The following is a 93,984-nucleotide window of genomic DNA, read 5'->3' as shown; positions in this document are numbered from 1 at the left end:
GCGAATGCGGTGTGTCAGTCAACATTGATGCCGACTGACACACCGCATTCGCGAGCAAGCCCGCTCCCACAGGGTTTTGCATGTAGCAGAGGATTAGATATTCAGCAGTTGCAGGCGCTGACGCACCGCTTCTTCGATCCCTGCCTCATCCAGTCCGCATTCGGCCAGCATTTGCGCAGGCTTGGCGTGCTCCACATAGGTGTCCGGCAAGCCCAGGTGCAGCACCGACTTGAGGATGTTTTCGCGGGCGAGGAACTCGCTGACCGCACCACCGGCACCGCCCATGATGGCGTTCTCTTCGACGCTCACCAACAACTCGTGGCTGCCAGCGATTTCGCGAACCAGTGCTTCGTCGAGCGGTTTGACGAAACGCATGTCGACCACGGTCGCATCCAGCTTCTCGGCGACTTTCAGTGCCTCGGCCAGTTGCACGCCGAACACCAGCAGGGCGACTTTGTTGCCCTGACGGCGGACGACACCCTTGCCGATTTCAATCGGTTCGAGGTCTTTCGCGATCGGCGCATTCGGGCCGGTGCCGCGCGGATAACGCACCGCCGCCGGGCCGTTGTACAGGTGGCCGGTGCTGAGCATTTTGCGCAGTTCGTTTTCGTCGCTCGGGGTCATCACCAGCATGCCGGGGATGCAACGCAGGAACGACAGGTCGAAGCTACCCGCGTGCGTCGGGCCGTCTTCGCCCACCAGACCAGCACGGTCGATGGCGAACAGTACGTCGAGGTTTTGCACCGCCACATCATGCACAAGCTGGTCGTAAGCGCGTTGCAGGAAGGTCGAATAGATCGCCACCACCGGTTTTGCGCCTTCGCAGGCCATGCCGGCGGCGAGGGTCACGGCGTGTTGCTCGGCAATCGCCACGTCGAAATAGCGCTCCGGGAAGCGCTCACTGAAGGCCACCAGGTCGGAGCCTTCCTTCATCGCCGGGGTAATCCCGACCAAGCGCGGATCGACCGCGGCCATGTCGCAGAGCCATTCACCGAACACACCGGAGTACTTCGGCCCGCCGGCTTTCTTCGGCGCGGCGGCCGGAGCATCCACAGGTTCGAGTTTGGTGATGGCGTGGTAACCGATCGGGTCGACTTCCGCCGGAGCGAAGCCTTTGCCTTTTTTGGTGACCACGTGCAGGAATTGCGGGCCTTTCAGGTCGCGCATGTTGCGCAGGGTGGCGATCAGGGTCGGCAGGTCGTGGCCATCGATCGGGCCGATGTAATTCCAGCCCAGCTCTTCGAACAGCGTGCCGGGAACCAGCATGCCTTTGGCGTATTCTTCGGTACGACGGGCGATTTCCCAGGCGCCGGGCAGGCGCGACAGGACCTTTTTGCTGCCTTCGCGCATGCTTGCGTAAGTGCGGCTGGAAAGGATTTTCGCCAGATAGTTCGACAACCCGCCGACGTTGCGCGAAATCGACATGTCGTTGTCGTTGAGGATCACCAGCATGTTGGCATCCACTTCCGGCGCGTGGTTCAGCGCCTCGAAGGCCATGCCGGCGGTCAGTGCGCCGTCGCCGATCACCGCGATCGCCTTGCGATCACTGTGTTGCAGGCGGGCGGCAATCGCCATGCCCAGCGCTGCGCTGATCGAGGTGCTGGAGTGGCCGACGCCAAAGGTGTCGTACTCGCTCTCGGAACGACGCGGGAAGGCGGCAACGCCGTCCTTCTGGCGCAGGGTGCTCATGCGCTCGCGACGGCCGGTGAGGATTTTGTGCGGGTAGGCCTGATGACCCACGTCCCACACCAACCGGTCGTCCGGGGTGTCGAAGACGTAATGCAACGCGATGGTCAGCTCGATGACGCCCAGGCCGGCACCGAAATGCCCGCCGGTCTGACCGACCGTGTAGAGCAATTCCAGGCGCAACTCATCAGCCAGGGTTTCCAGCTCGGCTTCGCCTAACCGGCGCAGGCCGTCCGGCGTGTTGGCACGGTCGAGCAGGGGCGTGGTCGGGCGCTTGCGGGGAATCTCATGAAACGTCGTGGGCATCAGGCGAATCGTTATAGGTATAAAAGATGCGGCAGTTTACCTGATGCATCGCCCCCTGCCCACGCGTTGGTTTTTTTTGGCGGATACGCCGTCAGCTGCGGCGATCGACGATGTACCGGGCCAGATCGCGCAATGGCTCGGCCGCCGCGTCAAACGGTCGCAGTGCGTGCAGGGCCTGGTCACGCAGTTCCAGGGCATAGGCCTTGGCCGCATCGAGACCGAGCAGTGCCGGGTAGGTCGGCTTGTCCCGAGCGATATCGGCGCCCTGGCGCTTGCCGAGGGTTTCGGTGTCACTTTCAACGTCGAGAATGTCGTCCTGGACCTGAAATGCCAGGCCAATGGCCTGTGCATAACTCTGCAGGGACTTCAGTTCGTCCTTCGCCGCATGACCGCTGGCCAGGGCACCGAGCTTGACGCTGACTTCGATCAACGCGCCGGTCTTGTGCCGGTGCATGTATTCAAGGGCTTTTTGATCGAGCTTCAGACCCACCGAGCCGAGATCGATAGCTTGCCCGCCGACCATGCCCGCCGGGCCCGCCGCCAATGCCAAGGCGCTGACCATCTGCAGACGGGTTTCGGCATCGCAACTGCTCAGGCGAGGGTCGAGCAGGGCGCTGAAAGCCAGGCTCTGCAAACCGTCACCGGCGAGGATTGCGCAGGCTTCATCGAATTTTTTATGCGTCGTCGGCTGGCCGCGACGCAGATCGTCGTCGTCCATGGCTGGCAAATCATCGTGCACCAGCGAATAGGCGTGGATCAGCTCCACCGCGCAGGCCGCGCCATTGGCTTGCTCGGCCTTGCCGCCCAACGCCTCACATGCGGCGTAGGCCAGCAACGGGCGTACACGTTTGCCGCCGTTCATCACGCTGTAGCGCATGGCTTCGTAGAGGCGTGCGAGCTCGGGGCTCGGCGGGTTGAACAGGGTTTCCAGTGCCGCGTTGACGCGAGCCTGGCTGGTCGCCGAATACGCCGCAATCATTCTGGCTGATCCGCGTCGAAGGGTTCCTCGGCCAGCTCACCATCACGCTCGAGCAGCACTTGAACCTTCTGCTCGGCCTGAGCCAGCGCCGCCTGGCAATCGCGGGTCAGCCCGATGCCCTGCTCGAAAGCGGTCAGCGAGTCTTCCAGCGACAATTCGCCGTTCTCCAGACGCTCTACCAGCGTTTGCAGGTCGGCGAGGGATTGTTCGAAATCCAGTGCAGCTTTTTTGCGGGCCATGGCGGCTATTTCCGGTTGACGTTAAACCGGCGCGACACTAGCAGACATAGGGGGTATGGGCAAATAAGAGGGGTCTATGACGCTACGGTTTCCGGGTGAAAACACACCCTGTGGCGAGGGAGCTCGCTCCCGCTGGGGCGCGGAGCGGCCCCTAAACCAGACACCGCGTTTCTTCAGGCATACCGCATCCAGCAATTTGCGACTGCTTCACAGCCGAACGGGTGATGCGGCGTTCCGACAAGTCCCCCTCGTCACGGGACTGTATCGATCATGATTAATCTGTTGAGTCATCGGGATAGTTGAACTGGGATGAGCCGATTAAAAATAATATTCGGCTCATAAAGTGAGCCGAATATGACGTCTATTCGGCTCACCGGCCAGCCATTGACAGGTGTCGCTCACGTCCGGCTGCGACCGAATCGCGCAACATCGCGGTCTGGACTCGACCCCATTTGCAATGGGCTGCCGGTCAAAGCATATTCAGGATTTATTTTCAGACATTAAAAAGCCGGCTTGTGGCCGGCTTCTCGGGGACTGGCTTGGTTTATTTTTGGTAAACCGCGCCAGCCTTCAAAACGTACACCCGGATCTTGCGTCCGGCTGTGGGACTTGGCGAGAAAGTGATCTGCCTTGTCGGTGCGATCTGAGCCTGAAGAAGGGTCGATGCGCAAATGTGGGGCGCAGCATACTGATTTTTTTGAGGAATTCCCAGCTTGGCGTGTGGGGTAGGGCGATTGCGGAGAGGTGTAGCAGCTGCCGAAGGCTGCGTTCGGCTGCGAAGCAGTCGTAAACCCGGTAACCATACTGTCCGCCATAGTGAATGGTTTGCGACTGCTGCGCAGTCGAACGGGGGCAAGCCCCCCCCGCCACAGTGGATCACAGGGTTGCGTGCTTATAGGAAGGGCACGGAAGGCCGGCGTTTATTGAGCGTCGACCACCAGAATACCCACCCCAATACCCTGATGTTTTGCTTGTCGATCTGCTCGGCACTGAAGATCTCGTCGGGATACTCGGCTTTGTTATAGCTGCGCAATCGCAACGCATTCCCCGGCATCCGGTGCAGGTATTTGATCCGCAGCATCCCGTCATGCTCGATCGCATAAATTTCCCCATCAATAACCTGAGTCAGCCCACGGTCGATCGCAAGCGTCGAGCCATCTTCAATCTTTTCGCCCATGCTGTTGCCGATCATGTGGGTACAGATAGCATTGGCGTGGTTGATTTCCAGGGAGTCGAGGTGGCTGCGAGGCAGGCGGATGGATTGGCTGGGGTCTTTGACGACGTGAGTTTTGTTGGAGCCCGGGGCGGTGGCTGTTTCTATATAGAAGGGCAATTCGACGTCGATGGGCTCGATCACCGTGTAGATGCCGCGGATGGCCTGGGCATCGAAGGTGTTGCCGGACTCGTCGAGCACGCGCAGGCGTGAGGACTCTTTCGGGCCTTCGCCGGTTTTCAGCCAGTCGCTGTTTACGGACAGTAGTCTGGCGACCTCTTCCATGCGGTAGGCGGGCACACCTCGGGTGTACCAGTTGTGGATATTTTGCGCTTCCGTGTCGAAGAAAGCGGCAAATCCTGTGGTTGTGATTTTCGCCGCTTCAAGGAGCGCTTTAAATCGTGGGCCGCTAGTGTTCTTTTTCATAAACACGAGTCTACTGGCGCAGGATGGGGGTTTGAATAAACGATCCGTTCAAATTTCGAGGGAAATTTAAGACTGGATGTAAGGCGCTTTTAGTGGAAATTAAACAAGCAAAAACCGAAGCCAAGAAGCGTTCCACGTACCGTTAAAGGTCAGTGTCTGAGCGGAGCGCCCACAAAAAACCCCGGATCAACCGGGGTTCTTCTTCAAACGTCGCAGCTAGCAGCTTACCGCGGCTTCTCAGCCTTTATAGGCAGCAACCGACTTGGTGATCGCGTCGCGGGCGGCATCTGCGCCGGCCCAGCCTTCGATCTTCACCCATTTGCCTTTTTCGAGATCTTTGTAGTTCGCGAAGAAGTGCTCGATCTGCTGAATCAGCAGCGCAGGCAGATCGGTGTATTCCTTCACGTCGACGTACAGCTGGGACAGCTTGTCGTGTGGAACCGCGATCACTTTGGCATCGCCGCCGCCGTCGTCGGTCATGTTCAGGATGCCGACTGGACGCGCGCGGATTACCGAACCTGGGGCAACTGGGTAAGGAGTCACGACCAGCACGTCGAGGGGATCACCGTCGTCAGCCAGGGTATTGGGGATGTAACCGTAGTTGGCCGGGTAGAACATCGGGGTGGCCATGAAACGGTCAACGAACAGGCAATCGCTGTCTTTGTCGATTTCGTATTTGATCGGCGCGTGGTTGGCCGGGATCTCGATCGCGACGTAGATGTCGTTCGGCAGGTCTTTGCCAGCCGGAATCTTGCTGTAGCTCATTGGGCGGTGCCCCCGTTAGTTGACCAGAAAAACTTGGCCGGATTGACCAAAAAGTGGCGGCGATTATAGGCATATTCTGCCACCGTTGCCATGCGCCAGAGGTCGTGTAGACCTTAGTCGTGTGCCTGATAGACAGGGTTCTCGGCCAGAAGTTGCTGCAATCGGGCCAATGGGTCCTGCCGATAAAACAGCTTCAGCTGTTCATAAACCTGTGGATATGCCTCATGCAGCAAGTCCGGTGCGCTGAAGAAGTATTCGCTGGTGACGGCGAAGAACTCGGCGGGGTTTTCCGCCGCGTACGGGTCGATGGCGGTTTCAGCGTCCGGGTTACGGTCCAGTTGCCGGTCGAGGTCGTCATAGGCTTCTTGCATGATTCTGGCCCAGTCGCTGACGCGCATGTCGGCATGCAGCGGGGGGAGGCCATTGGCGTCGCCGTTGAGCATGTCGAGTTTGTGCGCGAGTTCGTGGATCACCAGGTTGTAGCCTTCCCAGCCACCGCTGGCCATCACGCCGGGCCAGGCGAGGATGATCGGGCCTTGCTGCCAGGCTTCGCCGCTGTGTTCGCCGTCCCATTCGTGTTCAACGCCGCTGGCATCGCGATGGCGCTGGGGGCTGAGGAAATCGTCGGGGTAGAGGATGATTTCGTGAAAGCCCTGATACCAGTTCAGATTGCCCAGATGCAGCAGCGGTAATTGGGCCTGGGCGGCGAGCAGCAGGCGTTGCTCCTGGTGAAGCTCTACGCCGGGCAGGGCGGTCAGGTGTTTATCTTGCAGAAAAAATACGCAGGCTTCGCGCAGCCAGCGGTCTTCGGCCGCGCTGATGCCATCGAGAAAGCTCAGGTGATGGCGCACCCGTTGCCACATGTCGTCGGCAATCGGATGCCTGGCCAGGGTGCGCCGGCGTCGCCAGGCGCTAAGGAACCACATCGTGAGTCAGCGGGGTTCGGCTTTGGACGCGGCATGCCCGAGGCGGCTGCGGATCACGCTGATGATCATCGGTAGCAGCGACAGCAGGATGATGCCCACTACCAGCAGTGACAGGTTTTTCTTGATGAACGGTACGTTGCCAAAGAAGTAACCGAGGGTGACCAGGCCGCCCACCCAGAGGATGGTTCCGAGAACACTGAAGGCAAAGAAACGCGGGTAAGGCATTTTGCCGACACCGGCGACGAACGGGGCAAAGGTGCGGATGATTGGCATGAAACGCGCCAGGGTCACGGTTTTGCCGCCGTGCTTGTCGTAGAAGTCGTGGGTTTGTTGCAGATAGTCGCGGCGGAATATTTTCGAGTTCGGGTTGCTGAACAGCTTTTCGCCGGCGGTGCGGCCGATTATGTAGTTGGTGCTGTCGCCGAGAATCGCCGCCAGCATCAGCAGGCCGCCCAGCAGCACCGGGTCCATGCCGCCACCGGCCGCTACGGCGCCGGCGATGAACAGCAGGGAATCGCCCGGCAGGAATGGCATCACCACCAGACCGGTTTCGCAGAAGATCACCAGAAACAGAATGGCGTAGATCCATGCCCCGTAGTTAGTTACCAGCAGGTCGAGGTAAACATCGAGATGCAGGATAAGGTCGATCGGGTTGAAATCCATGGAAAGCACCTGTGGTGATGGCCCGACTCTGCAGGCCTGTGCGGATGGCTTCGCGTAAGACTACAGCTAAGTGTGATTTTTCTTACGAGCCGGAAGAATGGGCATTATACGGGGTGACAAGTGAAAAACGCGTCGAGTTTGTAGCGGGGGATGTCGATGGGGCGACCATGGGGGCTGTTGGCTTTGCACAATCCTTGTGGCGAGGGAGCTTGCTCCCGTTGGGTTGCGAAGCGACCCCTAAACCAGGTAGTCACGGTTTTTCAGATACACCGCATGCTCAGGTTTTACGACGGCTGCGCCGCCGAACGGGGGCAAGCCCCCTCGCCACAAAGGCCCCAGTGCGTTACAGCCCCTCACTGATCGGCAATACGTAGTTCTTGAACTCGGTGTCTTCCTTGAACCCGATGGATTCGTAGGTTTTCTGCGCGACTTCGTTGTTGCTGCTGGTGGAAACGCGCATGCGCACCGCATTGGTTTCCTTGGCCATTTTTTTCGCGGTGCGGATCAGGTTGTCGGCCACCAACTGGCGGCGGGCGTCTTCGGCGACGTAGATGTCGTTGAGGATCCACACGCGTTTAAGCGAAAGAGACGAAAAGCTCGGGTACAACTGACAAAAACCCATCAGTTTGTTGTTGTCGTCATCGGCCAGGGCCAGGTAGATCACCGATTCCTTGCGCCGCAGACGTTTTTCGAGGAACGCCCGGGATGAGTCCGGATACGGCAGGGAACCGTAAAACTCACGATATTTGACGAACAACGGGGTCAGCAGGTCGAGGTGTTCGAGGGTCGCTTGAATAATCCGCATGGTAGGTCTCGTCTTCAAGTGGCTGTCTTACGTGGTGACGGCGACGGGAAACCCTGGCGGCCGTGCATCGATCCTGCCTGAAACCTGAACAGAAACGCAATGCGGAAACGGTTCAGGTATCCGACGGGCTCAGTAGGAAATTACCTTTCATATCTGCACCAATGTCCGACTCCAGCGTCTGAACCTGGGCTTCGTCCTTCAGACTGACCCCCGATAACTGCCGCCGACAGGCTTCGCGCATCAAATACAGCAAGCGGTGTGCCGCCATGCCGTAACTCAAGCCTTCGAGCCGAACATTCGAGATGCAGTTGCGATAGGCGTCTGTCAGTCCGACTTTGGGATTATAGGTGAAATACAACCCCAGGCTGTCTGGTGAGCTCAAGCCGGGGCGTTCGCCGATCAATATGACCACCATTTTTGCGCCCAGTAGCTCGCCGATCTCGTCGGCTACAGCTACACGGCCCTGTTCCACCAGAATCACCGGCGACAGGGACCAACCCTCAGCGGCTGTCTGTTCTTCCATGCGCGCCAGAAACGGTAAGGTGTGGCGATGAACGGCCAATGCCGAGAGGCCATCGGCCACCACGACGGCCAGATCCACCCCGCCAGGATGGCTCCGCGCGTAGTCGCGCAGGGTCTGCGCCGACTCATCACTCAACTTGCGCCCCAGATCGGGGCGCTGCAGATAGCTGTTCCGGTCAGTGGCGGCGCTGTGCAGCAGCAAACTCTCACGTCCACGCTCGGCCAGTTGTGAACTGAGCCCCCTGTGGTCGAACGGCAGGTGCACCGCATCCCGGGCCTGTGCATGGGCGTACTGAAAATCCAGCTGTGCGCTGGTCGGCATACTGGTGCCTGTACGACCGAGGGCAATACGTGCCGGGGTCAGGTGACGCAGTTCCAGCAATGGGTTTTGCGGATCGACAGGTGGTTTATCCATCTCAATACTCATCCCAGTTGCGCCATGGCCTGACGGAAGGCCGGCGGCAGGTTGTCGCCGAAGTGAATTTGGCCGTCTGCCTGGGTGAAGATGCCCATGTTCGCCAGCCACTGTTCAAACTCCGGCGCCGGTTTCAGGCCCAGGGTTTTCCGGGCGTAGAGGGCGTCGTGGAACGACGTGGTCTGGTAATTGAGCATGATGTCGTCGGAGCCGGGGATGCCCATGATGAAGTTGATCCCGGCCACGCCCAGCAGGGTCAGCAAGGTGTCCATGTCATCCTGATCTGCCTCGGCGTGATTGGTGTAACAGATGTCACAACCCATGGGCACGCCCAGCAGCTTGCCGCAGAAGTGGTCTTCGAGGCCGGCGCGGATGATCTGTTTGCCGTTGTAGAGGTATTCCGGGCCGATGAAGCCTACGACGGTGTTCACCAGAAACGGTTTGAAATGGCGTGCCACGGCATAGGCGCGGGTTTCGCAGGTCTGTTGATCGATGCCGTGATGGGCATTGGCCGACAAGGCGCTGCCCTGGCCGGTCTCGAAATACATCAGATTCTGGCCCAACGTGCCCCGATTCAGGCTCAAGCCCGCGTCATAGCCTTCCTGCAAGACGTTTAGGTTGATACCGAAACTGGCGTTGGCCGCTTCAGTGCCGGCGATCGACTGGAACACCAGGTCCAGCGGAACGCCGCGATTCACCGCCTCGATCGAGGTGGTGACGTGGGTCAGCACGCAGGCCTGTGTAGGAATTTCGTAGCGCTGGATGATTGCATCGAGCATTTCCAGCATGGCGCAGATCGAAGCGATGCTGTCGGTGGCCGGGTTGATGCCGATCATCGCGTCACCGTTGCCGTACAGCAGGCCATCGAGAATGCTCGCGGCGATGCCGGCCGGTTCGTCGGTGGGGTGATTGGGTTGCAGGCGTGTCGAGAGCCGGCCGCGCAGGCCCAGAGTGCCGCGGAATTTCGTGATTACGCGGATTTTCTGCGCCACCAGCACCAGGTCTTGCACGCGCATGATCTTCGATACGGCGGCGGCCATTTCCGGGGTCAGGCCCGGGGCGAGGGCACGCAGGCTCTGTTCGTCGGCGGCGTCGCTGAGTAGCCAATCGCGAAAGCCACCGACAGTGAGGTGGCTGACCGCTTTAAAAGCCTGTTTATCGTGAGTGTCGATGATCAGCCGGGTGACTTCATCGGCCTCGTAAGGAATCAGTACTTCCTGCAGGAAGTGAGTCAGCGGGATGTCAGCCAGGGCCATCTGCGCAGCCACGCGCTCGCCATCGTTGAGGGCGGCAACGCCGGCCAGAAAGTCCCCGGAGCGCGCCGGGCTGGCTTTGGCCATGACGTCTTTGAGACTGTCGAAGCGGTAGGTCTGGGCGCCGACGGTATGGGCAAATACGGCCATGGGACGGTGTCCTCCTGATTCAATAAGTAACTCAAATGCACCGCCGAACCCCTGTGGGAGCGGGCTTGCTCGCGAATGCGGTCTGACATTCAACATGGGTGGTGAATGACACTCCGCCTTCGCGAGCAAGCCCGCTCCCACATTGGATCTCTGTGCACTTCAATATGGCAGGCGCCGGGAATCAGCCCGGCGCCGGTGCAACTCAGACGCCTTCGAGCATCGCATCCGCTGGCGCGTCGGAACGCTGCTTGGCCGTCAGTTGGAAATACAGGTAACCGGCCGCCATGAACCCGAGGAACACGCACCCGATCAAGGTGTTGAACCATGCCATCGCCACCAGGCACACCACGGCCAGAAACAGCGCGATCCCCGGCACGATAGGGTAGCCCGGTGCACGGAAGGTGCGTTCCAGGTTCGGCTCGGTTTTACGCAATTTGAACAGGCTCAGCATACTGATGATGTACATCACGATGGCGCCGAATACCGACATGGTGATCATTGCCGCCGTCAGCGTCATGCCCTGCAGGTTGATCAGGCCGTCGCTGTAGATCGCCACGATGCCGATCACGCCGCCCGCCAGAATCGCCCGGTGCGGCGTCTGGAAGCGCGAGAGTTTGGCCAGCCCTTTGGGCAGGTAACCGGCGCGAGCCAGGGCGAAGAACTGTCGCGAGTAGCCAAGAATGATCCCGTGGAAACTCGCCACCAGGCCGAACAGGCCGATCCATACCAGCATGTGCATCCAGGTCGAATTATTGCCGACCACGGCTTTCATCGCCTGAGGCAGCGGATCGTTGATGTTCGACAGTTGACGCCAGTCGCCGACGCCGCCAGCCATCACCATGACGCCGATGGCCAGGAACACCAGGGTCAGAATGCCACTGACGTAAGCCCTGGGAATCGTGCGTTTCGGGTCCTTGGCTTCCTCGGCAGCCATGGCGGCGCCTTCAATGGCGAGGAAGAACCAGATCGCGAAAGGTATTGCCGCAAAGATGCCGGGAATCGAGGCTATGGTGAATTCGTTGGAACCTGACCAGCCATTGAGCACAAAATTGCTGAAGCTGAAGCCCGGGGCGACCACGCCCATGAACACCAGCAATTCGGCGACCGCCAGCACGGTGACCACCAATTCGAACGTGGCTGCGATGCTCACGCCGAGAACATTCAAGCCCATGAACACGAAATAGGCGCCAACAGCGGCGATCTTCGGGTCCAGTTCCGGGTATTGCACGTTGAGGTAGGCGCCGATGGCCATGGCAATTGCCGGTGGCGCAAAGACGAATTCGATCAGGGTCGCAATGCCGGCGATCAGTCCGCCTTTTTCGCCGAAGGCCCGTCGGCTGTAGGCAAACGGCCCGCCAGCGTGGGGAATGGCGGTGGTCAATTCGGTGAAGCTGAAGATAAAGCAGGTGTACATCGTCGCCACCATCAGGGCGGTGACGAGAAAACCCAGGGTCCCTGCGGTGCCCCAGCCGTAACTCCAGCCGAAGTACTCGCCGGAAATCACCAGGCCGACGGCAATGCCCCATAGATGCAGGGTGCCGAGTGTGGGTTTGAGCTGTGTAGTAGAAGTCATAAGTCCTCTCTGTCTTTTTTATTGTTTGATCTGTTGGACTTTCGGGTATGGCGTTTTCGTGTGATGCGGGCACGCAAAGCCCATGCCAGACAGGCAGGGCGATGATTGGTGTCATTGAGGGCGCCTTCGCGAGCAAGCCCGCTCCCACATTGGGCCTGTGGTGTGCCCGCAATTTTTGGCACGCCGGAAATCTATGTGGGAGCGGGCTTGCTCGCGAAAGCGGTTCGAAGGGCGATACAGAACTACCTGCATCGCCCCCGGTTTTTAGAAGAAGCCCAACGGATTGATGTCGTAGCTCACCAGCAGGTTTTTGGTCTGCTGATAGTGGTCGAGCATCATTTTGTGGGTTTCACGACCGACGCCAGACTTTTTGTAGCCCCCGAACGCGGCATGAGCCGGGTACAGGTGGTAGCAGTTGGTCCACACGCGACCGGCCTTGATGGCGCGGCCCATGCGGTAGGCGCGGTTGATGTCGCGGGTCCAGAGGCCGGCACCGAGGCCGAACTCGGTGTCGTTGGCGATGGCCAGGGCTTCGGCTTCGTCCTTGAAGGTGGTGATGCTCACTACCGGGCCAAAGATTTCTTCCTGGAACACGCGCATTTTGTTGGTGCCCTTGAGCAGGGTCGGCTGGATGTAATAACCGGTCGCCAGGCTGCCCTCGAGTTTTTCCACCTTGCCACCGGTCAGCAGTTCGGCGCCTTCGCCCTTGGCGATGTCCAGGTACGAGAGGATTTTGTCGAATTGCTGCTCGGACGCCTGGGCGCCGACCATGGTGTCGGTGTCCAGCGGGTCGCCACGTTTGATTTGCAGGACTTTGTTCATGACCACTTTCATGAATTCGTCGTAGATCGACTCTTGCACCAGGGCGCGGGACGGGCAGGTGCAGACTTCGCCCTGGTTGAAGAATGCGAGCACCAGGCCTTCGGCGGCTTTTTCGATGAAGCTTGGCTCAGCTTTCATGATGTCTTCGAAGAAGATGTTCGGCGACTTGCCACCCAGTTCCACGGTGGACGGAATGATGTTTTCGGCGGCGCATTTCATGATGTGTGAGCCGACCGGGGTCGAACCAGTGAAAGCGATCTTGGCAATGCGCTTGCTGGTGGCCAGGGCTTCCCCGGCTTCTTTGCCGAAGCCTTGCACCACGTTGAGCACGCCGGGCGGCAGCAGGTCGCCGATCAGCTCCATCAGCACGGTAATGCCCAACGGGGTTTGCTCGGCAGGCTTGAGCACGATGCAGTTACCGGCTGCGAGGGCTGGGGCGAGTTTCCAGGCGGCCATCAGGATCGGGAAGTTCCACGGGATGATTTGCCCGACCACGCCCAGCGGTTCATGGATGTGATAGGCCACGGTGTTGCCGTCGATCTCGGCGGCGCTGCCTTCCTGGGCGCGGATGCAACCGGCGAAGTAGCGGAAGTGGTCGGCGGCCAGCGGGATGTCGGCATTGAGGGTTTCGCGCACGGCCTTGCCGTTGTCCCAGGATTCGGTGATCGCCAGCAGTTCCAGGTTCTGTTCGATGCGATCGGCGATTTTCAGCAGCACCAGCGAGCGAGCCTGGGCGGACGTGGCGCCCCAGGCATCGGCGGCGGCATGGGCAGCGTCCAGGGCCTTTTCGATGTCTTCGGCGCTGGAGCGTGGGAATTCGGCAATAGGTTGGCCGTTGACCGGCGACGTATTGGTGAAGTACTGACCTTTGACAGGCGCGACGAACTCGCCGCCGATGTAGTTACCGTATTTGCTCTTGAACGAAACGATAGCGCCTTCAGTACCGGGGTGAGCGTAACGCATGATGGGTTTCTCCTTGGCTTTTGTGCTTATAAGGGAGGACGCGCTAAAGCGCTGCATTAAGCGTAGAGCAAAGGTCGGGCCATTGCCTTGCGGGTCAGGTAAATCAAGGCCTTGCGTGATTTTTTTCGGGCGACCGGACGGCGTTTGTGACGCTTGTGATACAGCCCCCGTGACACTTTGTACCGCTTCTGGCGCAACGTGTGACGGGACGGGCTCGCCAGCATTGCAATACACGTCACGCTGGAGGATGCTCGGCACAACAGGGGGTGTAAACCGCTCGGGAGAATAATAAGAAATGCACGACAACCATTTGAGTCGCCATGCCCAGCAAGTGCTGACCGTGACCCAAGGCAAATCCCACCTGCACGGTCCCGGCAGCGATCCGTCCATTGCCCGTTCCTGGCTGCGTTGTCTTGAGGACTATCACCTCGACCCGGCCCTGACCATGGCGCCGACGGTGCTCGAACATGGCCGCGTGCTGGAAAGCCGCGAACGTTTGCAGCAAGTGCTGCAGATCGCCGGCAACGAAATGACCAGCCTCCACCAGCAACTTTCCGGTGCCGGTCATGCGGTGCTGCTGACCGATGCTCGCGGGGTGATCCTCAACTGTGTCACTGCGCCTACCGAACGGAAGATTTTCGAGCGCGCCGGCCTTTGGCTCGGCGCTGACTGGAGCGAAGCCTGCGAAGGCACCAACGGCATCGGCACCTGCCTGGTGGAGCGCCAATCCCTGACCATCCACCAGGACGAACATTTTCGTGGCCGACATACCGGCCTGACTTGCTCGGCGAGCCCGGTGTTCGATCCTCACGGCGAGCTGCTGGCGGTGCTCGACGTGTCTTCGGCGCGTCATGAGGTTTCGCGTCAGAGCCAGTTCCACACGATGGCCCTGGTCAATCTGTCGGCGAAGATGATCGAGAGCTGCTATTTCCTGCGTTACTTCGACAATCAATGGTTGCTGCGTTTTCACCTGCAGGCCGAATCTGTCGGGCTGTTCAGCGAAGGGTTGCTGGCGTTTGACGGGGAAGGGCGGATTTGTGCGGTGAACCAGAGTGCGCTGAATTTGCTGGGGCATATTCGTGGTGGGCTGTTGGGCAAACCGGTGGAGGCATTTTTCGACTGCTCGCTGGATGAATTGCTCGGCCGTGCGAGCGCCAATGCCAGCGCCAGTTGGCCATTGCGCACCCGTGACGGGCGGCGGTTGTTTGCCGTATTGCGCGGGCAGCCGCGCAGTATTCCGGTGCCGGTGGTGCAAAGCCCGATGGTTGCCGAGCGTCCGCGCTTGTCAGGCATTTGCCTGGGCGATGCCGCGTTGCAGGAGGATTTCCGCAAGGCCTTGCGCGTGTTTGAACGGGACGTGCCGTTGCTGATCAATGGCGAAACCGGCTCAGGCAAGGAGGCCTTCGCCAAAGCCGTGCATCAGGCCAGTCAACGGGCAGCAAAATCGTTCGTCGCCCTCAATTGCGCGGCGATCCCCGAAAGCCTGATCGAGAGCGAACTGTTCGGCTATCGCGGCGGCAGTTTCACCGGCGCTCGCAAGGAAGGCATGCGCGGCAAGTTGCAGCAGGCTGATGGCGGGACTTTGTTCCTCGATGAAATCGGTGACATGCCACTGAGCATGCAGACCCGTCTATTAAGGGTGCTGGAAGACCGTCAAGTGGTGCCGATTGGCGGTGAGCCGGAACCTGTCAATGTGCGGATCATCAGCGCCACCCACCGCAATCTGCTTGAACGGGTGCAGGACGGCAGTTTCCGCGAGGATTTGTATTACCGGCTCAATGGGCTGGAAGTCGCATTGCCGGCGTTGCGTGAGCGCGCTGACAAATCACAGTTGCTCGACTTTTTGCTGGCCGAAGAGGCGGGCGGAGAGACGGTGCTGATTGATGCCCCGGCGCGGCAGGCCTTGCTGGATTTTGCCTGGCCGGGGAACGTGCGGCAGTTACGCAATGTGCTGCGGACCCTGGCGGCATTGTGTGATGGTGGCCGGATCGGGTTGGAGGATTTGCCGGTGACGATTCGCCAGGCCCGGGCAGTAACGGTGTCGGTGGTTGAAGAACCGTCCGAGTATCCGCTGGACGATGCCGAGCGGTTGACGTTGCTGACGGTGCTGGAGCAGCAGCGCTGGCATATGACGCATACCGCTGAACAGCTAGGGGTCAGCCGCAATACCCTCTACAGAAAGCTGCGCAAACACGGTATCGCCAGATAAACCGCATCAAGGCCATTCGCGAGCAAGCCCGCTCCCACATTTGATCGAGGGTGTTCACCTGGTTTGTGTTCACAGAGAAGCCAGTGTGGGAGCGGGCTTGCTCGCGAAGGCGTCCTCAAGTCCGAAACACAAGGTGCGATTTTCCCCTCCCTACGCTAACCTGCGGCCATGTTTTACGAGGTCGACTATGCACATTCATATTCTTGGTATTTGCGGCACTTTCATGGGTTCGATGGCGGTACTGGCCAAAGAGCTGGGCCATCATGTGACGGGCTCCGATGCCAACGTCTATCCGCCAATGAGCACTCAGCTGCAAGCCCAGGGCATTGAGTTGACCCAAGGTTACGACCCGGCGCAGCTCGATCCGGCCCCGGACCTGGTGGTGATCGGCAATGCCATGTCCCGCGGCAACCCGGCCGTCGAATACGTGCTGAACAAAGGCCTGCCGTACGTCTCCGGCCCGCAATGGCTGGCCGATCACGTGTTGCAAGGCCGCTGGGTGCTGGCGGTTGCCGGCACTCACGGCAAAACCACCACCAGCAGCATGCTTGCCTGGGTCCTGGAGCACGCGGGCATGAGCCCGGGTTTCCTGATCGGCGGCGTGCCGCAGAATTTCTCGGTGTCGGCGCGTTTGGGCGGCACGCCGTTCTTCGTGATCGAAGCCGACGAATACGACAGTGCATTTTTCGACAAACGCTCGAAATTCGTTCATTACCGCCCGCGTACGGCGATCCTGAACAATCTTGAGTTCGATCACGCCGACATCTTCCCCGATCTGCCGGCCATCGAGCGGCAGTTCCACCATTTGGTGCGGACCATTCCAAGCGAAGGCCTGGTGATTCATCCGACCACCGAGCCGGCATTGCTGCGCGTCATCGAAATGGGCTGCTGGACCCCGGTGCAAACCACCGGTGCCGGTGGTCAGTGGCAAGTCAAACTGCTCAGTGAAGACGGCTCGAAATTCGAAGTGATGTTCGAAGGCGCCGTTCAAGGCGTGGTCGAGTGGGACATGACCGGTCAGCATAACGTCGCCAACGCCTTGGCCACCTTGGCCGCCGCACGTCATGTCGGCGTAGTTCCGTCGATGGGCATCGCTGCACTGAGCGCGTTCAAAAGCGTGAAGCGGCGGATGGAAAAGGTCGCGGAAGTCCGTGGCATCACCATTTACGACGACTTCGCTCACCACCCGACCGCCATCGCCACCACCCTCGACGGTCTGCGCAAACGCATTGGCGATGCGCCGTTGATCGCGATCATCGAGCCGCGCTCCAACTCCATGAAGCTTGGCGCGCACCGTGATGGCTTGCCGGAAAGTGTGGTCGATGCCGATCAGGTGATCTGGTATTCCCCGGCCAACCTCGGTTGGGATCTGGGCGCCACTGCGGCGTTGTGCACTGTGCCGTCGATCGTCAGCGATTCGCTGGAAGGCATCATCGAGCGCGTGAAGAGCCAGGCTCAGCCCGGCACTCATGTGGTGATCATGAGCAACGGCGGCTTCGGCGGCCTGCACGGCAAACTCGCCGAGGCGCTGCAATGAACAACGGCCCGGAACGCATCACGCTGGCGATGACCGGCGCTTCGGGCGCCCAGTACGGTTTGCGCCTGCTCGACTGCCTGGTGCGTGAAGACCGCGAGGTACACTTCCTGATTTCCAAGGCTGCGCAACTGGTGATGGCTACCGAGACCGATGTCTCGCTGCCGTCCAAACCACAGATGATGCAAGCCTTCCTCACGGAATACACCGGCGCCGCCGCGGGGCAGATTCGGGTGTACGGCAAGGAAGACTGGATGTCGCCGGTGGCTTCGGGCTCTGGCTCGCCAGCGGCGATGGTGGTGGTGCCGTGTTCCACCGGGACCTTGTCGGCTATCGCGACCGGAGCCTGCAACAACTTGATCGAGCGGGCTGCCGATGTGACGTTGAAGGAGCGCCGCCAGCTGATTCTGGTGCCCCGCGAGGCGCCGTATTCGAGCATTCATCTGGAGAACATGCTCAAGCTGTCGAACATGGGCGTGACGATTTTGCCGGCGTCGCCGGGCTTCTATCACCAGCCGCAGACCATTGATGACTTGATCGACTTCGTCGTGGCGCGAATTCTCAACTGTTTGAATATCCCGCAAGACATGCTGCCGCGTTGGGGCGAACACCATTTGAGCAGCGATGAATAAGCTGCTGATCATTCTGCTTGCTTTGCAATTGGCGGGCTGCGCCACCGCGCGCACCCTCGATGCCGCCAAGCCTGGAGCGCCGGTGGTGTATTCGGGGACGCGTCTGGATTGGTATGCGATGAACGGCGGTTGCTGCGCCATGGACCGATTTGGCGCCGAAGCGCCGAGCTATCCGGGAGTTGACTTGCCGGCCAGTGCATTGCTCGACACGTTGTTGTTGCCACTGTCGTTGTTGACGGTGATTGGCGTGAGTTTTCAAGCGACGGGTGGATTGTAGCGCTCGGCTTTGAATCGATGTTGCGCCCTTCGCGAGCAAGCCCGCTCCCACATTGGATTTGTGAACGACACAGATCAAATGTGGGAGCGGGCTTGCTCGCGAAGGCGTCCGTTTGGGCGCCGCTGAATTATTTGCCCAACTTACGCAACTCATCCGACTCGACAATCCGCACGCCATCCTGCTCTTCCAGCGCCAGACGCCACATGGCGCGGGCCAGTTGGCAGGCTTCGATGCCGTGGTATTTGCCCGGAATCAGCTTCGACAATGGGCCGGCAACCCGCTCGCCTAGTCGCGGCTCGACGCGATCGCCCAACAACAGCGAAGGCCGGCAAATGGTCAGCTGCGGCCAATTCTGCGCACGCAATGCGTGTTCCATTTCGCCTTTGACCCGGTTGTAGAAAATCGAGGATCTGCGATCGGCCCCCAAGGCGCTGATCACGATCAAGTGCCGAGCGCCCATTTCCCGCGCACGTTTGGCGAAGGCCACGACCATGTCCAGGTCCACCGCGCGAAACGCTTGCTCGGAGCCGGCCTGCTTGATCGTGGTGCCAAGGCAGCAGTAGGCAATGTCGACGCGACCGTTCAGTTGCGGCAAAAACACCGCCGGGTCGCCGACCGGGTTTTCCAGGTGAGGATGCTCGGCCAATGGCCGGCGTGAGGGGGCTAATACCCGTGTAATCGTTGGCTCGTTGAGTAGACGGTCAAGCAAATGTTCACCGGTTAACCCGGTAGCTCCGGCAAGCAATACATGCTGAGGCGTCAAGTACATAGTCATTCCCCCTTGATACTATTCAGCTTAGTTGCTCTTTTCATCCTTGCTGATAAAGACACTTTGCAGTGCCTTTCGTGCCTGTTGTTTGCGCAACAGCTGCCAGTGGCTGAGAACGGTTTTCGGCGCCCAGATCTGTGGCTCGGAAGCTTCGAAGCTGTCGGCCAGTTCACGCTCGGCCACGGTGGCGCTGGCCAGTTTGAAGGCTTGCTCCAGATCGTCGGTCTGGTTCAGCGCCTGGGCGAACAGCGCGTCGCCGAAATAAGTGAAGTTGGCTTCCTCCGAACACCCAAAGGACACTCGATCGGCGCGCGAGGCGGTCATGATCAGGGTGCGTTCGTCCTTGAGGGCGGGAATGAAGCCGCCGGAATAGCACGATGAAATCACGATAATTTTGTCGCGCTTTTTCAGGGGCGCGAGGACGGCGGCGAGTTCGTCGGCCGGCAGGTCGGCCAGTTCCATGCGGGGCTGGTCGAGCACCAGTTCGTGTTCACTGGAGCCATGGCTGGTCAGATAAATGAACAGCAAGTCTTCCGGGCCGCTGCGTTCGGCCAGGGTCTGGGCGGCGCGGCGCAGGTTTTCCCGGGTGGCCATCGGCCGGTCGCCGAGGTGATCGCGATGGTTGACCAGGCGGATCTGGCCGAAGGCGCCGAAGCGGCTGGCGAGCATGTTGGCGACGTAGTCGGACTCACGCAGGAACACGCTCTGCTTGCCATCGCCACCCAGGGTCAAGGTGTACAGTTCGACCGCCGGGGTCGAGGCGGGGACGTTGGCCAGCGCATCGTCGAGCAAGCGCCCCTGGGCCAACAAGCCGAGTTCGAGAGGGTCGGGCAGCAGCTTGCCGTCGGCGTCGCGCACGCGCTGACTATTGACCCAGGTGCCGCTCTGCACCGTGCCATCGGTCAGCACCAAAGTACCTTGGCCCTGATAGTTGTCGCTGTCGAACTGGCCGACATAGAAACTGCCATCGGCCAGGTTCAAGCGACCCTGACCGGTGAAACGCCAATCGCTGAAGTGGCCGATGTAGTGACTGCCATCGGCGCCGATCAACTCGCCCTTGCCGCTGAGCACGCCTTCCTTGAACTGACCGAGCCAGACATCGCCATCGGCGTTCTCGTAGCGGCCCTTGCCGTGCAGTTGATTGTTCTTGAAACCGCCGACATAGATATCGCCATCGGCGCTGTTGAAGGTGCCATTGCCTTCCAGCTGACCGTCGGCGAAATGCCCGGTGAACTGATTGCCGCTGGCATCGCTGCGCTGGCCTTCGCCGTTGGGTTTGCCGTGGGCGAATTGACCCTGGTACTGGCTGCCGTCTGCTAGTTCCAGACGACCGAGCCCTGAATATTGATCGGCCTTGAATTCGCCGCGGTAGGTCATGGCGTTTTCTTTGAGGGTGCCTTCACCGTCGCGTCGACCCGCCTTGAAACCGCCGGTGTAGCTGCTGCCAGTGGTGGTCAGCGAGCCTTGGCCGTCGAATAGCCCTTGCTGGAATTGCCCGCGATAGACCTCGCCGTTGCTGCCATGCCATTCGCCCTGGCCATGCCATTGGCCTTTGTCGAACTGGCCGGCGTACCAGCTGCCGTTCGGGTAATCGATGCGGCCTTCACCTTGCAGCAAACCATTGACCAGATCACCGCGATAGCGTCCGCCGTCCGGCAGGCGGGCATCAGGGGGCAACAGCGATTCGCCATCGCCGCAAGCGGTGAGCAACAGAGTCAAAGCAAGGAGTGCAAGTGAGCGCATAGCGGGATCCGGGCAATTAGGCGACCGAGTATGCCGCAGCTATGTGTCGCATTTATAGAGACACGGCACAGACACGGCGCGAAACAGCGTGAGCTGCTTCGCATCCGGGATGCTTTACACGAAGCAGAGGGACAGTGGCTCGGCGATATATGCCGGTTTGTCCGACCCTTCAATTTCAAGCGTGGCGGTTGCCTTGAGCAACCATTGGCCGGGTTTCTTCTCGATGACGTCGTTCATGTCAACCTTGAGTCGAACCCTGGAATTGACCTTCACAGGCTGGATGAAACGCACGCTGTCCAGACCATAGTTGACTACCATCTTTGCGCCTTCGGGCAGGATGAGGATGTCTTCCATCAGTTTGGGGATCAGCGACAACGACAGGAAACCATGGGCGATGGTGCTGCCAAAAGGTGTTTGCGCGGCTTTGACCGGGTCGACATGGATGAACTGAAAATCACCTGTGGCTTCTGCGAACAGGTTGATGCGTTCCTGGTCGATGGTGAGCCATTCGGAACGTCCGAGTTCCTTGCCGACATAATCTTTGAGCTCTGCAACTGGAACATAGGGCATTGAGACTCTCCTTGGGTCATCGGTTTTATAGTTTTCGAGTGGGGGGATTTGACCTCCCTGCGAACCACTTTAGATCAACATGGCAAATTGCTCCGGTCAACTATTCATGCTTTTGGCGAATGCCGATTCATAGCGTTGGCGTGCTTATAATGCCGGGCCCCTTCTTTGTGGGGAGCACGCGTGGGAGAGAATGGATGTTGTTACGTGGCCTGACCTGGCTGGTGCTTTTTCAATTGCTCGGCACCGCCCTCAACCATTTGTTTTTGCCGGTACTGCCGGGGCCGATCATTGGCCTGCTGTTGCTGCTGGGGTATCTGATTATTCGCGGTCAAGTCGGCGAGCCGCTGAACCTCGCGGCCAGCAGCCTGCTGCGTTATCTGCCGTTGCTGCTGGTGCCGCCAGCGGTGGGCGTGATGGTTTACGCCGCCGATATCGCCGCGGATTTCTGGGCGATCACCGGTGCGCTGGTGTTGTCGCTGCTGCTATCGATGGCCTTCGCCGGCGTATTGATGCAGCGCCTGGTCAAGCGTCACGCTCATCGCGAGGATGACCAATGATTTTCGATTGGCAGGGCGCCTGGGCGTCGGTGATTCATCATCCATTGTTCGGTATCGGCATTACGTTGGGCGCGTATCAATTGGTGCTGGCGGCCTACGAGAAAACCCGCTGGATTTTTCTGCAACCGGTTCTGGTCTCCATGTTGCTGGTCATCGTTGTCCTGGTGGGTTGCGGCCTGAGCTACGCCGAATATCGCAAGAGCACCGAGATCCTCAGCATCTTGCTCGGGCCGGCCACTGTTGCGCTGGCGGTGCCGCTGTACCTCAACCTGCGGCGGATCAGGCAGTTGTTCTGGCCGATATTTACTACGCTGGTGATAGGCGGCGTGGTCGCCACGGGCATGGGGGTGTTGCTGGGTTGGGGATTCGGCGCCGAACACATGATCCTGATGACCATGGCACCCAAATCGGTCACCTCGCCGATTGCCATGCTGGTGGCAGAGCAGATTGGTGGCGTCGCGGCGCTGGCGGCGGTGTTCGTGTTGATTACCGGGGTAATCGGGGCGATCTTCGGGCCGGGTCTTTTGACCCGTCTCGGAGTCCACAGCCCAGAGGCTCGAGGCATGGCCCTGGGCATGACCGCTCATGCGGTCGGCACCTCGGTGGCCTTGCAGGAGAGTGAAGAATGCGGTGCCTTTGCGGCGCTGGCGATGAGTCTGATGGGCGTAGCCACGGCGGTATTCCTGCCGTTGGCGGTGTCGATGGTGGTGTAAGGAAATGTCTATGAGTCTGCCGCTTTTTCCGCTGAACACGGTGTTGTTTCCGGACTGCATCCTCGACTTGCAGATCTTCGAGGCGCGCTACCTGGACATGATCGGTCGCTGCATGAAACAGGGCGGCGGCTTCGGGGTGGTGTGCATCCTCGACGGTGAAGAAGTCGGCATCGCCCCCGAAGGCTACGCACGGGTCGGGTGCGAGGCGCTGATCACCGATTTCCATCAGCAGGACAATGGCCTGCTGGGCATTCGGGTGAAAGGCGGGCGACGCTTTCATGTGGTGCGCACCGAGGTGCAGCGCGACCAGTTGATCGTCGCCGAAGTCGAATGGCTCAAAGATGAACCCGAACAACCGCTACAGGAAGAAGACGCCGACCTGGTCGCGCTGCTCAAGGCCTTGGCGGAACATCCAATGGTCGAAGCGCTGAACATGGGCACCGAAGCGACGGGGCAACAGTCGCTGGCCAATCAGTTGGCGTATCTGCTGCCGTTTGCCGAAACGGACAAAATTGACCTGCTGCAACTCGATGATCCGCAGCAACGTCTGGATGCGATTCAGGCGTTGCTGGATAAGTTGCAGGGTGACTTGTTTGCCTGACGTGCGCTAAAAAGATCGCAGCCTTCGGCCGCTCCTACATTAAATTGGCGTACACCCTGTAGGAGCTGCCGAAGGCTGCGATCTTTTGATCTTTTCAGTACGCGTATCTCAACATCGCATGCGGCATATGCCTCAACACAAAGAAACCGAACAACGCCACCAATGAAGGCAACACCAGCCACCAGATTTTCGGCGGCATGGCGGTGAGCGAAGTCTGGCGTTGAGTCAGCCAAAGGCTGGCCGCGCACACGCACGCCGCCAGCATCGCCCCGGCCAGCACATCGGTCGGCCAGTGCGCGCCCAGGTACACCCGTGACAAGGAAATCGTCAGCGCTGGCAAGCAGCCCACCAACAACCAGGTCAGGCGCATGCGCGGCGGTTGTCCGCGACCGGCCAGCACCGCGAGCGTCAAGAACAATGCGAAAGAGCCCGAGGCATGGCCGCTGGGCATGCTGTAGCTGGTCAGTGGGTCGCTCAGCACTTCCGGGCGCACGCGGGCGAAAAAGTGCTTGGTCGCGGTATTGCCCAGTGCGGTGAAAAGCAAAGTGGCGCCTGCGAAAAGCGCGTGCCGCCATTGTCGTGTCAGCAACAGCAAAACTGTCAGCAGCGCGCTGAACATGAACATGTTGCGGAATTCGCCGATCAGCGTGAACACCACGGCCACTTCATCGAGCGCCGGGCTGCGGTGTTCCTGTATCAGGGTCATCAATCCTTGGTCGAGGGCGGTCAGGTGCGGATAGCCAATGAACAGGCCGATCAGGATCGACAGGCTCATGCTGCTGATCCAGATGGTTGCCTGGCGATGGCGGCGCAGGCTGCTGTTTGCGCTCAGACCTACCATCACCGCAATGCTGCCGGCGACAATCCCGGCTTCAAGCCAGAAACCTTCCGGCAGTGGCAGGCGGATCGCCGCCCCGGTGGCCCAGCCCGGCAGGAGATAGGCGAGGCTCCAGCCTGCGGCAGCCAACAGGCTGACGACGGCGAAGCGCGGGAAGGGCATGTCGCACATCCCGGCAACCATCGGTAGCATCGGCCGCAAGGGGCCGATAAAGCGGCCGACCAACAGGCTGGCGATGCCATAACGCTGGAAATACGCCTCGGCCCCGGCCATCCATTCCGGATGATGGCGCAACCCTGGCAGGCGACGGATGTTCTGGTGGAAATGTCGCCCTAAAAAGTACGAAACGATGTCACCCAGCACACCGCCGAGGAAACCCAGTAGCAGCGTTTCACCCAATGACAACGCGCCACTGCCGGCCAGCACTGCCACGGCAAACAGCAATACTGTGCCGGGCACGATCAGCCCGGCAATCGCCAGGCATTCAATGCAAGCCACAATGAACACTGCCGCGGCCAACCACTGCGGATTGATCGTCAGCCAACCGGTCACGCTATCGAGCCATGGGCCCATAAAAACAACTCCATCAAATAATCAATTGGCCTCAAGGGACAAACGCAATCTTCACAACACCACAGATTTCATGTGGGAGCGGGCTTGCTCGCGAAGGCGGAGTGTCAGGCGGCACTAATATCGACTGAAAGGGCCCCTTCGCGAGCAAGCCCGCTCCCACACTGGATTTTCATCGTTCACGTCAGCAAAAAATAATCGCGCCCTTCGACTTGCCCCCGGCGCAGCGGGTTGCGCGTGCAATAAAGTGCGTAAGCCGCATCAACAAAACGGTACATCAAGTGTTCGTCACGCCCGTGGGGAATGCCCAGGCGTGTGGTCTGGATAATGTGGCCGGGCGCCGGCCCGACATCTTCCACCAGCAGTACTTCATGGTCGAAGCGCTTGGCGTCCCAGACCGGCACCTTCAGCCCCAGCGCCTTGCAAAGCAGCGTCTGCCCGGCACACAGCTTTTGCGAGGGGCGAGGGCGGCCCTGAGCATCGGGATTGTTCAATAGCATTTGCGCCAGGCTCGCCGGCCCGCTCAGTTCGTCGACCCATGGATAGGCGGATTTGATCAATACCGCATTACCCGGACCCTGAGCGCTGAAGTTCAACGAATCGCCACCGCGGGCGTAATACATATAGATGTGGCCGCCATCCAGAAACAAAGCTTTACGCTTTTCTGTGTAGCCAAGGGAGGCGTGGCTGCCTTTTTCTTCGAAGTAATAGGCTTCGGTCTCGATGATCCGGGCGCTGAGCCACAGGTCACCGACCTTATGGCGGATGATTTTGCCCAGTAAATCCCGGGCCAGCGTTTGGGCGTCGCGGTCGAAAAATGCATCCGGCAGCCCCGTGGGCTGGCGCGTAGTGGATGCAGAAACAGGCAGATTGGTCATGATGAACAGCGTTTATCAGGGCTGATTGAGTCGTGATGATAACAATATGCAACTTAATCACGGCTGAACGTCGGCAAATTGCCCTCCATTTCGACCATCCGCCTGTCACCGCTGTTAGTCCCGGGACGCGACAGCTATAATCTGCCGCTTTACTCTTTACCAAGACCTTAGCAAAGACCATTGCAGACCATGACTGAGTCCGTTCTTGACTACATGACCCGTTTGGGTCGCGCCGCCCGCGAAGCTTCCCGCGTGATCGGCCGTGCCAGCACCGCGCAGAAAAACCGCGCCTTGCAGGCGGCTGCCAATGCGCTGGACGCTGCACGCGCCGAGCTGACCGCGGCCAATGAACTGGATTTGGCCGCCGGCCGCGCCAATGGTCTGGAACCTGCTTTGCTGGAACGTCTGGCACTGACCCCGGAGCGCATCGACGGCATGATCGTCGGTTTGCGTCAGGTCGCGGCACTGCCGGACCCAGTGGGGGCGATCCGCGACATGAGTTATCGCCCGTCTGGCATCCAGGTCGGCAAGATGCGCGTGCCATTGGGCGTGATCGGGATCATCTACGAATCACGGCCGAACGTGACCATCGATGCCGCCAGCCTGTGCCTGAAGTCCGGCAACGCGACCATCCTGCGTGGCGGCTCCGAGGCGATTCATTCCAATCGTGCCATTGCCGCCTGCATCCAGCGCGGCCTGGCCGAGGCCGGTCTGCCGGCCGCCGTAGTGCAAGTGGTCGAAACCACCGACCGTGCTGCCGTCGGCGCATTGATCACCATGCCGGAATACGTCGACGTTATCGTGCCCCGCGGTGGCCGTGGCCTCATCGAACGGGTCAGTCGCGATGCCCGCGTGCCCGTGATCAAGCACCTGGACGGCATTTGTCACGTCTACGTCAGCGCCCACGCCGATCTGCCGAAAGCCCAGCGCATCGCGTTCAACGCCAAGACTTACCGTTATGGCATCTGTGGCGCCATGGAAACCCTGCTGGTGGATCAAGCGGTCGCCAAGGATTTCCTGCCGTCGATGGCGGCACAGTTGCGCGAAAAAGGCGTCGAGCTGCGCGGTTGCGAGCGTACACGGGCGATCATCGAGGCCGTTGCGGCCACTGAAGAAGACTGGCACACCGAATACCTGGCGCCGATCCTCTCGATCCGCGTGGTCGACGGTCTGGATCAGGCCATCGAGCACATTAACAAGTACGGCTCCCATCACACCGATTCGATCGTCAGCGAAAACCTGGCCGACACCCGGCGTTTCGTGGCTGAAGTCGATTCGTCTTCGGTAATGATCAATACGCCGACGTGCTTTGCCGATGGCTTCGAATACGGATTGGGTGCCGAGATTGGCATTTCTACTGATAAGCTGCACGCCCGCGGCCCGGTGGGCCTCGAAGGGCTGACCTGCGAGAAGTACATCGTGGTCGGTGACGGTCAGTTGCGCGGCCAGGAGTCGCTCTGACTTGGGCGACTTCGACCCGTCAGCCCAGGTGACCGCCAGCGAGCCCCAGCCTCGACGCATTGGCGTGTTGGGCGGGACCTTCGACCCGGTGCACATCGGCCATTTGCGCGGTGCGCTGGAAGTCGCCGAATCGCTGGCGCTCGATGAGTTGCGTCTGACACCCAGTGCCAGGCCGCCTCATCGCGGTACGCCGCAGGTGTCGGCGAAGGACCGTCTGGCGATGGTCAAGTGCGCGGTGGCCGGTGTGGCACCGTTGGTAGTGGACGCCCGCGAATTGCAGCGGGACAAACCGTCCTACACCATCGACACCCTGGAACTGATGCGCGCCGAACTTGCCGCACAAGATCAGGTTTTTCTACTTTTGGGCTGGGACGCATTTTGCGGCCTGCCCACTTGGCACCGCTGGGAAGAGTTGCTCCAGCATTGCCACATCCTGGTGCTGCAACGCCCGGATGCCGACAGCGAACCGCCGGATGCCTTGCGCAATCTGTTGGCGGCACGCTCGGTGAGCGACCCGCTGGCCCTCAAAGGGCCGAGCGGACAGATTGCATTCGTCTGGCAGACGCCGCTCGCGGTATCCGCCACCCAGATCCGTCAACTGCTGGCCAGCGGTAAGTCGGTACGTTTCCTGGTGCCCGACGCGGTCCTGGCCTACATCGATGCGCACGGGCTTTACCGTGCGTCGAACTGAAAAAGGGCGCGCTTCAAGGCACGTGAATGCGTGTATCGAAGCGCCCGAACACATGAGCAAAACGAGTTTTATATGACTGACAAAGACGTAAACAAAGTAAAGCGCAAGGGCACGTTCAAGAGCGCTCCGCTGCCAGTAGTGGCCAATACCGGCCCGGAACTGCGCGGCGAAGAGCTGGTCAAGGTTGCCGTAGCGGCCCTGGAAGACGTCAAGGCCCAGGATGTTCTGGTGATCGACGTTCGTGAAAAGCAGAGCATCACTGATTTCATGATCATCGCTACCGGTACTTCCAACCGCCAGATCGGCGCGATGCTGGATAAGGTCCGCGAGTCGGTCAAGGCTCAGGGCGTCAAGCCGTTGGGTGAAGAAGGCAAGGGCGACAGCGACTGGGTGCTGCTGGATATGGACGACGTCATCGTGCACATGATGACTGCCAGCGCTCGCCAGTTCTATGACCTGGAGCGTTTGTGGCAGGGTGCCGAGCAGAGCCGTGCCGGCAGCGCCGCGCACCACAGCCCGGAAAACACCCATGAGCATTTCATCAAGCTCAACAAAGACCAGCAATAAGGGAACGCTGTGCGACTGCGACTGATCGCCGTCGGTTCACGCATGCCCAAATGGGTGGAAGAAGGCTGGCATGAATATGCCAAGCGTCTTCCGTCCGAGCTGGCGCTGGAACTGGTGGAAATTCCGCTCAACACCCGCGGCAAGAACGCCGACGTGGCGCGCTTTATCCGTCAGGAAGGCGAAGCCATGCTGGCCAAGGTCGGGCCGAACGAGCGCATTGTCACCCTCGAAGTCCACGGCAAGCCCTGGAGCACCGAGCAACTGGCGGTTGAGCTCGATCGCTGGCGGCTGGACTCGCGCACGGTGAATTTCATGGTCGGCGGCCCCGAAGGGCTGGCGCCGGAAGTCTGTGCCCGGGCGGATCAACGCTGGTCGTTGTCACCGTTGACGTTGCCGCACCCATTGGTGCGGATTCTGATCGGCGAACAGCTGTATCGTGCCTGGACAGTCCTGTCCGGCCACCCTTACCACAAGTAGTTCTGCCCTCATGCCCCAGCCGATCCGCATCAAGGACCACGAAAAAGACGCCCGTCTGGTGCGTGGCCGCGTCGTGTTCGGGGCCATTGCAGTGGTGGCGCTGATTGGCGTGCTGATCGCGCGGCTGTATTTCCTTCAGGTGATCCAGTACGAGTACCACTCGACACTGTCGGAAAACAACCGCGTCCATGTGCAGCCGATTCCGCCGACTCGCGGATTGATCTTCGACCGCAATGGCGTGGTGGTGGCCGATAACCGGCCCAGCTTCAGCCTGAGCATGACCCGCGAACGCTCCGGTGACTGGCAGCAAGTGCTCGACGTGATCGTTGAAGTGCTGGAGCTGACGCCCGAGGACCGGGTGATTTTCGAGAAGCGCATGCGTCAGGGGCGCCGACCGTTTGAGCCGGTGCCAATCCTGTTCGAACTGAGCGAAGAGCAGATCGCCCGCATCGCGGTGAACCAGTTCCGCCTGCCTGGTGTGGAAGTGGTCGCGCAGCTGGTGCGGCATTACCCGCAGGGCGCGCACTTTGCGCACTCGGTGGGTTACATGGGGCGGATCAACGAGAAAGAGCTCAAGACGCTCGATCCGGTGAGTTACAGCGGCACCCATCAAATTGGTAAAACCGGCATCGAGCGGTTTTACGAGCCCGAGCTGCACGGTCAGGTCGGTTACGAAGAAGTCGAGACCAACGCCCGTGGCCGCGTGTTGCGGGTGCTCAAACGTACCGAGCCGATTTCCGGCAAGGACATCGTCCTGAGCCTGGACATCAAATTGCAGGAAGCCGCCGAAGCCGCGCTCGGCGGTCGTCGTGGCGCGGTAGTGGCGCTGGACCCGAAAACCGGCGAAGTCCTGGCGATGGTCAGTCAGCCGAGTTTTGACCCGAACCTGTTCGTCACCGGCATCAGTTTCAAAGCCTATTCCGAGTTGCGCGATTCCATCGACCGGCCATTGTTCAACCGCGTGTTGCGCGGTCTGTACCCGCCGGGCTCGACAATTAAACCGGCGGTGGCGATTGCCGGCCTGGATGCGGGCGTGGTCACTGCATCGACCCGGGTCTACGACCCCGGTTACTACCAACTGCCCAATTACGATCACAAATACCGTAACTGGAACCGTACCGGCGACGGTTACGTGGATCTGGACACGGCGATCATGCGGTCCAACGACACCTACTTCTATGACCTGGCGCACAAGCTGGGGATTGATCGGTTGTCGGCCTACATGAGCAAATTTGGCATTGGTCAGAAGGTCTCCCTCGACATGTTCGAAGAGTCGCCGGGGTTGATGCCGACCCGGGAATGGAAGCGCGCGACCCGTCGTCAGGCCTGGTACCCGGGCGAAACGCTGATTCTCGGGATCGGTCAGGGCTACATGCAGTCCACTCCGTTGCAGTTGGCGCAGGCCACGGCGCTGGTGGCCAACAAGGGTGTGTGGAATCGTCCGCATTTGGCCAAGACCCTCGAAGGTGCGAAGCCGGTGGACGAAAATCCGATGCCGGACATCATTCTGCGCGACCCGTCGGACTGGACCAAGGTCAACCACGGCATGCAGCAGGTGATGCACGGTGCCCGCGGTACGGCGCGCAAGGCATCCATCGGTGCTCAATACCGGATTGCCGGCAAAAGTGGTACGGCCCAGGTGGTCGCGATCAAGCAGGGCGAAAAGTACGATCGCTCCAAGGTTCAGGAGCGTCACCGCGACCACGCCTTGTTCGTCGGCTTCGCGCCGGCCGACAACCCGCAAATCGTGGTGTCGGTGATGGTCGAGAACGGCGAGTCCGGTTCCGGCGTCGCCGCGCCAGTGGTGCGTCAAGTCATGGACGCCTGGCTCCTGGACCAGGACGGCCGACTGAAAGCCGAATACGCCAGCCCTATCAGTGCGGAGGCTACGGCCCGTGAAGAGTAATTTCGATCGCATTCTCTCCAGCGAGGATGTGATGCGTCGCCGTGCGACGCTGTTGCAACGCATGCACATCGACGGCCCATTGCTGATCCTGCTTCTGACCCTCGCGGCCGGCAGCCTGTTCGTGCTGTATTCGGCCAGCGGCAAAAGCTGGGATCTGCTGGCCAAGCAAGCCACCTCCTTCGGCATCGGCCTGGTGTCGATGATCGTCATCGCCCAGTTCGAGCCGCGCTTCATGGCCCGTTGGGTGCCGGTCGGTTATGTGATCGGCGTGCTGTTGCTGGTGGTGGTGGATGTCATGGGCCACAACGCCATGGGTGCCACACGCTGGATCAACATTCCCGGGGTGATCCGCTTCCAGCCCTCGGAATTCATGAAGATCCTGATGCCGGCAACCATCGCCTGGTACCTGGCCAAGCGCTCCTTGCCGCCACAACTCAAGCATGTGGGCGTCAGTCTGTTTCTGATCGGGTTGCCGTTCATTCTGATCGTGCGTCAACCCGACCTCGGCACTTCGCTGCTTATTCTCGCCGGTGGCGCGTTCGTTCTGTTCATGGGCGGCCTGCGCTGGCGCTGGATTCTCAGCGTGATTGCCGCGGCTGTGCCGGTGGCGGTCGGCATGTGGTACTTCATCATGCACGACTACCAGAAGCAGCGAATCCTGACCTTCCTCGACCCCGAGAGCGATCCGCTGGGCACGGGCTGGAACATCATTCAGTCGAAAGCAGCCATCGGTTCCGGTGGCGTGTTCGGCAAAGGCTGGTTGCTTGGCACCCAGTCGCACCTGGACTTCCTGCCGGAAAGCCACACCGACTTCATTATTGCGGTGCTGGGCGAAGAATTCGGCCTGGTGGGCATCTGCGCATTGTTGCTGATTTACCTGTTGTTGATCGGTCGCGGGCTGGTGATTACCGCCCAGGCGCAGACATTGTTCGGCAAATTGCTCGCGGGCAGCCTGACCATGACGTTTTTTGTTTACGTTTTCGTCAACATCGGTATGGTCAGTGGCCTGTTGCCGGTAGTGGGGGTGCCGTTGCCGTTCATTAGCTACGGAGGAACTTCGCTGGTGACGCTACTGTCAGCGTTTGGGGTTTTGATGTCGATCCATACCCATCGCAAGTGGATCGCACAGGTTTGAATAAGGTGAAGATTTCAATGCAAGTAATGCGTGGCTGGGCGACTCGATACGCACCGTGGGTCGGCCTGGTAAGCATCCTTGGTACCACGCAGCAAGCGTGGGGCGGCGATTACGAAGGCTCACCCCAGGTGGCCGAGTTCGTCGGTGAAATGACCCGCGACTATGGCTTTGCCGGTGAACAGCTGATGGGCGTGTTCCGCGAAGCCGAGCGCAAACAGTCGATTCTGGACGCGATCTCCAAGCCCGCCGAACGGGTTAAGCAGTGGAAAGAATATCGCCCGATGTTCATCACCGAGGCGCGCATCGCCCGTGGTGTGGACTTCTGGCGTCAGCACGAAGCGGTCCTGGCTCGTGCCGAGCAGGAATACGGTGTGCCGGCGCAGGTCATCGTCTCGATCATCGGCGTGGAGACCTTCTTTGGTCGAAATACCGGCAATTTCCGGGTGATCGATGCCTTGTCGACCCTGGGTTTCGACTATCCTCCCCGTGCCGAATTCTTCCGCAAGGAATTGCGTGAATTCCTGCTGCTGGCCCGTGAAGAGCAGGTCGATCCGTTGACCCTCAAAGGCTCCTATGCCGGGGCCATGGGCTTGCCGCAATTCATGCCGAGCAGTTTTCGCGCCTATGCGGTGGATTTTGACGGTGACGGCCACATTAATATCTGGACCAACCCGGATGATGCCATCGGCAGCGTCGCCAGTTATTTCAAGCGTCACGGCTGGGTCGCCGGCGAACCTGTGGTCAGCCGCGCCGATGTGCGTGGCGATCAGGTAGATGAAGGTTTGACCGCAGGCATCGAACCGACGAAAACTGTCGGGGAGTTGCGGGCGCTGGGCTGGTCGAGTCATGATGCGCTGCGCGATGATATGCCGGTCACAGCTTTTCGCCTGGAAGGTGACAATGGCCCTGAATACTGGATGGGCCTGACGAATTTTTACGCAATCACGCGTTATAACCGCAGCGTGATGTACGCCATGGCCGTACATCAACTGTCTGAACAGCTGGTCCAAGCACGGGGCGTCAAGTAATGCGGGCATTGCCTATGAATAAACCCCTGAAGCTCATGGCATTCGCCGCGTTGACGGTTCTGGTCGCCAGTTGTTCGACCAGTCGCGCGCCGGCTCAGAAGTCCCCGACCGCCGTTCGTTCGGCACCTGGCCTGGATATCAACCGGGCTCACAAGGATGGCGCACCCTGGTGGGACGTCGACGTAACGCGCATTCCAGATGCCACGCCGACCCTGCACAGCGGTCCTTATAAAGCCAACCCGTACACGGTGCTGGGCAAGACTTACTTCCCGATGCAAGAATCCAGGACCTACGTGGCCTCGGGCACTGCGTCCTGGTACGGCACCAAATTCCATGGCCAGAACACCGCCAACGGCGAAGTGTATGACCTGTACGGCATGAGCGCAGCGCATAAGACCCTGCCACTGCCCAGTTACGTTCGGGTGACTAACCTGGACAACAACAAGACGGTCATCCTGCGGGTCAACGACCGCGGGCCGTTCTACTCGGACCGGATCATCGACTTGTCCTACGCGGCCGCCAAGAAACTCGGCTATGCCGAAACCGGTACGGCGCGGGTCAAGGTCGAAGGCATCGACCCGCAGCAATGGTGGGCAGCCAAAGGCCGCCCGGCGCCTTTAATGCTTAACGAGCCGAAAGTCGCACAAAATAGCGCCCCGGTGATTACGGCATCGGCCGGCACCGTCGAGCAATGGACCCCACCGCCGCAGCAACACGCCGCGGCCGTAGTGCCCGTGCAGATCGATGCAAAAAAAAACGCTTCTGTACCAGCCTCTGGCCAGTATCTGCAGGTGGGCGCGTTCGCCAACCCGGACGCTGCAGAGCTCCTGAGATCGAAGCTCAGCGGGATGGTGAGCGCTCCGGTGTTCATCAGCTCGATCGTGCGTAACCAACAGACACTGCATCGGGTGCGCCTGGGGCCGATCGGCTCGCCGGGTGAAATCCAGCAAGTGCAAAACAGCGTGCGGCTGGCCAATCTCGGTTCGCCGAGTCTGGTCAGCGCCGAGTAACACGTAGTACTTGATTGACGGTTCGCTTGCGGTTTGGGGGGCGAACCGGGTTGTTGGCTCGTTGAAGAACAAAAGCCCGGCAAGGGTTGCAGAGTGAGCAACTGAACACGCGACAACTTTTTAGAGAGTTGTCTGATTAGTTTTGCCCTAGGGCAGTTTCCATTAGCGATTTCGAGAGACGGATGAACATCACCACCTTTGCCAAACGCCTGTGCCTGCTAGTCCCGCTGCTTCTCTCACCCGCGGCTTTCGCGGCCGAGATAATGCCGTCGCCACCGCAACTGGCCGCCAAAGCCTATGTACTCATGGACGCCAGCAGCGGCAACGTGCTGGTAGAGAACAATGGTGACCAGCGTCTGCCACCGGCCAGCCTGACCAAGCTGATGACCGCTTACATCGCGACCCTGGAAATCCGTCGCGGCCAGATCGGCGAAAACGATCCGGTGACCGTCAGCGAGAACGCCTGGCGTACCGGCGGTTCGCGGATGTTCATCAAGGTGGGTTCGCAAGTCACCGTCAGCGACCTGCTGCACGGCATCATCATTCAGTCGGGTAACGACGCCAGTGTTGCGCTCGCCGAGCACATCGCCGGCAGCGAAGACGCGTTCGCCGACATGATGAACAAAACCGTGGCCGACCTGGGCATGACCAACAGCCACTTCATGAACCCGACCGGTCTGCCAAACCCTGAGCACTACTCGTCGGCTCACGACATGGCCGTGCTGGCTCGCGCGATCATCCACGAAGACCCGGCTCACTACGCGATCTACTCGCAGAAAGAGTTCTTCTGGAACGGCATCAAGCAGCCTAACCGCAACCTGCTGCTGTGGCGCGACAAGACCGTCGACGGTCTGAAAACCGGTCACACCGACGAAGCCGGCTACTGCATGGTGTCTTCGGCTGTACGTGATGGCATGCGCCTGATCGCCGTGGTGTTCGGCACCAACAGCGAAGTGGCCCGTGCTGCTGAAACCCAGAAGCTGCTGACTTACGGTTTCCGCTTCTTCGAAACCCAGACCTTCTATCAGAAAGGCGCCGAGCTGGCTCAGGCACCTGTCTGGAAAGGCACCACCAATCAAGTCAAGGCCGGCCTGGCTCAAGACCTGACCATGACCCTGCCAAAAGGCCAGCTGAAAAAGCTCGCCGCCAGCATGACCATGACCCCGCAACTGGTCGCGCCAATCGCCAAGGGCGATGTGATCGGTAAAGTCGAAGTGAAACTGGACGACAAAGTGGTGCACAGCGCCGACCTGATCGCTCTGGACGCGGTTGACGAGGGTGGTATCTTCCGCCGCATGTGGGATAGCATCCGTCTATTCTTCTACGGCTTGTTCAACTGAATTAGTGTGGACCTGCATGGCCCCGTTCCAATCCGGAGCGGGGCCATGTCCGTTGCCACGGCTTACGAGGCCGTTACGCCATGACAGAAACTGAAGTAAAGGCGCCAAAAATCGAATTCCCCTGCGCGGATTACCCGATCAAGGTAATCGGCGACACCGGCGTGGGTTTCAAGGACAAGATCATTGCGATCCTTGAGAAACACGCGACCGTTGACCACAACACCTTTGCCGAACGGCAGAGTACCAACGGCAAGTACACGACCATCCAGTTGCACATCATCGCCACCGGCCAGGAACAGCTGTACGACATCAACAGCGAGTTGCGGGCTACCGGTTTCGTGCACATGGTGCTGTGATGTCTGGCACGCTGGGCTTTCGCGAGCTCGGCCAGATGGCTTACGAGCCGGTCTGGCATGCCATGCAGCGCTTCACCAACGAACGCGGCAGTGATGCCGCCGACGAAGTCTGGCTGGTCGAGCACCCGCCGGTGTTCACTCAGGGTCAGGCAGGCAAGGCCGAGCATCTGCTGCTGCCGGGGGATATTCCGGTGGTGAAGGTCGACCGCGGTGGTCAGGTGACTTATCACGGTCCCGGCCAACTGGTGGCCTACCTGTTACTGGACGTTCGCAAGCTGGGGTTCGGCGTGCGTGATCTGGTCAGCCGCATGGAGCAATGCCTGATTGAGCTGCTGGCCAGCTACGGCGTGACCGCGGTGGCCAAGCCGGATGCGCCGGGTGTCTATGTCGATGGCGCGAAAATCGCTTCTCTGGGTCTGCGGATCCGCCACGGTTGCTCCTTTCATGGCCTGGCCTTGAACGTGGATATGAACCTGGAACCGTTTCGACGGATTAATCCCTGCGGCTACGCCGGGCTGGCAATGACCCAGCTGTGCGATCACGCAGGATCGATTGAATTTGCCGAGGTAAGTGCCCGGCTGCGCGCGCAGCTCGTCAAACACCTCGACTATGCTGAGCAGACGACCCTAACGGGCGGAATCGACTGATATGACTACTGATGCAGTGCAAACCATGATCCCGACGCTCGATGTCACCGAGCGTCCGGCCCCGCGTGCCAAGGTTGAAGCCGGCGTCAAGCTGCGCGGCGCCGAGAAGGTTGCACGCATCCCGGTGAAGATCATCCCGACCACTGAACTGCCGAAGAAACCCGACTGGATTCGCGTGCGCATCCCGGTTTCCCCGGAGGTCGACCGCATCAAGGCCCTGCTGCGTAAACACAAGCTGCACAGCGTGTGCGAAGAGGCGTCCTGCCCGAACCTGGGCGAGTGCTTCTCCGGTGGCACCGCGACCTTCATGATCATGGGTGACATCTGCACCCGTCGCTGCCCGTTCTGCGACGTTGGTCATGGTCGTCCGAAGCCACTGGACGTCAACGAGCCGCAAAGCCTGGCCATTGCCATCGCCGACCTGAAACTCAAGTACGTCGTAATCACCTCGGTAGACCGCGACGACCTGCGTGACGGCGGTGCCCAGCATTTTGCCGATTGCATCCGCGAAATCCGCAAACTGTCGCCGAACGTGCAGCTCGAGACCCTGGTTCCGGACTACCGTGGCCGCATGGACGTCGCGCTGGAAATCACCGCCGCCGAGCCGCCTGATGTGTTCAACCACAACCTGGAAACCGTGCCTCGCCTGTACAAGGCCGCGCGTCCGGGTTCGGATTACCAGTGGTCGCTGACCCTGCTGCAACGCTTCAAGCAGATGATGCCGCACATTCCGACCAAGTCCGGTTTGATGCTGGGCCTGGGCGAAACCGACGAAGAAGTCATCGAAGTCATGAAGCGCATGCGCGAACACGACATCGACATGCTGACCCTGGGCCAGTACCTGCAACCGTCCCGCAGCCACTTGCCGGTCCAGCGCTTCGTACACCCGGACACCTTCGCCTGGTTCGCCGAGGAAGGTTACAAGATGGGCTTCAAGAACGTTGCTTCCGGGCCGCTGGTACGTTCCTCGTACCACGCTGACGAGCAGGCGAAACTGGTCAAGGCCGAGCTGATGTCGTCCTGATCCCGTTTTGAGAGCAAAAAAGGCCCGCAAGGCTTCCAGGCCTTGCGGGCCTTTTTTTAGCAGTGCTCACGGCGATTACAGTCTTTTCCTGCAAACCGTGGTGCGATTGACCCTCTTCTGTTTATTCCCGTTCCTGACTACTGTGTGCTGAAGCGTTCACAGGGAGAATCATGGATGACTGCTCGACCGACCCACACCCTTTGTCCACATGCCCCCGTTCCGGCCTTGCCGCCTACAGGGCTGATTGGCGTGATCGCGCCCGCCGGCCCCGCAGCGCTGGACACCGATAAAGCCATCGGCTGGATGCGCGCTCGCGGCTACTCGCTGCGCGTGTTTCCCGGCGTTTATGAGCAAGAGGGTTATCTGGCTGGCAGTGATGATGTGCGGCTCAATGACTTGCATGGCGCATTCGCCGACAGCGAGGTCGATGCCATCATCTGTCTGCGTGGCGGTTACGGTACACCGCGTTTGCTTGATCGCATCGATTTCGAATTACTGCGCAACAACGCTAAGCCGTTTATCGGCTACAGCGACGTTACTGCACTGCACTCGGCCATCAGTCGTTATGCCGGGTTCGTGACCTTCCATGGCCCGATGCTCAACGCTGACCTGCTGGGTGACAAGCAGCAACCCACCGAGTTCTCGTTTTTCAACATGCTGCGCGGGCAGGTGAAGGCGGGCAGTGTGCTTTCTCACCCGGTGGCCTGGCCGTTGACCACAATCGAGCCCGGCATCGCTCACGGGCGCTTACTGGGGGGCAATCTGTCGATGATCGCCGCGACCATGGGCACGCCTTACGAGATCGATGCCGAGGGCGTCATCCTGTTCATCGAGGACATCAACGAGCCGCTGTATCGCATCGACCGGCTGCTGACTCATTTGCGTCTGGCCGGCACGTTGCACAAGCTGCGTGGGGTTCTGGTGGGGGATGTGGCTGGGGTTGATGCGATTGCGCTGGAGAAGTTGCTCAAGCAGACCTTTGCGCCGTTGCGCATCCCCGTGCTGGCCGGATGGCGTAGCGGGCATTGTGATCCGAATCTGACGCTGCCGATGGGCGCGCTGGTCAGGCTGGATGCGGGGGGCAAGGCGTTGGTGTTGGAGCAGGATGTGGTGATCAAGGCTTAGGAGTTCATCGCCTGACAGTCAGTCTTCGCGAGCAAGCCCGCTCCCACATTCGACCGCATTTCCATGAAAGAACTCGGTCAACTGTGGGAGCGGGCTTGCTCGCGAAAGCGGTATCAGCCATTCGTCTTACTATCGGCTACGCAACCCTTCCAGCAACTTGTGTGTCGGATAACCATCCGCCGGCCAGCCAAACGACTGCTGCGCGCTGCGGATCGCTTTGCGGGTATTGGCGCCGATAATCCCGTCGGCGGTCCCTGCGTCGTAGTTCTGGGCGCTCAGCAGGTTTTGCAACTCGATTCGCTCGGTACGGCTCAGCGGCAAGTCATCTTTTGGCCATAGACCGCTGATCAAACCGCCACCATTGAAGCGCTCGGACAGCAGACTCACGGCCAAGGCGTAGGACGAAGAGTTGTTGTACTTGAGAATCGCGCGGAAGTTATCGAGGACCAGGAACGCCGGGCCGCGATAGCCTGCCGGCAGCAGCAGGGCGGCCGACAGGTGTTCGGAGCCTGCCGGAACCTGGCCGCCATTGGGCAGGGTTACCCCCAGTTGTCGCCACTCGGCCACGCTCTTGCGAATCGCGCCATCGGCCAGGACGTAATTGAAGCCGCTCGCCAGTTGTACTTCGAAGCCCCAGGGCTGACCTTTCTGCCAGCCGGAGCTTTGCAGGTAGTGCGCGGTCGAGGCCAATGCATCAGCGGAGCTGTTCCAGATGTCGCGGCGGCCATCACCGTCGAAGTCTACGGCGTGGGTGTTGTAGGTGGTCGGAATGAACTGGGTCTGGCCCATGGCGCCTGCCCAGGAGCCGAGCATTTTCTCGGGGGCGATATCGCCTTGTTGCAGGATTTGCAAGGCCGCGATCAGTTGCGCGTGAGCAAAGCCCGGACGTCGACCTTCATAAGCCAGGGTCGCCAGGGAATTGATCACCGACTTGCTGCCCTGGAACTGTCCAAAGTTACTTTCCATGCCCCACACCGCGACCAGAGCCTGACGGTCGACGCCGTAGCGCTGTTCGATGCTTTGCAGGATGTCGGCATGCTCGCCGACAAGCGCCTGACCTTTGCGCACCCGTAGCGGCGACAGCGCGCCATCGAGGTACTCCCACACCGGGCGAGTAAATTCCGGTTGGCTGCGATCGGCACGGATCACGCTGTCGTCCACGCTGACATTGGCAAAAGCACGATCGAACAGGTCGGCGCGAATGCCGGCGGCGAGGGCGTCTTTACGGAAACCCGCCTGCCATTCGGCAAAGGTCTGGGTAGGCTGGATGTCGAGATTTTCACCGGTTGGAACCACCGGCGGAATGATCGCAGGGGCCGTCGCAACGGTGCGGGTCTGAAGCGGTTGGGCGTCGGCGGCGGTGGGTTTTTCCGCGCAGGCGACAAGCAGAACGAGGCTGGAGGCAGCTATCAGTTGGCGAAGAGGCCAACGACGGGAAATACAAAGGGGCATGCACAGGTCCAGAGGATACGAATCAGGTGCAGACCTTAACATGTTGAGCGCTGGCTTGCCTTTCAGGCTGCCAGAAAGTAAGAAGCCTCCCAGCTGTTAGACTGGAAGGCTTCGCGGCGGTAGCTGCCTTTGCCCTTGCCGGCTCGTTCCTGGCGGCTACGGAACAGTGGCTGGGCGATGATGGATTTGGCTTTGTTGGGGCCATGTTTGGATGGCTTTTTGCTCATGATGGTCTCTCGCAAGTGAGTGGGTTTTGCGGGGGGAATAATCTGCCGAAGCAAGGGTTCTGTCTAGTCCCTACGATGTGTAGGAAATGATACCTGTGGCGAGGGAGCTTGCTCCCGCTCGGCTGCGCAGCAGTCGTGGAACTGGTAACCGAGGAACATCTGAAGGCGCGCGGTGACTGGTTTTAGGGTCGCTTCGCAACCCAGCGGGAGCAAGCTCCCTCGCCACAAAAACATTACTCGGCGGGTAACGATAATCTCTGCCCGGCCATCAACAGCGTCAACCGACTCAAACTCATCCACGGCGAACCCGCCGCCTGGCCTTTGATCTGCGCGTCGATGCGCTGGGCTTCCAACAGCAACTGCGCCCAGCGTTGTGCCGAATAGCGTTGCAGCGCTTTGCTCATCAACGGTTTGCGTTTGTCCCAGATTGGCGGTCGGGCCTGGCTGAAAGCTTTGTCGAGCGGCACGCCTTGGCTGTATTGCAGCGACAGGTTGGCCAGCAGACGCAGTTCTCGGGCCAGCGCCCAGAGGATCACCGGCGGTTCGACGCCTTCGCCGCGCAACCCTTCGAGCATGCGCAGGGCGTGAGCAGCTTCGCCATTGAGAATCGCATCGGTCAGGCCGAAGACATCGAAACGGGCGCTGTCGGCTACTGCCGCTTGCACGGTTTCGACAGTGATCTGCCCACCCTCTGCCATCAGCTTGAGCTTTTCGATTTCCTGGGCGGCAGCCAGCAGGTTGCCCTCGACCCGAGCAGCGATCAGTTCGACAGCGTCCTGGCTGGCGGAAAGCCCGGCCTGGGACAGGCGTTGACGGATCCAGCTCGGCAACTGGTTGGTGTCCACGGGCCAGATCTGCACGAACTGGGTCTGCGGACCTTCGACCAGCGCCTTGCCCCACTTGGTCTTCTGCGCACTGCCGTCAAGCTTGGGCAGGCTGATCAGCAACACCGTGTCTTCGGCCGGGCGCGAGCAATACTCAATCAATGCCGCGGCGCCTTTGTCTCCGGGTTTGCCGGAGGGCAGACGCAGTTCCAGAAGACGTTTTTCGGCGAACAGCGACATGCTGGCGCCGGCCTGCAGCAGCGTACCCCAGTCGAAACTGGCGTCGGCGGCAAAGACCTGGCGTTCATCGAAACCTTGCTGGCGGGCAGCCGCGCGAATGGCGTCGGCGGCTTCCTGACACAGCAGTGGGTCATCGCCACTGATGACGTAGACCGGCGCGAGGGCACCTTGCAGGTGTTTAGCGAGTTGGGCGGGGGCGAGTTTCATAAGAAGAGGCAAACGGGGCGCCTGAGCGCCCCGTAAGGCTTATTGCTGCGGCAGTTCGACAGGTGACTGACGCGGCGTCTGCGCTTCAGCTTTCTGCGCCGCTTCCAATGCGTCGGCTTCAGCCTTGGCTCTGGCATCAGCGGTCTGTTGCAGTTGTTCCAACTGCGTCGGGGACATCTGTTGCAGGCGCAGCATCATGCGTTGAATCAGTTCACGACGCATTTCCTTGCGGGCATCGTTGGCTTCCTGGTCGGAACCCACCAGGTTGTTGCCGTCATGGATGAAGACTTTCTGCACTTCGAGCTTGTCACTCAGCAGTGGCAGGTTGCTCTGACCCCGGATGTCATAGTTCAGCACCATGGTCATCTGGTACTCGCCAGTACGACCGGCGCCTGCGTAACTGAGGATGCGCTGGCTTTCCTGCTCATCGGTCAGCACCAGTTTGTGAGGTGCGCCGTTGTAGACCTTGACGCCACTGCTTTCCAGCACCTGACGCAATTGCGTCACGGTTTCGCCGTAGGCATTGCGGGCGCTCAGATCGAGTTCCTTGATCGCCAGTTCAGTGGTGCCGGTGCCGCGCAGCTGGAAACCGCAGGCGCTCAGCAGGACTGCAAGGCCCATCACCAGCAAATTGCGTTTGATCATCTTGTTGCTCCCCTTGAAACCATGTGGGCCGGTCAAGCGACCCGAAAGGTTTTACTCGGCGCCAGGCATCACCTGGCGCCCGATCCAATTTAGCTGGCGACGATATTGACCAGTTTCCCGGGCACTACGATCACTTTGCGAATAGTCAGGCCATCGACGAAGCGCAGGACGTTTTCGTTGGCCCGTGCGGCCGCTTCGACTTCTTCGCGGCTGGCGCTGGCCGGCATTTCGATGTGGCCGCGCAGCTTGCCGTTGACTTGAATGACAAGCTGCAGGCTGTCCTGTACCAGGGCACTTTCATCCAGCACCGGCCAACCGGCATCGATGACCGGATCGGCGTGACCCAGGCGATGCCACAGTTCGTGGCTGATGTGCGGGGTGATCGGAGCCAGCAGCAGGACTACGGTTTCCAGACCTTCGTGAATCAGTGCGCGATCCTGTTCGGTGCCTTGCGCGGCTTTTTCCAGCACGTTCATCAGCGTCATCACTTGGGCAATGGCGGTGTTGAATTTGTGGTTCTGGCCGACGTCGTGGCTGGCCTGCTTGATGGCCTGGTGGATCGAACGGCGAATGGCTTTCTGCTCGTCGTTCAGGCTGGCGACGTCCAGTTTGCCCGGCAGGCCCTGAGTGACGTGCGCTTGAGCCAGGCGCCAGACGCGCTTGAGGAAACGGTGCGAACCCTCTACGCCGGAGTCGGACCATTCCGCGCTCATGTCAGGTGGCGAGGCGAACATCATGAACAGGCGGCAGGTGTCTGCGCCGAACTGGTCAATCATCGACTGGGGGTCGACGCCGTTGTTCTTTGACTTGGCCATCTTCTCGGTGCCACCGATTTCCACCGGCAGGCCGTCTGCGATCAGCTTGGCGCTGATGACCTTGGCCTTGCTGTCGCGTTCGAGCTCGACATCCGCCGGGTTGAACCACGTGTAGGCACCGTTGGCTTCGCGACGGTAGTAAGTCTCGGCGATCACCATGCCCTGGGTCAGCAGGTTCTTGAATGGCTCGTTGGAGCTCACCAGGCCTTCATCACGCATCAGCTTGTGGAAGAAGCGCGCATAAAGCAGGTGAAGAATGGCGTGTTCGATGCCACCGATGTACTGATCCACTGGCAACCAATGGTCGGCAGCCGATTTTTCCACCAGACCACCTTCATAGTGTGGCGAGGCGTAGCGAGCGTAGTACCACGAGGACTCGACAAAGGTGTCCATGGTGTCGGTTTCACGCTTGGCCGCAGCGCCGCATTTCGGGCAGCTGCACTCGTAGAACTCGGGCATGCGCGCCAGTGGCGAACCGGCACCGTCCGGTACGACGTCTTCGGGCAGCACCACGGGCAGTTGATCTTCCGGGACCGGCACATCACCGCAGGTGTCGCAGTGGATGATCGGGATCGGGCAGCCCCAGTAGCGCTGACGGCTGATGCCCCAGTCGCGCAGGCGGAACTGGGTGCGCGAGGCACCGAGGTTTTTCTTGATCAGCGCCACTTCAATGGCGTCGAACGCACCTGCGAAGTCGAGGCCGTCGAATTCGCCGGAGTTGATCAGCGTGCCGTGCTCGCCGTACGCATCCTGCCAAGGAGCCGGGTTGGTGTCACCGGAACTCGTGCGCACCACGGATTTGATCGGCAGGTTGTACTTGGTGGCGAACTCGAAATCACGTTCGTCGTGAGCCGGAACAGCCATGACCGCGCCATCGCCGTAATGCATCAACACGTAGTTGGCGACCCACACCGGGAGTTTTTCCCCGGTCAGCGGATGCTCGACGAACAGCGAAGTCGGCAGGCCTTTTTTCTCTTGAGTGGCGACGTCGGCTTCGGCAACGCTGCCGCCCTTGCATTCAGCGATGAACGCTTGCAGCTCAGGGTTGTTCTGCGCGGCCAGGGTCGCCAGATGGTGTTCGGCGGCCACCGCAACGTAGGTTGCGCCCATCAGGGTGTCCGGACGGGTGGTGAAGACTTTCAGTGCGCCGGTTTCACCGATGGAAGCGACGTCGTACGGGAACTGCACTTCCATGCCGCGGGATTTGCCGATCCAGTTGCGCTGCATGGTCTTGACCTGTTCAGGCCAGCCAGTCAGTTCGTCGAGGCTTTCCAGCAGCTCATCCGCATAAGCGGTGATCTTGAAGTAGTACATCGGGATTTCGCGCTTTTCGATCAGCGCGCCGGAACGCCAGCCGCGACCGTCGATCACTTGCTCGTTGGCCAGAACGGTCTGGTCGACCGGGTCCCAGTTCACAGTGCCGCTTTTTTTGTAAATCACGCCTTTTTCGAACAGGCGAGTGAACAGCCATTGTTCCCAGCGGTAGTAATCAGGCTTGCAGGTGGTCACTTCGCGCGACCAGTCCACCGCCAGGCCCAGGCTGCGCAGCTGGCTTTTCATGTAGGCGATGTTTTCGTAGGTCCACTTGGCGGGCGCTACGTTGTTCTTCATCGCGGCGTTTTCCGCCGGCATGCCGAAGGCGTCCCAACCCATGGGTTGCAGGACGTTCTTGCCTTGCATGCGCTGGTAGCGGGAGATCACGTCGCCGATGGTGTAGTTGCGCACGTGCCCCATGTGTAGCTTGCCGCTGGGGTAAGGGAACATCGACAGGCAGTAGAACGTCTCCTTGCCTGGCTGTTCACTGACTTCAAAGGACTTTTGCTCGTCCCAGAATGACTGGGCGGCGGCTTCGATTTCACGGGGCTGATATTGTTCGTGCATGGCTACTTTTGAACTGAATAGGGGTGGCCTAATCCTCTTCAATGCAACGCTGGACGGTGATAACGCCAAATCGACGTTTCGGTGCCCAGGCGAGCTGGAAGTGGAGTTACAGGAAGCGCCGTAGCATACATGACCGCACTCTACCGAGGGAAACCCTGATTACACGCAAGGACGTGGCCTATACCCGCTCCGAGGGCCGTTGGTCGCGGCACTCAGCCGGTTTTTTCAGCGAGGCTAAGCTCTAAAAGGGGAGTGAGTCTTATCTTCAATGAGGTGATGGATGGTTGAGTCACAGCAAAAAGCTACAAAACCGGAGCTGTACGAAAAACTGATAGACCGTCTCGCAATGGCGCTGGATACGGCCAAAACTGCTGGACGGCTGCGTGATGAGCGTCCCCTGGAGCTGGAGCTGCGTGGTTTGAGCCCCGCAGAGTTTGAACTGGTCAAGGCCTATCTGGATCGTAGTGAACGTGAAACGCACGGATGCTTGTCAGCAGCAGTGAAGCAACTCGAGGCACCACGTTCGGCCAATATCATCTGGCTCAAGGATAAGGCACCCGGCAAAGGCGCGGTAAAGGTCCGGTCTTTGCAATTCAAGTAAGGGCACTTGAAGCCATGGAACATGGTTTTTTGAAACAAAGTCCTTCCACATTTGTTGTCGCATTGCGTCAACCCACCTAGGCTTCGGGCATCTATGGAGATGCCCGATGCCTTTTCGTTATTTCATTAAACAACTTCTATTGCCTCCCGGCATTTTATTGCTGTTGCTGGTGCTTGCCTGGTGGTGGCGCCGCTCAAGGCCGAGGCTGGCGGGGTTGTGTTTCGTCCTGGGCGTGGGTGGTTTCTGGTTGATGAGCCTGCCAGTGATGGTGGAGTGGAGTGCCAAGGCCCTGGAGCGCGAGCCGCCGCTGGCGCGCGAGGAATGGGCAACCTTGGGCCGACGGGCGGACGCGATCGTGGTGCTGGGTTCAGGGCGTGAGCGTGGCGACCCGGCCTGGGGCGTTGACCAGCCGACCGGTGTAGGCCTGGGGCGCGAGCGTTATGCCGCGCGCCTGGCCAAGGCGTCCGGCTTGCCGATTCTGACCAGCGGCGGCCTGCATTACGGCACGCCACCGACCGAAGCGAAACTGATGGCGGACTCATTGCTCGATGACTTTGGTGTGACGGTGCGCTGGCAGGAAGGGCGCAGCCGTACGACCTGGGAAAACGCGCAGTTCAGCGCCCAGGTATTGTTGCCGGAGGGGATCAAGCGGGTGGTGGTCGTGACTCAGGCCTGGCACATGCCGCGAGCGGTCTGGAGTTTCCAGCAGGCGGGATTTGAGGTAGTGCCCGCGCCAGTAGGGTTTTTAGGCGTGGACAATGCCCGGCCGCTGGGTGGCTGGATGCCGGAGTTCAAATCGATCTGGCAGAGCGGGCAGTTGATGAATGAGGCGGTGGGGCAGATCGGGTATTCGTTGTTTTATCGAGGCGATGTCGACCCCGATTGATATTGTGCCTGTGATGCCGTCTTCGCGAGCAAGCCCGCTCCCACATTGGATCTCGAGTGTTCACACATACTGTGTTCACCGCAGATCTACTATGGGAGCGGGCTTGCTCGCGAAGGTTTAAACGGTTTTCGCCATCCGGTTGGCCACCAATGCCCAACCAAACAACAGCACGCAACTGATGATCAACGGCCACGAACGCCATTCCAGGTAGGGCGTCAGGTTGTGCATCGGCACCACTTCGCCATACAGAATGCCTTGTTCGAACTGCGGGATCTGCGCAGTGATCTGGCCAAACGGGTTGATCAGGCCGGTCACGCCGTTATTGGTGGCGCGGATCATCCAGCGGCCGGCTTCAAGTGCGCGCATCTGCGCCATCTGCAAATGCTGCAGCGGGCCGATCGAGGTGCCGAACCAGGTGTCGTTGCTGATGGTCAGCAGCAAATCGCTGCGGGCGGCGAGGCCGGCGGCGAATTCCGGGTAGACCACTTCGTAGCAGATGAACGGCGCAATCTGATAACCCTTGGCTTGCAGCAGCGCTTGATCGGCCGGCCCACGGGCAAAGTCGGACATCGGCAGGTCGAAGAAGGCAATCAGGCCGCGCAAGACTTCTTGCAGTGGCACGTATTCGCCGAACGGCACCAGTTTCTGCTTCAGGTAAGTGCCATCGCCTTCACCAACAACGGTAATACCGTTGAAGAAACGCTTCTCGTGATGGACTTCCTGGCGAATCGGCACGCCGGTAATCAGCGCGGATTTACGCTCGGCGGCGAAGCTTCCCATCATGTTCAGGTAGCCCTCGGCGGACTCCTTGAGCACCGGGACCGCCGTTTCCGGCCAGATCAGCAGGTCGACGCGTTTGGAACTGAAACTCATGTCGCGGTACAGCGCCAGCTGCGCATTGAGCTGCGACGGATCCCACTTCATGCTTTGTTCGATGTTGCCCTGAATCGCCGCGACGCTCAGTGGTGCGCCTGCGGGGCTGGTCCAGGCATGTTCCTTGAGTGCCATGCCGGCTACCCATGGGCCGGCCAGCAGTAACACGCCGACAGCGATGAAGCCTTTACGTCCAGTGCGCACCAGGCGCGCCGCGTTGTAGATCAGCGCAGCCGTCAGGGCCAGGGTGAAGGAAATCAGCCACATTCCGCCGACCGGCGCGAGCCCGGCCAGTGGGCCATCGAGCTGGCTGTAGCCAGAATAGAGCCATGGGAAACCGGTAAGGAACCAGCCGCGAAAGGCTTCCTGACCCACCCACAACGCCGCAAATGCCAAGGCATCGGCCAGCGGCGCTTCGTTACGGCGCAGCCAGCGCGCCCAAATCCAGGCGGGCAGGGCGAAGAACCAGGCAATCGCTGCAGTGAAGAGCAGCATCAAGAACCCGGCCAACAGTACAGATGCGCCGCCGAAGTTGTGAATGCTGTAGTAGATCCAGCTGGTGCCTGCGGCAAACAGGCCGAAACCGAAACACCAGCCACGGCCCAAGGCCTGACGGGGGCTCAGTTCGCGCAAACCGGCGTAAAAGAAACCGACCGCCAGCAAGGCCACCGGCCAGATATCGAACGGCGCCAGGGCCAGAGTGGTGAGTGCACCGGCCGCCACGGCCAGCAGGTTACCGGGCCAGCCGGGGCGGGTCATCCAGTGCATTTCTTTCCTTAATTTTTACCGGGCAATAGGTGTCAGACGCAGCAAGTGAATCCGACGGCTGTCGGCGTTCAGGATGCGGAAGCGATAGGCGCCGATTTCAGTGATTTCGTTGCGTTTTGGCAAGTGCCCGAACGCGCTCATCACCAAGCCACCGACGGTGTCGAATTCATCGTCGGAGAATTCGCTGTCGAAGAACTCGTTGAAGTTATCGATCGGCGTCAGGGCCTTGATCAGGAAGTCACCGCTGGGCAGCGGTTTGATGTAGCTGTCTTCTTCGACGTCGTGCTCGTCTTCGATGTCGCCGACGATCTGTTCCAGCACGTCTTCGATGGTCACCAGACCGGCCACGCCGCCGTATTCGTCAATGACGATGGCCATGTGGTTATGGTTGGCGCGGAACTCACGCAGCAGCACATTCAGGCGCTTGGACTCGGGCACGAACGTGGCCGGGCGCAGCAGGTCCTTGATGTTGAAGCTGTCGCCGTTCTCCTTGAGGATCAACGGCAGCAAGTCCTTGGCCAGCAACACACCCATCACGTCATCGTGGCTTTCGCCGATCACCGGGTAGCGGGAGTGGGCCGAGTCGACCACGGCCGGCAGGAACTCGCGAGGTGTCTGGGTCGCCTTGATGCTGATCATCTGCGAGCGCGGGACCATGATGTCCCGTACTTGCAGGTCTGCAACCTGGATGGCGCCTTCGACGATGGCCAGCGCTTCGCTGTCCAGCAACTTGTTTTGATGTGCATCGCGCAGCAGCTCCAGCAGCTCCTGGCGGTTTTTCGGCTCGTGGGCAAAAGCCTGGGTGAGCTTACCCAGCCATGACTTCTGCCCGTTGCTCGATCGATCTTCGCTCATAGCGATTACTCTGAATCCTTTGTTGTTACGATTGGGGATGTGTCTGTTTCGTCGTCCGCATAAGGGTCTGGATGACCCAACTCTGCAAGCAACGTTCGTTCCAGTGCTTCCATTTCTTCGGCTTCGTCATCATCTATATGGTCGTAACCAAGTAGATGCAAGCAGCCGTGAATGACCAGATGCGCCCAGTGAGCCTTTAATTCCTTGCCTTGTTCCGCCGCTTCGCGCTCCACCACTGCTACGCAGATCACCAGATCACCGAGCAGGGGAATGTCGAGAAACTCATCGGGGACATCGGCCGGGAATGACAAAACGTTGGTGGCGTAGTCTTTCTGCCGCCAGGTGAAGTTCAGTTCGCGGGCTTCCTCTTCGTCGACCAAGCGGATGGTCATTTCAGAGTCGGCAGTACGCTGGCGCAGGGCCAGTTCGCACCATTGTCGGAATTGGGCTTCACTCGGGGCAGGCGCTTCGGTAGCCAGTTGCAGGTCAAGCTCAAGCATCGGGGCGAGTGTCCTTGGGAGAGGGCTTCGCCGTTTCGTCGGCTATGCGATTTTCGAAGCGCTCATAGGCCTCGACAATGCGTTGCACCAACGGATGGCGCACCACGTCCTTGGGCATGAAGTGGGTGAAGCTGATCCCCGGAACGTCTTTGAGCACCTCGATCACATGATGCAGCCCGGATTTGGTGCCTTTCGGCAGGTCGACCTGGGTGATGTCACCAGTGATGACGGCGGTGGAACCGAAACCGATCCGGGTCAGGAACATCTTCATCTGCTCGACGGTGGTGTTCTGGCTTTCGTCGAGGATGATGAAACTGTTGTTCAGCGTACGACCGCGCATGTAGGCCAGCGGCGCGACTTCGATCACTTGACGCTCGATCAGCTTGGCCACGTATTCGAAGCCGAGCATTTCGTAGAGCGCGTCATAGAGCGGGCGCAGGTACGGGTCGATTTTCTGGGACAGGTCGCCGGGCAGGAAGCCGAGCTTTTCGCCCGCTTCAACCGCCGGACGAACCAGCAGAATACGGCGAATCTGCTCGCGTTCCAGCGCGTCTACCGCGCAGGCAACGGCCAGATAGGTCTTGCCGGTACCGGCCGGGCCGATGCCGAAGTTGATGTCGTTACCGAGGATTTCCTTCACATAGCGCACCTGATTCAAGCCGCGAGGGCGAATCATGCCTTTCTTGGTGCGCAAGGCGACGGACGGTTCGGCGGGGGAATGGTTGTCCAGTTCCTCGACGGCCGATTCCTGCAGGAACAGGTGAACCATGTCTGGCGACAGCTCGGTACCTTTGGTTTCCCGGTACAAGCGGCGCAGCAGGTTTTCCGCGGAGGTGGTGTGCTTGGGCTCGCCGATCAGTTCGAACTGGTTTCCGCGGTTGCGGATCTCGATCGCGAGGCGCTGTTCGATCAAGCGCAGATGCTCGTCGAATTGCCCGCACAGATTGGCGAAGCGGCGAGCTTCAAAAGGCTCGAGGATGAAACGATGCGGTTCTATGGGTGCGTTCAAGGTCGTATTTAGCCGCCCTGGGGCAATTATGATGAATAAAGGATAGCGCCAGTCGCCTGGGTACGAAAGCTCTTATACGGACCAATGTGATTCATGGTCTGGCGCGATCTCTGTGGGAGCGGGCTTGCTCGCGAAAAGGGAGTGTCAGTCGACATTAGTGTGGCTGACACACCGCTTTCGCGAGCAAGCCCGCTCCCACAAGGGGAATACGGTGTTACTGGATCAGCGAGCCCCGCAGCGAGTGCGGTTGCGCGGCATCGATGTGCACGTCGGCGAACTGGCCGATCAGGGTCGGATTGTCGCAGCGGAAGTTGACGATACGATTATTCTCGGTCCGGCCTTGCAGTTCACCGGGGTCTTTTTTCGAATAATCGGTGACCAGAATCCGCTGAATGGAGCCCACCATTTGTCGGCTGATCTCGAAACCTTGCTGGTTGAGGCGATGTTGCAGGGCGTTCAAACGTTCTTTTTTCAGTTCTTCCGGCGTTTCGTCGGCCAGATCGGCGGCCGGCGTGCCCGGGCGCTGGCTATAAACGAACGAGTAGGAAAAGTCGAAACCGACGTCTTCGATCAGCTTCATGGTCTGTTCGAAGTCTTTTTCGGTCTCGCCCGGGAAACCGACGATAAAGTCGGAACTGATGCAGATCCCCGGCACGGCAGCCCGCAACTTGCGCAGTTTGGATTTGTACTCCAGCGCGGTGTGGTTGCGCTTCATCGCCGCGAGGATCCGGTCGGAACCCGATTGCACTGGCAAATGCAGGTGTTTCACCAGCTCCGGTACGTCGGCGTGGGCCTGGATCAGGCTGTCGGAGAATTCCAGCGGGTGCGAGGTGGTGTAGCGAATCCGGTCGATGCCATCGACAGCGGCCACTACGCGGATCAATTCCGCCAGATCAGCCAGGCGCCCATCATGAGTGGTGCCGCGATAACCGTTGACGTTCTGCCCCAGCAAGGTCACTTCGCGCACGCCGTTTTCGGCCAGGTGAATGATCTCGGCAATCACGTCGTCGAACGGTCGGCTGACTTCTTCACCGCGGGTATAAGGCACCACGCAGAAAGTGCAGTACTTGCTGCAGCCTTCCATGACCGACACGTAAGCGCTCGGCCCGTCGATGCGCGGCTCGGGCAAGTGGTCGAATTTTTCGATTTCCGGGAACGAGACGTCGACTTGCGGCAGTTTGGTCAGGCGCGCGGCGTCGATCATTTCCGGCAGGCGGTGCAGGGTCTGCGGGCCGAATACCACGTCCACGTACGGAGCGCGGTCACGAATGGCCGCGCCTTCCTGGCTGGCCACGCAACCGCCGACGGCGATGACCATTTCCGGGTTAGCCAGTTTCAATTCGCGCCAGCGACCCAGCTGGGAATACACCCGGTCCTGGGCGCGTTCGCGGATCGAGCAGGTGTTGAGCAGGATCACGTCGGCGTCTTCAGCGCGAGCGGTGACTTCCAGGGCCTGGTGTTCACCCAGCAGATCGACCATGCGCGAGCTGTCGTACTCGTTCATCTGGCAACCGTGGGTTTCGATGTAAAGCTTCTTGGCCATGGATAGAGTCATCACGTGATTCAAAGAACCGCGCATTATAGGGAACATGCACCAAGGTTCCTACCGTTGCGCGTCCGGCGGCTATGCTATAGTTCGCGCCCTCATTTTTATCCCCGATGTGTTACCCGCCCACCATGACCAAACGTGAAGCTCCAATCTACAAGGTGATTTTCCTCAATCAGGGCCAGGTGTACGAAATGTACGCCAAGCAGATCTATCAAAGTGATCTGTGGGGCTTCCTGGAAGTGGAAGAGTTCGTCTTTGGCGAGCGCACGCAAGTGGTCGTCGATCCGAGCGAAGAGAAGCTCAAGGCTCAGTTCGAAGGCGTTGTGCGCAGTTTTGTACCGATGCATTCGATCGTGCGCATCGACGAGGTCGAGCGCCTGGGCACCCCGAAAATCAGCGAAGCCCGCGGCGCGGTCGGCAATGTCATGCCGTTTCCGATGCCGATGCCTGAGAAGTAGGTCTCAAGACCGAGTCGCCTCCTTCGCGAGCAAGCCCGCTCCCACAGTTATCCTATGTGAACACATGATTTGTGAACACTGGAGATCCAATGTGGGAGCGGGCTTGCTCGCGAAGGGGCCAAAAAGATCGAAGCAGAAGTCAAGGCAGTGGCGAAAACGGCGTACGCCCATCGGCGCTCTGCAATTCCATCAGGTATTTACGGAATATTTGCCCCAGCACCTGGGTAGCGACTTCCAGATCTTCGCGGGGCATTTTTTCGGCGACTTCGTCGGCGGTGTCCAGCGCCTCTTCGGCACCGTTGACCGCGGCCATTTTCAGCACGATATACGCCTGAACGTTATTGGCCGGTACGCCTTCGCCATGGAAGAACATGGTGCCAAGTTTGAATTGCGCCTGGGCGTGGCCTTGCAGCGAGGCTTTTTCGAAGTAACTCAGGGCTTGATTGAGGTCGCGCGGCGCGTTTTTGCCGTCGTAGTAGAACTCACCCAACTCGTATTGCGCTTGCGCATCCCCTTCATCCGACGCTTTCTGACAGGCGGCGAGCGCTTGCGTCAGGTCTTGCGGCTGAGTATTGAGGGTGCAGCGACCCATCGCCGGGATCAACAACGAGTTGCCGCCTGCTTGTGCGAGCGCGAGCAGGGGCTGAAGGAGCAACAGGCAGCCCAATGCAAGGGTGCGGCCGGTGCGGTTCATGGGAATCGACTTACCTCTGAGGGGCGCGTGGACCCATCGAGGGATCCAATAAGCGCGCATTATGAAATAAGCAGGGCCAACCTTACAAAGTCTTTACTCGTTTTTCTGCTGCACGGGGAATATATCGCCCACTTTGCCGGGAATTATTGGCAGATGAGTAGGAAAAAGGGCGCGAATGTAGGTGAAAGCTGACGCTGGCAATCGCCAACGTCAGCGTTACAGCTTTATTTCAGTGCGGCGAATGCACGTTCGGCGGCGTCCAGTGTCAGTTTCAACTCGGTTTCGCCGTGGGCGATCGAGGTGAAGCCGGCTTCGAAGGCGCTTGGCGCCAGGTACACGCCGCCTTCGAGCATCAGGTGGAAGAAACGCCCGAACAGGCCGGCATCACTGGCCATCACGTCATCGAAGGTCACAATGTCGTCGGCGCCGCTGAAGTACAGACCGAACATGCCGCCCGCCTGAGTGGTCACGAACGGAATACCGGCGGCGTCGGCGCGCTGCTGCAGGCCATCGAGCAGGCGGCTGGTGTAGTCGCTCAGCTCGGCGTGGAAACCAGGACGACTGATCAGGCGCAGGGTGGTCAAGCCCGCCGCCATCGCCAGCGGGTTCCCCGACAATGTGCCGGCCTGGTAGACCGGCCCCAGTGGCGCGATTTGCTCCATGATCTTGCGTTTGCCGCCGAAGCAGCCAACCGGCATGCCGCCACCGATGATCTTGCCGAAGGTGCTCAGGTCCGGCGTGACGCCGTAATGGGCTTGGGCGCCACCGAGGGCGACACGGAAACCGGTCATCACTTCGTCGAAAATCAGCACCACGCCGTGCTTGTCGCACAGGGTCCGCAGGCCTTCGAGGAAGCCCGGTGCCGGCGGTACGCAGTTCATGTTGCCGGCCACTGGCTCGACAATGATGCAGGCCACGTCCTGGCCGACTTCGGCGAGCATGGTTGCTACCGCGTCGATATCGTTGAACGGCAGGGTCAGGGTGTGTTTGGCGAACGCCGCCGGTACACCGGCCGAGCTCGGCACGCCTTGGGTCAGGGCGCCGGAACCGGCCTTGACCAGCAGGCTGTCGGAGTGGCCGTGGTAGCAGCCTTCGAATTTGATGATGCTGTCACGGCCGGTAAAGCCTCGGGCCAGGCGGATGGCGCTCATGGTCGCTTCGGTGCCGGAGCTGACCATGCGCACCATTTCCATCGACGGCACGATCGAGCAGACCAGATCGGCCATTTCGGTTTCCATCGCGGTCGGGGCGCCGTAGGACAGGCCGTGTTCCAGCTGTTTGCGCACCGCGTCCAGCACGTCCGGATGGCTGTGGCCGAGAATCATCGGCCCCCAGGAACCGACGTAATCCACATAACGCTTGTCATCTTCGTCGGTGACGTAGGCGCCTTCGGCGTGTTTGAAGAACAGCGGCGTGCCGCCAACACTCTTGAACGCACGAACAGGCGAGTTCACGCCTCCGGGAATGTGTTTCTGGGCATTGGCAAACAGGGTTTCGGAACGAGACATGATCGGGCTCTCAAAAAATCAGGATTTGAACAATTCGTTAAAGGCGCGGGCGCGGCGTGTCACTTCAGCCGTGCTCTCGGCGCCAAACAGACCATGCACCACCGCCAGCAAGTCGACCCCGTGGGCCACCAGTGGCGCAGCGTTGTCCAGCGTGATGCCGCCGATCGCGCAGATCGGCAGATGCAATTTGCTGCGGGCCTGATCAAGCAGTTCAAGGCTGCAGGCCGGTGCGCCGGGTTTGGTATTGGAATTGAAGAAGCGGCCGAAGGCGACGTAGCTGGCGCCTTCTTTAGCGGCTTGTTCGGCGAGTTCGAGTTGCGCGTGGCAGGTCGAACCGATGATCGCCTGACGACCGAGCAGTGCCCGAACCGGCATCAGCGGGCCATCGGTCTGGCCCAGGTGCACGCCGACGTTCAGGCGCGCGGCCAGTTCGGCGTCATCGTTGATGATCAGATGGGTCTTGTAGCGTTCGCACAGATCGCGCAGGGCTTCGGCTTCGCGCAGGCGGCGGGCCTCATCGCTGCTCTTGTCGCGGTATTGCAGCAGGGTGACGCCGCCTTCGAGCGCCGCCTCCACGTACGAAAGAAATTTACCGGCCAGTAACTGGCTGTCGGTAATGGCGTACAGGCCACGTAGTTTCATCGGACAAGCCTCATGGCGTTACGAACAGAAGTCCAGTGGCAAGCGGCGCGGTACGAACTGGCCTTTGCCCAGCTGCTCCGCATCACGCAAGGTGCGCCAAGTGTAGTCAAGCGCGCTCTTTACGGCACTGGCGAGGTGTTCGCCCTGGGCCAGACGACCGGCGAGGGCGCTGGCTAGCGTGCAACCGGAACCGTGATAACTGCCGGGCAGGCGCTGGCAGGTAAAGGTTTCGCGGCGACCGTCGCGGCTGTACAGGCGATTGTGTATTTCATGTTCGTCGCCATGACCGCCGGTGATCAGCAGGTGTTTGACGAATGGCAGAAGTTTTTCAGCGCACTCGTCCGCGGTGCCTTCGGGCAGTTCGGCGAGAATGCGAGCTTCGGGAAGGTTGGGGGTGGCAATGATCGACAGCGGCAACAGGCGTTCGCGCATGGCGTAGCCGACTTCGTCCTTGCCCAGTCGTCCACCGCCGCCGGCACGCAGCACCGGGTCGCAGACCACCGGCAAATGCGGGTGCGCTGAAAGCAGTTCGACTACGGTGTCGACCATTTCCAGGGAACCGAGCATGCCCAGTTTGACGGCGGCGACTTCGGAGTCATTGAGCACGGCGTTGGCCTGGGCCAACACCCACTCGCGATCGAGAACGCGGAAGTCAGTGACGTTGACCGTGTCTTGCACGGTCAGGGCGGTGACGGCCGGAGCCGCATGACAACCCTGAGCGAGCAGGGCTTCGATATCTGCCTGCAAGCCGGCGCCACCACTAGGGTCGTGGCCGGAGAGACAGAGGACAACGGGGCGAGAGCTGTAGATATTCATGGTGCGCGAGCTTACCACCAAACATGTTTTTTCGGTGTGCGCGCGCATCGAAGCCGATTGCGCAACGAGCAAAAGATCGCAGCCTGCGGCAGCTCCTACATGGACTGCGGATCGATGCAAATCCGTAGGAGCTGCCGCAGGCTGCGATCTTTTGATCTTTCTGACCAAGCCAACAGCTCTAACTCAATGTATAGAGCTGGAACGCTTGTTCTAGAGCCTTTTCAGGAAAAATTTCAATGGTGTTCAATGGCCACCAACGGCTATGCTAGAGTGGATCCAAACCAATAACAGATAATACCGGTTTTACGTCTACTCAAAAGGAATGGGGGGCTTCCTGACAGAACCGGACAGGCCACGCTGGGGCTTAAATGCGCTATTTGCTGATGTTGCTGTTGTGCTTGCCCCTCCTGGCGAGCGCCGTCGAATTCGACGAGTTCACCCAGAGCCTTCCCCTGGGCCGAACGATGCAGGTTTATGAAGACGCGGGCGGTCAGGCGACCATCGCCGATGTCCGTGCGCAAGCGGCGGCCTGGCAGTTCAAGCCTCATGATAAAGCCACTCTGAACGCCGGTTATTCGCGTTCGGCGTTCTGGCTGAAAATCGACCTGCAGTACCGCCCGACCAACCCGTCGGCGCAACGGACCTGGTTGCTGGAACTGGCTTATCCGCCCCTCGATCACCTTGATCTGTACTTGCCCGACGCTGGGGGTGACTATCAATTGGTCCGACAGACCGGCGATGCGTTGCCGTTCGCCACTCGCGAGATCCGCCAGAACAACTATCTGTTTGGTCTGAACTTTGCGCCTGAGCAGGCGCAAACCGTGTATTTACGCCTGCAAAGCCAAGGCTCGGTTCAGGCGCCCGTCACGTTGTGGTCGAGCACCGCTTACCTCGAAGAGCAGCCGGTCCGGCTCTATGTGCTGGGGCTGATTTACGGTGTGTTGCTGGGGATGCTGGTCTACAACCTGTTCATCTTTCTCAGCGTGCGCGACACCAGCTACCTCTATTACATCGTCTATATCGCCTCGTTCGGCTTGTATCAGCTGTCGGTGAATGGTGCGGCCGTGGAGTATTTCTGGCCGAACAATCCCTGGTGGGCGAACGCTGCGACGCCGTTCTTCATCGGCTGTTCAGGATTGTTCGGCAGCCAGTTCGCCCGCAGCTTCTTGCAGACGGCCACCCACAGTCGCTGGCTCGACCGTTTGCTGCTGGCGTTGATCGCGTTCAGTGCGCTGGTGGTCGGATTGTCATTGATGACCAATTACGCCCTGGCCCTGCGTCTGGCGACGTTGCTGGCGTTGGTCTTTACCGTGGTGATTTTCGCCGCCGGGATTTTCGCCTGGTGGCGTGGCCTGCGGGTCGCGCGGTATTTCATCATTGCCTGGTCGGCGTTCCTGCTCGGTGGCGTGGTCAATACCCTGATGGTGCTGGGTTATTTACCCAACGTATTCCTGACCATGTACGCCAGCCAGATCGGCTCGGCGATCGAAGTGGCGCTGCTGTCCCTGGCCCTGGCCGATCGCATCAACGCCATGCGCGAGCAACAGGCGCAAACGCTGTTTGATGCCGGCCAGAAGCTCGAAGTGTTGAACCAGCAACTGGCTCACAGTAACAAGCTCAAGGACGAATTCCTCGCCACCCTGACCCACGAACTGCGCACGCCCATGAATGGTGTGATCGGTTCGCTGGAGCTGATGCAGACCGTCGAGATGAACCCTGAGCTGGAGCAATATCAACAAACTGCCGCCGGTTCGGCGCGGGACATGATGCGCATGGTCAACGGCATCCTCACCCTGACCGAATTGCAGGCCGGCAAGCTCAAGGTCTATCCGGATACATTCAGTTTGCGCAGTGTGGTCGAGGCCTTGCGTCTGCAGTTCGATGGCAATGCGTCGAGCAAGTCGCTGGACTTCAAGGTCGAGGTGACATCCGGGCTGCCGGATCGTTTGCACGGCGACAGCGGCAAGCTGACGCAATGCCTGGAATGCCTTCTGGATAATGCGATCAAATTCACCCGGATCGGCGGATTGGCGCTGCGGGTGACGGGTAAACCGGTAGCGCCCGATCGGCTGGCACTGTCCTTTGCAGTGATCGACACCGGCATTGGCTTCACCGATTTGGACGAGGCAACGCTGTATCAACGCTTTTTTCAGGTCGACGGCTCGATGACCCGTGAATACGGTGGCTTGGGTGTTGGCCTGGCCATTTGTCGGCAACTGGTCGAATTGCTCGGCGGGCGCCTGAGCCATCGCTCGGAACCGGGTCGCGGCAGTCGCTTTCAACTGGACGTCGAGTTCGAGCTACCGTTGCCGGTGGTGGAACCTGCGCCCGCAATCACCCGGCAAACCACCGGCCTGCGTTTGCCTCAGGACTGCACGGTGTTGCTGGTCGATGACAACAGCATCAATCAATTGGTGATGCGTGGCATGTTGCTCAAGCTGGGGTTCCGGGTGCGCACAGCTGACAGCGGCGTCGCTGCGCTCGATCTTTTGCAGCGTGAAACCGTTGATGCGGCGCTGCTCGACTGTCAGCTACCGCCACTGGACGGCGCCTCGATCTGTGGTCGGATCCGCGCCTTGCCGGGTTGTGCCGAATTACCCGTGTTCATGATTGCCCAGAGTGCGGATCGGGCCTATTGCCCAAGCGACACCTTGGTCGACTACCTGAGCAAACCGGTGAAATTCGAAGATTTGCAGGCGGCGCTCTATCGGCGGGTGCTCTGTCCGGGGCAAGGCGAAAGCGCCGACAGTTAGGCAGATATGCCACTTTGTTCAGCCTCGGTGCGGTGCTTAACTGAAAGTCCCTTGGCTGACCAAAGGAGCCCCGTCATGAACCTGCATCAGTTCGCCGAAACCCACGAAGTCACCAATCAGCCGCCGTCGCTGGACGGCGCCAACCTCTATCGCATCGACCTGCCTTTGCAGGAGTGGTCGCGGCGTTTCGATGCCGGTTGGGCCGAGTCGCGAATTGACGCTTATGGCGTATTGGCCGGCGGGCCGCTGATGGAGGCGGGGTTTGCGGCCAATCAGAACAAACCGGTGTTCGTCAGTCATGACCGTTACGGCCATCGCATCGACCTGGTGGAGTTTCATCCCGCCTACCACGAATTGATGCGCACGGCGGTGGAGCATGGCCTGACAGGTTTGCCCTGGACCGACCCGCAACCGGGCGCCCACGTTGCCCGCGCGTCCATGACCTATTTGCACAGTCAGGCTGAAGCCGGCAGCGGTTGCCCGTTGACCATGACCTTCGCCAGTGTCCCGGCGATGCGCCTGCAACCGGATCTGGCGAAACAATGGCTGCCGAAAATCCTCGCCACCGAATACGACCCTCGCAACGTCGGCATGGCGCACAAGGCCGGGGTCACCATCGGCATGGCCATGACCGAGAAACAGGGTGGCACCGATGTGCGGGCCAACACCACCAAGGCGTATCCGGTCGGCGCCAGCGGTCCCGGTCAGGCGTATGAACTGGTGGGCCATAAGTGGTTCTGCTCGGCGCCGATGTGCGACGCCTTCTTGACCTTGGCCCAGACCGACAAAGGCTTGACCTGTTTCCTGCTGCCGCGTCATCGCCCGGACGACTCACGCAATCAGTTCTACATACAGCGGCTGAAGAACAAACTCGGCAACTGGTCCAATGCCTCCAGCGAGGTGGAGTTCCGTGGTGCCCTGGCCTGGATGGTCGGCGAAGAGGGCCGGGGCGTTCCGACCATCATCGAAATGGTTGCCATGACCCGCTTCGATTGCATGGTCGGCTCCAGTGCGCTGATGCGCCAGGCGCTGACCCAGGCCAGCCATCACTGCGCCCACCGCAAGGTCGGTGGCAAATTGCTCAGCGAGCAACCCTTGATGCAAAACGTGCTGGCCGATCTGGCCCTGGAAAGCGAAGCGGCGCTGGCTTTGAGTTTGCGCATGGGCCGGGCGCTGGATCATCTGGATGACGATCACGAAGCGAAATTCGCCCGACTGGTGACGGCGGTGGGCAAGTACTGGATCTGCAAACGCGCGCCCGCGATGATCAATGAGGCTGCCGAATGCATGGGCGGCGCCGGTTATGTCGAAGAAAGCATCCTGCCGCGTCTGTACCGTGAGGCCCCGGTCAACTCGACGTGGGAAGGTTCCGGCAACGTGCAATGCCTCGACGTATTGCGCGCATTGTCGAAAGAGCCAGGTGTGCTTGATGTGCTGTTCAGCGAGTTGGGCGACGGTCATGGCGACAAACGCCTGGCCGCGCACATCAGCCAGTTGCAGGCGGCGTTCAAGGACACCGCCGACATTCAATACCGCGCCCGCCAACTCACCGAAGACATTGCCTTGGGGCTTCAGGCCAAGCTATTGCTGGAGGCGGGTAATGCGGCGGTCAGTGATGCCTTCATCGCCAGCCGCCTCGGTTCGGCCGGTCGGGTGTATGGAACATTACCGCGCGGGCTGGATGTGGAGGCGATTGTCGCCCGGTCGACGCCGCAAGGATTCTGACCACTCCTTTGTGATCGACACAAATAAATGTGGGAGCGGGCTTGCTCGCGAATGCGGCCTGTCAGTCAATATCATTGTTGAATGGTAAACCGCATTCGCGAGCAAGCCCGCTCCCACAGGGTTCCCGTGAAGCGATGATGCAGGCAAGATGAAGGTCTGCAAGTCAGAACACAGGAAGCTGATCGTGACCGAAGCGTTTATTGTCGTTCAAACCGCCGAGCAAGCCGTGGATCGGCTTGCTGCCTTGCACGAACGTGCAACCACCGCGCTGAATCAGGCGCTCAAGCGTTATCTCAAGGATCGCGTCGAGCCGGACGCTGAGCAGCGGGCTCTGTTTCGTTATCCCGAGTTGCGTCTGACCTACCTTTGCCAGGGCGAAGTCCCACAGACCACTCGCGCCTATGCCAAGGTTCAACTGCCGGGAACCTATAGCGTCACCGTCACCCATCCCCGGGCTTTCCGCAAATACCTGCTGGAACAACTCGTCCCGTTGATGCACGACTTCACCGTGACCGTGGAAGTCGGCGTCAGCCAGCAGAACATTCCTTATCCGTACGTGGTCGAGCAGGGCGATGAGCTGGCCGGCTCCGGCGTTACGGCGGCGGTGCTGGCGCGAGTGTTCCCGAGTACGGATTTGTCGGCCGCCACCGATGGCATCGCCGATGGCTTGTACGACTGGGAAAACACCGACCCGCTGCCGCTGGCCCTGTTCGACGCCGCGCGGGTGGACTTCTCCCTGCGCCGGCTGGTGCATTACACCGGCAGCGACTGGCGCCATGTGCAGCCGTGGATTCTGCTGACCAACTACCACCGCTACGTCGACCAGTTCATCGTTCATGGCCTGGAGCAACTGCGCAACGACCCGCGTTTTGTGCGCATGGTGTTGCCGGGCAATGTGATCATCGAAAAGGGCATGGATCACGGCGAAGCGTCGGCAATTGCCGCCGGCGTGGTCTGGCATCGTTACCAGATGCCGGCTTATCACCTGATCGCCAGCGACGGCCATGGCGTGACCCTGGTGAACATTGGCGTCGGCCCGTCCAACGCCAAGAACATCACCGACCACCTGGCGGTGCTGCGTCCGCATTGCTGGCTGATGATCGGCCACTGTGGCGGCTTGCGTCAGTCGCAGACCATTGGCGACTACGTGCTGGCCCACGCTTACATGCGTCGCGACGGGATTCTCGACCGGGTCGTGCCGCCGAACATTCCGATTCCGGCCCTGGCTGAAGTGCAGATGGCGTTGCAGCAAGCGGCGGCCAACATCACCGGTGAGAAGGGCGACGAGCTGAAGAAGCGCCTGCGCACCGGCACCGTGCTGACCTATGACGACCGTAACTGGGAACTGCGCTGGGCGCAGGAGCGTCCGCTGATCAACCTGTCCCGCGCCGTGGCGGTGGACATGGAAAGCGGCACCATCGCCGCCCAGGGTTACCGCTTGCGGGTGCCATACGGCACGTTGCTCTGCGTATCGGATAAACCGTTGCACAGCGAAATCAAACTGCCGGGTTCGGCCAACGCCTTCTATGAGCGCGCGGTCAGCCAGCACTTGAAGATCGGCATCGAAGCAGTGGATCTGTTGCGCACCGAGCTCAACTCGCTGCACTCGCGCAAACTGCGCAGCTTCGACGAGCCGCCGTTCCGCTGATTGTTCTCATGGTCATTTGACGGTCAGGGCACTAGCATTGGCAGCCCTGACCGTTAGATGTTCTTTTCGCCATGCCTCGTCCACCTCGTCCCGTCTCTCGCCGCCCTGGCGCGAACAACCCGCAATCAGCCCCGCGCCGTGTCGCCAAAGCGCCGCCGGCCGAGCCGAAGCTGATTCTGTTCAACAAACCTTTCGATGTGCTGACGCAATTCAGCGACGGCGAAGGGCGGGCAACGCTCAAGGACTTCATCGAAATTCCGGGAATCTACCCGGCAGGGCGGCTGGACCGCGACAGCGAAGGCTTGCTGTTGCTGACCAACGACGGCCAGCTTCAGGCGCGAATTGCCGACCCGAAACACAAACTGGCCAAGACTTACTGGGTGCAAGTGGAAGGCGAACCAAGCGCCGAGCAGCTACAGCGCTTGCGCGATGGCGTCGAGCTGAACGACGGCATGACGTTACCGGCCGAAGCGCGACAACTGGATGAGCCGCAACTGTGGCCGCGCAACCCGCCGGTGCGCTTTCGTAAAAGCGTGCCCACCAGTTGGCTGGAACTGGTGATTCGCGAAGGCCGCAACCGTCAGGTACGGCGCATGACCGCGGCGGTCGGCTTGCCGACGTTGCGTCTGGTGCGGGTCAGAATCGGTGACTGGTCGATCGAAGGGCTCGATCAGGGCCAGTGGAAGGAAGTGCCGGCGCGCTTATAGCGTGCCGGATTCGATCAGGCCGATGACCACGCTTTTGATCACGAACGCGGCCACGCCCAGCCCCAGTACGAAGAACAAAATGAACGAGCCGAAGCGCCCGGCCTTGGATTTTTTCGCCAGATCCCAGACGATGAAACCCATGAAAATGATCAGGATGCTGACCAGACCAGTCATCATCCACTCTTCGAGTACTGCAGGATCCATCGGACATCTCCAGCGTGGGTGGGCTAAAAGGCGCTGGAGTATACGCCATGGGGGATTGGCGAGGCATTGACCTGCGTCGGTGTGTCGCAGTCATTCGTCGCCTGTTCCGGCCCCTTCGCGAGCAAGCCCGCTCCCACAGGGGAATGCATTCCAAATGTGGGAGCGGGCTTGCTCGCGAAGGCGTCCTCAGCTGCGCAGATGAGTCAGCGGCAACTCGGTGCTGTTGAGCACCTGGTTCAACACAAAACTCGACCGCACACTCGTCACCCCTTCAATCCGGGTGAGATGCCCCAGCAGCAGTTTCTGATAGTGATCCATGTCCGGCACCACTACCTTGAGCTGATAGTCCGCATCCATCCCCGTCACCAGGCTGCATTCAAGCACCTGCGGCAAGGTGCGAATGGCGGCTTCGAAGTTCTCGAACCGCTCGGGAGTATGGCGGTCCATGCCGATCAGCACGTACGCGGTCAGGCTCAGGCCGAGCATCTTGCGGTCCAGCAGGGCGACCTGGCGGGTGATGTAACCGTCGTCTTCCAGCTGCTTGACCCGCCGCGAGCAAGGCGAAGGCGACAGGCCGATGCGTTCGGCCAGCTCCTGATTGGAGATGCGCGCGTCGCGCTGTAATTCAGCCAAAATGCTCAGGTCGTATCGGTCGAGTTTGCTCATCAATCAGGCCTTTGTCATAACTATTGCGGCGGATTATCTATCCTGAGTTAAAAATTGCGCAAGTGATGTTTATTTGAGCAATCTTCGCAATCCTCTGCCGGTGCTCCGGGCCTATTCTTATCACCAGAATCACTGCTCGGACAAACAGTCCAGTGCGGCTCGCCCAATCAGGCCAGCTGCGGTCGCCACCCCCACCGGGGATGTGTTGACCCCCGAGCTACACACTGTCCAGAAGACGGCGTGAGGTGAGCCGACGTCATAAGCGTCGAGCACGGACGAAGTTCTCAAAGGGAGGCCGACGGGTCTCCCTTTTTTCTTGCCCGGAATTTATGGGCGACCCTCAATAAATAAGTTGCGTGACTGATAACCTGTTGCAGAACCGGCCTGTGCTTTCCCAGTCTTACGTACAGGCCCTAACCCGCAGTGAGGAAAAGCATGAAGTCGCGCATCTGGCGTTTGGCCGGTGTTGGTTTGCTATGTGTGAGTGTCACTGCGCAATCGCTGGCCGATGAGCCGCAAATCCGTGGGCCTGATGGCGGCCAACGCGGGCCGGATCATCAGGGCAAAGGTCAGGGTCATGACGGTAACAATCAGCCCCGGCCGCAGAACAACGAAATCATTCGTGGCGACAACAGCCGCCAGTTCGAGCTCCACGACCAGAATCAGGGCGGCGGGCGTCAGAACCGTCAGTCGCACGATCCCAATGTTCAGGGCCGACCGCCGCAACAACCCAGTAACAATCTGCCAATTCAGGGCCGGCCCGACACCGTGCGCCAGACCCAGGAACCCCGGCGTGGCTACTATCAGGACGAGCAGCCGCGCAACTATGACAACCAGCACTGGCAGACTGGTGGTCAGGGCTCACGTCATGATGATCGTCGCTGGCCCGGTCGCCCGGATGGACGCGGCAATGGCTGGGGCCCCGGCCCGCAGTATCGTCCGGGGTACGTGATCGACCGCTTCCCGGAGCGCAACTACCGCGTGCCGTATCGCGGCCAGGATTATTTCTATTCCGGTGGTTATTGGTATCGTCCGCAAGGCCCGCGTTACGTGGTGGTTCAGCCGCCTCGCGGGATTCGGGTCAGCTATTTGCCCGATTACGCGCGTGAAGTGTGGATCGGCGGTGCGCTGTTGTTCCTGGCGGCCGGCGCGTATTACGCCTATCAAGAGAGCACTCGGGATTACGTCGTGGTCGAACCACCGATGCAGCCGCAACCGGTGAGCAGTGGTTATGACGTGGTGGCGTATCCGGCCAACGGCCAGTCGCCGGAGGAGGTCAGTCGGGACGGTTACGAGTGTTATCGCTGGGCCGTGGAGCAGAGCGGCTTCGATCCGCGTGCAGTCACCTATCAACCGGATCCGTCGGTGGTGCAAGCCTACCGACAGGCCCAGGGCAACTGCCTGAGCAGTCGCGGTTATCAGGTTCAGTAGCAGCTGCAAGCTATAAGCCTCAAGCCTCAAGCCTCAAGCCTGGAGCTTAAAGCTTGTCGCTTGAAGCTGCTTTCATAGGGTCGGCGTGCACCAGCACTTCGGCTCGCGGGTAAGCGGCGTGAATCGCATCGGCGGCTTGATCGCTGATGCCGTGGGCGACTGACAGAGTCAGCTCCCCCGGCAATTCCAGATGCAATTGCACAAACCACTGGTTGCCGGAGATGCGTGTGCGCAGGTCGTGGGCGCCCAAAACACCCGGCACGCTGCAGGCCAGCTCAAGCATGTGCTGGCTGACATCCGGCGGCAGCTCTTCATCCATCAGCACCGCAAAGCTTTCCCGGGCGATATGAATGGCGCTCCAGAGGATGTAGGCGGCGATCCCCAATCCAAACCAGGGGTCGACTTGATGCCAGCCAAACCCGGCCAGCACCAGCGCCACCAGAATGCTGCCGTTGAGCAGCAAGTCTGAGCGGTAATGCAAGGAATCGGCACTCACAGCGTTGGAACCGGTTGCCTTGATCACCCGATGCTGCAACATCAGCAGGGCCACGGTCAGGGCGAGGGAAAACACAATCACCCCGATGCTGAGCCACGCGGCGCTTACCGGCTCCGGATGCTTCAATCGCTCGATCGCCTGCAACGCAATCAGCACCGCACTGCCGCCAATGAACAGTGCCTGAGCCATGCCCGCCAATGATTCGGCCTTGCCGTGCCCGTAACGATGATCGTCGTCGGCCGGGCGCAAGGCGTAATGTACGGCCAGCAGGTTGAGCAGCGAGCTGACGCCATCGAGTGCCGAGTCGGTCAGCCCGGCGAGCATGCTCACCGAGCCGCTCAGCCACCAGGCGATGGCTTTGGCCACGATCAACGTGCACGCCACCGCCACCGAGGCGCGCGTCGCCAGCCGCAGCAGGCGGGCGTGTTCGGTACTGCTGGTCATAAGTGCGGCTTTTCCTTTTTGGTGCACCAATTACGCGGCCGGTTGCAGGCCGAACATGGCCAGTTGTTGGGTGCTGCCCTTGTGCTGGATCAGACGTGGATCGTCCAGCGGGAAGCTGCGGCCCAACTCGGTTTCGAGAATAGTCTGCAACTTGTGGTTATCGACCTTGCCGTCGGCACCGATGGCCTCCTTGAGTTTTTCCGGAGCCACCTGAGCAGTGCGGCCCGGTTCGAAGTAAATGGCGCCCGTGGCGAAGTCCACCGCAAAGGCGATCAGGCCTGGGATGATGTAAAACAGCAGGCCCACGGCATCCAGCGCGGCGATGGCCGGGTCGATCTTGCCGTCAATCTGACCGCGACGATCCGGATAGAAAATCGTGCCGCAGGCGGTCATTTGGGTCAGCAAGGACGCGATCAATACACCGCCGATCAAGCGAAAGGGAGCACGCATTTGAAATCTCCTGGGTTATCTGGAAACGAAGCATCGTCGATATGAATTAGGACCGCGCTGAACGCCGTTATACTCGGCCCTCTGTTTGGGAGCCAGCATGATTTCTTTGCCGATTGATGAAGTTTTACCCGCCCTGCGTGAAGCCCTCGCTACACGCCACGAAGCCGTGCTCGAAGCACCGCCCGGCGCCGGTAAAACCACCCGCGTGCCCTTGGCCTTGCTCAACGAGCCATGGCTGGCCGGGCAGACCATTCTGATGCTTGAACCGCGCCGCTTGGCCGCGCGGGCGGCGGCGGAGCGGTTGGCCAGTGAGCTGGGCGAGAAGGTTGGCGAAACCGTTGGCTACCGCATTCGTCTCGACAGCAAAGTCGGCCCCAATACCCGCATCGAAGTGGTCACCGAAGGCATTCTCACCCGGCGCTTGCAGGATGATCCGGCGCTGGAAGGCGTGGGTTTGCTGATTTTCGATGAGTTCCACGAACGCAGCCTCGACGCCGACCTGGCGTTGGCCCTGAGCCTCAATGGCCGCGAGCTGTTTCGCGAAGATCAACCGCTGAAAATTCTATTGATGTCGGCAACCCTGGAAGGTGAACGCCTGGCTGGGTTGCTCGATGATGCGCCAATCCTGCGCAGCGAAGGTCGCATGTACCCGGTGACGATGCGTTGGGGGCGACCGTTTCAGCCTGGTGAATTTATCGAGCCAAGGGTGGTGCAGACCATTCTCGACGCGCTGAACGATGAGACCGGCAGCCTGCTGGTGTTCCTGCCGGGGCAGGCGGAAATTCGTCGGGTGCATCAACAACTCGCCGATGCGCTGGGCGATAGCACACAGGTTTTGCTCTGCCCGTTGCACGGTGAATTGGACCTCGCCGCCCAACGCGCCGCGATCGATCCGGCGCCCGCCGGCAAACGCAAAGTGGTGCTGGCGACCAACATCGCCGAGACCAGCCTGACCATCAACGGAGTGCGCGTGGTGATCGATGCCGGGCTGGCGCGAGTGCCGCGTTTCGACCCCGGCAGCGGCATGACTCGCCTGGATACTCAGCGCATTTCCAAAGCCAGCGCCACGCAGCGCGCAGGTCGGGCAGGGCGTTTGGAGCCCGGCGTGTGTTATCGCCTGTGGTCGCAGGATCAGCATGAACAACTGGCGGCTTACGCCAGTGCGGAAATTCTCTCGGCGGACCTTGCCGGGCTGGCCTTGCAACTGGGTCGTTGGGGCGTGACGCCGGGTCAGTTGGTTTGGCTCGATGTCCCGCCCGCAGCGGCTTATGCACAGGCTCAGGATCTGCTTGAACGTTTGGGCGCGCTGGAGGGCGAGGCGCTGACCCGTCACGGTCAGGCCATGGCTGAATTGCCGGCCCATCCACGGATCGCTCATTTGCTGTTGCGGGGCCAGGCGCTCGGCTTGGCTGACATGGCCTGCGATGTCGCGGCACTGCTCGGTGAACGGGATATTTTGCGTGGTGCCGGCGCGGATCTGCACAGTCGACTGGTGCTGCTGTCCGGCGAAGAACGGGCTGCCCGCGGTGCGCAGGGCGGCGTTCAGCGTGCTCGGCAACTGGCGCGGCAGTATCGCGGTTACCTGCGTGGCAAGGCTTCGGAACCGGTCGGCGATCCGGATCATCCTCGCTGGCTTGGCGCGTTGCTGGCGTTGGCCTATCCCGATCGGGTTGCCCAACAGCGGCGGGCCGGTGGCGCTGAATATCGACTGGCCAACGGTCGTGCGGCGTTATTCGCCGAGGCAGACAGCCTGATGAAGCAACCGTGGCTGGTGATCGCTGATCTGGGCAGTCGTCAGGGCCAGCGTGAAGAACGGATTTATCTGGCGACGGATTTCGATCCGGCGTTGTTCGATTCGGTGTTGGCCGAGCAGGTGCGTTGCGTCGATCAACTGGATTGGGATGAGCGCGAAGGCGTGCTGCGGGCCGAGCGTCAGCGCAAGGTCGGCGAATTGATCCTCAGCCGCGAACCGCTGACCGGGCTCGATGAAAGCGCTCGCAGTCAGGCGTTGGTGAATCTGGTGCGGCGTAAAGGCCTGGAGCTGTTGCCCTGGACGCCAGAGCTGCGTCAGTGGCAGGCGCGGGTTGCGTTGTTGCGTCAGTTGGATCTCGGCAGTAAGGAGCAGAGTGAATGGCCGGATGTCTGTGATGCGGCGTTGCTCAAAAGCCTCGAGCACTGGTTGATGCCGTATCTGGGCAAAGTCTCACGGCTTAGTCACTTCGCCAATCTGGACCTGTCGAGCATCGTTCATAACTTGTTGCCGTGGCCGCTGCCGCAACGGCTCGAAGAACTTGCACCGCATCATTTGAGCGTGCCGTCGGGCTCTTCGATTCGTCTGGATTACAGCGAACAGCCGCCGATTCTGGCGGTGCGGTTGCAGGAGCTGTTCGGCTTGGCCGAAACCCCGCGAATCGCCGGTGGCCGGCAGGTCGTTAAGCTGCACCTACTGTCCCCGGCGCGCCGGCCGGTGCAGGTGACGCAGGACCTGGCGAACTTCTGGCGCAGCACCTACGCCGAGGTGAAGAAGGATTTGAAGGGGCGTTATCCGAAACACTACTGGCCGGATGATCCTCTGGTGGCTGAGGCGACGGCGCGGATCAAACCGCGTAAGTAGTCAGTGGCATCGGCGGTGCGGCATTCGCGAGCAAGCCCGCTCCCACATGAGATCTTCAGTGAATACAGCATTTGTGTACCACCGAAAACCAGTGTGGGAGCGGGCTTGCTCGCGAAGCTTTTGACCTAAGGCGCGGCCGGCAACAGAAACCGCGCAATCACCGGCAAGTGATCGGAAATCCGCAACGTATCGTCCTGCCGCACCCGCGCCTCGACCCGTTTGAGGTGCGGGCTGTAAAACAGGTAGTCGACGGTCCGGTCCGGGCCGTTCAAGCCTGGGTCATTCGGGTAATGGGTCAGCCATTGCGCCCGATCGATACCGCTGGCTTCGTTGTTGGTGGGGACCATCGGGTATTTATCCCACAGCATATGCAGCGCGCTGTCGGCGGAGTAGGGCGTGCGTTGCTCGGAGGGCAGGCGTCGATACTGGCCCAACGGCAACAGGTTGAAGTCGCCGCCGATCAACCACGGCGTGCCGCGGCTTTCGTACTTGTCGAGGACCTTGGCCACGGCTGTCACCTGGCGTTGCAAGGTTTCGTCGAGCGGGGGCGTGGCACGTTCCAGATGGGTATTGAGCACGGCCATTTGGCCGCCATTACTCAATGGCAGGTGAGTGACCAGCAAGGCGTTTTTCGGCTTGAACTGACGGCTGATGAAATTGGCCGGTGCGACCGGTAATTGCAGGCGTTCGGCGTGTTCGATCTGGTAGCGGCTCAGGGTTGCCAATTGCCGGCCAACGCTGCCGTAGATGGGCGGTTCAGGCACGAAGTCGGCTTTCCAGTCGAAGGCCTGCGCACTGCACGGGTACAGATCGGTGACTCGATCCTGCAGCAATTTGAACTGGTTCTGGTAGTCGCTGGCCTTGGCACCGTCATCGAGTTCCTGCAACAGCACGATGTCCGGTTGCTCGTCGCGAATCACCCGCGCCACTTCGTCGAGGCTGAAGGCCATGTCTTCAGGCGTAGGGCTCTCGTCGTTCCCTGCGGCCAGATCGTTCCAGAAAACATAGCGCTTGCCTGCCAGGTACTGGACGTTCCAGGTCATCACCTTCAGCGCCTGGCCGGGCACCAGCGTCGGCGCCTGGGCGTTGCAACTGACCGGCAGCGCTTCCTTGGCTTCGGGGCGCCAGGTGAGGCTGTAGATCATCAATGCAATCAGGCCAATGGCAATCAGCACGCACAGCAGGGTGTAGCGCAGTAGACGGGTCATGGCTCGGCTTATAGCGTTACAAAAAATGATCCCGAGCATAACCGAGCGCAAACGGCATGCCCATCAATTAGCCGCGACACATCGTTCTTCAAAGTGCCCCGTCAGCTTTCTCGGGCGCGTCGGCGATCAGCATGAACAAACGGAACACCACGACGCTGGTGAACAGTTGCAGGAAGCTGTGCGCGCTGTCGATCAGCAGCGAGATCACCGGGTTCTGCGGGTCAGGGTAAACCGCCAGTGTCGCACCCTTGAGCACCCACAACGGCCCCATCACGCACAGAATGCACACCAGAATGCGCAGGAAATTCCCGCGGGTCAGGCGCAGGCTTTCCTTCATCGCCGCCAGCGGTGCCAGGCCGCGCAGCACCAGCAGGTACTCGCCGAACGCCAGTGTCACCATCAACCAGATCCCCGGCAGGAAATACAGCGACAGGCCGATCAGAATCAGCAGGGTATTGAGGGCGGTCAGCAGGGCGAAACGCGGCCACAGGGTCGCGGAAGTCGCCAGCAAGTCGCGGGTGCGCGGCGTTTCGCCACGGCTGCGGGCATCGAGAAACAGGATCAGCGCGGCGGTGTATAGCGGATACACCAGCAGGCCGACCAATACACTGATGCCGGGGAAACTGCCCGGCTCCGTGGAGTGGTCGACCACCTGTTGCAGCAGCGCCTCGACAATCACTAGCGGCAGGCACAGCTGCACGATCTGGCGCAGATTGCGCTTGAAGAAATACAGAGAGTCACGCAGTACATCGAACGGATTCATCAGTCGGTATCGCAGGTCGAAAGCAGGTGCCTCACTTTAACCGATGAACCCCTTTGGGGCGCAAACGTAAACGTTCGGTAAAGGTCATTGAAACATCCTGTAGCAGCCCCATTACTGGTGAGCACCTTATCCACCGTGGATGAGGGCGACGATATTCCCGGCAATCTATGAGGTCGCCATGAACAGCGAAGAACAAACCCTGATCGATGGACTGTTTTCCCGGCTGCAACAGGCCGAGACGGATTCAGCCCCGCGCGACGCCCAGGCCGAAGCGCGGATCAAGGAACACCTGACTCGCCAGCCCGCGGCGGGCTATTTCATGACCCAGGCGATTCTGGTGCAAGAGGCAGCCATCAAGAGCCTCGACGAACAGAACAAGCAACTCACTCAACAAATCCAGCAATTGCAGGCTGAACTGCAATCGGCCAAGGCTCAGACGGCGGCGCCGGCACCGAGCAGCGGTGGCTTTTTGTCGAGCATCTTCGGTGGCGCTTCCCGTGATCCACAGCCTGCTCCGACTCAAAGCGCAGCCCCGTCGAATGGCGGCTGGCGTGAACCTGGGCGGCCGTCATTCAACTCGCAGCCGCCGCAGCAAAACTTTGGTGCGCCGGCTACTCAGCAAAACTTCGGAGCGCCGCCCCAGCAAAACTACGCACCACAACAGCCTGCCGGCAGCGGTTTCCTCGGTGGCGCGTTGAAAACGGCAGCGGGCGTGGCCGGTGGCGTCATGCTGGCGCAAGGCATCAGTAGCCTGTTCCATCACAATCAGCAGCCAGAAGTGGTTGAAGTCATCAAGGAGGAGCCGGCTCAGGCCAACGATCAGAGCGACAGCGGCAATGGCTGGGGCGACGATCAGCGCGTGGCTGACAATTCCAGCGATCAAGGCGGATACGCCGACGCCGACTATAGCGATGACAGCTCATCGTTCTTCGGTGGCGACGACGATTCCTTCGTCTGACACATCTGTGGCGAGGGAGCTTGCTCCCTCACCACATGGCCGATTATTCGCGGAACAATCCTTTGGGCTGGCATACTGGGCAACTTTTCGGGCCCTGGTGCCTGAACCTGCCCGCGCTTCGGCACGCCAAAGAGGATGTACGGTGAAAAAAATCGCAGTGTTCGCCGATGTCCAGAACCTCTATTACACCGTGCGTCAGGCTTATGGTTGCCACTTCAACTACGCCGCGCTGTGGGCTGACGTCAGTAAAGAAGGGCAGATCGTCGAGGCCTATGCCTATGCGATCGATCGTGGCGACAGCAAGCAGCAGCAGTTTCAGCAGATCCTGCGCAATCTCGGCTTCATCGTGAAGCTCAAGCCCTACATCCAGCGCAGCGACGGTTCGGCCAAGGGCGACTGGGACGTGGGCATCACCCTCGACATCATGGACGCCGCCGATCATGTCGACGAAGTGGTGCTGGCTTCTGGCGACGGTGATTTCGACATGCTGCTGGAACGCATCATCGCTAAGCACGGCGTGCAAGCGGTGGCCTATGGCGTGCCCGGTCTCACCGCCAACTCGCTGATCCGCGCTGCCAGCCGTTACGTGCCGATCGAAGGCGCGTTGCTGCTCAAGAATTGATTTTTACGGAGTTGAAACAGGTTTGGAACGCATAGCAGTCATCGACTTTGAAACCACCGGACTCTCCCCGAGCAGCAGCTGCCGGGCCACGGAAATTGCCGTGGTGATTCTTGAACAGGGGCGCATTGTCGAGCGTTACCAAAGCCTGATGAACGCTGGCGTGCGGGTGCCGGCTTTTATTGAGCAACTCACCGGCATCAGCAACGCCATGCTGCGTACCGCGCCTTCGGCCGAGCAGGTGATGAACGAGGTCAACGAATTCGTTGGCATCACGCCGCTGCTGGCGCACAACGCTGCGTTCGACCAGAAGTTCTGGGACTACGAACTCGGGCGAATCAAACGCACACGCTTGCAGAACTTTGCCTGCTCGCTGTTACTCGCCCGCCGCCTGATGCCCGCCGCGCCGGACCACAAACTCGGCACCCTCACCACTTTCGCCAGCCTGCCCAATACCGGCAAGGCTCACCGGGCCATGGCTGATGCCGAAATGGCGGCCAACCTGACGGCGCACTTGGCTGAAGAGTTGCGGCGCAAGCATGGGTTGCGCGAGTTGTCGCATGATCTTCTCGTCAGCTTGCAGAAAGTGCCGGCGGCGAAGATCAATGAGCATCTGAAGCGGTATCGCGGGTTCTGAGTACGCCGCAGATTAAGTGTGGGAGCGGGCTTGCTCGCGAAAGCGATTTATCATTCAACATTTATGTCGACTGACACACCGCTTTCGCGAGCAAGCCCGCTCCCACATTGGGTCTGCGGTGACATAAGACCTACTTCCCTTCCAACTGCCCCAACGGCACCCGCTTCTCGATGGCACTCGACAGCACGATCGAGGTCTTGCTGAACCCGAACGTGGCGATCCGGTTGATCAACTCTTCCAGCTCCGGCATTGAACCCACCGCCGCTTGCATGATCACGCACGGATCGCCGGTGACGCGGTGGCATTCGGTGAGCTGTGGGATTTTGATCAGTTCGTCGTAGGTTTTCTGGTTGCCGTGCTGATTCAGGCGCAGTTCGATGACGCACTGGATCGGCAGTCCGATTTTGGCCATGTCGACTTTCGCCTGGTAGCCGGTGATCACCCCGCAAGCTTCAAGTTTGGCGACGCGCTCGGCCACCGCCGGAGCGGACAGGTTCACCTTGCGTGCCAGATCGGCGTAGGACGCACGACCGTTTTCCAACAGGGCGCTGAGGAGCATGCGGTCGTATTTGTCCATCGTGGTGTTCCTGAAAAAAGGCTGACTTTCGAAAGCACGGTTTATAGCGCTGAACTCCGTGTTTTGAAAAGTGTACCGGCGCTATAAACAGGTTTTGTAACTTATTTTCCGCTGCTGGCCTTTCTAGAATAGCTGCTCTCTTTGTCTTGTTCTCGAGCTGCCCATGCCTGGCATACGCCGTTTTTCCTTACCCCTGATCGCTGCTTTTTTCGCGTTGTACGTGATTTGGGGGTCGACCTACCTGGTGATTCGTATCGGCGTGCAGTACTGGCCACCGCTGTTGCTCGCCGGTATCCGCTTCGTGATCGCGGGTACGTTGATGTACGCGTTCCTGCGCTGGCGCGGGGCACCGGCACCGACGTGGGCGCAATGGAAAGCGGCGGGGATCATCGGGATTTTGCTGCTGACCTTTGGTAACGGTGCGGTGAGCGTCGCCGAGCACACGGGCGTGGCCTCCGGTGTTGCCGCATTGGCGGTGGCGACGGTGCCGCTGTTTACCTTGCTCTGCGGATACTTCTGGGGCGCGCGTAATACCCGTCTCGAATGGGCCGGGATTGTGCTCGGGCTGATCGGTATCGCCATGCTCAACCTCGGTTCCAATCTGCAATCGAGCCCGTTGGGCGCGGCGTTGCTGGTGTTCGCGGCAGCGTCCTGGGCGTTCGGTTCGGTGTGGAGCAAACACTTGCCGTTGCCGCAGGGCGCGATGGCCAGTGCCGTGGAAATGCTGGTGGGCGGCGTGGTGTTGTTGATCGGCAGCGCGGTGAGTGGCGAGCATCTGGAGGCTATGCCGCCGATCGAAGGTTGGGCCGCATTGGCCTATCTGACGTTCTTCGGTTCGATCATTGCCTTCAACGCCTACATGTACCTGCTGAAACACGTGCGTCCGGCAGCGGCCACCAGTTATGCCTACGTCAACCCGGCGGTGGCGGTGTTGCTGGGTATCGTATTTGTTGGCGAGACCATTGGTATTGAAGAAGCGCTGGCCATGACAGTGATCATCAGTGCCGTGGTGTTGATCGGGTTGCCGCAGTGGCGCCGAGGTGCAGATCGACCAGCCGTAGTGGTGCCGACAGAATCCCGCGCGAATTAGGGTAAACTGCGCGCCATTGCATCTTGTTTTGCACACTTGTTTTGAAAAACCCGCGCTGAATTTTCCTACGGTACTCCCATGACTTTCGCCACCCTTGGCCTGATCGAACCCTTGCTGCGCGCTCTCGAGACGCTCGGCTACCAGACTCCTACGCCGGTGCAGACACAAGCGATTCCGGCGGTGCTGGCCGGTCGTGACCTGATGGCAGCAGCCCAGACCGGCACCGGCAAAACCGCCGGTTTCGCCTTGCCGCTGCTGCAATTGCTGGCCATGGAAGGGCCGAAAGTCAGCGCCAACTCCGTGCGCGCACTGATCCTGGTACCAACCCGCGAGTTGGCCGAACAGGTTCACGAAGCCGTGCGCCAGTACGCCGAGAACCTGCCGTTGAGCACGTACGCGGTGTACGGCGGTGTCAGCATCAACCCGCAAATGATGAAGCTGCGCAAAGGCGTCGACCTGTTGGTGGCGACTCCGGGCCGCTTGCTCGACCTGTTCCGCCAGAACGCGCTCAAGTTCAACCAGTTGCAAACCCTGGTGCTGGACGAAGCCGATCGGATGCTCGATCTGGGCTTTTCCGAGGAGCTTGGGAACATTTACCGTGTATTGCCGAAGAAACGTCAGACGTTGTTGTTCTCTGCCACGTTCTCCGATGCGATCCGCCTGCTGGCCGGGCAAATGCTCAACGACCCGCTGAGCATCGAAGTCAGCCCGCGAAACGTCGCCGCCAACACCGTCAAGCAATGGGTGGTGACGGTGGACAAGAAGCGTAAGCCGGAGCTGTTCATTCACTTGATGCGCAAAGGCAAGTGGAAGCAGGTGTTGGTGTTCGCCAAGACCCGTAACGGCGTAGACGCGTTGGTGGAAAAGCTCCAGGGCCTGGGCATCAATGCCGACGGCATTCACGGCGACAAACCTCAGGCGACCCGTCAGCGGGCACTGGATCGTTTCAAGGCCAGTGAAGTGCAGATCCTTGTAGCCACCGACGTTGCCGCCCGTGGCCTGGATATCGAAGATTTGCCCTTGGTGGTCAATTTCGACCTGCCGATCGTGGCGGAGGACTACATCCACCGTATCGGTCGTACCGGCCGTGCGGGCGCAACCGGGCAGGCGATTTCGCTGGTGTGTGCTGATGAGGTGAATTTGCTGTCGGCCATCGAGACGTTGACCCGTCAGACGTTGACTCGCCAGATGGAGCAGGATTTCGAGCCTGAGCACCGCGTGCCGGATACTGATGCCAGCGGTCAGGTGGTCAAGAAGCCGAAAAAGCCGAAGAAGCCCAAGACCTCCAGTGGCGGCAAGCGCAATTTGGGCAAGTGGGTCGAGAGCGGTGATGCCTCGGCGCCGGAGCCTTCGATCAAGCCTGTGCGTAAAGTGCCGGTGTTTAACACCGGGCCGCGTAAGAAGAAGCCTTGAAAACTCCCGGCGTCTGTTAGGCCGCTTTCGCGAGCAAGCCCGCTCCCACATTCGACCGAGTTCTTTCAGGAAGAATGTGATCAATGTGGGAGCGGGCTTGCTCGCGAAGGGCGCACCTCGGTCTCAATCCTTGTGTTTCAACCACTCCACCATCCCCATCCCCGCCGCTCGCCCACTGGCGAAACACGCGGTCAGCAGATAGCCGCCGGTCGGCGCTTCCCAATCGAGCATTTCCCCCGCGCAGAACACGCCGGGCAGTTGCTTGAGCATCAAACGTTCATCCATCGACTCGAACATCACGCCCCCTGCGCTGCTGATGGCCTCGTCCAATGACCGGGTTTTCACCAGCGTCAGCGGCAATGCCTTGATCGCTTTGGCCAGCAGCGCCGGATCGGTAAAACAATCGGCCGGTGCCAGCTCTCGCAACAGCGCCGCTTTCACGCCATCAAGCCCAAGTTGACTGTGCAGGTGTTTGGCCGTGGAGCGTGAGCCGCGCGGTTTACTCAGCGCAGACTGAATTTTATCCACAGGCTTGCCCGGCAACAGGTCGAGGTGAATGGTTGCCGAGCCGTGTTGATTGATCGCTTCGCGGATCGGTGCCGACAGGGCGTAGATCAAACTGCCTTCAATCCCCGTGGCAGTGATCACACATTCCCCGAGTCGTGGCACATCGTCATTGAGGCCAATGGCGATGTTTTTCAGCGGGCTGCCTGCGAATTTGCTGACCATCAATTCGCTCCAGGCCTGCACCTCGAAGCCGCAATTGCTCGGTTGCAGCGGCGCCAGTCCTACACCGCGCTGTTCCAGCGCCAACATCCAGGCACCGTCCGAACCGAGGCGCGACCAACTGCCGCCACCGAGGGCCAACAGGGTCGCGTCGGCTTGAACAGTTTTTTCGCCTTCGGGGCTGTCGATGCGCAAGTCACCGTTGTCATCCCAACCGAGCCAGCGATGGCGGGTGTGGATAACTACGCCGCCATCGCGCAGGCGTTTGAGCCAGGCACGCAACAGGGGAGCGGCTTTCATGTCGGTAGGAAACACCCGGCCGGAGCTGCCGACAAAGGTTTCGATGCCCAGGTCATGAATCCATTGGCACAAGGCGTCGGCGCCGAAGGCGCGCAACAATGGCGCAATCTGCGGTGCCCGTTCGGCATAGCGTGAGAGAAATGCCGGGTAGGCCTCGGAATGGGTGATGTTCATGCCGCCGACCCCGGCGAGGAGGAATTTTCGCCCCACTGAAGGCATGCCGTCGTACAGATCGACTTTGATCCCGGCCTGGCTCAGCACTTCAGCCGCCATCAAACCGGCAGGGCCGCCGCCGATGATGGCGACGTGAGGGGGGAGGGAAGTGGAGGGCTGGGTCATGGAATGCGCTGCGGTTTGGCGGAATGAAGCCGGGCATTCTATCAGCCCCGATCAATGTGGGAGCGGGCTTGCTCGCGAAAGCGGTGGGTCAGTCGACATCAATGTGGATTGTTAAATCGCCTTCGCGAGCAAGCCCGCTCCCACATTTGATCTTCGGTGTTTTCAAAGGTGGTTAAAAAACAACCACCGTTCTGTAGCCTACACCCCGCATGGCCTGCAGACCCTTTCACTCAGGTTATCCACAGGCGGTTCCACAGGCATTGTGGGTAAAGATCCATAACTCAGTGACAACCTGATGACTGCCAGACCCGTTGGGCGCTGTGATGGAGGATTCCATGACGGCGTGCCAGGGCCTTGCGGTCTTTGCTGTAACCACCGCCGATCACGCCGACCACCGGAATATCCCGGCCCAGGCAATGACGCATCACGCTTTCATCGCGAGCGGCGACGCCTTCGTCTGTCAGCTTCAGATAACCCAGGGCGTCGTCCTTATGCACATCGACGCCGGCGTCGTACAGCACCAGGTCCGGTTGGTAGAGCGGCAGCAAATAGTTGAGTGCGTCGTCCACCACTTTCAGGTAATCGGCATCGCCCATGCCCATCGGCAACGGAATGTCCCAATCACTTTCGGCTTTGCGTGCAGGAAAATTCTTTTCGCAGTGCAGGGAAACGGTTATCGCCTCAGGGGTGTTGTGCAGGATTCGTGCAGTCCCGTCACCCTGATGCACATCGCAGTCGAAGATCAGCACCCGATTCACTCGGCCACTTTCCAGCAGGTAATGGCTGATCACCGCCAGGTCATTGAAGATGCAAAACCCGGCGGGATGATCGTAATGCGCGTGGTGGGTGCCGCCGGCCAAGTGACAAGCCAAACCATGCTCCAGTGCCTGTTCGGCCGCCAGCAGCGAACCGCCGACCGCTCGCACCGTGCGCCGGGCCAGCGCTTCGCTCCAGGGCAAGCCGAGGCGTCGTTGATCTTCGCGGGACAATTCGCCGCCCATGTAGCGTTCGATATACGCAGGGTCATGGGCGAGGGCGAGAATCTCTGGCGGGCAGAGGTCCGGGCGCAGCAAATCGGTGTCGCGGGTCAGCCCACTGTCCACCAGGTGATCGCGCAGCAGGCGAAACTTGTCCATGGGGAAGCGGTGATCCGCCGGGAACTCGGGGCTGTAGTCTTCGTGGTAGATCAGTGGCAGGGGCATGGCAGATTTATACAGGAAGGCATGTAGGAATGAGTGAACGATCCTACCAGCGATGTAGACTTGCGGCATGGAAACGGGGGAGGAGGCACGATGGAGCCGATACTGGAACTCGAAAGCGCACGACTGTTGTTACGGCAGTGGCGTGATGAGGATTTACAGGCGTTTGCGGCGATGTGTGCCGATCCACAGGTGATGCGTTATTTTCCGGCACCCTTGAGTCGACTGGAAAGTGCCTCGTTGATCGGGCGGATTCGCGGGCATTTTGCCGAGCATGGTTTCGGTCTCTGGGCACTGGAGCGCAAGGACACCGGGGCGTTCATCGGGTTTACCGGGCTGGGTGTGGTCGGCTTTGATGCGCCATTTACGCCGGCCACTGAAATCGGCTGGCGCCTGGCGCGCGAGCACTGGGGCCTGGGCTATGCCGGTGAAGCGGCGTGGACCGCTCTGCGCTGCGGGTTTGATCGGTTGGCGCTGCAAGAGGTCGTCGCATTCACCACAAAGACCAATTTGCCATCCGAGAAAGTCATGCAAGCAATCGGCATGCACCATGCCCCCGCCGATGACTTCGAGCACCCGCGGCTTGCAGCCGATCATCCGCTGCGCCCGCATGTGTTGTACCGCATCACCCGTGAGCAATGGCTGCAAACCTTGCATGGATAAGCAGGCGCGGACGTTTACAATGGCCCTCATGTTGAACCGGCCATAAACTGAATCGACCGCCGCAGCCAAGACTGCGCGGCATTGCGTTGTGTGAGGAGAGTCTGAATGAGCCAAGTGTTGGAAGATCTGGTAGACCTGCTGACCCTGGAACCGATTGAAGAAAACCTGTTCCGTGGTCGCAGCCAGGACCTGGGGTTTCGTCAGTTGTTCGGCGGTCAGGTACTCGGCCAGTCCCTGTCGGCGGCCAGTCAGACAGTCGAGCCGGCGCGCCATGTGCATTCGATGCACGGTTATTTCCTGCGTCCGGGCGATGCCAAATTGCCGGTGGTGTATCAGGTCGATCGGGTGCGCGATGGCGGCAGTTTCAGCACGCGCCGGGTGACGGCGATCCAGAAGGGCCATCCGATTTTTACCTGCAGTGCCTCGTTCCAGTACGACGAAGAAGGCTTCCAGCACCAGACTGAGATGCCGCAAGTAGTCGGCCCGGAAAACTTGCCGTCGGAGCTGGAACTCACCCAACAGCGCGCGCACCTGATCCCTGAACACATGCGCGAAAAACTGCTGTGCCCGAAACCGATCGAAGTCCGGCCGGTGACCGAAAAAGACCCCTACAACCCGCAGCCTGCCGATCCCATCAAATACGTCTGGTTCCGTGCCGACGGTGCGTTGGCTGACACCCCGGCGCTGCACAAATACCTGCTGGCCTACGCGTCGGACTTCGGTCTGCTGACCACCTCGATGTTGCCCCACGGCAAATCGGTCTGGCAGAAAGACATGCAGGTCGCCAGCCTCGATCACGCCTTGTGGTTCCATGCCGACCTGCGCGCCGATGACTGGTTGCTGTACGCCATGGACAGCCCGTGGGCCGGCAATTCGCGCGGATTCTCCCGTGGCAGCGTGTTCAACCGTGCCGGGCAACTGGTGGCTTCGGTCACTCAGGAAGGCTTGATTCGTCATCGCAAGGATTGGGCGTGAGCCTGGCCGAGGTGCGGCACTGGGTGTTCGACATGGACGGCACCCTGACGGTGGCGGTGCATGACTTCGCGGCGATTCGCGTGGCGTTGGCGATTCCCGCCGAACACGACATCCTGACCCACCTCGCTGCGCTGCCGGCCGATGAAGCCGCGGCCAAACACGCGTGGCTGCTGGAGCACGAGCGGGATCTGGCGCTGGGTTCGAAACCGGCGCCGGGCGCGGTGGAACTGGTGCGTGAGTTGGCCGGGCGCGGTTATCGCCTGGGCATTCTCACGCGCAATGCTCGTGAGCTGGCGCATGTCACGCTAGAGGCTATCGGCCTGGCCGACTGCTTTGCGGAAGAGGATGTACTGGGCCGCGATGAAGCACCGCCCAAGCCGCATCCTGGTGGGTTGCTGAAACTGGCCGAAGCCTGGAAGGTGCCGGCGAGCGAAATGGTGATGGTTGGTGATTACCGCTTTGATCTGGATTGCGGCCGGGCGGCGGGAACGCGGACGGTGCTGGTGAATCTGCCGGATAATCCGTGGCCGGAATTGGCGGATTGGCACGCGCGCGATTGCGTCGAGTTGCGGCAATTGCTGTCGGCTTGAGGGATATGTTGTCGGGTTAACCGCTTTCGCGAGCAAGCCCGCTCCCACAGTAGATTTTGGTGTACACAAAATCTGTGTTCACACCGATCAAATGTGGGAGCGGGCTTGCTCGCGAAGGGGCACTTGCCGGCACCACAACCCTCACTGCCCGAACAACACCTTCTGCCCCTCAGGCGAGGTAAACATCCCGTCCCCATTGTGCCCGACCCCAGGCACTTCGATCAGTTGCTGACTCAACCCTTGCGGATGGCGCCGTTTCAGATAATTGAAATAGTTGCGCCCACGAATCAATCGAGAAGCACCCTGGGCTTTGGCCTCGCAACTTTTATCCAGCGCCGGATGATTCGGGTCGATGTCCTGCTGCCCGAGTAAATAAACGATGTCACGTTTGATGTAGTTTTCTTCGAGTTGCGCAGGTGTCTGCCCATCGGCATAGGCGGGCAGATCCGCCAGCCCGTATTTCCAGCGATTGAAATTCGGACATTTCGCGTGACTGAACGCCACCGGCCGTTGCTCATTGAAGTAGGCATACGACGAAGGATTGGCGATCACATAGCGCACTTTCACGCCCTCCGCGTCGAGGGCTGGCTGAGGGTGGCTCAGCAAGGCATAACGTTGAACCACCTGAGCGCCGCCGGAGTGACCGGCGATGACGATTTGCTTCACGTCCGGAAACTGTCGCCGATCACCCAGTCGCGCGATGATTTCGTCGAGCGCCGCATAGGCGCTCAGCGTAAACGGCGCGGTGGATAAACCGCCGGCCATCCAGTCATTGCCTTGCCAGCGTAAAACACTGTCAGGCACCGGATGGCTCGCGACGTCGGTTTCGTTGAGAAACTGCGGGGCGAGTACCAAGGTGTTCGCGCTTTGCCCGGCCTGCTCGGCAGCGCGTTCGGCGCTTTGGCGATAGGTTTCAGCATCGCGTAATCGACCATGGACGATGATCACCACACGTTCGATTTTTTCCGGTGTCGGGCCCATGCTCACCGCGATTTCCCCGGCGCTCAACAGCAAGCGCCCGGAACTGATCGCCTTGACCCCTTGCTCGGCAGCCTGGGTGCTTGCGCAGGTGATTAACAGAACCAGCAGCCACTTACGCATCACAGATTCTTCGCGGCAAAGGTGTCGCACTGGCTCACCTGGCCCTGTGCGAATCCGGCCTTGAACCAGCGCACTCGCTGGGCCGAAGTGCCGTGGGTGAAGGAATCCGGCACCACGCGGCCCTGACCTTGCTGTTGCAAGCGATCGTCGCCGATGGCGTTGGCGGCGTTCAAGGCTTCTTCGATGTCACCGGGTTCCAGCCAGTTCAGACGTTTTTGCGCATTGTTGGCCCAGACGCCGGCCAGACAATCGGCCTGCAGTTCCTGGCGCACCAGCAAACCATTGTCGCCTTCCATCTGCCGGCCCTGTTGGCGAGCGGTCTGAATCTTCGCTGAAACGCCGAGCAGGGTCTGCACGTGGTGTCCGACTTCGTGAGCGATCACGTAGGCCTGGGCGAAGTCGCCGGCGGCGGAAAAGCGTTGGGACATCTCCTGAAAGAAACTCATATCGAGGTAGACCTTCTGGTCAGCCGGGCAATAGAAGGGACCGGTTGCTGAAGTCGCCAGGCCGCAGGCCGAGTTGACGCGGTTGCTGAACAGCACCAGGGTCGGGTCTTTATATTGCCGATCGGCCTGCTGGAAAATCTGGCGCCAGGTGTCTTCGGTATCGCCGAGGATCGAGCGCACGAATTCGGCCCCTTCATCATTGGCCGGTGGCGCCTTGCGTGTTTGGGTGGGGGCCGGGGCTGACTGCTCACTCATTTGCCCGGTCAGTTGGCCGAGGATCTGCAGCGGGTCCTGGCCGGTGATCCAGCCGATCCCGACGATCAACAGGATCGCCGTCAGGCTCAGGCCCTTGCCTCCACCAAAACGCATTCCACCGCCCCCACCACCGACATCATCGCCACGGGCATCGACCACGTTGTCGCTGCGTCGGCCTTTTTTCCAAAGCATGGGGGATCCTCTTTTTTACCTGATGAAGGCGCATGGTGATGAGTGTTGCCGGTGAGTAGGTATGGCGCCAGTCCGGTCGTCTGACAGCCCTTGGCGACAAGGGTTCTGGTAAGTGGCGACATTAGCGGTTTCATGGACGGACGGGTACTGCAGGTTCGGTCAAGGCTGCTGCCGGACAGGTTCCAGATTTTGCTTCCTTCGAGTTGTCTTTTAGAATCAGTCAAATTTCGTTTTGGAATCCCCCATGGCAGGCAGTCAGATCGAACGTGTTTTCAGCGTGCTGGAAAGCCTTACCGGTGAACCTCAAGGTTTGCCGATGCAGACCCTGGCCGAGCAACTGGACATTCCCAAGAGCGCGACCCACCGTCTGCTCGCCGAACTGATTCGTCTGGGGTATGTGCGGCAGAATCCGCAAAACCTGCGCTATCACTTATCGACCAAACTGGTCGCCATGGGCTTTCGTTACTTGTCCGGCAGTGGTGCGGACATTGTCCAGCCAGTGCTGGATCGGCTGGCCCGGGAGACCGGCGAGCTGGTGCGTCTGGGGGTGATCGAAGGCGAGCGCCAGACCTGGATCGCCAAATCCCAGGGCGCCCGTTCCGGCCTGCGTTACGACCCGGACATGGGGCGCGATGCGCCGCTGTTCTATACCGCTTCCGGGCATGCGTGGCTGGCCAGCATGAGCGATGCCGAAGCGTTGTCGCTGGTTGAGCGCCAGGCCATCGAGAAGCCCGAGGGCCTTGGGCCCAATGCGCCACGCTCCAACATCGAACTGCTGGAGCGGCTGCGCCTGGCGCGGGAGCAGGGCTATGCCTGGGTCGAGGAAAGTTCGGCGGTAGGCACGTCGGCGATTGCTGCGGTTATCCGTCATCCACTGCAGGGGCGAGTGATCGGCGTGCTCAGCATTGCCGGGCCGAGCGCGCGGATGCCGGGAGCGCGACTGCATGAATTGGCACCGACGTTGTTGGCGTTCGCCCAAGAACTGTCGGCAGCGAGTCAGGCGTCGGAGCTCTTTAGCTGATAGCGCTTGCCCCCATCGATCCGGAAGTCGATAAAAAACCGTGCGCTGTTCGCACACTTTCAGACGCTGCAACTATAAGAATCTGGAACCGGGTTCTAAATTGTTGGAATTATCCCGCCAGAAGAGAACCTCGCCTTGACGTCGTCTATCAGCACCCCGCTCTGCGGCGTCAATCATCCTTTCAAAGGCATCCTGCTGGTGGTGGTCGCCACCTTTCTGTTTTCCAGCCATGACGCCTTGTCGAAATACCTCTGCGGGTTTTATCCGGTCGTTATGGTGGTCTGGGCTCGCTACGTGATTCACACCTTGTTGATGGCCGGGATTTTTCTCCCGCAATCCGGGTTGCGTGTCCTGCGCACCAAGCGGCCATTGCTGCAGTTGATGCGGGCGTTGTGCCTGTTGGGTACCAGTTTGTTTTTCACCACCGGTTTGCAGTACATCCCGTTGGCCGAAGCCACGGCGGTCAACTTTCTCGCACCGGTTCTGGTCACCGCGCTGTCGGTGCCACTGCTGCGTGAGCGGGTCACCCGCGGCCAATGGATCGCGGTGATTTGCGGATTTGTCGGCGTATTGATCATCGTCCATCCCGGCGGTGATCTGTTCACGCCTGCGGTGTTGCTGCCGTTCTGCTCAGCACTGTTTTTCTGCTTCTATCAATTGCTCACCCGCAAGCTCAGTGAAATCGACAGCCCGACCACCAGTAACTTCTTTGCTGGCCTGTGCAACACCTTGGTGATGAGTGCGTTGGTGCCGTTTTTCTGGAAAGTGCCAAGCCTTGGGCATGGATTGATGATGGTTGCACTGGGCGCCTGCGGGATGACGGCGCACCTGTTTCTGACCCAGGCGTTCCGCCATGCCGCCCCTGCGCTGCTGGCGCCGTTCGGCTATTGCCAGATTGTCTTTGCCGGATTGCTGGGCTGGCTGTTGTTTTCTCACACGCCGACCCTCACCACGGTGGTCGGGATCGCAGTGATTTGCTGCAGCGGGTTGGCGGCGGCGTGGCAACAAAGCCGCTGCTGAGGCCGGTCAAAACCTGAAACGCACCACCAGGTTTTGCAGGCCGGCCGCCAGTCGCGACAACTCCTGGCTGGTGGCGCTGGTCCGGGTCGAGGCGTCGGCGCTTTCCAGCGATAGATCGCGAATGTTCAGCAGGTTGCGATCCACTTCGCGGGCCACTTGCGCCTGTTCCTCCGAGGCACTGGCAATCACCAGATTACGCTCATGGATCTGCTCCATCGCCCGGGTTATTTCTGCCAGCGCCAGCCCAGCCTGTTCAGCAATCGACAAAGTTTCGGCGACACGCTGACTGTTGTCGTGCATCGACATCACCACACCGTCGGTCTCGCCCTGAACCCGGCCAATCATCTGTTCGATCTCCCGGGTTGATTGCTGAGTGCGATGCGCCAACGCCCGAACCTCATCGGCCACTACCGCGAAACCACGCCCGGCTTCCCCGGCCCGTGCGGCCTCGATGGCGGCATTGAGCGCGAGCAGGTTGGTCTGTTCGGCGATGGCGCGGATCACATCCAGCACCTTGCCGATTTCCCGGGACTGCTCGGCCAGGGTCTGGACCTGTTGCAGTGCGATACCCGCATTGCTGCTCATCGCCTGAATCGAGTCCAGGGTTTCAATCACCCGCGCCTGGCCCTGGCTGGCTTGCTGCGTGGACTGTCTGGTGCTATCGGAAGTCGACACCGCGTTGCGCGCCACTTCTTCCACCGCGACGGTCATTTCGTTGACGGCCGTGGCGGCCTGCTCGATTTCATTGTGTTGCTGTTGCAGCCGACTGGAATCCTGCTGAGTGCTCTGATTCATCTGCAGGGCGGCGGCCGCCAGTTGCGTCGACGTGCCGCTGATCAGTTGCAGGGTTTCGCGCAGGCTGGTCTGCATGGCTGACAGGGCCTTGAGCAAGCGTGCGGTTTCATCGGCGCCGTGGCTGCGGATCGGTTGACTCAGATCACCGGCGGCCACTTGCTCGGCCACTTCGACCGCCTGGCGGATCGGCATGACGATGCTGCGAATCAACAGCCAGGCCAGGCACAGGGTCAGGAGCGCGACCGCGATCAGCGCACCGATCACGGTGATTTTCACCTGGTTGTAGAGCGAGTCGGCCTGGTTGGCCGAGAGGCTGACTTCGTTGGCGCAAAGCGCCATCAATTCGGCGAACTGGTCACCGGTCTGGGTCGAGTAGTCCTGGATTTTGCCATTGAGCAACGCGGTCATTTCTTCGCTGCGGTTCTCCCGCGACAGCGCTTCGTATAGCGCCAGCGCCTGGCGGTAGCTGGTGACGGTGGCGACGAACTTTTCGTACGGCCCCCGGTTGTAATCACCGACCAGTGGGGTGAATTTTTCCAGCGTCTCTGTAAGCCACCCCTGCACTTGATGCAGGCGTGTGACGGTGGCGTCGAGCACTTTTGGATCGCGGTTGAGCGCCATGCGCAAGCTGAGCACGCGAATGCTCAGGATGTAGTCGCGGATTTCACCCAGGTGGCGAATGCTGGGCAGGGAGATGTTTTCAGTGTGCTGGCCGGTGGCTCGAACCTGCGCGACCTGTTTGAGGGCGAACAGTCCCTGCAACAGGACCAGCAGGGCGATGACGCCGAAGCTGATCACGGCACGCTTGGCGATGCTCAAGTTACCTGACGACATGGTGTGCCTCTGTGGCTTTGAGAAAAAAGGGAAATGGATAAACCGCGCGCATAAAAAAACGCAGGCCCGGGATCAGGCCTGCGTTTGAGGTGTATCAATCTTTTAAGGTCGGAATCTTGCGCGGTGCCATGAAGTACATCCAGGTCAGCGCGATGAAGTACATCGCCGGAATTATGGTGAACAGTACGGTGTAGTTGTTGTTGGTGACCGTCAGAATGTGGCCGACCAATTGGGTCATGAACATCCCGCCGATTGCCGCGCACATCCCGCCGAAGCCGAACACCGTACTCATCATGTGCTTGGGCGTGTAGTCCATCACCAGGCTCCAGATGTTCGCGGTCCAGGCCTGGTGCGCACCGATGGCCAGGGAGATGGCGAACACCGCGAGCCACAGGTTGCTTGAGCCGGCGGCCATGACCACGCCGATGATGCAGCAGGCGAACAGGAACATGGACATCAATCGCGCCTTGATCGGGTTGATCCCGCGACCGATCAGGAACGAAGACAGGATCCCGCCGCCGACGCTGCCGAAGTCAGCCGTGAGGTAGATGATGATCAGCGGAATACCCATCTGGGTCACGTTGATCCCCAGGTTGTATTGCTGATTGAGGAACGGCGGCAGCCAGTACAGGTAGAACCAGAACACCGGCGCGGTGATCGAGTAGGCGAGGGCGAAGGCCCAGGTGCCACGCATGCGCAGGATTCGCGAAAACGGTACGCGGGACTGTTCCGGCTCGACTTCCTTCTGGATGTAGTCCAGTTCCGATTGCTTGACGCTCGGATGATCTTCCGGGTTGAAGTACTTCAGACCCCAGAACAGCAACCAGATGCCGCCCAGTGCCGCCATGCACAGAAACGCGGCTTGCCAGCCCCAGGCGTGGAGGATCAGCGGCAGCAGCATCGGCGTGAACATCGCACCGACGTTGGTCCCGGCGTTGAAGATGCCGGTGGCCACGGCGCGCTCGCCGGCAGGGAACCACAACCGGGTGGTTTTCACGCAGGCCGGGTAATTCGCCGCCTCAGTCAAACCGAGAATGAACCGGCAGACCATGAAGCCCACCGCCGAAGTGGCCAGCCCGTGAGCGCCGGTGGCCAGGCTCCAGAGCAGCACCGCGCAGAAGAACACGCGTTTCACGCCGACCCGGTCGATCAACCGGCCCTGCAGCACGAAGCCGATGGCGTAGCCGACCTGAAACCAGAAGTTGATGTTGGCGTAGTCCATCGCCGTCCAGCTCATTTCCTTGGCCAGGATCGGTTGCATCACGCCCAGGGCGGCGCGGTCGATGTAGTTCAGGGTGGTGGCGAAAAATACCAGCGCCAGCATTCCCCAACGGGTTTTGCCGACGGCCATGGCGCCGCGGATTTTGTCGCCGATGCCGCCAGTGGCGACGCTTTGGGCCGAAGCCACGCGAGAGCTTTGAGAAGGAAACATGTATGCCATCCGTTCAATGACTGACAAGCGAGGCTTGTCGGGACTTCAAGGGCGCGTGATCAATCGATGGCGACGGGCGCGGGTGAGATTGATCGGCTGAGGTGTTTTCGTCGGGCTGACGACAACGCGTTATTCAGCGAGCGGCACGGTTCGGCCGAGGGGGCGCAAGCTTCGGATGGGTGCCAGGCGAGGTGCGAGGGCGGTGGAGCAAGCAAACAAGGCGTTGAATGAGCGCATGAGCGTGTACCCGTTTTTTGAAATTTTTATGTGGTGTTCAGGGTCTTTGGTAACCGAGTCCATGGGTCGTGACCGGACTCAATGTGTAGTCGATGTTGCGCAGTGGACGAAAAATCGTCAATTCGCCAACCGCCATTGTGTTCGATAATCGCCCGCAAAACTAACTGGGTAGTACACTTTGAATTGCTGTGTGGATTCGTCAAGACAATAATTTACCCAACAAGAATGTCCCCACCACCGGGAGTCGACACATGCAGCGTTCCATTGCCACCGTTTCCTTGAGCGGTACCCTGCCGGAAAAACTCGAAGCCATCGCCGCCGCCGGTTTTGACGGGGTGGAAATTTTCGAAAACGACCTTCTCTACTACGACGGCAGCCCTCGGGAAATCAGGCAGATGTGCGCCGATCTCGGAATCGCCATCACACTGTTTCAACCCTTCCGGGATTTCGAAGGTTGCCGCCGCGATCGCCTGCCGCGCAATCTGGAACGGGCCGAGCGCAAGTTCGATTTGATGCAGGAACTGGGCACCGACCTGGTGCTGGTGTGCAGCAACGCCTCGGCCGACTCCATCGGTGATGAGCAGATCCTGGTCGATGACTTGCGCCTGCTCGCCGAACGGGCCGGCGCTCGTGGTTTGCGGATCGGCTACGAAGCGCTGGCGTGGGGTCGGCACGTGAACACGTATCAGCAGGTGTGGAACATCGTGCGCCAGGCCGATCATCCGAGCCTCGGCGTATTGCTGGACAGTTTTCATACGTTGTCGCTCAAGGGCGATCCGAGCGCCATCGCCGAGATTCCCGGTGACAAAATCTTCTTCGTGCAAATGGCCGACGCGCCGATCCTGGCCATGGACGTGCTGGAGTGGAGCCGACATTTCCGTTGCTTCCCGGGCCAGGGCGAATTCGATCTGCCGGGCTTTCTCGCGCCGATCATCAAAAGTGGCTACACCGGCCCGCTGTCGCTGGAGATCTTCAACGACGGCTTCCGTGCCGCACCGCCACGGGCTAACGCCGCCGACGGTTTGCGTTCGCTGCTGTATCTGGAAGAGAAAACCCGCCAACGTCTGGAACAGGAAGCCACGCCAGCGGCCAATCGCGACATTCTGTTCGACACCCCAGGCGCCAGCGAATACAACGGCATCGAGTTTCTTGAATTCGCAGTGGACGAAAGCCTCGGCGCCAAGCTGTCCCATTGGCTGGAGCGGCTGGGTTTCGTCAAGGCCGGGCAGCACCGTTCCAAGAGTGTCAGCCTGTTGCGTCAGGGCGATATCAACCTGATCCTCAACTCCGAGCCTTATTCTTTCGCTCACAGTTTTTTCGAGTCCCACGGCCCATCGCTGTGCGCCACCGCCGTGCGGGTCAAGGACAGCGCCAGTGCGCTGGCCCGTGCCGTGGCTTACAAAGGCCAGCCCTATCGCGGACTCGTTGGCCCCAATGAGCTTGAACTGGCAGCGGTGCGTGCGCCGGATGGCAGTCTGATTTACCTGGTGGATCAGAGCGCCGACGTCTATGGCACTGACTTCAATCTGCAACCGACAGCCGTGGCCAGCGGTGGCCTCAAGCGTATCGACCACATGGCGATGGCGCTGCCCGCCGACAGCCTCGACAGTTGGGTGCTGTTCTATAAAAGCCTGCTGGATTTCGAAGCCGACGATGAAGTGGTGCTGCCCGACCCGTATGGTTTGGTGAAGAGCCGCGCATTGCGCAGCCGTTGCAGTTCGATCCGCCTGCCACTGAACATTTCCGAGAACCGCAACACCGCCATCTCACACGCGCTGTCGAGTTATCGCGGTTCCGGCGTGCATCACATAGCTTTCGATTGCGACGACATCTTTGCCGAAGTCAGCCGCGCCAAGGAGGCGGGCGTGCCGCTGCTGGATATCCCGCTCAACTACTACGATGACCTCGCCGCGCGGTTCGATTTCAACGATGAGTTCCTCAGCGAACTGGCCTATTTCAACGTGCTTTACGACCGCGATGCTCAGGGCGGCGAGCTGTTTCATGTGTACACCGAGCCGTTCGAAGGGCGCTTCTTCTTTGAAATCATCCAGCGCAAAAACGGCTACGCGGGTTACGGCGCGGCCAACGTCGCGGTGCGACTGGCGGCTATGGCCAAATCGCGAAGTGGTGGCGTACGTCAGGCAAAGTTGTAGGAAAATCGTAAACACGGGTACATAACTGCTGCCTCGCGGCTTCCTTCACTGTGCGCGGCAGCCCATAATCGCCAGCTTGTGCAGTGATGGCCGTGAGCCCGCAATGACAATAATTACAGAACTCTCCGTAGCGCCCGAAAAGCCAATTGCCGAGCCTCGCAAGAGTCGCAAGAACAACCCGGAAAAGACCCGCGAGAACATTCTTCAAGAGGCTATTGTCGAGTTCGTTCAGCAGGGACTTTCCGGTGCGCGCGTCGATGCAATTGCCGAACGCATCCACACCTCCAAACGCATGATCTATTACTACTTCGGCAGTAAGGAACAGCTCTACGTCGAGGTGCTGGAGAAACTCTACGGGGATATCCGCAGCACCGAGAACCGTCTGCACCTGGCCGAACTGGCGCCGGTGGAAGCGATTCGACGGTTGGTGGAATTCACCTTCGATCACCATGATCGCAACGTCGATTTCGTGCGTATCGTCTGCATCGAGAACATTCACAACGCCGAGTACGTGAAGCGTTCCGATGCGATCAAGGCGATGAACAACACCATCCTCGATTCACTGGGCGAGATTTTGCGTCGCGGCTGCGAAGAAGGTGTATTCCGCACCGACCTCGATCCATTGGATGTGCATCTGCTGATCAGCTCGTTTTGCTTCTATCGGGTGTCGAACCGCCATACCTTCGGTGAGATCTTTCAGATCGACTTGCCGGACGAAAGCATCAAGCAGCGTCATCGGGAGATGATTTGCGAGTCGGTTTTGCGATATCTGCAGGCCTGATTTGTAGGTCCCTTAAAAGATCGCAGCCTGCGGCAGCTCCTACAGGATCGGTTAAACGCCGATTACCCTGTAGGAGCTGCCGAAGGCTGCGATCTTTTGATCTTCAACCATTCATGCTCTGAAAATGCGCCAGCATCCGCTGAGCATCCGGCACCACGCCGCTGAACAGTTCAAACGCCTTCACCGCCTGAAACACCGCCATGTTGCCGCCATCCAGAGTTCGGCAACCCAGCGCGCGAGCGTTGCGCAGCAGTTCGGTTTCCAGTGGGAAGTAGACGATCTCCGCAACCCACAACTGCGCCCGAAGCAGCTCTACCGGCACTGGCATGCCCGGCAGCTTTTTCATGCCCATTGGCGTGGTATTCACCAGCCCGTCTGCCTGGCCCAACGTGCCTGGCAAATCATGCCCGGCCACGGCGCGACCGAAACCGAAATGCTGATTGAGGTTGTTCGCCAGCGACTGAGCGCGACTTTGATCCACATCGAAAATGCTCAGCAGCTGTACGCCTTCGCTCAATAGCGCGTGGGCCACTGCCGCGCCTGCGCCACCAGCGCCCATTTGTACGACACGCTCGAGAGCAACGCCTTGCAAGCCACGGCGAAAGCCTTCGGCAAAACCCAGGCAATCGGTGTTGTGGCCGATGCGTTTACCGTCCTTTAGGACCACCGTGTTCACCGCGCCAATACCGCGGGCTTCCGGCGACAATTCGTCCAGCAACGGGATGATCGTCTGCTTGCACGGGAAGGTGATGTTCAGCCCGGTGAAATTCATCCGTTCGGCGGCCATCAGCAGGTCGGGCAGGGCACTGCTGTCGAGCTTCAATTGATCCAGATCGATCAACCGATACAGGTAACGCAAGCCCTGCGCATCGCCTTCATGCTCATGCAGCGCGGGAGTGCGGGAAGCCTGAATGCCGGCACCGATCAGCCCGGCCAATACCACGGTGTTCTGTGTCATGACGCTTAACCTTCCAAACGATGGCTGAAATGCTCCAGCGCCAAACGATAGCCATGACTGCCGAAACCGCACATGACCGCAGTGGCGATGGACGAAACAAAGGAGTGATGCCGGAAGGGTTCACGGGCATGGACGTTGGACAGATGCACTTCGATCACCGGCAGTTCGCTGGCGACCAGGGCGTCACGAATGGCGACCGAGGTGTGAGTCCAGGCGGCCGGGTTGATGACGATCCCGGCGCAGCGGCCACGGGCGGCGTGAATCCAGTCGAGCAGTTCGCCTTCATGGTTGGTCTGGCGAAACTCCACCGTCAGGCCGAACTCTTCGGCAGCGCGACCGCACAGCGCTGAAATGTCCGCCAGGGTTTCATGGCCGTAAGTCGCCGGTTCACGGGTGCCCAGCAGGTTCAGGTTCGGGCCGTTGAGCACCAGAACGATAGGGGACATCGGGTCTCTCCACATATTATTTTTGGCATTGGCCGAGGGTTTCAGCCTGTGAGGAGAAATTGTACTAACTGGTTAATAAGGTCAATTGAAGAGGACGTCGGATCTGGATTATTTGTGCGGTGATCGGACATGCGCAAAAAGATCGCAGCCTTCGGCAGCTCACAGGTGCGATCTTTTCAGCGAGGCAGATGCTCAACCAGAAAATCGATAAACGCTCTTAGCCGCAACGGCACATGGCGGCTTTGCGGATACAGCAGAGTGAAAGGGCGGGAGCGTCCGCCATAGGGCTTGAGCACTTCCACCAGCGAACCGTCCGCCAGTTCCTTTTCGACGATGAAGCGATAGGTTTGAAAGATTCCGGCACCGCTTTTTGCCAGCGTCACGCCGCCCAATACGTCATCGGAGCAGCAGTAGTTGCCCTCGGCAAGAATCTCCAGCGACACATCGTTGTCGTTGAACAGCCAGGCAATCCGCCGCCCACTGCTGGGCAGTTCGTACTGGATGCATTCGTGCTGAGCCAAGTCATCCAGGGTCTGCGGGGTGCCGGCGCGCTTCAGGTAATCAGGGTTGGCAATCATCACCAGCGCGGCGTCCTCCAACGGCCGTGCAATCAGCCCGGAGTCGGGAATGGCCCGCACACGGATTGCCATGTCATAGCCTTCGCCGACGAAATCGATGTTGCGATTGCTGATGTGTGCCTCGACTTTCACGGCGGGAAAGCGCGCCCGAAACGCAGGCAGCAAGGGCAGGATTCGATGATGGGCATAGGTAGTGGGAATGCTGATGCGCAACGTGCCAGAAGGTTCTTGCTGCTGCCCCATCACCTCGCGCTGGGCCTCGACCAGTTGTGCGAGAGCCTCACGACACTCCTCGAAATAACGCCGGCCACTGTCGGTCAGCTTGACGCTGCGGGTGGTACGCGCAAACAGCCGCACATCCAAACGTTCTTCCATGCGCGACACCGAGCGGCTGACGGCGGCCGGGGTCACGCCTGCCACCTGGGCTGCGGCGGTAAAGCTGCCGGCTTCGGCGGCCAGGCAAAACAGTTCGATGCTGCCTAATTGAAGATCGTCGAAATGTCGCTGCATGATTGATTACACCGGGAATCAAATGAAGTGTTTGAAGGCTGTGTTTATCAAATGAGGGCACATAAATACAGGGTGTTTCACCTGCCAGTGCCGAGTTCAGCACCAGCCAGGCGATGCGGCGCTTTGATCGCCCACAAAAAAGCCGTCCAGTGGACGGCTGATTTGTATAGGGAAGCTGCGATCAACGACGGGTCAACAACACCCCGGATTCCATGT

The 93,984-nt window shown here is 60.1% G+C and carries 89 protein-coding genes (1 of these 89 cut by a window edge); 41 read left to right on the top strand and 48 right to left on the bottom strand.

Translation table 11 applies throughout. The features are described 5' to 3' along the window. Window positions 1-93: 93 nt before the first annotated feature. From dxs to exaC, 12 genes are all read right to left on the bottom strand, one after another. Complete coding sequence (gene dxs / locus PMI36_RS19990) at window positions 94-1,992, bottom strand: 1-deoxy-D-xylulose-5-phosphate synthase (RefSeq protein ID WP_008070182.1); 1,899 nt, start codon at window positions 1,990-1,992, stop codon at window positions 94-96. Between the two features lie 91 nt (window positions 1,993-2,083). Then, window positions 2,084-2,971 carry a (2E,6E)-farnesyl diphosphate synthase gene (ispA, locus tag PMI36_RS19995; RefSeq protein ID WP_008070181.1) on the bottom strand — a complete coding sequence of 296 codons (888 nt, stop codon included), beginning with the start codon at window positions 2,969-2,971 and terminating at the stop codon, window positions 2,084-2,086. Then, window positions 2,968-3,210: an exodeoxyribonuclease VII small subunit gene (locus PMI36_RS20000; protein WP_007894317.1), complete on the bottom strand. Its 243-nt coding sequence runs from the start codon at window positions 3,208-3,210 to the stop codon at window positions 2,968-2,970. The genes ispA and PMI36_RS20000 overlap by 4 nt, the downstream gene beginning before the upstream one ends. Before the next feature lie 892 nt (window positions 3,211-4,102). Continuing rightward, on the bottom strand, window positions 4,103-4,849 hold the full coding sequence (locus PMI36_RS20005; RefSeq protein ID WP_008070180.1) for a S24 family peptidase: 747 nt from the start codon (window positions 4,847-4,849) through the stop codon (window positions 4,103-4,105). A gap of 237 nt (window positions 4,850-5,086) precedes the next feature. Continuing rightward, window positions 5,087-5,614 carry an inorganic diphosphatase gene (gene ppa, locus PMI36_RS20010; protein ID WP_007894323.1) on the bottom strand — a complete coding sequence of 176 codons (528 nt, stop codon included), beginning with the start codon at window positions 5,612-5,614 and terminating at the stop codon, window positions 5,087-5,089. Window positions 5,615-5,727: 113 nt separating this feature from the next. Next, complete coding sequence (locus PMI36_RS20015) at window positions 5,728-6,540, bottom strand: zinc-dependent peptidase (protein ID WP_008070179.1); 813 nt, start codon at window positions 6,538-6,540, stop codon at window positions 5,728-5,730. A gap of 6 nt (window positions 6,541-6,546) precedes the next feature. Beyond that, window positions 6,547-7,203 carry a DedA family protein gene (locus PMI36_RS20020; protein WP_008070178.1) on the bottom strand — a complete coding sequence of 219 codons (657 nt, stop codon included), beginning with the start codon at window positions 7,201-7,203 and terminating at the stop codon, window positions 6,547-6,549. Between the two features lie 343 nt (window positions 7,204-7,546). Next, window positions 7,547-8,008, bottom strand: coding sequence for a GNAT family N-acetyltransferase (locus tag PMI36_RS20025; protein ID WP_008070177.1), 462 nt, complete (start codon window positions 8,006-8,008; stop codon window positions 7,547-7,549). 112 nt (window positions 8,009-8,120) lie between these two features. Further along, complete coding sequence (gene eutC / locus PMI36_RS20030) at window positions 8,121-8,945, bottom strand: ethanolamine ammonia-lyase subunit EutC (RefSeq protein WP_162130622.1); 825 nt, start codon at window positions 8,943-8,945, stop codon at window positions 8,121-8,123. An 8-nt stretch (window positions 8,946-8,953) separates the two neighbouring features. Beyond that, window positions 8,954-10,348 carry an ethanolamine ammonia-lyase subunit EutB gene (locus PMI36_RS20035; RefSeq protein WP_008070175.1) on the bottom strand — a complete coding sequence of 465 codons (1,395 nt, stop codon included), beginning with the start codon at window positions 10,346-10,348 and terminating at the stop codon, window positions 8,954-8,956. Window positions 10,349-10,550: 202 nt separating this feature from the next. Next, a complete protein-coding gene (gene eat, locus PMI36_RS20040) occupies window positions 10,551-11,921 on the bottom strand; it encodes an ethanolamine permease (protein WP_008070174.1) in 1,371 nt (456 codons plus the stop codon). Window positions 11,922-12,185: 264 nt separating this feature from the next. Then, entirely contained in the window at window positions 12,186-13,706 is a 1,521-nt protein-coding gene (gene exaC, locus PMI36_RS20045) for an acetaldehyde dehydrogenase ExaC (RefSeq protein ID WP_008070173.1), read from the bottom strand. Between the two features lie 295 nt (window positions 13,707-14,001). On the opposite strand from exaC, the gene PMI36_RS20050 reads away from it, so the two are divergent. From PMI36_RS20050 to PMI36_RS20065, 4 genes are all read left to right on the top strand, one after another. Beyond that, a complete protein-coding gene (locus PMI36_RS20050; RefSeq protein ID WP_008070171.1) occupies window positions 14,002-15,915 on the top strand; it encodes a sigma-54-dependent Fis family transcriptional regulator in 1,914 nt (637 codons plus the stop codon). 187 nt (window positions 15,916-16,102) lie between these two features. Beyond that, a complete protein-coding gene (gene mpl, locus PMI36_RS20055; protein WP_007894342.1) occupies window positions 16,103-17,452 on the top strand; it encodes a UDP-N-acetylmuramate:L-alanyl-gamma-D-glutamyl-meso-diaminopimelate ligase in 1,350 nt (449 codons plus the stop codon). After that, a complete protein-coding gene (gene ubiX / locus PMI36_RS20060; protein WP_007894343.1) occupies window positions 17,449-18,081 on the top strand; it encodes a flavin prenyltransferase UbiX in 633 nt (210 codons plus the stop codon). The genes mpl and ubiX overlap by 4 nt, the downstream gene beginning before the upstream one ends. After that, window positions 18,074-18,358, top strand: coding sequence for a YceK/YidQ family lipoprotein (locus PMI36_RS20065; RefSeq protein WP_008070158.1), 285 nt, complete (start codon window positions 18,074-18,076; stop codon window positions 18,356-18,358). Before ubiX ends, PMI36_RS20065 begins: the two co-directional genes overlap by 8 nt. 127 nt (window positions 18,359-18,485) lie before the next feature. Here PMI36_RS20065 and PMI36_RS20070 read toward each other — a convergent pair whose 3' ends face one another. The 3 genes from PMI36_RS20070 to PMI36_RS20080 form a co-directional block, all read right to left on the bottom strand. Beyond that, window positions 18,486-19,127 carry an oxidoreductase gene (locus tag PMI36_RS20070; protein WP_007894345.1) on the bottom strand — a complete coding sequence of 214 codons (642 nt, stop codon included), beginning with the start codon at window positions 19,125-19,127 and terminating at the stop codon, window positions 18,486-18,488. Window positions 19,128-19,154: 27 nt separating this feature from the next. Continuing rightward, window positions 19,155-20,870 carry a C13 family peptidase gene (locus tag PMI36_RS20075; RefSeq protein ID WP_008070145.1) on the bottom strand — a complete coding sequence of 572 codons (1,716 nt, stop codon included), beginning with the start codon at window positions 20,868-20,870 and terminating at the stop codon, window positions 19,155-19,157. Between the two features lie 114 nt (window positions 20,871-20,984). Beyond that, entirely contained in the window at window positions 20,985-21,440 is a 456-nt protein-coding gene (locus tag PMI36_RS20080; RefSeq protein ID WP_008070143.1) for a MaoC family dehydratase, read from the bottom strand. A 194-nt stretch (window positions 21,441-21,634) separates the two neighbouring features. Between PMI36_RS20080 and PMI36_RS20085 the strand changes: the two genes are divergently transcribed. From PMI36_RS20085 to PMI36_RS20095, 3 genes are read left to right on the top strand one after another with little or no spacing between them, the layout of a single operon-like run. Further along, a complete protein-coding gene (locus PMI36_RS20085) occupies window positions 21,635-21,997 on the top strand; it encodes a CidA/LrgA family protein (protein ID WP_008070142.1) in 363 nt (120 codons plus the stop codon). After that, the gene (locus PMI36_RS20090) at window positions 21,994-22,710 is read left to right on the top strand and encodes an LrgB family protein (protein ID WP_008070140.1); all 717 of its coding nucleotides are present in this window, start codon (window positions 21,994-21,996) and stop codon (window positions 22,708-22,710) included. The genes PMI36_RS20085 and PMI36_RS20090 overlap by 4 nt, the downstream gene beginning before the upstream one ends. A gap of 10 nt (window positions 22,711-22,720) precedes the next feature. Then, window positions 22,721-23,311 carry an LON peptidase substrate-binding domain-containing protein gene (locus tag PMI36_RS20095; RefSeq protein ID WP_008070137.1) on the top strand — a complete coding sequence of 197 codons (591 nt, stop codon included), beginning with the start codon at window positions 22,721-22,723 and terminating at the stop codon, window positions 23,309-23,311. Between the two features lie 94 nt (window positions 23,312-23,405). Here PMI36_RS20095 and PMI36_RS20100 read toward each other — a convergent pair whose 3' ends face one another. Together PMI36_RS20100 and PMI36_RS20105 are read right to left on the bottom strand one after the other, a co-directional pair. Next, window positions 23,406-24,722, bottom strand: a complete 1,317-nt coding sequence (locus PMI36_RS20100; protein ID WP_008070135.1) for a bifunctional DedA family/phosphatase PAP2 family protein — start codon at window positions 24,720-24,722, stop codon at window positions 23,406-23,408. A gap of 176 nt (window positions 24,723-24,898) precedes the next feature. Further along, window positions 24,899-25,597, bottom strand: a complete 699-nt coding sequence (locus PMI36_RS20105; protein ID WP_008070133.1) for a DNA-3-methyladenine glycosylase — start codon at window positions 25,595-25,597, stop codon at window positions 24,899-24,901. A 189-nt stretch (window positions 25,598-25,786) separates the two neighbouring features. Here PMI36_RS20105 and PMI36_RS20110 point away from each other — a divergent pair, with 189 nt between their 5' ends. From PMI36_RS20110 to PMI36_RS20170, 13 genes are all read left to right on the top strand, one after another. Beyond that, window positions 25,787-27,058 (top strand): glutamate-5-semialdehyde dehydrogenase, encoded by a 1,272-nt coding sequence (locus PMI36_RS20110; RefSeq protein ID WP_008070131.1) that lies wholly within the window; start codon window positions 25,787-25,789, stop codon window positions 27,056-27,058. 1 nt (window position 27,059) lies between these two features. Continuing rightward, a complete protein-coding gene (gene nadD / locus PMI36_RS20115; protein WP_008070128.1) occupies window positions 27,060-27,749 on the top strand; it encodes a nicotinate-nucleotide adenylyltransferase in 690 nt (229 codons plus the stop codon). Between the two features lie 72 nt (window positions 27,750-27,821). After that, window positions 27,822-28,316 (top strand): ribosome silencing factor, encoded by a 495-nt coding sequence (rsfS, locus tag PMI36_RS20120; RefSeq protein WP_008070116.1) that lies wholly within the window; start codon window positions 27,822-27,824, stop codon window positions 28,314-28,316. Between the two features lie 9 nt (window positions 28,317-28,325). Further along, a complete protein-coding gene (gene rlmH, locus PMI36_RS20125) occupies window positions 28,326-28,793 on the top strand; it encodes a 23S rRNA (pseudouridine(1915)-N(3))-methyltransferase RlmH (protein WP_003185785.1) in 468 nt (155 codons plus the stop codon). A 10-nt stretch (window positions 28,794-28,803) separates the two neighbouring features. Beyond that, window positions 28,804-30,699, top strand: a complete 1,896-nt coding sequence (gene mrdA / locus PMI36_RS20130) for a penicillin-binding protein 2 (RefSeq protein WP_008070114.1) — start codon at window positions 28,804-28,806, stop codon at window positions 30,697-30,699. 31 nt (window positions 30,700-30,730) lie between these two features. Beyond that, window positions 30,731-31,834 (top strand): rod shape-determining protein RodA, encoded by a 1,104-nt coding sequence (gene rodA / locus PMI36_RS20135; protein WP_050549258.1) that lies wholly within the window; start codon window positions 30,731-30,733, stop codon window positions 31,832-31,834. A 17-nt stretch (window positions 31,835-31,851) separates the two neighbouring features. Continuing rightward, window positions 31,852-32,862 carry a lytic murein transglycosylase B gene (mltB, locus tag PMI36_RS20140; RefSeq protein WP_008070110.1) on the top strand — a complete coding sequence of 337 codons (1,011 nt, stop codon included), beginning with the start codon at window positions 31,852-31,854 and terminating at the stop codon, window positions 32,860-32,862. Then, window positions 32,862-33,872: a septal ring lytic transglycosylase RlpA family protein gene (locus PMI36_RS20145; protein ID WP_008070108.1), complete on the top strand. Its 1,011-nt coding sequence runs from the start codon at window positions 32,862-32,864 to the stop codon at window positions 33,870-33,872. Before mltB ends, PMI36_RS20145 begins: the two co-directional genes overlap by 1 nt. Before the next feature lie 182 nt (window positions 33,873-34,054). Continuing rightward, window positions 34,055-35,212, top strand: coding sequence for a D-alanyl-D-alanine carboxypeptidase family protein (locus PMI36_RS20150; protein ID WP_008070106.1), 1,158 nt, complete (start codon window positions 34,055-34,057; stop codon window positions 35,210-35,212). Between the two features lie 80 nt (window positions 35,213-35,292). Continuing rightward, the gene (locus PMI36_RS20155) at window positions 35,293-35,568 is read left to right on the top strand and encodes a DUF493 domain-containing protein (protein ID WP_007894389.1); all 276 of its coding nucleotides are present in this window, start codon (window positions 35,293-35,295) and stop codon (window positions 35,566-35,568) included. Beyond that, window positions 35,568-36,215, top strand: coding sequence for a lipoyl(octanoyl) transferase LipB (gene lipB, locus PMI36_RS20160; protein ID WP_008070104.1), 648 nt, complete (start codon window positions 35,568-35,570; stop codon window positions 36,213-36,215). Before PMI36_RS20155 ends, lipB begins: the two co-directional genes overlap by 1 nt. Before the next feature lies 1 nt (window position 36,216). After that, window positions 36,217-37,239, top strand: coding sequence for a lipoyl synthase (lipA, locus tag PMI36_RS20165; RefSeq protein ID WP_007894397.1), 1,023 nt, complete (start codon window positions 36,217-36,219; stop codon window positions 37,237-37,239). A gap of 174 nt (window positions 37,240-37,413) precedes the next feature. Continuing rightward, entirely contained in the window at window positions 37,414-38,364 is a 951-nt protein-coding gene (locus PMI36_RS20170) for a S66 peptidase family protein (protein ID WP_008070101.1), read from the top strand. A 129-nt stretch (window positions 38,365-38,493) separates the two neighbouring features. Here PMI36_RS20170 and PMI36_RS20175 read toward each other — a convergent pair whose 3' ends face one another. From PMI36_RS20175 to leuS, 5 genes are all read right to left on the bottom strand, one after another. After that, window positions 38,494-39,816: a lytic murein transglycosylase gene (locus tag PMI36_RS20175; RefSeq protein ID WP_008070099.1), complete on the bottom strand. Its 1,323-nt coding sequence runs from the start codon at window positions 39,814-39,816 to the stop codon at window positions 38,494-38,496. 62 nt (window positions 39,817-39,878) lie between these two features. After that, window positions 39,879-40,043 carry an alternative ribosome rescue factor ArfA gene (gene arfA / locus PMI36_RS20180; protein WP_003176285.1) on the bottom strand — a complete coding sequence of 55 codons (165 nt, stop codon included), beginning with the start codon at window positions 40,041-40,043 and terminating at the stop codon, window positions 39,879-39,881. Window positions 40,044-40,276: 233 nt separating this feature from the next. After that, on the bottom strand, window positions 40,277-41,314 hold the full coding sequence (holA, locus tag PMI36_RS20185; protein ID WP_008070097.1) for a DNA polymerase III subunit delta: 1,038 nt from the start codon (window positions 41,312-41,314) through the stop codon (window positions 40,277-40,279). 39 nt (window positions 41,315-41,353) lie between these two features. Then, entirely contained in the window at window positions 41,354-41,959 is a 606-nt protein-coding gene (locus PMI36_RS20190) for an LPS-assembly lipoprotein LptE (protein WP_008070096.1), read from the bottom strand. Between the two features lie 89 nt (window positions 41,960-42,048). Continuing rightward, window positions 42,049-44,655, bottom strand: a complete 2,607-nt coding sequence (leuS, locus tag PMI36_RS20195) for a leucine--tRNA ligase (RefSeq protein ID WP_008070095.1) — start codon at window positions 44,653-44,655, stop codon at window positions 42,049-42,051. Between the two features lie 280 nt (window positions 44,656-44,935). On the opposite strand from leuS, the gene PMI36_RS20200 reads away from it, so the two are divergent. Continuing rightward, window positions 44,936-45,256 (top strand): hypothetical protein, encoded by a 321-nt coding sequence (locus PMI36_RS20200; RefSeq protein ID WP_008070094.1) that lies wholly within the window; start codon window positions 44,936-44,938, stop codon window positions 45,254-45,256. Between the two features lie 106 nt (window positions 45,257-45,362). Beyond that, window positions 45,363-46,142: a YdcF family protein gene (locus PMI36_RS20205; RefSeq protein WP_008070093.1), complete on the top strand. Its 780-nt coding sequence runs from the start codon at window positions 45,363-45,365 to the stop codon at window positions 46,140-46,142. Between the two features lie 117 nt (window positions 46,143-46,259). Here PMI36_RS20205 and lnt read toward each other — a convergent pair whose 3' ends face one another. The 5 genes from lnt to miaB all read right to left on the bottom strand — a co-directional run bounded on the left by lnt (window position 46,260) and on the right by miaB (window position 51,690). Further along, a complete protein-coding gene (lnt, locus tag PMI36_RS20210; RefSeq protein WP_008070092.1) occupies window positions 46,260-47,783 on the bottom strand; it encodes an apolipoprotein N-acyltransferase in 1,524 nt (507 codons plus the stop codon). Between the two features lie 15 nt (window positions 47,784-47,798). Next, a complete protein-coding gene (locus PMI36_RS20215; RefSeq protein ID WP_007894419.1) occupies window positions 47,799-48,638 on the bottom strand; it encodes an HlyC/CorC family transporter in 840 nt (279 codons plus the stop codon). Between the two features lie 5 nt (window positions 48,639-48,643). Beyond that, window positions 48,644-49,138, bottom strand: a complete 495-nt coding sequence (gene ybeY, locus PMI36_RS20220; protein WP_008070091.1) for an rRNA maturation RNase YbeY — start codon at window positions 49,136-49,138, stop codon at window positions 48,644-48,646. Continuing rightward, on the bottom strand, window positions 49,131-50,147 hold the full coding sequence (locus PMI36_RS20225) for a PhoH family protein (RefSeq protein ID WP_008070090.1): 1,017 nt from the start codon (window positions 50,145-50,147) through the stop codon (window positions 49,131-49,133). The genes ybeY and PMI36_RS20225 overlap by 8 nt, the downstream gene beginning before the upstream one ends. A gap of 214 nt (window positions 50,148-50,361) precedes the next feature. After that, window positions 50,362-51,690 (bottom strand): tRNA (N6-isopentenyl adenosine(37)-C2)-methylthiotransferase MiaB, encoded by a 1,329-nt coding sequence (gene miaB, locus PMI36_RS20230; RefSeq protein ID WP_032830243.1) that lies wholly within the window; start codon window positions 51,688-51,690, stop codon window positions 50,362-50,364. A 134-nt stretch (window positions 51,691-51,824) separates the two neighbouring features. Between miaB and PMI36_RS20235 the strand changes: the two genes are divergently transcribed. Next, window positions 51,825-52,154, top strand: a complete 330-nt coding sequence (locus PMI36_RS20235; RefSeq protein WP_007894425.1) for a DUF1820 family protein — start codon at window positions 51,825-51,827, stop codon at window positions 52,152-52,154. A gap of 139 nt (window positions 52,155-52,293) precedes the next feature. Here the strand turns inward: PMI36_RS20235 and PMI36_RS20240 are convergent, their stop codons facing one another. The 4 genes from PMI36_RS20240 to PMI36_RS20255 all read right to left on the bottom strand — a co-directional run bounded on the left by PMI36_RS20240 (window position 52,294) and on the right by PMI36_RS20255 (window position 55,814). After that, window positions 52,294-52,848, bottom strand: coding sequence for a tetratricopeptide repeat protein (locus PMI36_RS20240; protein ID WP_008070087.1), 555 nt, complete (start codon window positions 52,846-52,848; stop codon window positions 52,294-52,296). A 224-nt stretch (window positions 52,849-53,072) separates the two neighbouring features. Further along, entirely contained in the window at window positions 53,073-54,356 is a 1,284-nt protein-coding gene (hemL, locus tag PMI36_RS20245) for a glutamate-1-semialdehyde 2,1-aminomutase (RefSeq protein WP_007894429.1), read from the bottom strand. 18 nt (window positions 54,357-54,374) lie between these two features. Continuing rightward, on the bottom strand, window positions 54,375-54,998 hold the full coding sequence (gene thiE, locus PMI36_RS20250) for a thiamine phosphate synthase (RefSeq protein WP_008070084.1): 624 nt from the start codon (window positions 54,996-54,998) through the stop codon (window positions 54,375-54,377). A gap of 18 nt (window positions 54,999-55,016) precedes the next feature. Then, complete coding sequence (locus PMI36_RS20255; RefSeq protein ID WP_008012635.1) at window positions 55,017-55,814, bottom strand: hydroxymethylpyrimidine/phosphomethylpyrimidine kinase; 798 nt, start codon at window positions 55,812-55,814, stop codon at window positions 55,017-55,019. 368 nt (window positions 55,815-56,182) lie between these two features. Here PMI36_RS20255 and PMI36_RS20260 point away from each other — a divergent pair, with 368 nt between their 5' ends. From PMI36_RS20260 to PMI36_RS20275, 4 genes are all read left to right on the top strand, one after another. Continuing rightward, on the top strand, window positions 56,183-58,567 hold the full coding sequence (locus PMI36_RS20260) for a hybrid sensor histidine kinase/response regulator (protein WP_008070080.1): 2,385 nt from the start codon (window positions 56,183-56,185) through the stop codon (window positions 58,565-58,567). Between the two features lie 75 nt (window positions 58,568-58,642). Continuing rightward, complete coding sequence (locus PMI36_RS20265; RefSeq protein ID WP_008070078.1) at window positions 58,643-60,292, top strand: acyl-CoA dehydrogenase family protein; 1,650 nt, start codon at window positions 58,643-58,645, stop codon at window positions 60,290-60,292. 148 nt (window positions 60,293-60,440) lie between these two features. Next, window positions 60,441-61,940, top strand: coding sequence for an AMP nucleosidase (amn, locus tag PMI36_RS20270; RefSeq protein ID WP_161794734.1), 1,500 nt, complete (start codon window positions 60,441-60,443; stop codon window positions 61,938-61,940). 71 nt (window positions 61,941-62,011) lie between these two features. Then, the gene (locus PMI36_RS20275) at window positions 62,012-62,647 is read left to right on the top strand and encodes a pseudouridine synthase (RefSeq protein WP_008070073.1); all 636 of its coding nucleotides are present in this window, start codon (window positions 62,012-62,014) and stop codon (window positions 62,645-62,647) included. Here PMI36_RS20275 and PMI36_RS20280 read toward each other — a convergent pair. Further along, window positions 62,642-62,851, bottom strand: coding sequence for a DUF2788 domain-containing protein (locus tag PMI36_RS20280; protein WP_007894445.1), 210 nt, complete (start codon window positions 62,849-62,851; stop codon window positions 62,642-62,644). The two genes, PMI36_RS20275 and PMI36_RS20280, sit on opposite strands and share 6 nt — an antisense overlap. Window positions 62,852-63,037: 186 nt before the next feature. Continuing rightward, window positions 63,038-63,517: an Lrp/AsnC family transcriptional regulator gene (locus PMI36_RS20285; RefSeq protein ID WP_007894448.1), complete on the bottom strand. Its 480-nt coding sequence runs from the start codon at window positions 63,515-63,517 to the stop codon at window positions 63,038-63,040. A gap of 435 nt (window positions 63,518-63,952) precedes the next feature. On the opposite strand from PMI36_RS20285, the gene PMI36_RS20290 reads away from it, so the two are divergent. Continuing rightward, on the top strand, window positions 63,953-64,948 hold the full coding sequence (locus PMI36_RS20290) for a DUF6515 family protein (RefSeq protein WP_008070071.1): 996 nt from the start codon (window positions 63,953-63,955) through the stop codon (window positions 64,946-64,948). Window positions 64,949-64,994: 46 nt separating this feature from the next. Here the strand turns inward: PMI36_RS20290 and PMI36_RS20295 are convergent, their stop codons facing one another. Both PMI36_RS20295 and PMI36_RS20300 read right to left on the bottom strand, forming a co-directional pair. Then, a complete protein-coding gene (locus tag PMI36_RS20295) occupies window positions 64,995-65,888 on the bottom strand; it encodes a cation diffusion facilitator family transporter (RefSeq protein ID WP_008070068.1) in 894 nt (297 codons plus the stop codon). A gap of 30 nt (window positions 65,889-65,918) precedes the next feature. Beyond that, window positions 65,919-66,338 carry a hypothetical protein gene (locus PMI36_RS20300; protein WP_008070067.1) on the bottom strand — a complete coding sequence of 140 codons (420 nt, stop codon included), beginning with the start codon at window positions 66,336-66,338 and terminating at the stop codon, window positions 65,919-65,921. 97 nt (window positions 66,339-66,435) lie between these two features. Between PMI36_RS20300 and hrpB the strand changes: the two genes are divergently transcribed. Further along, complete coding sequence (gene hrpB / locus PMI36_RS20305; RefSeq protein ID WP_008070065.1) at window positions 66,436-68,952, top strand: ATP-dependent helicase HrpB; 2,517 nt, start codon at window positions 66,436-66,438, stop codon at window positions 68,950-68,952. 125 nt (window positions 68,953-69,077) lie between these two features. Here hrpB and PMI36_RS20310 read toward each other — a convergent pair whose 3' ends face one another. Both PMI36_RS20310 and PMI36_RS20315 read right to left on the bottom strand, forming a co-directional pair. Beyond that, window positions 69,078-70,160, bottom strand: a complete 1,083-nt coding sequence (locus tag PMI36_RS20310) for an endonuclease/exonuclease/phosphatase family protein (protein ID WP_008070063.1) — start codon at window positions 70,158-70,160, stop codon at window positions 69,078-69,080. 88 nt (window positions 70,161-70,248) lie between these two features. Next, window positions 70,249-70,923, bottom strand: a complete 675-nt coding sequence (locus PMI36_RS20315; RefSeq protein ID WP_008070061.1) for a YciC family protein — start codon at window positions 70,921-70,923, stop codon at window positions 70,249-70,251. A 178-nt stretch (window positions 70,924-71,101) separates the two neighbouring features. Here PMI36_RS20315 and PMI36_RS20320 point away from each other — a divergent pair, with 178 nt between their 5' ends. The 3 genes from PMI36_RS20320 (at window position 71,102) to PMI36_RS20330 (ending at window position 73,137) form a co-directional block, all read left to right on the top strand. Next, window positions 71,102-71,881 carry a DUF2076 domain-containing protein gene (locus PMI36_RS20320; protein WP_008070059.1) on the top strand — a complete coding sequence of 260 codons (780 nt, stop codon included), beginning with the start codon at window positions 71,102-71,104 and terminating at the stop codon, window positions 71,879-71,881. A gap of 142 nt (window positions 71,882-72,023) precedes the next feature. Then, window positions 72,024-72,503, top strand: coding sequence for a LabA-like NYN domain-containing protein (locus PMI36_RS20325; protein WP_008070052.1), 480 nt, complete (start codon window positions 72,024-72,026; stop codon window positions 72,501-72,503). Between the two features lie 22 nt (window positions 72,504-72,525). Next, window positions 72,526-73,137, top strand: a complete 612-nt coding sequence (locus PMI36_RS20330; protein WP_007895390.1) for a 3'-5' exonuclease — start codon at window positions 72,526-72,528, stop codon at window positions 73,135-73,137. Between the two features lie 130 nt (window positions 73,138-73,267). Here PMI36_RS20330 and PMI36_RS20335 read toward each other — a convergent pair whose 3' ends face one another. Then, on the bottom strand, window positions 73,268-73,714 hold the full coding sequence (locus tag PMI36_RS20335) for an Lrp/AsnC family transcriptional regulator (RefSeq protein WP_008070050.1): 447 nt from the start codon (window positions 73,712-73,714) through the stop codon (window positions 73,268-73,270). Window positions 73,715-73,877: 163 nt separating this feature from the next. On the opposite strand from PMI36_RS20335, the gene yedA reads away from it, so the two are divergent. Beyond that, complete coding sequence (gene yedA, locus PMI36_RS20340) at window positions 73,878-74,804, top strand: drug/metabolite exporter YedA (protein ID WP_008070047.1); 927 nt, start codon at window positions 73,878-73,880, stop codon at window positions 74,802-74,804. Between the two features lie 78 nt (window positions 74,805-74,882). Then, window positions 74,883-76,217 (top strand): DEAD/DEAH box helicase, encoded by a 1,335-nt coding sequence (locus PMI36_RS20345; RefSeq protein WP_008070045.1) that lies wholly within the window; start codon window positions 74,883-74,885, stop codon window positions 76,215-76,217. Window positions 76,218-76,340: 123 nt separating this feature from the next. On the opposite strand, the gene PMI36_RS20350 is transcribed toward PMI36_RS20345, so the two are convergent. Both PMI36_RS20350 and PMI36_RS20355 read right to left on the bottom strand, forming a co-directional pair. Continuing rightward, window positions 76,341-77,582 carry a TIGR03862 family flavoprotein gene (locus PMI36_RS20350; protein ID WP_008070044.1) on the bottom strand — a complete coding sequence of 414 codons (1,242 nt, stop codon included), beginning with the start codon at window positions 77,580-77,582 and terminating at the stop codon, window positions 76,341-76,343. 281 nt (window positions 77,583-77,863) lie between these two features. Beyond that, window positions 77,864-78,784 carry a histone deacetylase family protein gene (locus PMI36_RS20355; RefSeq protein ID WP_008070042.1) on the bottom strand — a complete coding sequence of 307 codons (921 nt, stop codon included), beginning with the start codon at window positions 78,782-78,784 and terminating at the stop codon, window positions 77,864-77,866. Window positions 78,785-78,874: 90 nt separating this feature from the next. Here PMI36_RS20355 and PMI36_RS20360 point away from each other — a divergent pair, with 90 nt between their 5' ends. The 3 genes from PMI36_RS20360 (at window position 78,875) to PMI36_RS20370 (ending at window position 81,009) form a co-directional block, all read left to right on the top strand. Further along, window positions 78,875-79,444, top strand: a complete 570-nt coding sequence (locus PMI36_RS20360) for a GNAT family N-acetyltransferase (protein WP_008070040.1) — start codon at window positions 78,875-78,877, stop codon at window positions 79,442-79,444. A 105-nt stretch (window positions 79,445-79,549) separates the two neighbouring features. Then, window positions 79,550-80,419, top strand: coding sequence for an acyl-CoA thioesterase II (tesB, locus tag PMI36_RS20365; protein WP_008070038.1), 870 nt, complete (start codon window positions 79,550-79,552; stop codon window positions 80,417-80,419). After that, a complete protein-coding gene (locus PMI36_RS20370; RefSeq protein ID WP_008070036.1) occupies window positions 80,416-81,009 on the top strand; it encodes an HAD family hydrolase in 594 nt (197 codons plus the stop codon). Before tesB ends, PMI36_RS20370 begins: the two co-directional genes overlap by 4 nt. 141 nt (window positions 81,010-81,150) lie before the next feature. On the opposite strand, the gene PMI36_RS20375 is transcribed toward PMI36_RS20370, so the two are convergent. Further along, entirely contained in the window at window positions 81,151-82,110 is a 960-nt protein-coding gene (locus PMI36_RS20375; RefSeq protein ID WP_008070034.1) for an alpha/beta fold hydrolase, read from the bottom strand. After that, window positions 82,110-83,003 (bottom strand): KPN_02809 family neutral zinc metallopeptidase, encoded by an 894-nt coding sequence (gene ypfJ, locus PMI36_RS20380; protein WP_008070032.1) that lies wholly within the window; start codon window positions 83,001-83,003, stop codon window positions 82,110-82,112. The genes PMI36_RS20375 and ypfJ overlap by 1 nt, the downstream gene beginning before the upstream one ends. A gap of 244 nt (window positions 83,004-83,247) precedes the next feature. Here ypfJ and PMI36_RS20385 point away from each other — a divergent pair, with 244 nt between their 5' ends. Together PMI36_RS20385 and PMI36_RS20390 are read left to right on the top strand one after the other, a co-directional pair. Then, window positions 83,248-84,024, top strand: coding sequence for an IclR family transcriptional regulator (locus tag PMI36_RS20385; protein ID WP_008070030.1), 777 nt, complete (start codon window positions 83,248-83,250; stop codon window positions 84,022-84,024). Window positions 84,025-84,159: 135 nt separating this feature from the next. Then, window positions 84,160-85,044 carry a DMT family transporter gene (locus PMI36_RS20390; RefSeq protein ID WP_008070028.1) on the top strand — a complete coding sequence of 295 codons (885 nt, stop codon included), beginning with the start codon at window positions 84,160-84,162 and terminating at the stop codon, window positions 85,042-85,044. A 6-nt stretch (window positions 85,045-85,050) separates the two neighbouring features. On the opposite strand, the gene PMI36_RS20395 is transcribed toward PMI36_RS20390, so the two are convergent. Then, complete coding sequence (locus PMI36_RS20395; protein ID WP_008070023.1) at window positions 85,051-86,673, bottom strand: methyl-accepting chemotaxis protein; 1,623 nt, start codon at window positions 86,671-86,673, stop codon at window positions 85,051-85,053. A gap of 94 nt (window positions 86,674-86,767) precedes the next feature. Next, a complete protein-coding gene (locus tag PMI36_RS20400; protein ID WP_008070021.1) occupies window positions 86,768-88,105 on the bottom strand; it encodes an MFS transporter in 1,338 nt (445 codons plus the stop codon). 488 nt (window positions 88,106-88,593) lie between these two features. On the opposite strand from PMI36_RS20400, the gene quiC reads away from it, so the two are divergent. Together quiC and PMI36_RS20410 are read left to right on the top strand one after the other, a co-directional pair. Continuing rightward, complete coding sequence (gene quiC, locus PMI36_RS20405) at window positions 88,594-90,495, top strand: 3-dehydroshikimate dehydratase QuiC (RefSeq protein ID WP_008070019.1); 1,902 nt, start codon at window positions 88,594-88,596, stop codon at window positions 90,493-90,495. A 103-nt stretch (window positions 90,496-90,598) separates the two neighbouring features. Then, on the top strand, window positions 90,599-91,276 hold the full coding sequence (locus PMI36_RS20410) for a TetR family transcriptional regulator (protein WP_007895309.1): 678 nt from the start codon (window positions 90,599-90,601) through the stop codon (window positions 91,274-91,276). A gap of 103 nt (window positions 91,277-91,379) precedes the next feature. Here the strand turns inward: PMI36_RS20410 and PMI36_RS20415 are convergent, their stop codons facing one another. The 4 genes from PMI36_RS20415 to trmA form a co-directional block, all read right to left on the bottom strand. Further along, window positions 91,380-92,234: a shikimate dehydrogenase gene (locus PMI36_RS20415; RefSeq protein ID WP_008070017.1), complete on the bottom strand. Its 855-nt coding sequence runs from the start codon at window positions 92,232-92,234 to the stop codon at window positions 91,380-91,382. A 5-nt stretch (window positions 92,235-92,239) separates the two neighbouring features. Next, window positions 92,240-92,680: a type II 3-dehydroquinate dehydratase gene (aroQ, locus tag PMI36_RS20420; RefSeq protein WP_008070016.1), complete on the bottom strand. Its 441-nt coding sequence runs from the start codon at window positions 92,678-92,680 to the stop codon at window positions 92,240-92,242. 176 nt (window positions 92,681-92,856) lie between these two features. Further along, window positions 92,857-93,768, bottom strand: coding sequence for a LysR family transcriptional regulator (locus PMI36_RS20425; protein WP_008070013.1), 912 nt, complete (start codon window positions 93,766-93,768; stop codon window positions 92,857-92,859). A gap of 181 nt (window positions 93,769-93,949) precedes the next feature. Beyond that, on the bottom strand, window positions 93,950-93,984 hold the 3' end of the coding sequence (gene trmA, locus PMI36_RS20430) for a tRNA (uridine(54)-C5)-methyltransferase TrmA (protein ID WP_008070012.1). The gene runs 1,045 nt beyond the window's last position; only the last 35 of its 1,080 coding nucleotides appear in the window; its start codon lies beyond the right edge, outside the window — the gene reads right to left on this strand; it ends in the stop codon at window positions 93,950-93,952.

The organism is Pseudomonas sp. GM79 (assembly GCF_000282495.1).
In the GTDB taxonomy this organism is placed as follows: Bacteria; Pseudomonadota; Gammaproteobacteria; order Pseudomonadales; family Pseudomonadaceae; genus Aquipseudomonas.
This window is presented reverse-complemented; position numbering and strand designations above follow the sequence as displayed.

What these genes read in the sequence shown, in the direction of transcription:
- dxs (WP_008070182.1), bottom strand. Translation starts at nt 1,992, where the DNA reads ATGCCCACGACGTTTCATGAGATTCCCCGCAAGCGCCCGACCACGCCC.
- ispA (WP_008070181.1), bottom strand. Translation starts at nt 2,971, where the DNA reads ATGATTGCGGCGTATTCGGCGACCAGCCAGGCTCGCGTCAACGCGGCA.
- PMI36_RS20000 (WP_007894317.1), bottom strand. Translation starts at nt 3,210, where the DNA reads ATGGCCCGCAAAAAAGCTGCACTGGATTTCGAACAATCCCTCGCCGAC.
- PMI36_RS20005 (WP_008070180.1), bottom strand. Translation starts at nt 4,849, where the DNA reads ATGAAAAAGAACACTAGCGGCCCACGATTTAAAGCGCTCCTTGAAGCG.
- ppa (WP_007894323.1), bottom strand. Translation starts at nt 5,614, where the DNA reads ATGAGCTACAGCAAGATTCCGGCTGGCAAAGACCTGCCGAACGACATC.
- PMI36_RS20015 (WP_008070179.1), bottom strand. Translation starts at nt 6,540, where the DNA reads ATGTGGTTCCTTAGCGCCTGGCGACGCCGGCGCACCCTGGCCAGGCAT.
- PMI36_RS20020 (WP_008070178.1), bottom strand. Translation starts at nt 7,203, where the DNA reads ATGGATTTCAACCCGATCGACCTTATCCTGCATCTCGATGTTTACCTC.
- PMI36_RS20025 (WP_008070177.1), bottom strand. Translation starts at nt 8,008, where the DNA reads ATGCGGATTATTCAAGCGACCCTCGAACACCTCGACCTGCTGACCCCG.
- eutC (WP_162130622.1), bottom strand. Translation starts at nt 8,945, where the DNA reads ATGGATAAACCACCTGTCGATCCGCAAAACCCATTGCTGGAACTGCGT.
- PMI36_RS20035 (WP_008070175.1), bottom strand. Translation starts at nt 10,348, where the DNA reads ATGGCCGTATTTGCCCATACCGTCGGCGCCCAGACCTACCGCTTCGAC.
- eat (WP_008070174.1), bottom strand. Translation starts at nt 11,921, where the DNA reads ATGACTTCTACTACACAGCTCAAACCCACACTCGGCACCCTGCATCTA.
- exaC (WP_008070173.1), bottom strand. Translation starts at nt 13,706, where the DNA reads ATGCGTTACGCTCACCCCGGTACTGAAGGCGCTATCGTTTCGTTCAAG.
- PMI36_RS20050 (WP_008070171.1), top strand. Translation starts at nt 14,002, where the DNA reads ATGCACGACAACCATTTGAGTCGCCATGCCCAGCAAGTGCTGACCGTG.
- mpl (WP_007894342.1), top strand. Translation starts at nt 16,103, where the DNA reads ATGCACATTCATATTCTTGGTATTTGCGGCACTTTCATGGGTTCGATG.
- ubiX (WP_007894343.1), top strand. Translation starts at nt 17,449, where the DNA reads ATGAACAACGGCCCGGAACGCATCACGCTGGCGATGACCGGCGCTTCG.
- PMI36_RS20065 (WP_008070158.1), top strand. Translation starts at nt 18,074, where the DNA reads ATGAATAAGCTGCTGATCATTCTGCTTGCTTTGCAATTGGCGGGCTGC.
- PMI36_RS20070 (WP_007894345.1), bottom strand. Translation starts at nt 19,127, where the DNA reads ATGTACTTGACGCCTCAGCATGTATTGCTTGCCGGAGCTACCGGGTTA.
- PMI36_RS20075 (WP_008070145.1), bottom strand. Translation starts at nt 20,870, where the DNA reads ATGCGCTCACTTGCACTCCTTGCTTTGACTCTGTTGCTCACCGCTTGC.
- PMI36_RS20080 (WP_008070143.1), bottom strand. Translation starts at nt 21,440, where the DNA reads ATGCCCTATGTTCCAGTTGCAGAGCTCAAAGATTATGTCGGCAAGGAA.
- PMI36_RS20085 (WP_008070142.1), top strand. Translation starts at nt 21,635, where the DNA reads ATGTTGTTACGTGGCCTGACCTGGCTGGTGCTTTTTCAATTGCTCGGC.
- PMI36_RS20090 (WP_008070140.1), top strand. Translation starts at nt 21,994, where the DNA reads ATGATTTTCGATTGGCAGGGCGCCTGGGCGTCGGTGATTCATCATCCA.
- PMI36_RS20095 (WP_008070137.1), top strand. Translation starts at nt 22,721, where the DNA reads ATGAGTCTGCCGCTTTTTCCGCTGAACACGGTGTTGTTTCCGGACTGC.
- PMI36_RS20100 (WP_008070135.1), bottom strand. Translation starts at nt 24,722, where the DNA reads ATGGGCCCATGGCTCGATAGCGTGACCGGTTGGCTGACGATCAATCCG.
- PMI36_RS20105 (WP_008070133.1), bottom strand. Translation starts at nt 25,597, where the DNA reads ATGACCAATCTGCCTGTTTCTGCATCCACTACGCGCCAGCCCACGGGG.
- PMI36_RS20110 (WP_008070131.1), top strand. Translation starts at nt 25,787, where the DNA reads ATGACTGAGTCCGTTCTTGACTACATGACCCGTTTGGGTCGCGCCGCC.
- rsfS (WP_008070116.1), top strand. Translation starts at nt 27,822, where the DNA reads ATGACTGACAAAGACGTAAACAAAGTAAAGCGCAAGGGCACGTTCAAG.
- mrdA (WP_008070114.1), top strand. Translation starts at nt 28,804, where the DNA reads ATGCCCCAGCCGATCCGCATCAAGGACCACGAAAAAGACGCCCGTCTG.
- rodA (WP_050549258.1), top strand. Translation starts at nt 30,731, where the DNA reads ATGCGTCGCCGTGCGACGCTGTTGCAACGCATGCACATCGACGGCCCA.
- mltB (WP_008070110.1), top strand. Translation starts at nt 31,852, where the DNA reads ATGCAAGTAATGCGTGGCTGGGCGACTCGATACGCACCGTGGGTCGGC.
- PMI36_RS20145 (WP_008070108.1), top strand. Translation starts at nt 32,862, where the DNA reads ATGCGGGCATTGCCTATGAATAAACCCCTGAAGCTCATGGCATTCGCC.
- PMI36_RS20150 (WP_008070106.1), top strand. Translation starts at nt 34,055, where the DNA reads ATGAACATCACCACCTTTGCCAAACGCCTGTGCCTGCTAGTCCCGCTG.
- PMI36_RS20155 (WP_007894389.1), top strand. Translation starts at nt 35,293, where the DNA reads ATGACAGAAACTGAAGTAAAGGCGCCAAAAATCGAATTCCCCTGCGCG.
- lipB (WP_008070104.1), top strand. Translation starts at nt 35,568, where the DNA reads ATGTCTGGCACGCTGGGCTTTCGCGAGCTCGGCCAGATGGCTTACGAG.
- lipA (WP_007894397.1), top strand. Translation starts at nt 36,217, where the DNA reads ATGACTACTGATGCAGTGCAAACCATGATCCCGACGCTCGATGTCACC.
- PMI36_RS20170 (WP_008070101.1), top strand. Translation starts at nt 37,414, where the DNA reads ATGACTGCTCGACCGACCCACACCCTTTGTCCACATGCCCCCGTTCCG.
- PMI36_RS20175 (WP_008070099.1), bottom strand. Translation starts at nt 39,816, where the DNA reads ATGCCCCTTTGTATTTCCCGTCGTTGGCCTCTTCGCCAACTGATAGCT.
- arfA (WP_003176285.1), bottom strand. Translation starts at nt 40,043, where the DNA reads ATGAGCAAAAAGCCATCCAAACATGGCCCCAACAAAGCCAAATCCATC.
- holA (WP_008070097.1), bottom strand. Translation starts at nt 41,314, where the DNA reads ATGAAACTCGCCCCCGCCCAACTCGCTAAACACCTGCAAGGTGCCCTC.
- PMI36_RS20190 (WP_008070096.1), bottom strand. Translation starts at nt 41,959, where the DNA reads ATGATCAAACGCAATTTGCTGGTGATGGGCCTTGCAGTCCTGCTGAGC.
- leuS (WP_008070095.1), bottom strand. Translation starts at nt 44,655, where the DNA reads ATGCACGAACAATATCAGCCCCGTGAAATCGAAGCCGCCGCCCAGTCA.
- PMI36_RS20200 (WP_008070094.1), top strand. Translation starts at nt 44,936, where the DNA reads ATGGTTGAGTCACAGCAAAAAGCTACAAAACCGGAGCTGTACGAAAAA.
- PMI36_RS20205 (WP_008070093.1), top strand. Translation starts at nt 45,363, where the DNA reads ATGCCTTTTCGTTATTTCATTAAACAACTTCTATTGCCTCCCGGCATT.
- lnt (WP_008070092.1), bottom strand. Translation starts at nt 47,783, where the DNA reads ATGCACTGGATGACCCGCCCCGGCTGGCCCGGTAACCTGCTGGCCGTG.
- PMI36_RS20215 (WP_007894419.1), bottom strand. Translation starts at nt 48,638, where the DNA reads ATGAGCGAAGATCGATCGAGCAACGGGCAGAAGTCATGGCTGGGTAAG.
- ybeY (WP_008070091.1), bottom strand. Translation starts at nt 49,138, where the DNA reads ATGCTTGAGCTTGACCTGCAACTGGCTACCGAAGCGCCTGCCCCGAGT.
- miaB (WP_032830243.1), bottom strand. Translation starts at nt 51,690, where the DNA reads ATGGCCAAGAAGCTTTACATCGAAACCCACGGTTGCCAGATGAACGAG.
- PMI36_RS20235 (WP_007894425.1), top strand. Translation starts at nt 51,825, where the DNA reads ATGACCAAACGTGAAGCTCCAATCTACAAGGTGATTTTCCTCAATCAG.
- PMI36_RS20240 (WP_008070087.1), bottom strand. Translation starts at nt 52,848, where the DNA reads ATGAACCGCACCGGCCGCACCCTTGCATTGGGCTGCCTGTTGCTCCTT.
- hemL (WP_007894429.1), bottom strand. Translation starts at nt 54,356, where the DNA reads ATGTCTCGTTCCGAAACCCTGTTTGCCAATGCCCAGAAACACATTCCC.
- thiE (WP_008070084.1), bottom strand. Translation starts at nt 54,998, where the DNA reads ATGAAACTACGTGGCCTGTACGCCATTACCGACAGCCAGTTACTGGCC.
- PMI36_RS20255 (WP_008012635.1), bottom strand. Translation starts at nt 55,814, where the DNA reads ATGAATATCTACAGCTCTCGCCCCGTTGTCCTCTGTCTCTCCGGCCAC.
- PMI36_RS20260 (WP_008070080.1), top strand. Translation starts at nt 56,183, where the DNA reads ATGCGCTATTTGCTGATGTTGCTGTTGTGCTTGCCCCTCCTGGCGAGC.
- PMI36_RS20265 (WP_008070078.1), top strand. Translation starts at nt 58,643, where the DNA reads ATGAACCTGCATCAGTTCGCCGAAACCCACGAAGTCACCAATCAGCCG.
- amn (WP_161794734.1), top strand. Translation starts at nt 60,441, where the DNA reads ATGAAGGTCTGCAAGTCAGAACACAGGAAGCTGATCGTGACCGAAGCG.
- PMI36_RS20275 (WP_008070073.1), top strand. Translation starts at nt 62,012, where the DNA reads ATGCCTCGTCCACCTCGTCCCGTCTCTCGCCGCCCTGGCGCGAACAAC.
- PMI36_RS20280 (WP_007894445.1), bottom strand. Translation starts at nt 62,851, where the DNA reads ATGGATCCTGCAGTACTCGAAGAGTGGATGATGACTGGTCTGGTCAGC.
- PMI36_RS20285 (WP_007894448.1), bottom strand. Translation starts at nt 63,517, where the DNA reads ATGAGCAAACTCGACCGATACGACCTGAGCATTTTGGCTGAATTACAG.
- PMI36_RS20290 (WP_008070071.1), top strand. Translation starts at nt 63,953, where the DNA reads ATGAAGTCGCGCATCTGGCGTTTGGCCGGTGTTGGTTTGCTATGTGTG.
- PMI36_RS20295 (WP_008070068.1), bottom strand. Translation starts at nt 65,888, where the DNA reads ATGACCAGCAGTACCGAACACGCCCGCCTGCTGCGGCTGGCGACGCGC.
- PMI36_RS20300 (WP_008070067.1), bottom strand. Translation starts at nt 66,338, where the DNA reads ATGCGTGCTCCCTTTCGCTTGATCGGCGGTGTATTGATCGCGTCCTTG.
- hrpB (WP_008070065.1), top strand. Translation starts at nt 66,436, where the DNA reads ATGATTTCTTTGCCGATTGATGAAGTTTTACCCGCCCTGCGTGAAGCC.
- PMI36_RS20310 (WP_008070063.1), bottom strand. Translation starts at nt 70,160, where the DNA reads ATGACCCGTCTACTGCGCTACACCCTGCTGTGCGTGCTGATTGCCATT.
- PMI36_RS20315 (WP_008070061.1), bottom strand. Translation starts at nt 70,923, where the DNA reads ATGAATCCGTTCGATGTACTGCGTGACTCTCTGTATTTCTTCAAGCGC.
- PMI36_RS20320 (WP_008070059.1), top strand. Translation starts at nt 71,102, where the DNA reads ATGAACAGCGAAGAACAAACCCTGATCGATGGACTGTTTTCCCGGCTG.
- PMI36_RS20335 (WP_008070050.1), bottom strand. Translation starts at nt 73,714, where the DNA reads ATGGACAAATACGACCGCATGCTCCTCAGCGCCCTGTTGGAAAACGGT.
- yedA (WP_008070047.1), top strand. Translation starts at nt 73,878, where the DNA reads ATGCCTGGCATACGCCGTTTTTCCTTACCCCTGATCGCTGCTTTTTTC.
- PMI36_RS20345 (WP_008070045.1), top strand. Translation starts at nt 74,883, where the DNA reads ATGACTTTCGCCACCCTTGGCCTGATCGAACCCTTGCTGCGCGCTCTC.
- PMI36_RS20350 (WP_008070044.1), bottom strand. Translation starts at nt 77,582, where the DNA reads ATGACCCAGCCCTCCACTTCCCTCCCCCCTCACGTCGCCATCATCGGC.
- PMI36_RS20355 (WP_008070042.1), bottom strand. Translation starts at nt 78,784, where the DNA reads ATGCCCCTGCCACTGATCTACCACGAAGACTACAGCCCCGAGTTCCCG.
- PMI36_RS20360 (WP_008070040.1), top strand. Translation starts at nt 78,875, where the DNA reads ATGGAGCCGATACTGGAACTCGAAAGCGCACGACTGTTGTTACGGCAG.
- tesB (WP_008070038.1), top strand. Translation starts at nt 79,550, where the DNA reads ATGAGCCAAGTGTTGGAAGATCTGGTAGACCTGCTGACCCTGGAACCG.
- PMI36_RS20375 (WP_008070034.1), bottom strand. Translation starts at nt 82,110, where the DNA reads ATGCGTAAGTGGCTGCTGGTTCTGTTAATCACCTGCGCAAGCACCCAG.
- ypfJ (WP_008070032.1), bottom strand. Translation starts at nt 83,003, where the DNA reads ATGCTTTGGAAAAAAGGCCGACGCAGCGACAACGTGGTCGATGCCCGT.
- PMI36_RS20385 (WP_008070030.1), top strand. Translation starts at nt 83,248, where the DNA reads ATGGCAGGCAGTCAGATCGAACGTGTTTTCAGCGTGCTGGAAAGCCTT.
- PMI36_RS20395 (WP_008070023.1), bottom strand. Translation starts at nt 86,673, where the DNA reads ATGTCGTCAGGTAACTTGAGCATCGCCAAGCGTGCCGTGATCAGCTTC.
- PMI36_RS20400 (WP_008070021.1), bottom strand. Translation starts at nt 88,105, where the DNA reads ATGTTTCCTTCTCAAAGCTCTCGCGTGGCTTCGGCCCAAAGCGTCGCC.
- quiC (WP_008070019.1), top strand. Translation starts at nt 88,594, where the DNA reads ATGCAGCGTTCCATTGCCACCGTTTCCTTGAGCGGTACCCTGCCGGAA.
- PMI36_RS20410 (WP_007895309.1), top strand. Translation starts at nt 90,599, where the DNA reads ATGACAATAATTACAGAACTCTCCGTAGCGCCCGAAAAGCCAATTGCC.
- PMI36_RS20415 (WP_008070017.1), bottom strand. Translation starts at nt 92,234, where the DNA reads ATGACACAGAACACCGTGGTATTGGCCGGGCTGATCGGTGCCGGCATT.
- aroQ (WP_008070016.1), bottom strand. Translation starts at nt 92,680, where the DNA reads ATGTCCCCTATCGTTCTGGTGCTCAACGGCCCGAACCTGAACCTGCTG.
- PMI36_RS20425 (WP_008070013.1), bottom strand. Translation starts at nt 93,768, where the DNA reads ATGCAGCGACATTTCGACGATCTTCAATTAGGCAGCATCGAACTGTTT.